Origin of the sequence: Mesorhizobium sp. M1217 (assembly GCF_040318275.1) — a bacterium.
Taxonomy (GTDB): Bacteria; Pseudomonadota; Alphaproteobacteria; order Rhizobiales; family Rhizobiaceae; genus Mesorhizobium.
In genome coordinates this window covers 111,708-196,687 of record NZ_JAMYMA010000013.1, presented here as the reverse complement: position 1 = coordinate 196,687, position 84,980 = coordinate 111,708, and the positions used below count along the sequence as shown (strand labels likewise).

General features: G+C 61.9%; 78 protein-coding genes and 2 pseudogenes (1 of these 80 only partly in view). 18 read left to right on the top strand and 62 right to left on the bottom strand.

The features are described from left to right. The first annotated feature begins 126 nt into the window (after positions 1-126). Together NKH37_RS22465 and NKH37_RS22460 are read left to right on the top strand one after the other, a co-directional pair. On the top strand, positions 127-978 hold the full coding sequence (locus NKH37_RS22465) for an AraC family transcriptional regulator (protein ID WP_352684356.1): 852 nt from the start codon (positions 127-129) through the stop codon (positions 976-978). A 108-nt stretch (positions 979-1,086) separates the two neighbouring features. Then, entirely contained in the window at positions 1,087-1,518 is a 432-nt protein-coding gene (locus tag NKH37_RS22460; RefSeq protein ID WP_353041373.1) for a VOC family protein, read from the top strand. A gap of 127 nt (positions 1,519-1,645) precedes the next feature. Here NKH37_RS22460 and NKH37_RS22455 read toward each other — a convergent pair whose 3' ends face one another. From NKH37_RS22455 to ehuB, 5 genes are read right to left on the bottom strand one after another with little or no spacing between them, the layout of a single operon-like run. Next, the gene (locus NKH37_RS22455; RefSeq protein ID WP_023717025.1) at positions 1,646-2,389 is read right to left on the bottom strand and encodes a GntR family transcriptional regulator; all 744 of its coding nucleotides are present in this window, start codon (positions 2,387-2,389) and stop codon (positions 1,646-1,648) included. Next, positions 2,386-3,165 carry an ectoine/hydroxyectoine ABC transporter ATP-binding protein EhuA gene (gene ehuA / locus NKH37_RS22450; protein WP_023717024.1) on the bottom strand — a complete coding sequence of 260 codons (780 nt, stop codon included), beginning with the start codon at positions 3,163-3,165 and terminating at the stop codon, positions 2,386-2,388. The genes NKH37_RS22455 and ehuA overlap by 4 nt, the downstream gene beginning before the upstream one ends. After that, the gene (gene ehuD, locus NKH37_RS22445) at positions 3,162-3,821 is read right to left on the bottom strand and encodes an ectoine/hydroxyectoine ABC transporter permease subunit EhuD (protein WP_352547624.1); all 660 of its coding nucleotides are present in this window, start codon (positions 3,819-3,821) and stop codon (positions 3,162-3,164) included. Before ehuD ends, ehuA begins: the two co-directional genes overlap by 4 nt. After that, positions 3,818-4,546, bottom strand: coding sequence for an ectoine/hydroxyectoine ABC transporter permease subunit EhuC (ehuC, locus tag NKH37_RS22440; protein ID WP_352483851.1), 729 nt, complete (start codon positions 4,544-4,546; stop codon positions 3,818-3,820). The genes ehuD and ehuC overlap by 4 nt, the downstream gene beginning before the upstream one ends. Before the next feature lie 54 nt (positions 4,547-4,600). Beyond that, a complete protein-coding gene (gene ehuB, locus NKH37_RS22435) occupies positions 4,601-5,470 on the bottom strand; it encodes an ectoine/hydroxyectoine ABC transporter substrate-binding protein EhuB (RefSeq protein WP_023717021.1) in 870 nt (289 codons plus the stop codon). A gap of 240 nt (positions 5,471-5,710) precedes the next feature. On the opposite strand from ehuB, the gene NKH37_RS22430 reads away from it, so the two are divergent. From NKH37_RS22430 to NKH37_RS22405, 6 genes are all read left to right on the top strand, one after another. Further along, a complete protein-coding gene (locus NKH37_RS22430; RefSeq protein WP_353041371.1) occupies positions 5,711-6,901 on the top strand; it encodes a M24 family metallopeptidase in 1,191 nt (396 codons plus the stop codon). A gap of 74 nt (positions 6,902-6,975) precedes the next feature. Continuing rightward, complete coding sequence (locus NKH37_RS22425; RefSeq protein ID WP_023717019.1) at positions 6,976-8,124, top strand: M24 family metallopeptidase; 1,149 nt, start codon at positions 6,976-6,978, stop codon at positions 8,122-8,124. A 10-nt stretch (positions 8,125-8,134) separates the two neighbouring features. Then, the gene (locus NKH37_RS22420; protein WP_023717018.1) at positions 8,135-9,391 is read left to right on the top strand and encodes a sarcosine oxidase subunit beta family protein; all 1,257 of its coding nucleotides are present in this window, start codon (positions 8,135-8,137) and stop codon (positions 9,389-9,391) included. 13 nt (positions 9,392-9,404) lie between these two features. Then, positions 9,405-9,686: a sarcosine oxidase subunit delta gene (locus NKH37_RS22415; RefSeq protein WP_023717017.1), complete on the top strand. Its 282-nt coding sequence runs from the start codon at positions 9,405-9,407 to the stop codon at positions 9,684-9,686. Next, positions 9,683-12,637 (top strand): sarcosine oxidase subunit alpha family protein, encoded by a 2,955-nt coding sequence (locus NKH37_RS22410; RefSeq protein ID WP_352999333.1) that lies wholly within the window; start codon positions 9,683-9,685, stop codon positions 12,635-12,637. The genes NKH37_RS22415 and NKH37_RS22410 overlap by 4 nt, the downstream gene beginning before the upstream one ends. Further along, on the top strand, positions 12,630-13,133 hold the full coding sequence (locus NKH37_RS22405; protein ID WP_023717015.1) for a sarcosine oxidase subunit gamma family protein: 504 nt from the start codon (positions 12,630-12,632) through the stop codon (positions 13,131-13,133). The genes NKH37_RS22410 and NKH37_RS22405 overlap by 8 nt, the downstream gene beginning before the upstream one ends. Before the next feature lie 66 nt (positions 13,134-13,199). Here NKH37_RS22405 and NKH37_RS22400 read toward each other — a convergent pair whose 3' ends face one another. The 10 genes from NKH37_RS22400 to NKH37_RS22355 form a co-directional block, all read right to left on the bottom strand. Then, entirely contained in the window at positions 13,200-13,619 is a 420-nt protein-coding gene (locus NKH37_RS22400) for a cupin domain-containing protein (RefSeq protein WP_245278498.1), read from the bottom strand. Between the two features lie 259 nt (positions 13,620-13,878). Beyond that, the gene (locus tag NKH37_RS22395; protein WP_353041369.1) at positions 13,879-14,754 is read right to left on the bottom strand and encodes an aldose 1-epimerase; all 876 of its coding nucleotides are present in this window, start codon (positions 14,752-14,754) and stop codon (positions 13,879-13,881) included. Positions 14,755-14,759: 5 nt separating this feature from the next. Next, positions 14,760-15,560, bottom strand: coding sequence for a FadR/GntR family transcriptional regulator (locus NKH37_RS22390; protein ID WP_245278497.1), 801 nt, complete (start codon positions 15,558-15,560; stop codon positions 14,760-14,762). A gap of 2 nt (positions 15,561-15,562) precedes the next feature. Then, positions 15,563-16,501, bottom strand: a complete 939-nt coding sequence (locus NKH37_RS22385) for an ABC transporter permease (protein WP_245278496.1) — start codon at positions 16,499-16,501, stop codon at positions 15,563-15,565. A gap of 59 nt (positions 16,502-16,560) precedes the next feature. Further along, complete coding sequence (locus tag NKH37_RS22380) at positions 16,561-18,081, bottom strand: sugar ABC transporter ATP-binding protein (protein ID WP_353041367.1); 1,521 nt, start codon at positions 18,079-18,081, stop codon at positions 16,561-16,563. A 94-nt stretch (positions 18,082-18,175) separates the two neighbouring features. Beyond that, entirely contained in the window at positions 18,176-19,159 is a 984-nt protein-coding gene (locus tag NKH37_RS22375; protein ID WP_023717009.1) for a substrate-binding domain-containing protein, read from the bottom strand. Positions 19,160-19,191: 32 nt separating this feature from the next. After that, positions 19,192-19,968, bottom strand: coding sequence for an SDR family oxidoreductase (locus tag NKH37_RS22370; protein WP_352908450.1), 777 nt, complete (start codon positions 19,966-19,968; stop codon positions 19,192-19,194). 5 nt (positions 19,969-19,973) lie between these two features. Further along, entirely contained in the window at positions 19,974-21,146 is a 1,173-nt protein-coding gene (gene dgoD / locus NKH37_RS22365) for a galactonate dehydratase (RefSeq protein ID WP_023717007.1), read from the bottom strand. Positions 21,147-21,333: 187 nt separating this feature from the next. Further along, on the bottom strand, positions 21,334-22,389 hold the full coding sequence (locus NKH37_RS22360; protein WP_353041365.1) for an alpha/beta fold hydrolase: 1,056 nt from the start codon (positions 22,387-22,389) through the stop codon (positions 21,334-21,336). Between the two features lie 339 nt (positions 22,390-22,728). Further along, entirely contained in the window at positions 22,729-23,313 is a 585-nt protein-coding gene (locus tag NKH37_RS22355; protein ID WP_353041363.1) for a glutathione binding-like protein, read from the bottom strand. Between the two features lie 459 nt (positions 23,314-23,772). Between NKH37_RS22355 and petA the strand changes: the two genes are divergently transcribed. The 4 genes from petA to NKH37_RS22335 are packed head-to-tail and all read left to right on the top strand — an operon-like array spanning position 23,773 to position 28,040. Continuing rightward, complete coding sequence (gene petA, locus NKH37_RS22350) at positions 23,773-24,249, top strand: ubiquinol-cytochrome c reductase iron-sulfur subunit (protein WP_031193388.1); 477 nt, start codon at positions 23,773-23,775, stop codon at positions 24,247-24,249. A gap of 16 nt (positions 24,250-24,265) precedes the next feature. Beyond that, complete coding sequence (locus tag NKH37_RS22345; RefSeq protein ID WP_352483846.1) at positions 24,266-25,561, top strand: cytochrome b; 1,296 nt, start codon at positions 24,266-24,268, stop codon at positions 25,559-25,561. A gap of 23 nt (positions 25,562-25,584) precedes the next feature. Then, the gene (locus NKH37_RS22340) at positions 25,585-27,102 is read left to right on the top strand and encodes a mechanosensitive ion channel family protein (protein WP_023717001.1); all 1,518 of its coding nucleotides are present in this window, start codon (positions 25,585-25,587) and stop codon (positions 27,100-27,102) included. Positions 27,103-27,128: 26 nt separating this feature from the next. Then, complete coding sequence (locus NKH37_RS22335) at positions 27,129-28,040, top strand: pirin family protein (protein ID WP_023717000.1); 912 nt, start codon at positions 27,129-27,131, stop codon at positions 28,038-28,040. Positions 28,041-28,106: 66 nt separating this feature from the next. Here NKH37_RS22335 and NKH37_RS22330 read toward each other — a convergent pair whose 3' ends face one another. The 9 genes from NKH37_RS22330 to NKH37_RS22290 all read right to left on the bottom strand — a co-directional run bounded on the left by NKH37_RS22330 (position 28,107) and on the right by NKH37_RS22290 (position 33,913). Continuing rightward, positions 28,107-28,538, bottom strand: a complete 432-nt coding sequence (locus NKH37_RS22330; protein WP_352908451.1) for a DUF1810 domain-containing protein — start codon at positions 28,536-28,538, stop codon at positions 28,107-28,109. Between the two features lie 41 nt (positions 28,539-28,579). Next, positions 28,580-28,861, bottom strand: a complete 282-nt coding sequence (locus NKH37_RS22325) for a GNAT family N-acetyltransferase (protein ID WP_352483845.1) — start codon at positions 28,859-28,861, stop codon at positions 28,580-28,582. Positions 28,862-28,915: 54 nt separating this feature from the next. Further along, positions 28,916-29,650 carry a sensor histidine kinase gene (locus NKH37_RS22320; RefSeq protein ID WP_023716997.1) on the bottom strand — a complete coding sequence of 245 codons (735 nt, stop codon included), beginning with the start codon at positions 29,648-29,650 and terminating at the stop codon, positions 28,916-28,918. 128 nt (positions 29,651-29,778) lie between these two features. Further along, the gene (locus NKH37_RS22315) at positions 29,779-30,216 is read right to left on the bottom strand and encodes a CBS domain-containing protein (protein ID WP_352483844.1); all 438 of its coding nucleotides are present in this window, start codon (positions 30,214-30,216) and stop codon (positions 29,779-29,781) included. A gap of 138 nt (positions 30,217-30,354) precedes the next feature. Further along, the gene (locus NKH37_RS22310; RefSeq protein WP_352483843.1) at positions 30,355-30,876 is read right to left on the bottom strand and encodes a carboxymuconolactone decarboxylase family protein; all 522 of its coding nucleotides are present in this window, start codon (positions 30,874-30,876) and stop codon (positions 30,355-30,357) included. Positions 30,877-31,146: 270 nt separating this feature from the next. Then, complete coding sequence (locus tag NKH37_RS22305) at positions 31,147-31,593, bottom strand: hypothetical protein (protein ID WP_352547617.1); 447 nt, start codon at positions 31,591-31,593, stop codon at positions 31,147-31,149. A 252-nt stretch (positions 31,594-31,845) separates the two neighbouring features. Further along, complete coding sequence (locus NKH37_RS22300; protein ID WP_352812267.1) at positions 31,846-32,247, bottom strand: cupin domain-containing protein; 402 nt, start codon at positions 32,245-32,247, stop codon at positions 31,846-31,848. Between the two features lie 49 nt (positions 32,248-32,296). After that, positions 32,297-33,055 (bottom strand): SDR family oxidoreductase, encoded by a 759-nt coding sequence (locus tag NKH37_RS22295; RefSeq protein ID WP_353041360.1) that lies wholly within the window; start codon positions 33,053-33,055, stop codon positions 32,297-32,299. 66 nt (positions 33,056-33,121) lie between these two features. Continuing rightward, positions 33,122-33,913 (bottom strand): alpha/beta fold hydrolase, encoded by a 792-nt coding sequence (locus tag NKH37_RS22290; RefSeq protein WP_352812261.1) that lies wholly within the window; start codon positions 33,911-33,913, stop codon positions 33,122-33,124. A 426-nt stretch (positions 33,914-34,339) separates the two neighbouring features. Here NKH37_RS22290 and NKH37_RS22285 point away from each other — a divergent pair, with 426 nt between their 5' ends. Then, on the top strand, positions 34,340-34,567 hold the full coding sequence (locus NKH37_RS22285; RefSeq protein WP_353005939.1) for a DUF680 domain-containing protein: 228 nt from the start codon (positions 34,340-34,342) through the stop codon (positions 34,565-34,567). Between the two features lie 430 nt (positions 34,568-34,997). On the opposite strand, the gene NKH37_RS22280 is transcribed toward NKH37_RS22285, so the two are convergent. Then, positions 34,998-35,747 (bottom strand): glucose 1-dehydrogenase, encoded by a 750-nt coding sequence (locus NKH37_RS22280; RefSeq protein WP_352812256.1) that lies wholly within the window; start codon positions 35,745-35,747, stop codon positions 34,998-35,000. A gap of 92 nt (positions 35,748-35,839) precedes the next feature. Here NKH37_RS22280 and NKH37_RS22275 point away from each other — a divergent pair, with 92 nt between their 5' ends. After that, positions 35,840-36,163: a hypothetical protein gene (locus NKH37_RS22275; RefSeq protein WP_353041358.1), complete on the top strand. Its 324-nt coding sequence runs from the start codon at positions 35,840-35,842 to the stop codon at positions 36,161-36,163. A gap of 108 nt (positions 36,164-36,271) precedes the next feature. Here the strand turns inward: NKH37_RS22275 and NKH37_RS22270 are convergent, their stop codons facing one another. From NKH37_RS22270 to bglB, 16 genes and pseudogenes are all read right to left on the bottom strand, one after another. Further along, on the bottom strand, positions 36,272-37,252 hold the full coding sequence (locus tag NKH37_RS22270; RefSeq protein WP_502896349.1) for an alpha/beta fold hydrolase: 981 nt from the start codon (positions 37,250-37,252) through the stop codon (positions 36,272-36,274). 569 nt (positions 37,253-37,821) lie between these two features. After that, positions 37,822-38,505: a response regulator transcription factor gene (locus NKH37_RS22265; RefSeq protein WP_352483882.1), complete on the bottom strand. Its 684-nt coding sequence runs from the start codon at positions 38,503-38,505 to the stop codon at positions 37,822-37,824. Further along, positions 38,495-38,884 (bottom strand): response regulator, encoded by a 390-nt coding sequence (locus NKH37_RS22260; protein WP_352483835.1) that lies wholly within the window; start codon positions 38,882-38,884, stop codon positions 38,495-38,497. Before NKH37_RS22260 ends, NKH37_RS22265 begins: the two co-directional genes overlap by 11 nt. A 2-nt stretch (positions 38,885-38,886) precedes the next feature. Further along, a complete protein-coding gene (locus NKH37_RS22255; protein ID WP_023716982.1) occupies positions 38,887-39,528 on the bottom strand; it encodes a response regulator transcription factor in 642 nt (213 codons plus the stop codon). Then, a pseudogene (locus tag NKH37_RS34055) lies at positions 39,525-40,184 on the bottom strand (sensor histidine kinase); the annotation flags it as partial. The gene NKH37_RS22255 and the pseudogene NKH37_RS34055, both read right to left, overlap by 4 nt. Positions 40,185-40,214: 30 nt before the next feature. Beyond that, positions 40,215-41,987 (bottom strand): annotated as a pseudogene (locus tag NKH37_RS22250) (MASE1 domain-containing protein); the annotation flags it as partial. A 404-nt stretch (positions 41,988-42,391) separates the two neighbouring features. Continuing rightward, positions 42,392-45,517 (bottom strand): PAS domain-containing protein, encoded by a 3,126-nt coding sequence (locus NKH37_RS22245; protein ID WP_353041356.1) that lies wholly within the window; start codon positions 45,515-45,517, stop codon positions 42,392-42,394. Between the two features lie 423 nt (positions 45,518-45,940). Continuing rightward, the gene (locus tag NKH37_RS22240) at positions 45,941-47,521 is read right to left on the bottom strand and encodes an MFS transporter (protein WP_353041354.1); all 1,581 of its coding nucleotides are present in this window, start codon (positions 47,519-47,521) and stop codon (positions 45,941-45,943) included. Next, complete coding sequence (locus NKH37_RS22235; RefSeq protein ID WP_353041352.1) at positions 47,518-48,534, bottom strand: HlyD family secretion protein; 1,017 nt, start codon at positions 48,532-48,534, stop codon at positions 47,518-47,520. The genes NKH37_RS22240 and NKH37_RS22235 overlap by 4 nt, the downstream gene beginning before the upstream one ends. Before the next feature lie 584 nt (positions 48,535-49,118). Next, positions 49,119-50,207 (bottom strand): ABC transporter ATP-binding protein, encoded by a 1,089-nt coding sequence (locus tag NKH37_RS22230; protein WP_352483677.1) that lies wholly within the window; start codon positions 50,205-50,207, stop codon positions 49,119-49,121. Positions 50,208-50,214: 7 nt separating this feature from the next. After that, positions 50,215-51,267 (bottom strand): carbohydrate ABC transporter permease, encoded by a 1,053-nt coding sequence (locus NKH37_RS22225; RefSeq protein WP_023716976.1) that lies wholly within the window; start codon positions 51,265-51,267, stop codon positions 50,215-50,217. Further along, positions 51,264-52,286 (bottom strand): carbohydrate ABC transporter permease, encoded by a 1,023-nt coding sequence (locus NKH37_RS22220; RefSeq protein ID WP_502903021.1) that lies wholly within the window; start codon positions 52,284-52,286, stop codon positions 51,264-51,266. Before NKH37_RS22220 ends, NKH37_RS22225 begins: the two co-directional genes overlap by 4 nt. Then, a complete protein-coding gene (locus NKH37_RS22215; protein WP_352483678.1) occupies positions 52,283-53,551 on the bottom strand; it encodes an ABC transporter substrate-binding protein in 1,269 nt (422 codons plus the stop codon). The genes NKH37_RS22220 and NKH37_RS22215 overlap by 4 nt, the downstream gene beginning before the upstream one ends. Positions 53,552-53,638: 87 nt before the next feature. Continuing rightward, positions 53,639-56,158 (bottom strand): hypothetical protein, encoded by a 2,520-nt coding sequence (locus NKH37_RS22210; RefSeq protein ID WP_353041350.1) that lies wholly within the window; start codon positions 56,156-56,158, stop codon positions 53,639-53,641. Next, positions 56,155-56,988: a 5-dehydro-4-deoxy-D-glucuronate isomerase gene (gene kduI / locus NKH37_RS22205; RefSeq protein ID WP_353041348.1), complete on the bottom strand. Its 834-nt coding sequence runs from the start codon at positions 56,986-56,988 to the stop codon at positions 56,155-56,157. Before kduI ends, NKH37_RS22210 begins: the two co-directional genes overlap by 4 nt. Then, positions 56,985-58,085, bottom strand: coding sequence for a beta-galactosidase BglB (gene bglB, locus NKH37_RS22200; protein ID WP_353041346.1), 1,101 nt, complete (start codon positions 58,083-58,085; stop codon positions 56,985-56,987). The genes kduI and bglB overlap by 4 nt, the downstream gene beginning before the upstream one ends. Before the next feature lie 109 nt (positions 58,086-58,194). Here bglB and NKH37_RS22195 point away from each other — a divergent pair, with 109 nt between their 5' ends. Continuing rightward, complete coding sequence (locus tag NKH37_RS22195; RefSeq protein WP_023716970.1) at positions 58,195-59,262, top strand: LacI family DNA-binding transcriptional regulator; 1,068 nt, start codon at positions 58,195-58,197, stop codon at positions 59,260-59,262. On the opposite strand, the gene NKH37_RS22190 is transcribed toward NKH37_RS22195, so the two are convergent. Together NKH37_RS22190 and NKH37_RS22185 are read right to left on the bottom strand one after the other, a co-directional pair. After that, positions 59,247-59,729, bottom strand: coding sequence for a flavin reductase family protein (locus NKH37_RS22190; protein ID WP_023716969.1), 483 nt, complete (start codon positions 59,727-59,729; stop codon positions 59,247-59,249). The two genes, NKH37_RS22195 and NKH37_RS22190, sit on opposite strands and share 16 nt — an antisense overlap. Beyond that, on the bottom strand, positions 59,729-60,886 hold the full coding sequence (locus tag NKH37_RS22185; RefSeq protein ID WP_023716968.1) for an LLM class flavin-dependent oxidoreductase: 1,158 nt from the start codon (positions 60,884-60,886) through the stop codon (positions 59,729-59,731). Before NKH37_RS22185 ends, NKH37_RS22190 begins: the two co-directional genes overlap by 1 nt. Before the next feature lie 224 nt (positions 60,887-61,110). Here NKH37_RS22185 and NKH37_RS22180 point away from each other — a divergent pair, with 224 nt between their 5' ends. Both NKH37_RS22180 and NKH37_RS22175 read left to right on the top strand, forming a co-directional pair. Continuing rightward, a complete protein-coding gene (locus NKH37_RS22180) occupies positions 61,111-61,767 on the top strand; it encodes a GntR family transcriptional regulator (protein WP_245278494.1) in 657 nt (218 codons plus the stop codon). A 60-nt stretch (positions 61,768-61,827) separates the two neighbouring features. Further along, positions 61,828-62,901 (top strand): Gfo/Idh/MocA family protein, encoded by a 1,074-nt coding sequence (locus NKH37_RS22175; protein WP_502895933.1) that lies wholly within the window; start codon positions 61,828-61,830, stop codon positions 62,899-62,901. A 30-nt stretch (positions 62,902-62,931) separates the two neighbouring features. Here the strand turns inward: NKH37_RS22175 and NKH37_RS22170 are convergent, their stop codons facing one another. The 13 genes from NKH37_RS22170 to NKH37_RS22110 form a co-directional block, all read right to left on the bottom strand. Further along, positions 62,932-63,990 carry an ABC transporter ATP-binding protein gene (locus NKH37_RS22170; RefSeq protein ID WP_023716965.1) on the bottom strand — a complete coding sequence of 353 codons (1,059 nt, stop codon included), beginning with the start codon at positions 63,988-63,990 and terminating at the stop codon, positions 62,932-62,934. 39 nt (positions 63,991-64,029) lie between these two features. After that, entirely contained in the window at positions 64,030-64,851 is an 822-nt protein-coding gene (locus tag NKH37_RS22165) for a carbohydrate ABC transporter permease (RefSeq protein WP_023674179.1), read from the bottom strand. Continuing rightward, positions 64,852-65,754, bottom strand: a complete 903-nt coding sequence (locus tag NKH37_RS22160) for a carbohydrate ABC transporter permease (RefSeq protein ID WP_245274609.1) — start codon at positions 65,752-65,754, stop codon at positions 64,852-64,854. A gap of 35 nt (positions 65,755-65,789) precedes the next feature. Next, the gene (locus tag NKH37_RS22155; RefSeq protein WP_023716964.1) at positions 65,790-67,127 is read right to left on the bottom strand and encodes an extracellular solute-binding protein; all 1,338 of its coding nucleotides are present in this window, start codon (positions 67,125-67,127) and stop codon (positions 65,790-65,792) included. A 61-nt stretch (positions 67,128-67,188) separates the two neighbouring features. Next, a complete protein-coding gene (locus NKH37_RS22150) occupies positions 67,189-67,848 on the bottom strand; it encodes a GntR family transcriptional regulator (protein ID WP_023716963.1) in 660 nt (219 codons plus the stop codon). Positions 67,849-67,887: 39 nt separating this feature from the next. Next, a complete protein-coding gene (locus tag NKH37_RS22145) occupies positions 67,888-68,772 on the bottom strand; it encodes a dihydrodipicolinate synthase family protein (RefSeq protein WP_353041344.1) in 885 nt (294 codons plus the stop codon). Positions 68,773-68,974: 202 nt separating this feature from the next. Beyond that, positions 68,975-70,771, bottom strand: coding sequence for an ABC transporter ATP-binding protein (locus tag NKH37_RS22140; protein WP_023716960.1), 1,797 nt, complete (start codon positions 70,769-70,771; stop codon positions 68,975-68,977). Further along, positions 70,768-71,712 (bottom strand): acetamidase/formamidase family protein, encoded by a 945-nt coding sequence (locus tag NKH37_RS22135; RefSeq protein ID WP_023716959.1) that lies wholly within the window; start codon positions 71,710-71,712, stop codon positions 70,768-70,770. Before NKH37_RS22135 ends, NKH37_RS22140 begins: the two co-directional genes overlap by 4 nt. Next, the gene (locus NKH37_RS22130) at positions 71,702-73,345 is read right to left on the bottom strand and encodes an ABC transporter substrate-binding protein (protein WP_023716958.1); all 1,644 of its coding nucleotides are present in this window, start codon (positions 73,343-73,345) and stop codon (positions 71,702-71,704) included. Before NKH37_RS22130 ends, NKH37_RS22135 begins: the two co-directional genes overlap by 11 nt. A 32-nt stretch (positions 73,346-73,377) precedes the next feature. Next, positions 73,378-74,298, bottom strand: a complete 921-nt coding sequence (locus NKH37_RS22125) for an ABC transporter permease (protein ID WP_023716957.1) — start codon at positions 74,296-74,298, stop codon at positions 73,378-73,380. Next, on the bottom strand, positions 74,295-75,161 hold the full coding sequence (locus NKH37_RS22120; RefSeq protein WP_198030455.1) for an ABC transporter permease: 867 nt from the start codon (positions 75,159-75,161) through the stop codon (positions 74,295-74,297). The genes NKH37_RS22125 and NKH37_RS22120 overlap by 4 nt, the downstream gene beginning before the upstream one ends. 19 nt (positions 75,162-75,180) lie before the next feature. Then, on the bottom strand, positions 75,181-75,783 hold the full coding sequence (locus NKH37_RS22115; protein ID WP_023716955.1) for an ANTAR domain-containing response regulator: 603 nt from the start codon (positions 75,781-75,783) through the stop codon (positions 75,181-75,183). Continuing rightward, entirely contained in the window at positions 75,780-76,907 is a 1,128-nt protein-coding gene (locus tag NKH37_RS22110) for a transporter substrate-binding protein (protein ID WP_023716954.1), read from the bottom strand. The genes NKH37_RS22115 and NKH37_RS22110 overlap by 4 nt, the downstream gene beginning before the upstream one ends. Before the next feature lie 517 nt (positions 76,908-77,424). Between NKH37_RS22110 and NKH37_RS22105 the strand changes: the two genes are divergently transcribed. Further along, entirely contained in the window at positions 77,425-78,540 is a 1,116-nt protein-coding gene (locus NKH37_RS22105; RefSeq protein WP_023716952.1) for a hypothetical protein, read from the top strand. A 54-nt stretch (positions 78,541-78,594) separates the two neighbouring features. On the opposite strand, the gene nadE is transcribed toward NKH37_RS22105, so the two are convergent. From nadE to smc, 6 genes are all read right to left on the bottom strand, one after another. Further along, positions 78,595-79,602, bottom strand: coding sequence for an NAD(+) synthase (nadE, locus tag NKH37_RS22100; protein ID WP_352483696.1), 1,008 nt, complete (start codon positions 79,600-79,602; stop codon positions 78,595-78,597). Beyond that, the gene (locus NKH37_RS22095) at positions 79,599-81,146 is read right to left on the bottom strand and encodes a class I adenylate-forming enzyme family protein (RefSeq protein ID WP_352483697.1); all 1,548 of its coding nucleotides are present in this window, start codon (positions 81,144-81,146) and stop codon (positions 79,599-79,601) included. The genes nadE and NKH37_RS22095 overlap by 4 nt, the downstream gene beginning before the upstream one ends. Positions 81,147-81,168: 22 nt before the next feature. Beyond that, positions 81,169-81,432: an acyl carrier protein gene (locus tag NKH37_RS22090; RefSeq protein WP_156948004.1), complete on the bottom strand. Its 264-nt coding sequence runs from the start codon at positions 81,430-81,432 to the stop codon at positions 81,169-81,171. 19 nt (positions 81,433-81,451) lie between these two features. Beyond that, positions 81,452-83,389 carry an asparagine synthase (glutamine-hydrolyzing) gene (gene asnB / locus NKH37_RS22085; RefSeq protein WP_023716948.1) on the bottom strand — a complete coding sequence of 646 codons (1,938 nt, stop codon included), beginning with the start codon at positions 83,387-83,389 and terminating at the stop codon, positions 81,452-81,454. Between the two features lie 294 nt (positions 83,390-83,683). After that, positions 83,684-84,652, bottom strand: coding sequence for an NAD-dependent epimerase/dehydratase family protein (locus tag NKH37_RS22080; RefSeq protein ID WP_023716947.1), 969 nt, complete (start codon positions 84,650-84,652; stop codon positions 83,684-83,686). Between the two features lie 109 nt (positions 84,653-84,761). Continuing rightward, a protein-coding gene (gene smc, locus NKH37_RS22075; protein WP_023716946.1) for a chromosome segregation protein SMC crosses the window boundary here: on the bottom strand, positions 84,762-84,980 show its final stretch. 3,240 nt of this gene lie beyond the right edge of the window; 219 of the gene's 3,459 nt are visible here — the last part of the coding sequence; its start codon lies off the right edge, out of view — the gene reads right to left on this strand; its stop codon occupies positions 84,762-84,764.

Genomic DNA, 84,980 nt, shown 5'->3' with positions numbered 1-84,980 from the left:
ACCCAGTTTCCGCGTCACAGAGGCCCGTGTCGCATCAAAATGGAAAACCAAAAGTCCCTGTTTCCGGACGTTTGAAGAAGAGGTGCAGTATGAATCGGTCGTTTCGATTGGCAGACGTTGTCGGTCGTGCAGATTGTTGTCTCGAGCGACGGCCGGGCGCAGCCGCTGCGCCGTAGGTTCACCGCCGCTAATCCGAAGGGGAGCGAGATGAGCGATCCCGTCCCAGCGCAGGCAACGGGCACATTTCAGCAACGTCCAGTGTCGGCGCGGCTTCGCGGGACCTTCGCTTCGGTGTGGGTGCATCGAATGGACCCGGCGGGCCCACCGCCAATCGTCGTCATGCCCGACGCAACGATCGATCTGCAATGGATCGGAGGCAGCTTCCGAATTGCCGGACCTGACAAGGAGCCGCAGACCGAGGTTCTAGCGGCGGACGAGGTCGTGATCGGCTTGCGCTTCCATCCTGCCACGGCGGCGGCATGGCTCGGCGTGCCGCAAATCGAGCTGGTCGGTCAGCGGCTGTCGCTCGACGATTTGTGGGGAGCGCGAGCTCGGCGCCTCGCCAGCCGCGTGCGCGCCAGCGACAATCTCGAAGATCTGGCCTGCTCGCTCCAACAGGTCGTCGCCGAGGAGATGGCCTCCGACGCCCCAGACGTTCCCATGCAGGCGGCATATCGCTTGATCGAGCGCGCTCCGCCACCCGACGCGCCTCTCGTCCCTTGGTTGATGCGCGCCCTCGAGATGAGCGAAAGGACGTTGCGCCGGCGCTTCGACGAGAGCTTCGGCTATGGCCCCAAGACGCTTGAACGTATCCTCCGCTACCAGCGCTTTCTGCGGCTTTCGAACCAATCGAACAGCACTACGGCCATCCTGGCAGCCGAGGCGGGCTATTCCGACCAGGCGCATCTTGTTCGCGAGAGCCGACGCCTGACAGGAAGCACCCCGCGACAGATTCATCACCTGCTGCACGGCGAGTGAAACCTCGGCGCGTTCTTCGACTTGGCGGCACGCTTTTGGCCGTTTTGTTCAAGTCTTCACTGTCGCCCGACTTTATCCTGGTGTCTCCGACAACCAGAGGAGACTGCCATGAAACCGCGCATTTCGGTTTTGACGATCGCTGTCGCCAACCTCGAGAGTTGCCTCGTGTTCTACCGCGACGGCCTCGGCTTGCCGACGGAAGGGATCATCGGCCGCGAATTCGAGCATGGCGCCGTCGCGTTCTTCACGCTGTCCGGCGGGTTGAAGCTCGCGATCTGGGCTCAGGACGACCTCGCCTACGACACCGGCCTGCCCAAAGCGCCGATCAGTTCGACCTCGTTCACAATCGGCCACAACGTTGTGCGCCGCGAGGAAGTCGATCAAGTGATGGATGAGGCCGCCCGTGCCGGAGCCGAGATCATCAGGCCTGCCCGGGACACGTTCTTTGGCGGGTATGCCGGATACTTCCGCGACCCGAACGGACACCTGTGGGAGGTCGTCTGGAACCCCGCCAACATACCGAGTGAGGATTCTCTTTAGGGCGGCGCGGACCTGCAGTATCGAACGGCGTTAGTCATCCCCAGTGCTGGCAAATTCTGTCGGCATCGGGGCGGGCGGCCATGCTTTCCCTGGCAAACGAAGCCAGCTCGACGGCAGTCCACCAGTCTTAAGGGGCTGATTGTGTAGCTTTATCCAGATTCGCCTCGCCTGCATGGCGCATCATGCGGCGGAAGCTCATTGAGATATGCGCCCGCCTTATGTGCCCTATGGACTCCCAGTCGCCGATCTCGGCGGCGGCAAGGACCTCTTCCATTTCGCGGCGGAACGCGGTGAATTCCTCGACAAGGCCCAATTGCGGCATCAGCTTCAGGACGACGCGCGCAACCTGAAAATACAGGCGCTCGCTGATCTCGCGCAGTGGCTGGTTGCCGGTCATCGCCGTGAGCTCGTAAAAGAAGTCCATGTTGAGGCGCAGGAAAGCGCGCTGGTCGGGATTGAGTATATCGGCATCGCAGCGCGCGATGAGCGCCCGTATCCGGTCGAGGTCGTCCGCCGTGCGCGGGATCGGTGAAAGCTTGCCGACGAGGAGCGCCAGCTCCAGGCGCAAATGATAGACCTGCTGCAATTCCTCGATATCGACGTCGGTGACGATCGTGCCGACGCCGTGGACGGATTGAACCAGACCCTCGGATTCAAGGCGCGCCAGGACACGCCGGACCGGCGTGCGGCTGATCTCGAATTCCTGGGCAAGTTCTTCCTCGGACAGACGGCTTCCCGGCGCATAGACGAGCAGACAGATGCGGTCGCGCAATATCCGGTAGATGCGCTCGAACCGCTCTCGCGCGGAGAGCGGGCGCGGCGGCGCGGCGGTCACCGTCGTGGGCGGCTTGGCCTTTGTCTCGATCGTCACCCAGCCTCCAGGACAGCGTGCAGGAATTGCCGTGTCCGCTCGTTCTTGGGAGCACCAAACAGTTCGCTTGGCGGCCCCTGCTCGCAGATCTTGCCTTGATAGAAGAAGCAAACGCGGTCGGAAAACTCCTTGGCGAAGCCCATCTGGTGGGTGACCATCAGCATGGTTAGATCATGCTCGCGGCCGATCTGCCTTATCACCTGCAGCACTTCGCCGACAAGCTCCGGGTCGAGCGCAGACGTCACCTCGTCGAACAGCATGATCTTGGGCCGCATGGCAAGCGCCCTGGCGATGGCGACACGCTGCTGCTGGCCGCCGGAAAGCTGTGACGGATAGTGGTCCTTCTTCTGGGCCAGACCGACCAGCTCCAGCAGCTCCGCCGCTCTTGCCTCGGCGTCCGCCCGCTTCATGCCGAGCACCGTTATCGGCGCCTCGATGCAGTTCTGCATCGCCGTCATATGCGGAAACAGGTTGAACGACTGGAACACCATGCCGATCTTGGCGCGGATTTTACGGATATGGGCGAGATCGGCGGGAACAAGCTTGCCGTTCCTCTCCATATGGGTCAGCGGCTCGCCTTCGACCCAGATGACACCGTCATTGATCGTTTCCAGCGTCATCAGCATGCGCAACACCGTCGTCTTGCCCGAACCCGACGGACCGATGACGGAGACTTTTTCGCCGCGCGCTATTTCGAGATTGAGCCCGTCGAGAACGGTTAACGTGCCGTAGCGTTTCGATACATTGTCGAAGCGGACCATCGGTTGTTCCGTCATCGCGTGGTCCTCCGGTTGAGCAGCCCTTCGAGGGAGCGGATGAGCGCCGCCGAAACCAGGCTCATGGCAAGGAAAAACAGGCCGACCAGCGTGATCGGCTCGGTGTAGCGGAACGTTTCGGAGCCGATGATCTTGGCAGTCTGCATCAGTTCCATCACGGCGATTGCGGAAAGCAACGGCGTCTCCTTGAACAAGGCCACCAGATAATTGCCGAGCGCCGGAACGATCGGCGGGATCGCCTGCGGGATGATGATGTCGCGAAACGTCGTCCAGGACGAGAGATTGAGCGCGATCGAGGCTTCCCACTGGCCGCGATGGATGTTGTCGAAACCGGCGCGATAAACCTCGGAGCAATAGGCGGCGTAGTGGATACCGATGGCCAGCACCCCGGCGGTGAAGGCGTCGAGCACGACACCGAATTTCGGAAAGACGAAATAGAGAAAGAATATCTGGATGAGCAGCGGGGTCGAGCGGATCAGCTCGACCAGCACCGAAATCGTCCAGCTGGTCCATGGCACGGCGATGCGGACGACCGCCAGCACCAGGCCGAGCGAGGCCGCAAGCGCAAAACCGATCAGCGTCGCCTCGATGGAAATGATGGCGGCGCGGGCGAGCACCGGCAGGATTTCCAGGGCAAATCCCCAATCCCAGATCATGCCGCCTTCCCCCGCGCCAGTCCGAGCGACGCCCGCCTTTCGAGAAGCCGCATGCCGATGGTCACAACCAGCGACATTGCCAGGTACATCAAAAGGACGAGGGTGAAGATCGGAATAGTCTTGAACGTGTTCTGGTTCATTTGCTGCGCCTTGAAGGCGAGGTCCGAAAGCGTGATCAGCGAAACCAGCGCTGTCGATTTCAGAAGCTCGATGAACAGATTGCCCCAGGGCGGGATCATCGCGACAAAGGCCTGCGGCAGGATGATCCGGCGCAACATCTGTGGGCGGCTCATGTTCAATGCCGTACACGCTTCCCACTGCCCGCGGGCGACGGACTGGATCGCGCCGCGCACGCACTCCGATCCGTAGGCGCCGACATTCAGGCCGAGTGCGAGCACTGCCACCACGAACGCGTTGATCGTGACGCCGAATTGCGGGAGGACGAAAAACAGCCAGAACAATTGCACCAGCGCCGACGTTCCGCGAAAGATCTCGACATAAACCGTGGCCAGCCATCTGAGCGGCGTTGGACCGTACATCCTTGCAAGTGCTGCAAGCACGCCCATGATAATTGCGAGCAGGCTGCCGAGGACGGCGATCTCGACTGTCAGGACCGCGCCTTGCAGCAGCCCCGGCATGAACACTCGGTAGCTTTCCTGTGTTGCCAAGGCGCCGATCACGACGAGCGCGATGACCAGCATGGCAACGAGCGTACGGATACCCATGCGATTCCCCCGGGGAAAAAGGGCGGCGCTTTCGCGCCGCCAGCAGTTGGGAACCTATTTGCCAGCACAGAGCTCTGCGGTCGTCTTGTTGGGGAGATAGTCCTTGCCGAAGCCGAGTGGCTCGACCAGCGCGATATGCTCCGGCGAACCGAGGAACTTCTTCAGCTCGGCGTTGAACGCCTCCTGCAGGTCGGTGTCTTCCTTGCGGAAGCCGAAGCCGCCATGACCTTTCACCGACTTGCCGGCGACCTCGCCGAAGGGCTTGGTCGATTCGACGCCGTCGGCTTTCTTGGCCATGTCCGCGATCGAAAGAGCGGTCAGTGCGGCAGCGTCGGCGCGGCCCGACTGGACGGCGGCGACCAGGCTGGACTGGTCGGGCAAGGAGACGATCTGCCCACCGGCAACGCCCGCTTCCTTGGCGAAGCCGCCTTCGACGGCGCCGGCCATCACGGCAAGCTTGAGATCCGGATTGTCCTTGATGCTGGAAAAATCCTTGATGCCTTTCGGATTGCCTTTTGCCACCAGCATAGCCTCGCCGATGCCGTAGGACGGCTCGGAGTAGTTGATCTCAGCGCAGCGCTTCGGAGTGATGAACATGCCGGCGGCGATGATGTCGAAGCGGCCGGCCTTGAGACCCGGAATGAGCGAGCCGAATTCGGTCAAAACACCGTCGACCTGCGGTATGCCCATCTTGGCGAGCACCGCCTTGGCGACTTCCGGCGCTTCGCCGGTCAGCTTGCCGTCTGGCGTGGCGTAACCGAACGGCGCCTCGTTGGCGAAACCGACGCGGATGTAGCCGTCCTTCTTGGCCCGTTCGAGGGTGGTTTCCGCGTGAGCGGACAGCGACGTCAATGACGTCGCGGCGAGCGCGATGCAGGCAGCCGCTTTCACGACCATGCGGCGCGATATCGATGATTTGAGCATGCTTTTCTCCCATTGAACAACTGTGGATGGTTCCCAGGGCGCGGCCTTCTTCGAGGTCGACGCCTGCTTGATCAGACGTATACAACTGCCCTAGACATTTCGCAAGCAGAGATATAGACACCATGTAAATTCGGCGCTAATTCGTAGTTATCCAACAAACTTGACGTCGAGTTGTGCACAATTTCGCCTGGTTTGCCCATTTACAAGAGGGCCACAGCGTACCCAGAAGGCAGGACTTCGGTGGCGACCGCGAACGAGTTCGGGACATTCACGCAAGCGGAGTATGGGCAGCGCCTGGCCGGCGTGAAGACACGCATGCAAAAAGCCGGCTTCGATCTCGTCGTCTGTCAGGATCCAGCCAACATGTGCTGGCTGACCGGCTATGACGGATGGTCGTTCTACGTTCCGCAGTGCGTGCTCGTCCATCTGGAGGAGGACCGGCCGATCTGGTTCGGCAGGGCGCAGGATGCCAAGAGCGCACGCCTAACCACCGGCCTGCCCGAGACAAACATCGTGCCGTTCTCGGAACGGCTGGTGCAGCAGCCGGTCGAACACCCTTATGACGAACTCGCGCAACTGATCCGGTCGCGCGGCTGGGGAAAGGCCCGCATCGGCGTCGAGATGGACGCGCATTATTACACTGCGCGCTGCCACGCCCACCTTGTCGAGGGGCTGCCCGACGCGCACTTCGCCAACAACCACGATCTCGTCAATTGGGCGCGGCTGGTGAAATCCGAAGCCGAGCTGGTGCTGATCCGCGAGGCGGGTGCGATCTGCACGCATGCAATGAACCGCGCCATCGAGAAAATGCGACGCGGTGTGCCTCAGAACCATGTCATTGCGGAAATCTATCACGCACAGATCATGGGCGTGCCCGGAGCTGGCGGCGACTATGCCGCGATCTGTCCGCTGATGCCCGTTGGCGAAGGCACCAGCACGCCGCATCTGACGTGGTCCGACGCGCCGCTGCCGGACAGCGGCCTCGCCATTCTGGAGATCGCCGGCGTGCGCCGCCGCTATCATGCAGCCCTGACCCGGACGGTACATTTCGGCAAGCCGCGGCAAGCCATCCTCGACATGGCCAAGGCGATCGTCGAGGGCGTCGACGCTGGCCTCGAGAAGGCGCGCCCCGGCAACACCGCCGAAGAGGTGGAAGCCGTCTGGCAGGCAGTCCTGCGGAGGAACGGACTGAAGAAGGAAAGCCGCGTCGGCTATCCGGTCGGGCTCGCATACCCGCCCGATTGGGGTGAACGCACCGCAAGCCTTCGTCCCGGCGACACCACCGAGATGCAGCCTGGGATGTGCTTCCATTTCATGGCCGGCGTTTGGCTCGACGATTTCGGCATCGCCATCTCGGAATCGTTCGTCGTCACGGAACGCGGCGGCGAACGCCTCTGCGATGTGGCGCGCGAACTCATCGTTATCGATTGACATGGCGGCCGGGAAGCCGGCTGCCGAAAAGACCATGCCTGCCACCAAGCCGGCAACAAGCACGAGGACGCCCGATGGACCGTAATCCCTTTTCCGAAGCCGAAATCGCCGGCCGCCTTGCCAAGGTCCGTACTACACTGGCCGAGCGTGAGCTCGACGCGGCGGTCTTCGCCTCGCCGGAGAACGTCTTCTATCTCACCGGGCTCGATCACTGGGGGTATTTTGCCCCTCACCTGCTGATCGTCCCGCTCCAGGGAAAACCTGTCCTGGTCACCCGCTCGATGGAAAAGGTGACCATCGAGAAGCGGGTGAAGGCAGCGGAATTCCGTGGCCACTCCGACAGCGAAACGGCGGCCGACCTTGCCGCGCGGGTGCTTGCGGAGCTCGGCCTGTCCAGCAAGCGGATCGGCCTCGAATACTGGACGGCCGGCCTTAGCCATGGACTTGCCGTAGCACTCCAGATGCAAGCGGATGCCAAGTGGAGCGACGTCTCCGGTCTGATCGACAAGATGCGGCGGGTGAAGAGCGCCGAGGAACAGGTGCTGATGCGGCGCGCCGCAAAGGTGACGGACGCCGCCGCCGGTGCCGCGATCGCCGCGATCTCGGATGGCGCTTCCGAACAGGAGGTCGCCGCCCAATGTGTTGCGGCAATGATCCGCGCCGGCGGTCATGCGCCGGGCTTCGGACCGTTCATCCGCCCGGCCGCGCGCCTGGGTGAAGAGCACACGACCTGGGGCGACGGGATCTACCGCAGGGGCGAGCCGGTCTTCGTCGAACTGTCCGGCTGCATCTCACGCTACCACGCGCCGCTCGGCCGGCTCATTCGCATCGGCCACATAAGCGACGAAGACGCCACAATGGCGGCGGTGACCGCCAAGGCGTTCAACGCTGTCGTCGAGGCGCTGCGGCCGGGCGCCAAGGCGCGCGATGTCTACGCCGCCTGGCAGGCCGTCGCCGACGAGGCCGGTCTTTCCCACTATCGCCGCCATCACTGCGGTTACCTGGTTGGCGCTGGCCAGCCGCCATCATGGACCGGCGGCAATTCGGTGACCGGCTTGAGGCACGATTCCGACCTTGAGATCGAGACCGGGATGAGCTTCCACATCCTGTCGTGGCTGATGGGAACCGGTCGCGGCGATGACTTCGTCTCCAACACGGTGCTTTTGACCGACGCGGGTGCTGAAGTGCTCACCCGCACGCCGGCCGGCCCGATCGTTCGATAGGCCCGCACGTATGGCGCGCTACTCGGCACTCTCGATTTTCCGCAACGCGCTGTCTGGCCAGAAGAATTGGCAGCGCGCCTGGCGGGCGGCGGAGCCAAAACCGTCCTATGACGTGATCGTCATCGGCGGCGGTGGACACGGCCTCGCCACCGCCTTCTACCTTGCCGATAACCACGGTATCCGCAACGTCGCGGTGCTCGAAAAGGGCTATGTCGGCGGCGGCAATGTCGGCCGCAACACCACCGTCATCCGCTCCAACTACCTGCTCGACGGCAACACCCAGTTCTACGAATTCTCGATGAAGCTCTGGGAGACCATGTCGCGGGTGCTGAATTTCAACGTCATGTTCTCCCAGCGCGGCCAGCTCGTCACAGCGCATTCGGCCGATCAGCTCGACGGTTTCAGCCACCGCGCCAACGTCATGCGGCTGAACGGCATCGATGCCGATATCCTCGACCGCGAAGAGGTGCGCCGGCTGGTGCCCTATCTCGATTTTTCCGACACTGCCCGCTTCCCGATCCATGGCGCCATCTTCCAGGGCCGGGCGGGCACGGCACGCCACGACGCCGTCGCCTGGGGCTATGCGCGCGCCGCCGATAGCCATGGCGTCGACATCATCCAGAACTGCGAGGTGACAGGCTTCCTCCGCGACGGCGACAGTATCGTCGGCGTCGAAACGACGAAAGGCCGGATCGGCGCCGGCAAGGTCGGCCTCGCTGTTGCCGGGCATACATCCGTGCTCGGTGCCAAGGCCGGCCTTGAACTGCCGATCGAAAGCCACGTCCTGCAAGCCTTTGTCACCGAACCACTGAAGCCGCTGGTAGATCACGTCGTCGCCTATGGCGCCGACCACTTCTATGTCAGCCAGTCCGACAAGGGCGGGTTGGTCTTCGGCGGCAATCTCGACGGCTACAATTCCTACGCCCAGCGCGGCAATCTCGGCGTCGTGCGCGAGGTGGCGGAGGCGGCGATTGCATTGATGCCGTGTATTTCGCGCGTCCGCCTGCTGCGCCACTGGGGCGGCGTCATGGACATGACCCCCGATGCCAGCCCGATCATCTGCCCGACGCCGATCGACGGCCTCTATCTCAACGGCGGCTGGTGCTATGGCGGCTTCAAGGCAACGCCAGCTTCCGGCTGGTGCTTCGCCCACACGATCGCCACCGGCAAGCCGCATCCCTTGATCGCGGCCTACGGGCTCGATCGTTTCCGCACCGGCCACACGCTCGATGAGGCCGGCGTCGGCCCTTCCGCTTGGCTGCAATAGGAGGCGGAACAAAATGCTGCGCATCGAATGCCCCTGCTGCGGCCCGCGCGACCATGACGAGTTCCGCTACGGCGGCGATGCCTCGGTCACGCGTCCGGCCCATGACGATCCCGATCCGGAGGCCTGGTACCGTTACGTCTATATCAGGACAAACCCGGCCGGCCCGCACCGTGAATACTGGCAGCACGTGACCGGTTGCCGGCAATGGCTGGTGGTCGAACGCGACACCCGCAACCATGCCGTCGCATCAGTCGACTTCGCCAGGAAATCAACTCTCAGGAAATCACCGGCATGAGTTCGAACCGCAAACGCCTGCCGGTGGGTGGCCGTATCAGTCGCGAGGTGCCGCTCGATTTCACCTTCGACGGCCGCAAGCTGATTGGATATCGCGGCGACACCCTTGCCTCCGCGCTGCTCGCCAACGGCGTCACTCTCGTCGGGCGCAGCTTCAAATATCATCGCCCGCGCGGCATCTTTTCCGCCGGGCCGGAGGAACCGAATGCGCTGGTTACGCTCGGGATCGCAGGCAGGCGCGAGCCGAACCTGCCGGCGACGACACTGGAACTCGCCAACAGCATGGACGTGGAAAGCCAGAATCGCTGGCCTTCGCTGGCCTTCGACGTACAAAGCGTCAACGGGCTGTTGGCGCCGTTTCTGTCCGCCGGCTTCTACTACAAGACCTTCATGGGCCCGACGCGCCGCGCCTGGATGTTCTACGAGCACTTTATCCGCAAGGCGGCCGGTCTGGGCAGAGCCGGCACCGGCCCGGATCCCGACCGCTACGAGGTTCGTCATGCTTTCGCCGATGTCGCAATTGTCGGCGGCGGCCCGGCGGGATTGTCAGCAGCGCGGGCAGCCGCCGCGGCCGGGGCGCGGGTCGCGCTGATCGAGCAGGATTTCCTGCTTGGCGGCCAGCTTCTGGCGGAACCGTCCGACAGCGCAGCGGCCGCATGGTTGAGGCAGGCCGAGGCCGAGTTGAAGGGCTTCGAAACCGTCGTGCTGATGAAGCGGACAACCGCTTTCGGCAGCTATGACGGCAATGTCATCGGGCTGGTCGAACAGCGCGATCCAACCGGTCCGAAGCCGAACGGCGAGGCGCGGCAAACGGTCACCATGCTGCGCGCCCGCTCGATCGTTTTCGCCACTGGCGCCATCGAGCGACCGATGGTGTTCTCGAACAATGACCGGCCCGGCGTCCTGCTTGCCTCAGCCGCCCGGACCTATCTCAACCGTTTCGCTGTCCTGCCGGGCAAGAAAATCATTGTCGCCACCACCAATGACGGTGCCTGGCGCACCGCCTTCGACTATGCCGCAGCCGGCGCGGAGGTGACGGTTGCGGATCTGCGCGCAGTCCCGCCCGCAGCACTTGCCGCGGAAGCCGCACGGCTCGGCGTAATGATACGGGCCGGGACGCGGATCGTCGACCTGCACGGCGGCCATGCCGTCAGGCACGTAACGCTCAACGGGCCGGAGGGCCAGTCCTCGGCCGCCTGCGACCTGGTCTGCGTGTCCGGCGGCTGGTCGCCAACCGTGCATCTCACCTCGCACCTCGGTGTCAAACCTGTCTATCGCGACGATATCGGCGGCTTCGTGCCGGGCGCGTTTCCGGCCGGCCGGCTAGGTGCCGGCGCGATGATTGGGGCCTATGCAACTGCCGATGCCATCGAGGACGGTCATCGCGCCGGCATCGACGCGGCAGCCTCCGGCGGCAAGTCGGCGCCGGTTCCCGCTCCGGCCAAACTCGATCTCGGCGACACCGCCACGACGCTACTTCGCGAAGCGCCTTCCGTCGGACATGGAAAAGCCTTCGTCGATTTTCAGATGGATGTGACGACGAGGGATATCGAACTCGCCCATCGCGAGGGCTATGAATCGGTCGAGCATCTGAAGCGCTACACCACGCTCGGCATGGGTACCGATCAAGGCAAGACCAGCAATTTTCCGGCGCTTGCCGCGATGGCGGCGCTGCGCAACGCAACGATTCCCGAGACCGGCGTCACGACCTTCCGCCCGCCCTATACGCCGGTTGCCATCGGGGCGCTTGCCGGGCGCGCCATCGGCCATCATTTCAAGCCGATCCGCCGCACGCCAATGCACGACTGGCACATGGCCAACGGCGCCGAGATGCTCGAGGTGGGGCTCTGGATGCGGCCCTATTTCTACCGGCAGTCCGGACATGACGTGAATGAAGCCTATGTCGCCGAAATGCGGAATGTACGTCAGGCCGCGGGGCTGATGGACATCTCCACGCTCGGCAAGATCGACGTCCAAGGCCCGGATGCGGCAATCTTCCTCGACCGCGTCTACGCCAACGGCTTTGCCAAGCTGGCGGTCGGCCGCGCCCGCTACGGCGTCATGCTGCGCGACGACGGCATCGTCTTCGACGACGGCACCACGACGCGGCTGGCGGAAAACCGGTTCTTCATGACCACTTCGACCGCCAAGGCCGCCGATGTGCTGTCGCGTCTCGAATTCCTGCTCGACACGGCCTGGCCGGATTTGCGCGTGGCCGTCACTTCGGTCAGCGACGAATGGGCGGCGATGTCGGTTGCCGGGCCTAACAGCCGCGCGATCCTGAATGCAGCGTTTCCCGCTCTCGACGTTTCCGACGCGGCGCTTTCGCATATGGGACTACTCGAAAGCGGATGGGGGGGCCGTGCGCTCCGCATCCTACGTCTCAGTTATTCCGGCGAGCGCGCTTACGAAGTCTATACCGGCGCCACTGCCGGTGAACAGCTCTGGAGCCGTCTGCTCGAAGCCGGCAGACCATTCGACCTGAAGCCTTACGGCGTCGAGGCGCTAGGTGCGCTGCGCGTCGAAAAGAGCCATGTCGCCGGACCTGAAATCGATGGACGCACGACGCTCGACGATCTCGGCCTCGGCCGCATGGCCGGCAAGCGCAGCGGCTTCGTCGGCGACGTCCTGCGACGGCGCCCTGCCCTCCACGCGCCCAACCGGCAGCGCCTGGTCGGACTGGAATGCATCGAGGACGGAAAACGCCTGCGCGGCGGCGCCATCCTGTTCCTGCCGGATGAGAAACCCTATGGCCATGGGCGCGGTCGCATCACCTCCGTCACTTTCAGCCCCGAGCGCGGCCATTATGTCGGGCTGGCCCTGCTTGCCGGCGATGTCGCGGCAGAAGGAAGCGAGGTCGTGGCGGTCTATCCGATGAAGGCCGAAACAGTTCGCGCCCGCATTGTCTCGCCAGTATTCCTCGATCCACAGGGAGAACGGCTGCATGGCTAGCTTGACCTCTTCTCGGGATTTCAGCCTATCCGTGGCCGATTGTCCGCTTATCCAGATCGAGGGCTGGGACGGGACACTGAGACAATTCGAAAAGAGCGTCTCGGCGTCGCTCGGCACGAAACTTCCCGCTTCGGTCGGAGAGACCGTTCGCCACAAGGGGCTTCTAATCATCCGCATTGCACCTCGCCGCCTCTGGCTGGTTCTCGACGAAGGCACGCAAGCGCCCGCGCTTTCCGTCGACCCCGATCTCGGCTGTTCTGTTCCCCTCGGCGAAGGTCGTGTTCGTTTGAAAATGGCCGGCCCTGACATCGCAAGGCTTCTGTCCGGCTGCATTACCGTCGACTGGCACGCGCCGGCCGCCGCTCCGGGCCGCGCCGTGCAGACATCCTTCCATCATGTCTCCGTGCTCTTCCTGCGCACCGGCGAGGCCGCGTGCGAACTCATCGTGCCGCGAAGTTTTGCCCGCAGCCTCTCGGATTGGATTGCGGATGGCTAGCCAATGGTGGTTTCTCGGGCAAGGATCGGCTTTAGCGGCCGATCCAAGCCGCTATCACGAAACCGTTTACTCTCTTGCTGGCCAGTCTTGCAGAAGCGTAATCCCAAATTTCGGCGCGGCTGCTTTGAGCCGCTCGATATCGGCAGGCGTCGGCGGCCCGACCACCTCTCCCTTGCCGAGTTCATGGCCACCTTCGGCGAGGAACTGCTCGAACACACTTGGCGTGTCTATCAGGATGTAGCGAACGGGCTGGTTGCCGGGATTCACGAGCTGGTGCGGGATGCCGCGCTTCAAAAACATGCTCTCACCGGGCGAGAGCGTTCGGACCTCGCCGGCCACAATTGCGGCCAACTGCCCTTCGATGACGTAGACTGTCTCGTCGTCATTCGCGTGGACATGGATTGGTGTTTTCGTCTGCCCGTCGCTTCGGTTTTCGAAGAGACTCAACAAGCCTCCCGTCTGTTCGCCGGAGACCAGTCGCTTCATGACGATGCCTGCGAGCACGAATTCCTTTGGGTCAACATCTGTCATTGATCCAATCTGCCAGGTACATTCGGAGTAGGCCCGTACCGTGCCGTCAAGCAGACAAACTGCGCAGCGACATCCGGCAAACGTCGAACGGGCTCACGGGTTCCCGGTCGCCGGAGTTCCCTCTTCCCAAGCTCACTTTGGACGAAAAGCCGGCTAACCGGACATGCTGGCCGACACCGACATACGCCAACTCGAGGGCGCCGCAGAGGTCCGTCTAATTGACGGCGAAGCTGCAACGGGCTGCCAGACTCTCGCCAGGGCCAAGCACCGACAGTCCATTCCATTTGTCGATCGAACCACGATTGTGAGCATCGACCGCATGACTGACCGGTTCAAAACAGAAGAAGTCGCTCTCGTCCGATGGCGAATAGACCAGGTAGAAGTTCAAGGGCGACGAAGCTTCAATCCGCAGGCTGCAACTGTGCTCCGGCCACGATATGGTAGCGACGCCGTCCCAGCCGGCAAACAGATTGTTTATCCATCCGCTCGGCAATACGGCCGGTGCGCCGAAATCCCAATCGGGACGGGTTTTGACATCCACAAACCGTTCGGGGAGATGGCTGGGCAGTTCGAGACAAACCTGCGAGGCCGGCGCATGAAGCGCGGTCCGTGCCGTTCTCGGGAACCATGGATGGATACCAAGCCCGAACGGCAGCCTGACCGAGGCCCGATTGACGATGCGAAGCTTCAGCTCGAGCCCTTGTCTGGCTAGCGCGTAGCTCACATCGGCGCGATATCGGTATGGGCCGGGTCCTTTGCTGATAAGGGACAGCTTTGCGTTATCTTGCGCTACGCTGTCGACGTCCCACTCGCTCGAAAATCCATTGCTGTGAACGGGAAATGGCTCGCCTGCAACATTGGCAGGCAGTTCGTGGAATTTGGAGTCGAATGTGAATCCGCCGCCCGAGATGCGATTCGACCACGGCAAAAGCAGGTTGCAGGCAAGGTCGAATGGGTTGCTGCTCCCGCCGTTTGGCCAAGGCCTGAAGATCGGCACGCGCCCATGGTCCAGTCTCGCAAGACCTGCCCCAAGCGACGGGACGATTTCAGCGGACAGGTCTCCGCTTCCGATTTTGATCGTTCGGACCATCAGTTTCAGACGGTATCGGCCTTGGCAGCGGCGATCGGCTGTGGATGGCGGCCTTTGCGAGCCACTGCAAGGAGGTCGTTCGACGCGATCCCGATGAGCGCCTTCATCTGATCGTGAGCGTCGTCGGCCCTGCGCATCCGGATTGCCTCCAGCACGTCGCCATGCGCGCTCAGCGTCTGCTGGTAATTAGCGGTGGCCGATGTGGTCAATCGGAAGGAGAAGCTGAGGGCGGCAGCAAGCATATTGCCGAGATTGGCGAACACCGGGTTGCGGCTGGCACGAAGGATGGCGGTATGAAACCTGACGTCGGCATCGAGACACGCAGCAAGGTCGTCCTGCGGAGCAATGCGCATGGCCTCATAGGCGGCTTCGATGACTGCGAGATCGCCTGACGTCGCCATCTTGGCCGCAAGGTGGGCGGCCGCGGGTTCAATGATCAGCCGCGCCTCGATCAATCCGCGGACGAAATCGAGATCGGGCTCGATATCGCGCATCCATTCCAGAACCTGTGCATCCAGCCTGTTCCATTCGCTCGACACGCGCACACGCGTCCCGGCCCGCTTGCGTGCCTCGATCAATCCTTTCGCCGAAAGCGTCAGAAGAGCATCGCGAAGCGCCGTGCGGCTCGCCCCGTAGATAACGCAAAGTTCAGCTTCCGTCGGCAAGACGGAGTGCTGCGCGTAGGAGCCGGCGAGGATTCGCTGTCCGAGATCGCGTGCGATGCGATCCTTGAGCGATGACGTGGCGCCATCTGCGGCAGGAATGTCCTGCTTGCCTTGGCCAGTCGAAGCGATCGCCGTGTCCATCGTCATGTCCTGTTCAAGTGGTACTCGGCAATTACCACAGCAAGTATCAGCAGCGAGCCCTTGGCAAGCAACTGATAGAAGGTTGGCACGGACGTCAGTATCATTCCGTTGTTGAGGACACCAATGATGGCGACGCCCAGTAGTGCGCCGACGATCGTGCCCTTACCGCCCTGCAAGGCGCAGCCACCCAGAACGGCCGCTGTGATGGCCTCGAGTTCCAGGCCTTGGGATCCGGATACGGGCTGCCCCGAGCCGGTACGGGCAGCCAACAGAATCCCGGCCAATCCGGCCGCCACTCCACTCATGATGTAGATGCCGACACGGTAGCGGTTGATGTTGATGCCGGAGAAGCGTGCAACAACGGGATTGCCGCCCAGGGCATAGATGTTGCGGCCAACGATCGAGCGGGCAAGGAAGAGATGGAACACGATCGCGGTCAGCAAAAGAATCCAGATCAGCAGAGGCAGGCCGAGGATTCGCCCGATCCCAATGAAGCGGAAAGTGTCGCTGAAAATCGCGATCGATTGCCCATCGGATATGATGAACGCAATGCCGCGGAAGATCGCCATCGTACCGAGAGTCGCGATGACAGCGTTGACCCGCCCGTAGGTGATGATGATGCCGTTCACGAGGCCGGCAAGACCACCCAGGACCAGGCCGGCAAGAATGCCCGCTGCCGGCGATCCGGTCGCCTGGATGGCCATTGCCGTCGATACTGTGGTCAGACCGACGATTGCGCCGACGGCAATATCAAGCCCGCCGGCGACGATGACCACGGTCTGGCTCATCGCCAGGACGCCCAGGATGGTAATGCCCAGACCGATGTTCAGCAGGTTTCGGCTCGAGAAGAACACGTCGCCTCTCAGAGTGCCGAAAATGAGCACGAGAATGGCGAGAGCAACCAGGAGGCTTATGTTGTGAATGCCGATGCGCTCTGCCATGCGCAAGGAAGGGCGTCTTTTGCCGGTTTGTGTTGTTGCTGTCCTGAGCTCAAGGCTGTTCACTGAATTTGTCCTCCGAGCGATGCTACAGATTGCGGCATGGCGTGCTTCAGGATCGTGGCCTCATCGATGTCTGGGCGGGAAAGTTCGGCCGTGATCCGGCCTCCAGCCATGACAAGCACCCTGTCGGCGAGCCCGATCAGTTCGGGCATTTCCGAGGAAATCAGGATTATGCCGATACCGCTTGCGGCGAGTTCATCGATCAGGCGATAGATTTCCGCCTTGGCGCCGATGTCGATGCCGCGGGTCGGCTCGTCGAGGATGAGAAGCATCGGCTGCCGGGCAAGCCAGCGCGCGAGAACGACCTTCTGTTGATTGCCACCCGACAATTTCGAAACCTGTTCGTCGAGGTTGGGCGCCTTGATCGACATCTTTGCTGCAAGCGGTGAGACGATCTCCAGTGCCTTGCGCCGGTTGAAGAAGCCGAAGGTCGACGTCTTGTCGGGCACGCAAAGCGAGGCGTTGTCAAGAATGCTTCGGAACAGCAGCAGGGCCTCGTGCTTGCGGTCTTCGGGGGCGAAGCCGATGCCTGCCACGATCGCTGCATGCGGACTGTTGGGGCCAACGGGCACGCCGCTCATCGTTATGGTTCCGTCGAGGCGCCGATCATAGCCGACAATCGCCTTTGCCAGCTCGGATCGACCCGCACCCATAAGGCCGGCAATGCCGAGCACCTCGCCGCGGCGGACCTTGAGGCTCACATCGGTGACGTGGTCGGTGGTCAAGCCCGCCACCTCCAGCAACGGTAGCCCCGATTGCCACGTCTCGCGCGTAAACAGATCGGCGATGTCACGGCCGACCATGAGTTTGGCTATGGTCTGCTCGCTGGCACCGTCCGCGCGGGAATCGTCGACCAGCCGGCCGTCCCGCAAAACGACAATGCGATCCGCAAGGTCGATGACCTCGTTCAGCCTATGAGAGATGTAGACGATCGAAGTGCCCTCTTCGCGCAGCCGCCGAATTACTGAAAACAGACGGCGCGCTTCGTCGTCGGTCAGCGACGAGGTCGGCTCATCGAATGCGATCAGCTGGCCGCCAGCACGTATGGCGCGCATGATTTCGATCATCTGGCGCTGTGCCGGGCCGAGCGTGCTGCAGAGTTGACGCGCCCGCATATCCTGCTGCATGCCGAAGGTCGCAAGCACCTTGTCGGTCTGCTCCTCGAGCCTATGCCAGTCGAGCAGGACGCCTGCCAGCCGTGGCAGTTCGCCGACGAAAATGTTCTCGGCCACGGTCAGGTTCGGAACGATCTCCGGCTCCTGATGGATGACGCGTATTCCGGCTCTGTGGCTGTCGCGCGGTTCGCTGAAAACGATCGGCGTGGAGCCATACAGCACGGTGCCGGTGTCCGGTGCGAACACGCCCTCGAGAATTCGCATCATTGTCGATTTGCCGGCGCCATTCTCGCCAACCAGAGCGAGCACCTCTCCTGGCCGAAAGGCAATCGAGACATTGTCGAGCGCCTGCACGAAGCTGAAGCGCTTCGATATCCTGTCGAGCGAGAAGAAATCCGATTGCATCAAAGCTCACTCCCGAGGATCGATCCCGTGTGCCTGCCGACGAACTGCCGGCCCAAAGAGCGTCATGCGCCCTGCGGCATGACGCATATCTGGTTCAGTGGCAGAGCTTGGCTTTGTAGTCCGACGCAAAATTTTCGGCGGTGATGTATTCCGGGTCCGTGAAGGACTGAACGGGAAGCTTCGTTCCGTCCTTGATGGAGGCCAAGAGAATCTTCACCGCCAGCGCGCCATGATTTTCCGAATTGAGCCACATCGTACCACGGAACGCCGAGGGCTTTCCGGATCCGAAAGCGTCACAAGCGCGGCTCCCGTCGATGCCGATCCCCATGCCCTGGTCTGCGGTATAGCCGGCGTTTTCCAGGGCTCGCGCACCACCCAGCACGCCATCATCGTTGCATGAATAGAATATCCAGTTCGTGACGCTGGGATTGGCCGTCAATGTGGTGGTCATCACGTCGATGGCGTTGACCATCGTATTGTCGTAGGGGACGCGAACGATATTGCCCGGCTTGAAATCGGACACCGCCTTCAGGAATGCTTCTTCCGCGCCCTTGTTGCGCTGCATGCAGGTATCCGCTTTGCGGTCCTCGATCGACGCGATGCGCACCTCTTTACCCGCCCAGCCGTCGGCCTTGTAGAGCTTGGCAAGCTCTTCGCCCACCCGCGCACCGATGTTGTAGGCATTCATGCCGACATAGGGGACCTGAGTGCCGTCCTCGTAGTAGATGTCGTCGTCGACCGCCACCAAGGGAATTTTTGCGGCCTTTGCTTTCTCGGCGATGACCGGTCCCAGCGCCTTGTCGGGGACGACAATGGCGATGCCTTTTACGCCATCGCCGACCATCGTATCGAAGGTCGTGATCGTCAAATTGGCGTCGAACTGAACGTCCTGCGACACGAACGCAGCCCCTGCCGCCTCGGCCGCTTTCTTGGCGCCGCCGACTTCGGCGACAAACCATGGATGGTCTCCCATCTTGTTGATGTAGCCGATCTTGATGTCGTCTGCGCTTGCTGCGCCACTCATCAGTCCGGCAGCCAGTACCGCAAATGTCGCCAAAGCCTTTGTTGTGGTTTTCATGAAGATCCTCCCTGAGAGCTCGATGGTCGTTGCTAGTCGTGGTAGAGAACCGAGCGCCCACCATCGATGGTGATCGTCTCGGCATTTATGAACGGCGCTTCGTCCGAAGCGAGGAAAACCGCCGTCATTGCAACCTCGTCCGGCCGGCCAATGCGCTTGGGCGGATGAAGGTCGTAGGCTCGCCGCTTCTCCTCGGCGGGGTTCGGGAATGTGTTCCAGTAGGCTTCCGCGATCGGCGTCTCGATATAGCCGGGGGCGATCGCGTTCACCCGGATACCGCGCGCGGCATATTCGATGGCCAGCGAACGGGTCAGGCCCAAAAGTGCATGCTTGGCGACCGGATACGGGAATGTACGGGGAATGATCTGGAACGCGTGACAGCTCGCTATGTTGACGATAGACCCCGAGCCCTTCGCCAGCATCGTCGGCAAGACTGCCTTGGCGCAGAACCATGCGGCCTGGAGGTCTAGCTTGAGACAGCGGTCCCATTCCTCATCCGGCATCGCCAGTGGTTCGTAGAAGACGTTGGCACCGGCATTGTTGACGAGAACGTCGACGCCGCCATAGCTCGTGATCGTGCGGGCGACCATGTCCGCGACCGCGGATGCGTCCGTGACATCCGTCTCGACGAACGTTACGTCGGCGCCTCCGACACGCAGTTCGTCGGCGATCGCTTTGCCGCTTGCCGCATTCAGTTCGGCAATGACGGTCTTTGCCCCATGCATCGCAAAAGCCCGGGCGGTGGCGGCACCGATGCCTTGGCCGGCGCCTGTGACGATTGCGATCTTTCCTTGCAGCCGGCCTGCCATTGCATTCACCAGTCGACCACGGTGCCGTCCGGCATGACGGCGTTGCGGGCATGCAGCACTTCCTGCTTGAAGGGGTGGCGCGCGATAACGTCCTCCTTGACGGTGACGCCAAGGCCCGGCAGTTCGGGCAGATCCCAGCGGCCTGGCTTGCGCCGAATTGGCCAGGTAACGACATCGTCGTACCAGGCGACGGCACCGGACATCTCCTCCTGAATGACAACGTTTGGGGTCGATATGCCGAAATGAAGAGCAGCCACACCGGCGATCGGACCGAGCGGGTTGTGCGGCGCAAGGCCGATGCCTGCGGTTTCCGCCATGGCCGCGATCTTCTTTGTCTCGAGCAGACCGCCAGTGTGGCAAATATCCGGCTGGGCAATGTTGAAGGCGCGGGCTGCGATCGAGTGCGTGAATTCGCGGCGCCCGATCAGCCGTTCGCCGGACGCGATCGGCACGGCCGATCGCGCCGTGATATGCGCCAGTCCGGCAACATCTTCGGGCGGCACGGGCTCTTCCGCGAACATGATGCGGGCCGGCTCGATTGCCTTGAGGTAATCCATCGCCGCGTTAACCGATGCAGGGCGTCCGTGGAAATCAACCATGATGTCGATATCCGGGCCTACCGCCTCGCGAAGTGAGCCAACCATGTTGGCAACAGAATCGACTGCCTTCGCAGGAGACACGTAGTGGGTGTAGGGAATGCAGACGACCTTGACCGCATCGTAGCCTGCTTGCGTCACGATGCGTCCGCGTTCCACGATGGCATCCGCGGATCCGGTCTCATAGACCGCCTTCATGTCCCCGAGGCCGAGATGCGTATAGGTGCGCAGATAGTCGCGGACCCGACCGCCCAAAAGGCGCCAGACGGGGACGCCCAACGACTTGCCCAATATGTCCCAGAGCGCGATCTCGATGCCGCTGACGGCGGACATTCCCTCGACGCCAAGACGCCAAAAGCCGTGCCGCGTAAGTATCTGGTAGCACTGCTCCACATTGCGCGGATCTTGCCCGATGAGCAGGGCCTCAAGGTCCTGAAGCGCCCCAACGACGGCTCGGGTCTTCCATTCCAGCGTTGCCTCACCCCAGCCAAACAGCCCGGGCTCGTCGGTTTCGACGCGAACGAAGACCCAGTTGCGCATTTCCGCATTGCAGACGCGCGCCTTGATGGCCGTGATTTTCATTGGTCCTCCCAGACCTGCCGTCTTTTTTAGAGGCAATATGTATGATTTATTACGGATAATATGAACGAGTCAAGCGCAACATCGATGTGGACCAGCGCCTCGCCTCGACGTTCAGCGCAAATGCGCAACCATCATGTCCTCGCCACCCATCCAGCGCAGGCATCAGCAGCTCACTCAGCTTGCCTGATCAGTATTCGCTGACGTCGATGACAGCCTGGGCAAAGGCTTGCGGGGCTTCTTGAGGCAAGTTGTGGCCGATACCGCCGATGATGATCCGGTGCGTGTATCTGCCCGAGAATTTCTTGGCGTAGGAACTGCTGTCGGGATGGGGTGCACCATTGGCATCACCCTCAAGGGTAATGGTCGGCACTGTGATCACGGGAGCTTCGGCCAGCCGGTTTTCCAGAACGTCATATTCCGGCTCGCCATGTGCCAGGCCGAGCCTCCAGCGGTAATTGTGAATGACGATGCTGACGTGATCCGGGTTGTCCAGGGCTGCGGCGCTGCGCTGGAAGGTGTCATCGTCGAAATTCCACTGCGGCGAAGCGAGTTTCCAGATGAGTTTGGCGAAATCGCGCGTGTATTTCTCGTAGCCGGCGCGGCCGCGATCCGTGGCGAAGTAATACTGATACCACCATTGAAGCTCCACCTCCGGTGGCAGCGGCACCACGCCGACCTGCTGATTTCCGATTAGATAGCCGCTCACCGAGACGATCGCCTTGCAACGCTCCGGCCAGAGCGCGGCAACGACATTGGCCGTTCGGGCGCCCCAGTCGCAGCCGGCGATCGTGGCCTTTTCGATCCCCAGCGCATCCATCAGCGCGATCGCATCCGCGGCGAGCGCCGACTGCTGGCCATTGCGCATCGTCTCGTCCGACAAAAATCGCGTAGTGCCGTAGCCGCGCAGGTAGGGCACAATCACGCGGTACCCCTTTGCGGCAAGCAGGCGAGCGACGTCGGTGTAAGTGTGAATGTCATAAGGCCAGCCATGAAGCAGGATCACTGGGGCACCTTCGGCGGGCCCTAGCTCCGCATATCCGACGCTCAGCTTTCCGGCATTGACCTGGCTGAGCGAGCCGAATGATTTCTGCCTGGGTTGCATCGCGGATGCCTTCGCCTCGACCATCCAAGTGGCTGCCGGTGCGTTCAAGCCGAGTTCGGTGGCGGCGAACGTCATTGCCGTTGCACCAACAATGCGTCGGCGGCGATGATCGACCGTCTCGGGAGCTTTATTCGCATTCATGATGAAGCCTCTATGATGACCAACAAGCGGGAGCGACCAGAACCCGCCGCCGTATCGGCCGACAGGAAATATTGCGCCTATTCCGACGGTGACTGCGACGAATCCAGGATTGTAACCGCTCGGCCAGGAGGCAGTGCGGCGAATTCTGACCGGATGCCGGTAAGGTCCAGCGTTTCCTCGATTTCCCTCCTGAGAAATTCGAGACGTAGGCCGTCCCCGCGCTTGGAAGCGGCTGGATGTAGCATCCGCAGAAACGGCAGCATGAGAATGACTCCTGATCTTTGTTGGGGTGAGAGGATATATTGCGTCTGATCTTATGCTCGGAGCCACCCTCGGCTTTTAGACGAGGCCCTCACGATCCATTGCGATGCGCACGGCCGGTCGCGCAGCCATTCGGGCGCGAAGCGCTTGCAAAGGCGCGGGAACAGGGACGTGGAAGCGGGCCGCCCAAAGCAGCATCACGAAAAGATAAAAATCCGCCACGCTGGGTTTGTCGCCGAACAGATAGTCGGTCTCGAGCCCGTCAGCGACGAACTCGAGTTGGCTCGTAATCGCCGCGCTCGCCTTGGCCTTTTCGGCATCGCTGCTTTGGTGCCACATCGGCTTGAAGCTTCGGTGTATTTCAGTTGAGACGTAGGCCAGCGCTTCGAGAACGCGGGTACGGCCCAACGGCCCCGCCACTCCCAGTGCCGGGTATTGTGACGCAATCCAGTCGAGGACTGCGATATTTTCCGTCAGCGCTTCGCCGCTATCCAGCACGAGGGCTGGAACATAGCCCTTGCGCGTGACGGTGGTGAAATCATTCCCGGAGCTCGTTCGTTTGGTTTTGAGGTTCACGCTTTCGCGCTCGAAGGAAACACCGGCCTCTTCCAATGCGATGTGATCCGCCAGGCTACAGGCGAGAGGGCTGTAGTAGAGTTTCACCGTTTTCCCTTTCTGACCCCGATTGAGTTCCGCAATTGGTCGTCGCCGGGCGAAAACCTGCCCAGCGCCACGCGAGACAACTGCTCCAAAAACTCGCACTTGGCGGGGACGACGACTACGACACCGACAGCTAGGCATGCCTGTGCCGAGGTATGATCGGGCTGAAGTTCGGGATCGCCGTGCGCAATGCCGGACGGTATCTCAGCTCAGTGGCCAACGGTTACCTGGAGGAATTCAGAACCTTCCATGACGGCGTCATCGCCAGCCCGGCCAGTCCTTCGCTCAGGAAATCATAAACGAAAGTATTGGACGCACGCGCCGTTGGCACGATGGCTCACACCCGGCCACGGCCGGCATATTCCGCGCGGCATGAGCAGACTGGAAGGCGAAAGCTGTGGCCTGCTTTTGCTCGATTGCCACCAACGCGATGACGCAGCTTCCAACATAGGAGTCGCCATCATGGCCGACCTTTCCGAAACCTCCACAGCCGAGCACACATTGCACGTCGAAGCGCCCGACGCGATCGAGGTCGACGTCTCCTCGCTGAGGCCAGGAACGTCGCTGATCGTCGACTGGCACGGCAATCCGGTGGTCGTGCGCAACCGCACTGAGCAAGAGATGAAGGACGGCCAGTCAGTCAGTCTCGCCGAGCTCAAGGATCCAATCGCCCGCAACGCCAACCTGCCGGTCGACGCGCCGGCAACCGACGCTAACCGAACTATGCCGGGCAAGGAAGCCTGGGTGGTGATGGTCCAGGTCTGCACCCATCTCGGCTGCATCCCGCATGGTCAGGAAGGCGACTTCGATGGCTGGTTCTGTCCGTGCCACGGTTCACAATACGACACCGCCGGCCGCATCCGCAAAGGTCCGGCACCCGAGAACATGGCGGTACCGGTGTTCCAGTTCGTTTCCGACACCAAGATCCGCATTGGTTGAGGCAGGGGGCATTTCGATGAGCGGCGACAAACACTCGACCTATACGCCCAAAACCAGAATCGCACGTTGGTTCGATGCCCGCCTGCCGCTGCCGCGGCTGGTGCACGACAGCTTCATCGTCTATCCGGTGCCGCGCAACCTGAACTATGCCTATACGTTCGGCGGCATTCTCACGATCATGCTGGTTTCACAGATCCTGACCGGCATCGTGCTGGCCATGCATTACGCTCCTGATACGGGACTGGCCTTCAATTCAGTCGAGGAGATCATGCGCGACGTGAATTCGGGCTGGTTGCTGCGCTATCTCCATTCCAACGGCGCGTCGTTCTTCTTCATTGCCGTCTACATCCACATCTGCCGCGGGCTCTACTATGGTTCCTACAAGGCGCCGCGTGAGCTGCTGTGGGTGCTCGGTTGCACCAATCTCCTGCTGATGATGGCGACGGCCTTCATGGGCTACGTGCTGCCTTGGGGACAGATGTCGTTCTGGGGCGCTACTGTCATCACCAACTTCTTCACGGCCGTCCCACTGATCGGCGACTGGCTCCAGCAGCTTTTGCTCGGCGGGTTCGCGGTCGACAATCCGACGCTGAACCGCTTCTTTGCGCTGCATTACCTGCTGCCATTTGTGCTTGCGGGCGTGGTGACCTTGCATATCTGGGCGCTTCACGTCGTCGGCCAGAACAATCCGACCGGCATCGAGGTCAAATCGAAAACCGATGTCGTGGACTTCACGCCCTATGCCACCGTCAAAGATGCCTTCGGCATCCTCGTGTTCCTGTTCTTCTTCGCCTATTTCGTCTTCTACCTGCCGAACTATCTCGGCCATCCCGACAACAACACGATCGCCAATCCGCTGAAGACGCCGGCCCACATCGTGCCGGAATGGTATTTCTTGCCGTTTTACGCGATCCTGCGGGCCATCACCTTCAATATCGGGCCGATCGATTCCAAGCTCGGCGGCGTGCTCGCGATGTTCGGCTCGATCGCGGTGCTGTTCCTGGTGCCGTGGCTCGACACCTCGAAGGTGCGCTCGGCGGTCTACCGCCCCTGGTACAGGGTGCTCTTCTGGCTGTTCGTTGCCAATGCCCTCTTTCTCGGCTGGCTCGGCTCCCGACCGGCGGAAGGCGCCTACGTCGTCATGTCCCAACTGGCGACGCTTTACTATTTTGCGTTCTTCGTCATCGCCATGCCGGTGCTCGGGCTGATCGAAAAGCCGCGACGGCTGCCGAATTCGATCACCGAAGCAGTTCTCGAAAAAGACAAGGCCAGCGGCCGAGGCCCGATCGCCGGGCCGGAGGCCAAACATTGAACTGTGAATGGCGGTGATCGTTCATGAACTGGTGGAACTCTCCTCTGGTCTACATCGTGTTGCTCGGCCTCGCCGGGATCGTCGTTTGGACCCTCATCCCCAGACGCTTCGCCAATGCGAAGCTGGTCGTCCAACTCAGCTTTTTCCTCGCGATGTCGGCCATGGTTCTCGACCTGCGCGTCGTGCCATACGAGGCCGCAGGGGACAACGAGACAACCGGAGGAGCGATCCTCATGGGCTCGGTCAAGCTGCTCTGGTGGGTTCACCTTGCCTGGGCGCTAATCGGATTTGTCCGTATCTATCTCGTTTTTGAGCGAAAGCCGCGCGAGGCACGTCTCCTGCAGGACGTCGTGGTCGGTATCGTCTATGCTGGAATGTTCCTGTCGATCCTGGCGTTCGTCTTTGCGGTGCCGGTCGGAACGCTCATTGCCACGTCCGGCGTGTTTGCCGTCATCCTGGGACTGGCGCTCCAGAATACGCTCGGTGACGTATTTTCGGGGATCGCGCTTAACCTCGGCCGCCCTTACGTACTTGGAAACTGGATCATTCTGAGCGACGGAACCGAAGGCCGCGTTGTCGAGACCAACTGGCGGTCGACCCAACTCCTGACCCCGACCCACAATGTCGTCGCGCTTCCGAACAGCCTTCTCGCCAAGATCGGGGTAACAAATCTAAGCGGTCCGGACGAGAGCCATGGACTTGCCGTAACCGTCAAGATGGCGCCAACGAAGACGCCGGCGATCATCGTAGACCTCATGCGCACCGTCTTGCTGAGCTGCAATTCAATCCTCCAGGACCCTTCGCCTTTGGTCACAATCAGAAGCCTGGATGCGGCAGCTATCGAGATCGAGTTGTTTTTTCGCGTCGCAAATCTTGACCAGCGAAGTGCCGCTCGGAACGAAATCTTCGATCTCATTTATCGCCATTCAAAGTCGACCGGCATGCTGCTGGCGGAGCCACTTTCGGCTTCGATTGCCATGACCAACCGGCTGAGCGACGAGAAGGCAGCCTCCCAAAGCTTCACCCCGATCGAACTCATCAGGTCCATACCGGTATTCTCGGCGCTAACGGATACCGAGCAGGAGTCGCTCGCCGCAGCGGCCTCGGTTCGCACCTACCATAAGGGCGAGATCATCGCACGACGGGGAGAGATGCTGCCGTCGCTCATGATCGTACGGACGGGAGTTATCGTCCGGCAAATTGGCGAGGACGATGCTCACCTGCAGGAGATCGGCCGGCTTGCACCCGGCGATTTCTTCGGCGAGACCGGCTTGCTCGCCGGCATTGGCGAGATGTCGAGTTTGCGGGCAATGACCCCCGTCGAGGTTTACGAGATAGACCAGGAAAGCTTTGCGCCGCTGCTGCACGAAAGGCCCGAAATGGCTGAAGACCTTGCGGCGATCCTGTCGAAGAGGGTGTCGGCTCTTAATGAAAGCGGCATCGCCGGACAGAACCACGCGAGCTCCAAATTCGCGCTCCTCAAAGCCATTCAGACAGTCTTTCGCGCCGCTCCGTTCAAGCGCGTTCGAGCACCTGGCTGACAAGGCATGCAGAAGGACAGAGATCCATGACCATCCGCCAAAGCGATATCACAGGCATCGATACAATCATCCAGCCGGCTATCCGTGATTTTGCCGACGGACTGAAGATAAGGCGCGTATTGCCCTCCTCGAATCGCCTGATGATCGGGCCCTTCATCCTGTTCGACCATTTCGGCCCCGCTATATTCGACGCAGGTCACGGTTTCGATATGGGACCGCATCCGCATATCGGCGTTGCGGCCGTGACCTACCTGATCGACGGCGAGATCGTCCACCGCGACAATTTCGGTAAAGTGCAGACCATCCGTCCTGGCGAGGTCAACTGGATGACGGCCGGGTCGGGCATCGTCCATTCCGAGCGCACGCCACCGGAAGTCCGGGCGTCGGGAAGCAATCTCTTCGGCGCTCAGGCTTGGATCGCCCTCCCCTCCCGCTATGAAGAAATTGCCGCCGACGTCGCACATTTTGGCGCTCCCGAAATACCCAGGATCTGTGCCGACGGCGTCGAGCTTACGTTGATCGCCGGCGCGTCCGACGGGTTGGTCTCGCCGGTAAGGACGTTCTCCGACATGGTCTATGCCGAAATTGTGCTCACGAGCGGTGCGCGATACCAGGTGAAACCCGAACACCGTGAGCGTGCAATCTACATCGTCGCCGGTGAGGTTGGAATTGTCGGCCAGTTCGGGACGTTTCATGAGGCCGAATTGATAGCTCTGGCGCCCGGCGCTGAGATTGTGCTCCAGGCGCCTGCCTTCCATGCGGCGAGGCTGATGCTGATAGGAGGCGAGCCCTTTTCCGAGCCACGTCATATCTATTGGAACTTCGTCTCCTCTTCAGCCGAACGGATCGAGCAGGCAAAGGCGGATTGGCGCGAACGCCGCTTCTCCGGCGTGCCGGGAGACCACGAGTTCATGCCTCTGCCAGATCGCAGCGTGTGAGGGATAAGGCAGCGGATGGTGACCTCAGCGCCGCGACAGCTTTACGCCGGTGGCGTAGGCAGACCACTACGATATCAAGTAGAGATCGTTCATCGTTTCCTCGTCGAGCAAACCGTCGAACCAGACGTCGAAGATTGTCTCGAGCAGGAACTCGTCGTTGCTTGCTTCGGAAAACAGCGTGAGGGACGCGTGCAACTTCTTCGCATCAACCCCACCGAAGACAGCGCGAGCGCTTAGGCCGGAGAGCCGCTGCAGTGTGCCAACACATTCCCGATAACGGCCTCCTAGGATCGGAAATGAGAGATAAGCGCTGGCTTCGTCGAGCGATGTGATTGAATATGGCTCAGGCGCAGTACCGCTTCGCCTGGTGGCCAACCTTGGGAAGATGAACTCCATATAGGGAGTGCACATCATTCCTTGACGGAGAATAGCCAGCGCGTCGTCGTAGACCGGATCCTGTGCGCTGACGAACCTCTGCAAATCATACTCGTCGTGCATTAGGATAGATCCCTGGGAAACCCTCAACATTCGTGCCCTGACTAGCCGTCGACGACATCTGCATAGTCCGGGTGCTTGGCGAAAAAGCGGCTCATGAAGGGACATTTCAAGATCGCTTTACGGCCGGTTTTGCGGAGCAGCTCGAAGGTGCCCTGCGCCAATCGCGACGCGATCCCTTGTCCGGAAAATTCCGACGGGACTTCGGTGTGTATCAGCGCGACCTTCCCGCCCTCGAGCCGATAGTAGGCCGCCGCAAACATATCGCCGGCGATCGGCAGCTCGAAACGGTCCTGTTCGACGTTTTCAACGACTTGTGCATCCATCTTTATCTCTCGATTGTATGTCACGTTTGTCACCGGAGGGAGATTGGCCGGCCGCTATCGCACCGCAGGCAACCGCAGAGTGACGGTCGTGCCTGCCCCAAGTGTGCTCTGAATATCGATGCTTCCGCCTGACTGCTCGGCAAAGCGCTTCACCATCGGCAAACCGACGCCGCCGAGGCCTTCGCTTTTGGTGGTGAAGAACGGATCGAAGGCGCAGACCATCGTCTCGCTGGTCATCCCGATACCGCTGTCCGCGACACGGATATCTACCTGACCGGCGGTAGAGCTTTCAGAGGCCAAGCCGGCATCGATCGAGATGAAGCCGCCGTCAGGCATTGCATCGCGCGCGTTGAACAGAAGATTCAGAACCGCATTTTGCAATCCAAGGCGATCGCATCTCACCAAAGGCAGGTCCGATCCAACCCGAAGCTCAAGACCGAAATTGGCATCCAAGGCGCTCCGCACGAGGGTTTCGATCTCAGCCAGGCAAGCACCTACGTTTGTGTATTCGATTTCCGCGGGGCTCTCTCGGGCCAGGCTGATGGTTTGCCGGACAAGGCCACCAGCCCGTTCCAAAGCCGTTTTGGCGCCGGCAACTACAGGCCCAAGCGCCGGAGCCGCTTGGATGCTCGGATCGCGGGCCAGGTGGTTCAACGCCGACGAGGCGACCTGAATGAGATTGCCCAGGTCATGGACGATGCCGGCCGTCGACATTTGCACGGACATACCACTTCCAGGACCATCGGATGGGCTGTCGAAGACATCTTCTTTTATGTCCGGACGAAACATTTCATTACCCCGTTGGCTCAGCCGACACCTATTTGCTTCAATACACTATAATTTATGGTATTTATTATCCATTATGTCTAAGAAGACTCCGATACATACTTCTGTATATCCAAACGCGAGACCATGATCTATTGATAGCCGATCCCGCTGATGTAGTTGGCAAGCAGCCGTTCCTGCAGTTCCTCTTGTTTGAAGAGCGCCTTCATCGCATCACGGATATCGAGGACGCCTAGCGGTTTCGAGTCAGCCCCGAGCACCGGCACATTCTGCAGGCCTTGCGCGGCCATGGTCTGCCAGACTGAATGAAGATCATCATCGGGACCACAAGACACGATGGACCGGCTCATCAATGCCGCAATCGGCGCTTCTGTTGGCCCTGAATTCGCTAGATGGCGGACAAGGTCGGACTTGCTCAGCACGCCTGCCGCCTCCCCACTGCCGTGGCACACCACGACCAGGCCTATTGCGGGCCTGGAAAGTGAGAGTGCTGCACTGCGGAGTGGAGCGTCGACGTCGATCACCATGAGACGGGCCGATATTACTGGATGCAGACTGTCAATGCGCATGACGCCCTCCTGAGAGCGCCTCGCGGCCGCGGCCGGGAGGCTGGGATCGGTTCCAGGGTTTGGTCGCCGAGGTCGGCGCCTTTGCCTGGCCGGTCAGAATGGCGCGAAAACAAGCGCCATTCTGACCCATTCCAAAGATTAGCTTAGCGCTGCTTTGCTCAGGCCAAACTTCGCATCCCCCGAGCCCGGGACCGGTTTGAAGCCGATGTTCAGACGGTTCCAAGAATTGACCGCCATGACGACGAAGGTCAGATCGGAGATTTCCTTCTCGGAAAGCTGCGACCTGACCCGATCGTAGACCTCGTCCGGGACACCCTGCTCGGGCAGCTTGGTCAAGACTTCCGTCCATGCCAAGGCTGCACGCTCGCGAGGAACGAACAAGGTCGAATCCCGCCAGGCTGCCAGGTGGTAAAGGCGCAGTTCGCGCTCGCCATGTATCTTCGCCTGTTTGACGTGCATATCGAGGCAGAAGGTGCACCCATTCAGCTGCGCGGCTCGGACTGCAACAAGGTCGCGGATTGGTTCTTCGATTGACCCCTCTCGCGTCGCACCAAGAAATTCAATAAATTTCTTCAGAAGTTCCGGCGACTGCTCCGCATAACTCGCGCGTTGGGCGACGGCTTTTCCTTTCGGAGCGACCGGTGACGCTGCAATATTCATTACTTATCTCCTTGAGGTGTTTGCAATCCATTGCAGCGTAAGGATGACCGGTGAGCCAAACTGTTGCTATCGTGCCGATGATATGTATTGCCACTCGATTGGTTTTGGGCGCCTAAACCGAAGTATAGGAGGTGGAAATTGGTACCCTGAACGCTGCCATCGGCAATTCGCTTTGCCGCAGGCATGCGACAGGCGCACAGCGTTTGGGTCATATGAAGGGCTCGGCTGAGCTGGCCAGCGTCGATCGAGAGACCTGGATCGAAACTGCGTTCACTCTTCGAAGGGAGCGTTCATCACAAGATCAACTGCCGAAGTCGCCTTGTAGCCTGAAACAAAGCGCTCGCCGAAGTCCCGGGCAAAGTTGTCGTAGGTGGTTTCCGGCCTGACCTCGGCGATATGGCAAAAGCATCGAGTCATCCGTCGCTTCATTTGGAGGCGTGGAAACTCACCGATGATCTTTGCAATCTCGGCTGACGAAACGAGGCTGTATTGCAAGCCGACGACATCGAGGCAGATGCCGGCTGTGCAAAGCGCCACCTCAGCCTCCTTGTAGAGGCCGATCGACGGCGTCGAGTTGAGGGCGATGCTGTCCCAGATCAATTGGGCGCGCCGCTCGTCGAAGCCGCCTTCCCGAACGAAGGTGCGGGCGAGATCGGCGCCTTCCACTTCGAAACGGCGCGGCCCGGCGAAGTCCTCATTGAGGGTGACGTCATGCAACAGAGTTGCAACGGCAACAACCTCCGCGTCGTGCTGGATATTCTGAATCTGTCCGATCCGGGCCGCGAAAAGCCAGGATCGGACCACGTGGTTGAACAAGTAAGGTTCACATCGCTCGCGAGCATGTTCGATCGCTCGGCCGACAAGCGGTGTATCGGGGACCGAAATCCCCGCAAGTGTGCGGCTGGCGATCGAATTCATGTCACTGACCGTCCCTTCGCATACGCCCCGATGGTCCGGGGGGCCACGATTTCATTTCGCGTTCGTCGTCAGTTCCTTTTCGCTGGTGTCGACGACGAAAATAGCAAGCAGACGAGCGCCTTCCGTGTTGCTGGCGTTTTCGCTGACGGCATGACGGTCGCCCGGGAATTCCGAGAAACTCTCGCCGGCGCGATAAGTCTTCACCGGCCCATCGTTGACCTGGCTTCGGATCGTCCCCTCCAGGACCGTGGCATAGATGAACGCGGATTTGGGATGGGTATGGGCCGGCGACGTACCCCCTGGCGCGTACTCGACGAGCACGGCTTTCATGCTCTTGCCAGGCACGTTTGGAAGAGCCTGGTCGTAGACAAGCTTCACGCTGGCGGCGTCTTTGGCCATTACCGCGGTGACGGAAGCGGCGGTGAGCGCGGCGCAGAGAAGTGTTTTGATCATGTCTGGTCTCCTTGTTGTAATGCGAATGGTGGGCCTATCCGATGATTGCTTACTTCGGTGGTGTGTATCGGCTGAGCCAATCATCGAAACGCACGGCGCCGATGCGCGCATTCTCGCCGGGCACAAGCGTTCGATCGTCGATTGCCACCTGGCCATAGTAGAGCGCGCCGGGATCCGGGACGACTTTGCGAGGGTCGTTGGTGGCCTTCAGGAAGCGCTCGACAAGTTCGCTCATGCGAACGCGCTCCGGGCCGGCAATTTCGATCATGCCGTTCAACGGCGCGGCAAGCGCGACGTCCGCCATCGCATCGGCAACATTATCAGCCGCCATGGGTTGGAAGTAGGCCGGTGACATATGAATGGTATCCCCGACGACGCCTGTGTTTGCGATGGCGGCGGTGAATTCGAAGAACTGAGTGGCGTGAACGATCGTGTAGGGAATTCCGGACTCCCTAATCAGCTTTTCCTGAAGCAATTTGCCGCGGAAATAGCCCATGCCCTGCAGCCGGTCGGTACCGACGACCGACAGCGCCACGTGATGACGGACACCGGCAGCCGTTTCGGCGGCAAAGAGATTACGCCCGGATGCCTCGAAGAACTCCAGGGCAGCCTTTTCCTCGAACGACGGCGAGTTCGCGAGGTCGACGACGACCTGCGCACCGGAAAGCGCGGCGGCCAGACCCTCTCCCGTAACGGTGTTGACGCCCGAATTCGGCGACGCCGCAAGCACGTCGTGTCCTTTGTTTCGCAGTCTCTCCACGGTCTTTGAACCGATCAGCCCGGTTCCGCCTATGACGACGATCTTCATGTCTAGTCTCCTGGTGTTGCGTGTCTATTTTCGTTGCTCGATCGGATGCTGGGCGTTTCCGGCCTGCTACTGACTGACCGATGCAGCAGCATCCTCGATGAGTGACGTGACCTCGTCGGGATGCGAGACCATGAGCGCGTGGGACGCGCCCTCGATGACGACGGTCTTTACCGCGTGCGCACGCTTGGCCATGAAACTCATGACGGCTGCCGGGATGTTCCGGTCATCTGAGCCGTAGATCATGTAGGACGGCAGCGTCTTCCATGAGGCGACGCCCGCGGCTTCAGCCAGAGCTGCCTGCGCAACAGGGCGTTGAGTGGCAGCCATCAGCAAGGTCTGCTCTTCCGGAACGTCGGCGGCGAACTGGGCGCGGAACTTGGCCGGCTGGATGAAGAGGTCTTGTCCGCCGTCCGACAACGCGACTGGAGCAAGCGCGCTACCCAAGGTGCTGCCGGGAAACATGCTGGACAATGTAAGGCTCGATTCGCCGGTATCCGGCGCGAATCCCGCCACGTAGACCAAGGCCTTCACATTAGGATTGCCATTGGCGGCCTCGGTGATGACAGGCCCGCCGTAGGAATGCCCCACCAGCACGACCGGCCCGGAAACCGACCGGACGATGGCTGAGACTGCTTTCGCATCGCTGGCAACGCTGCGGAGCGGATTGGCTGCGGCTATCGCTACATAACCGTCTTTGCTGAGTTTCGTGATGACTGCGTCCCAACTCGACGATTCCGCGAAGGCGCCGTGCACCAGTACGATCGTCGGCTTGGGCTGAGAATTCGCGGCCTGCGCCATCCCGCCGCCCGACGCGGCAAGCGCCGCAGTGAGCGCCAGGACTCGAGTTATGTTTCGCATTTGCTTTCTCCCGTGTGGCCTGTGGTGACCAATGCTCAGGAGAATGCGCCGATGCGGCCCGCCAACCTATTGTGCGGAAGGGTCTGTCATACAATGCCAAGGTGCAGGGTAGGTCATCAGGGAGATCAGGTGCTCCGGAGCACGATTGAGGTATCTATGCCGGGTGTGCATTGTCGGCAGGCGCCGAAATAGACACTGAGGGCGCGCGGCCCGAGAGCTGTCGATCCGTTGAGCATTGGTGAGCCGGCCGGATCGACACTGCGGCAAAGCCTTCTCTCGTCAACGACATAGTCCCTGGCCTTCGGCCCGAATCGCCCAATGCCCTCGTATGGGTCAAACAGCCGGACCGTCTGATCGTGTCGCTGCGTCAGGGCATTTATATTTGCATGGGTGAATACCATCCAATCTACCAATGGAGTTACCAAAATGAAAATGACAGTCCTTGCTGCCGCCGCGCTTGTTATTACAGCAGGAAGCGCCATTGCCGGAAGCGACCACTATGGATCAAACGGAGGCCAGCAGCCTGCGACTGCGTCTGACAACATGTATACATCCTCGATCAAAAAAATGAACAACGATATCAGGGTTCCGAAAACCGTACGCAAGCCGACTGTTCCCAGCGATGAATATGGCCAGGGCATCTGGGGTCACTGATCCCGACCTACAGAAAATTGAAGGGACCAGGGCGTGACCCGGTCCTTCCGCCGTATCGGCAATACGGCTCCGTGGAGGTCCGTCTGTCGGCAAATCCACTGCCCGGCCGGCTCGTGCCCGGCCTGTCCGCGCCTGTCGAGATTGACCGAGGGAGCGCCCTCAGCGAGGACAAAGTCCGTTGAATGGCGCCTGACCGTGGCCTTCGCCGACAGCATTGCTCAGTGTGCCGATTTCTGTCTTGCGCGTTGATCCCTGCAATGCGACTGCAGCCGTTTACGTACCTCAATTTGCGTCCTGTCGACGAACGTTCTCGCCTTCGACCTATTTGGCGTGACTCGTGCGGCAGCTTCCCGGAAAATCTTCGTCAGGAAGACCGATTGCTCAGCCGTTATTCGGCAGTCTATTGGAGCGACGACATCGCAGTCGTGGCTCAGAGCACTGCCATCCCGCCGTCGACCCGCAGATTGATGCCCGTAACGAAACTGCTCGCGTCCGAGGCAAGGAACAGGGCGGCTTTTGCCAGCTCTTCCGGCTGTCCCATCCGGCCCAGGGGTATTGCTTCCGCCATCGCCTTTTCAAACAGCCCGCGCTCCTCAAACGGTATGCCTAGCTTATCGAGAATAGCCGTGTCCACCGGACCTGGGCTGAGCACGTTGACCCGGATGCCGCGAGACTTCAGTTCGATAGCCCAACCGCGCGCAAAGGCATTTATGGCGGCCTTCGAGCCCGCGTAAACAGCATGACCGTCCAAAACCTTCTCGCTGGCCAGCGAGCCTGTGAGGATGATTGCGCCGCCGTTCCGCATGATCGGAATCAGCTTCTGGACGCCGAAGAAGACGCCTCGCGTGTTGACGGCAAATTGCGCATCATATTCTGCCTCGGAGACGTCGGCCGAGTGGGTGATAGTGTTTATGCCGGCGTTCGCCATATAGATGTCGAGCGCCCCGAACCTCTGGAGGATCTGCTGCGCCACCTCATCATGGTGCGCCACATCGGCCACATTTCCCTGAATGCCCAGCGCGCCTGCCCCGATCTGCGCGACCGCTTCCTCGACCGCCTGCCGCCGGCGGCCGGTAATGACGACTTGCGCGCCCTCGGCGGCAAAGATTTTTGCAGCCGATAGTCCGATCCCGCTGTTTCCGCCGGTGACCACCGCGATCTTGCCTGAGAGTGCGCCCATGTCGTTCCTGCCTTCGAAAAATTGTGCCGGTGCTGCTGCGATAGTCGCAACCGCTGGCCAAGAAAATTTCACGCCGAATTGAGACCGCCAAAATGAGCGGCAATCGCAAACGGCTACCGATTGATAAACTCGCGGCGCTTAGCCAGTTTGACGTCTTGGAGAGCGCATTGGCCTTCAAGGCAGAACAAGCGCGCGGCGGCGACCCCCGACAGCGCGACGTGTGTCGAACACCGGCGATCGCCTCCGCGCTGCACAGGCGCGGTTGCCCGAATGGCAGCCGTGTCGCAGCACATGTTTCGCGCCTTTGCCAGCGCTCCAGCTCGATGGCGCAGTGGTTCGGTTCCACAATCCGGGACATGAGCCGGCAGAACCAGCATTCAGGCCACCGCTCGGCTATGCGAGCGCACAAGGTTTGACCTGGCGCGCCACCCGAAATGCGGTTCAGGGCGCGCGAAATATTGCCAAAGGTGGTCATCGGCGGCTCCAAGGAATTGCGGAAAACATGCGGTCGTGACTGAGGCTTGCTATCCTTTGATGAAGGCGAGCAGGTCAGCATTGACCTGATCCTGGTGCGTGGCCGTAATCCCGTGGGGTGCGCCGGGGTAATAGATATCCTTTGCGCCTTTGATCAGTCGGGCCGACTTGACTGCCGAGTCCTTGACGGGGACGATCTGGTCGTCCTTGCCATGCAGGACCAAGGTTGGCACATCGAACTTCTTGAGATCCTCGGTGAAGTCGGTCTCGGAGAACGCCTTGACGCTTTCGTACGCGTTCACGAGACCCGCCTGCATGCTCCAGAGCCAGAACTGATCCAGAATCCCCTGGGAAACCTTGGCGCCTGGCCTGTTCGCGCCGTAAAACAACGGTGCGAGGTCCCGGTAGTACTGCGAACGATCCTTGACGAGGCCAGCCCTTATGCCGTCGAATACCTCGATCGGCAGGCCTTCCGGATTGGCCGGCGTCTTCACCATGATCGGCGGAACAGCGGCGATAAGAACAGCCTTGGCCACCCGCTTCGTCCCGTGCCGTCCGATATAGCGAGCAACCTCGCCTCCTCCGGTGGAATGTCCGACCAGCGTGGCGTCCCGGAGATCCAGCGCCTCGATCACGGCTGCAAGATCGTCCGCATAGCCATTCATGTCGTTGCCGGACGTGGCCTGGCTCGATCGCCCATGGCCGCGCCGGTCATGCGCAACCACGCGGAAGCCGTTATGGGCAAGAAAGAGCATCTGGCTGTCCCAGGCGTCGGAATTCAGCGGCCATCCGTGCGAAAATGTGACGACAGGACCCTTACCCCAGTCCTTGTAGTAGATTTCGGTGCCGTCCTTGGTCGTGATGGTGCTCATCGTCTTGGTTCCTTTGGTTGAGGGGGAAGAGGGAAGGTTTTGTTTTCGGCTCGCGGCCGAAGCAGCGCGGGGCAGTCCGGCGGCAACGGTGGCGATCAGGCCGGCCAACAAGACATCGCGGCGAGATCCGCCGACGGAGAAAAGTCCGTCGTTGTTCATCATGTCCATCCATGTGCTTTGAACATCCTGCTCACCATCACGACCGTCGAATCGGCCCGTGCGGTCGCGGTCGGGGAGGAACGAGCGAGGAGCGGTAGAAACGCGACGGTCGTGATGGCTTGCGAGGAACAGGATGCACCGATCCGGGCCGCGAACCTATTCTACGGAAGCATCTGTCATACGATGCCAAGGTGCAGGGCAGGCACGCCGAGGATTGGGGACGGGCCGAGGCAAGCTCTTATAGACATACGTCAATTTAGGCTTGGGTAGCGGCGCGGGACCGACGCGGCATGGCCGGCGTCAGTTGCTGTGCATGAAATGTTGCGAGTTTGTCGGTCAGACCGGCGCCGCAAAAGAGCGCCGCTCAGAGGTAGCGATGTTGGCGCGGGCCTGGCCGCAAAACACCCAATAGGACCACCGATGTACATCAGGACCACCCGCAGCAGCAGGAGCGTGCCGACGGGCAGGAAGGCCTTCGCGCGCTGAAGAAGCAAATTTCCCACAGCCTGAAATGGCCGGGCGCGCTGGGCAATCCTATTGGATGGGGCATGGATCGGCTTGTGCCAATTCTAGACCTCGCGCATCGGCGCGGGCAGCGTTTCCCACGCCCGGATCAGTTCACCGATGGAAGCGGCTTCCATCTTGCGCATGACATTGCCGCGGTGAAGCTTGACGGTCACTTCACTGATGCCGAGGTCGAAGGCGACCTGCTTGTTGAGGCGCCCGCGCGCCACTTCACGCAGGACCTCGCGCTCGCGCGGCGTCAGCGTCTCGACGCGCTCGATGTTGCGCTTGACGATCACGGCATCCGCCCGCCGTTTGGCGTCCACCGCAATGCCCGCGATCACGGCGTCAAGCAGCGTCTGATCCCGCACCGGTTTCGTCAGAAAGTCCACGGCGCCGGCCTTCATCGCCTGGACAGTCATCGGGATGTCGCCATGCCCGGTCAGGAAGATGATTGGTTTGGGGTTGCCGTTTTTCGCAAGATGGTGCTGCAGATCGAGACCGCTCGTCCCTGGCATGCGCACGTCGAGGATCAAACAGCCGGGGCTCTCCAACACGTCGGCGTCAAGCAATTCACGGGTCGAGGTAAAGCACACCGGCAGAAAACCCGCCGACAGGATCAATTCAGACAGCGCCTCCCGAACAGAGGCATCATCATCGACAATAATGACCAGCGGCTGCTCGGCTTCAGCCCTCCGCTGCTGTGATGACGGCGTCGATCTCCGTAAGGGCAATTGGTCAACTCTCATGTTTAGCCTCCGTTTCTGGGTTGCGTAAGGCGTCGCCGATCGCCGCAAGCAGTGCCTGGCCATCGAACGGCTTGCGGAAAAGCCTGCCAATGCCCTTGGCGCGGTGCTGATCCACTATCTCGTGGCGGCCGGTGATCAGGAACACGGGCAGATCCGGACGCGCCTTCTTGACCAAGTCGCGAAGTTCAAAGCCGTCCATGCCGGGCATCCCGATGTCGGTGATAAGCATGTCCAATCCAGACAGGCCGCTGACCAGCAACGACCTCGCCGACGAGAAGCTGCGGGCCACATAGCCGGCGGACTCCAAGAGGTCCTCCAGCGACTCGAGCAGTCTTGGGTCATCGTCGACGATCGCCACGACAGGCCTCCGCTTGCTCACCCTCAGCTCCCCCCTGCCCGGCGCGAGTGCGTGATCGGTATTCCCAATCGCTCGGCGATGCGCACGAGGTCGGCGAGCGACGCCGCGACCATCTTCTGCATGACGTTCCTTCTATGAATTTCCAGCGTAACTTCGCTGATCCCCAGCTCAGCGGCCGCCTGCTTGTTGAGCAGGCCGCTGACCACCAGCGGCAGCACCTCACGTTCGCGCGGCGTCAGTTCGAGATAACGTTGCTTCAACACGCCCAGCTCGGCGCGCTCCGATCGCTGTGCCCGATCCTGGGCAATCGCTGCATGGATTGCGGCCATGAGGTCTGCATCGCTGAAGGGCTTAGTCAGGAAATCCACGGCGCCGTGCTTGATCGCACGCACGGAGGACGGGATATCGCCATGTCCTGTCAGGAAAACGATCGGCGGATGATCGCCCTCGGCAATCTGCCGCTGCAGATCGAGGCCGTTGATATCCGGCAACTCGATATCGAGGATGAGGCAGGCAGGGACGTCCGGCTTGTCAGCGCGGATATAATCGCCCGCCGATCCGAACGCTACGGCACGCATGCCGTGCGCAGCCAGCAGCTCACTGAGCGCCTCCCGGATGCGTTCATCGTCATCTACGATGAAGACAATTTGGCCGTCCGTCGTCATGACGCCGCTTTCGCTTCAATCGGCAACGTGAAGATAAACGTCGCTCCACGTGGTTCGTTCTTCTCGACCCATAAACGCCCGCTGTGCGACTCGATGATCGAACGGCAGATCGCCAGTCCCATGCCCATCCCTTGCTCTTTCGTGGTAAAGAACGGTTCGAATATCCGGTCGGGAAACTCGACGCCCCGGCCGTGATCGCTGACTTCGGTCTGGACAACATCCCCGATATGGCGCACGCGGATTTTGATAACTCCGTCGTCCGCACCAGAGTCCATCGCCTCCATGCCGTTGCGGATGAGATTGACCAGAACCTGCTGGATTTGGACGCGATCGAACGCGACTAGCGGAATGTCGCTTCCGATATCAACGCTGATGCGAACGCCCCGCCGCATCGCTTCCTCGGTCACGAGGTCGCGTGCCTCTGCGATGACACTGCTGAGCGTCGCATTGGTTCTCGTCTCGGTGGATTGCTTGAACAGCGCGCGAATGCGGCCGACGACGTCCGCCGCCGAGTTGGCGTCCCGGATAATGCGCTCGGCCGTAATCTTCGCGCGTTCGACGTTCGGCGGTGCTGCGGACAGCCAACGGTGGCATGCATGGGAGTTGGCGACGATCGCAGCCAGCGGCTGATTCACCTCGTGGGCGATCGAAGCCGAAAGCTCGGCGAGACTTGCAGCCTGAGCCGCTTGCGCGAGTTTGTCGGACGCTTGTCGCAGCGCTTCCTGGGCGCGCACCTCTTCGTCGATGTCGAGGGAAACCCCGTACCATTGCACAACCGCCCCGTCCTCATCACGCCGCGGCTCCACCCTGCACTCCGCCCAGCGATAGCCATCTGTTTCGCGCCAGCGAAACCGCATCGCGGAACCGCCGCCTGTTTCGAAACAATTCAGCAACGTGCTCAGCACCTCGGGAGCATCTTCGGGATGAACCAGTTCTTGCAGCAATTCCTCGATGCGCGGCTCTCCGAGTGCTTCGAAATCAGCGATCACGGAGCGGAAATGGTCCTGGTACCGCTTGTTGAAGTAGACCGGCCCGCCGGTCGGCACCGCGCTCCAGATGCGGACCGGCACAGCGTCGATCATCTGCTGAAGCTGCAATTCGCTCCGCCGCAGGGCCTCTTCAGCTTGCATTTGATCGTCTATGTCGTGACAGAGGCCGTACCACTGGACGATGCGGCCAGTGTGATCGCGCATCGGCTCCGCCCGGCTCGACATCCAATGATAGACGCCATCGGCGCGGCGCAAGCGATACCTCATGGAGAAGCGCTCGCCGGTGGCGAGGCAGTGACTGAGCGTATCGCCGAATGCTGCTGCGTCGTCCGGATGGACGCCGGCCTTTATCATCGCCGCCAGCCGGCTGATGCCCGGTTTGTCCAAATCCGTTACGTCCAGGCCGAGAAAGTCGACCATGCGCTTGTTGAAAAAGGTCGGATCGCCATCGGGCCTCAGGCGCCAAACGTGGCTCGGAACCATGTCGACAAGCTGCGAGAGCTCCCGCTCCCGGTCGCCCAATGCCTCAAGGCTTTCACGCAAAGTGAGCACCGCCGCCTGATGCTGCCGGGATATGGCGGCCACGACGAGCGCCGAAAATGCCGAGATGGCCAGAAAAAGCTGCAGCATGATCTGGTTGTGCTTCTGGGACTCGGGATCGCCGGCAAATTGGCTGGCGCCGGATATCGTGAATACCGCCGTGATCAGAGCGAGAACGGTCAATGCTACGGCGGCGCCTCTGAACTCAAAGCGCACTGCGGCCCAAAGAAGAGGCGGCATGATGATGTAGGCGAAGGGCAGATAGCCGCTCAAGGAAAGGGCGGCGATACCAAGAAAGATCAGCCCCAGGACGCAAGCTTCCATCCACCGCGCTGCTGAGAGCTGCGCCTTGCCGCGCCAGTTCTGGAACACGACCAGCGCCAGTGGCGCTACGATCAGGACTCCCGTCGCGTCTCCGATCCACCACAGCGGCCAAGCCGTCGCAAAGGTTTGCGATTGTATGCCAAACCACGCAAGCGCCGCACTTCCCACCGTCGCGCTTGCAACTGGCGCAATTCCAGCGGCCAGTACGACGAATGCGAGAACGTCGCGCAAGGTTTCCAGCCGAACTGGGCGCTTGCAGGTCTGGTTCACGAGCCATGCGCCGGCCACCGCTTCAAGAGCGTTGCCGGCAAAGATCAGGAAGGCCGCGGGCAGCGGAGTGTGGAACCACAAGAAGTTGCTGAACAGTTCGGCCAGACAGGCCCCCAGCACCCACCACGGCCAGCTATACCTGGAGGCGAAGACAAGCGTAGCGATGAACAGTCCGCTCGGAGGCCAAATGGAAATCCCTGTTCCAGGTATGATTGCGAGCGACTGGGCGAAGCCGCAGCCCAGGACATAGACCGTAATAAAAAGCCCCAGATGCAAGAATTGGGGACGGTGCGACCAGACGCGCGATAACCTGCCTCTTTCAAGATCGCTGATCATGTTGCCGCGAATCAGGCCTGGTTCACTCGTCGCCAAAGATCGGCCACTTCCTTGCAATCCCGGTCCGGATCGGTCGAAGTCATGCTTTAACGCGCCCGTTGCGTTGGAATCGGTCTCGCCAAGTGAGTTGGGCGCTGTCGTCATCGGGTGCCCCTGACGGACAAACAAACTCTGGAGATTGTCGGCGCTTCGTATAGCACTTGCTCTTGGTAGCTGGATCTGGGCTGACGGACTCACACCGTCACCCTAATCCCGCCACGCCCCAACCGCACCTCATGGAAATCCATGCATTGCGCGGGGGCAGCGACGCCCTTCACCGAAAGGAGAATAAACCAAGCGTTTGCTGAGCGCCGCCGGACACGTTCAGCATCGTCCAAGATGAGGACGATTGTCGTCGTCCGGCATCATTGCACAGCTTTCGCTTCAACCGGGAGAGTGAAGATGAATGTCGCTCCATGCGGCACACTGTTCTCCGCCCATAGGCGTCCGCCGTGAGACTCGACGATCGAACGGGAGACCGCCAGCCCCATGCCCATCCCATTCCCTTTCGTCGTAAAGAACGGCTCGAATATCTTGTTAGGACGTTCGATACCCGGGCCGCGGTCGCTGACCTCGGTCTGGATCGTGTCCTCCATCCGGCGCACACGCAGCCCGAGAACCCTGTCCGTGGTGGAGTCCATCGCCTCCATGCCGTTGCGAATGAGGTTGACCAGGACCTGCTGGATCTGGACGCGATCGAAGGCGACGAGCGGAAGATTGCTTTCGACATCGATGTCCATGCGAACGCGACGCCGTATGGCTTCCTCGGCCATGAGGTCACGCGCTTCGGCAATAACGCTGGGGATCGGCGTGCTGGTTCTCATTTCAAGCGAAGGTCTGAACAAGGCACGGATGCGGCTGACGACATCCGCCGCCGAGTTGGCATCGCGGATGATGCGCTCGGCCGTGATTTTCGCGCGCTCGACGTTCGGGGGCACGGCGGACAGCCAACGGTGGCATGCGTTGGAGTTGGCGACGATGGCGGCCAACGGCTGGTTCACCTCATGAGCGATGGATGCGGAGAGTTCGGCAAGGCTCGCCGCCTGGCTCGCACGCGCAAGTCTCTCTTGTGCCAGTCGAAGCTCCTCTTGTGTTCGCACCTCATTTTCGATGTCGAGGCAGATAACGTTCCACTGCACGATGGCACCTTCAGCGTTGCGCATCGGCGCGGCGCGCGTCTCGACCCAGCGATATTCACCATCGAAGCGCCGCAGACGGTGCCGTCGCGCATACGGCTCGCCGGTGGACAAACAATGGGCATATCTCTCTTTGACACCTGTCAGGTCGTCGGGATGAACACCGGCGTCGAGTGTGCCAGCCAGCCGGGACTTTCCCGCTTCGTCCAATTCCTCAAGATTGTATCCGAGGAATTCGCGGAGCTGCTGGCTGCGATATATCGGTTCGCCATCCGGAGCGGCGCAATCGATCATTGCCGGCAGCGTTTCAACGAACTGCCAGAGCGCACGTTCTCTCTCGCGCAGCGCCTCTTCGACGCGCAGCTGGTCGTCGATGTCGTGCGTAAGGCCGTACCATTGGACGATGCGTCCACCTTGGTCCCGCAGCGGCTCCGCGCGGCCCTCCATCCAGCGATAAACGCCGTCGGCACGCCGCAGGCGATACTTCATGAAGAAGCGCTCGCCGGTGGCGAAGCAGCTGTTGAGTGCTTCCCTCAGGCTGGCGGCATCGTCGGGATGGACGACGTTGGCAATGAAGGCCGCCAGCCGGCTCGTGTCCGGCTTTTCCGCGTCCGCTATGTCCAGGCCGAGAAAATCTATCAGGCGCCTGTTGAAAAAGGTCGGCTCGCCGTTCGAAGACAGCCGCCAGAGGTAGCTCGGAACCATGTTGACGAGCTGCGAGAGCTCTCGTTCGCGGTCGTGCAATGCGGCCTGCGTGGTCACCAGATCATGGATGTCGACGCTCACGCCGTACCACTGGAGGATGCTGCCATCTTCGTCGCGCAGCGGCTCGGCGCGAGTCTCGGTCCAGCGATAGCCGCCGTCGGCCCTCCGTTGGCGATATCTCTGAACGTAAGGCACGCCCGTTGCGAATGAATGGCGGATCGCCTGCCGTGCGGTGTCGATATCGTCTGGATGGATCACGCTCAGGGACGGCGAGCCGTCCGGGGCGGTGATGTCACCGAGCGTGGCCCCGGTTACGTCGGTGAACCGCTTGTTGACGTAGGATGGCCTTCCCTCCCGTGTCGTACTCCAGATCAAAGCGGGCACGGTGTCGATAAGCTGCTGAAGGCGCCGCTCACTTTTGCGCAACGCCGCCTGCGCGCGCACCTCATCGTCGATGTCGAGAGAAACCCCGTACCATTGCACGACCGTTCCGTTGTCATCGCGCCGCGGCTCCACCCTGCACTCAGCCCAGCGATAGGTGCCGTCTTTTTCGCGCCAGCGAAACCGCATCGCGGAGCCGCCGCCAGTTTCGAAACAATTCGATAACGTGCGCTGCACCTCGGGAGCATCTTCGGAATGAATAACCTCGTGCAGCAGCGTTTCGATGCCCGGCTCGCCGAGAGCATCAAAGTTCGCGATAACGGAGCGGAAATGGTCCTGGTATCGCTTGTTGAAGTAGACCGGCCCGCCGGTCGGCATCACGCTCCAGATGCGGACCGGCACGGCGTCGATCATGTGCTGCAATTGTCGCTCGCTTCGCCGCAACGCCTCTTCGGCGTGCATCTGATCGTCTATGTCGTGACAGAGGCCGTACCACTGGACGATGCGGCCGGCGTCATCGCGCATCGGCTCCGCCCGGCTCGACATCCAGCGATAGACGCCATCGGCACGGCGCAGGCGATAGCGCATGGCGAAGCTCGCACCGGTAGCGAAGCAACCACGGAGTGCATCGCCGAATGCTGCTGCATCGTCCGGATGGACGCCGGCCTGTATCATCGCCGCCAGCCGGCTCATGCCCGGTCTGTCCATATCCGTTATGTCCAGGCCGAGAAAATCGACCATGCGCTTATTGAAGAAAATCGGCTCGCCGTCCGGATCGAGCCGCCAGATGTGACTCGGTACCATGTCCACGAGCTGCGAGAGCTCCCGCTCGCGGTCGCGCAATGCTGACTCCGCCCGCTTCTGGTCCTCAATGTCTATTGTCGTGCCGTACCATTGAATGATGCGGCCCTGACTATCGCGAAAAGGTCGTCCTGAGCTTCGAAACCAGCGATAGACGCCATCGGCGCGCCGCAGACGATGCTCGGTGTCATAGTGATCGCCGGTTTCGAGGCAATGCCGCCATCTGGCGGCGACACGATCATAATCGTCGGGATGGACGGCTCGACGCCAGCCGAACTCAACGTCGTCTTCGGAGGTGTTGAGATCCTCATGCGTGTTGCCGAGGAACGCCACGGTGTTTGGGCTCACAAAGGTGAATCGTCCGGCGGCATCGGCTGCCCACGCGTGGCCGGGCATACTCTCGATGATTTGCAGCGCGAGCGTTGCTTCGGGGTCGATTTCGCCAAGTGAGTCGGACGCTGCTGTCATTGGCTTCTCCTGTCGGACAAAGAAAGCCTGGGGACGGTCAGCGCTTTATATAGCACTTGTTTTCAATATCTGGACAGGCGAACTCACCGCCTAAATCTAGTCCCGCGATGCCCCGGCTGCATCTCATGGAAATCCATGCATTGCGCGGAGATATCGCCGCTGCGGCGGCCCGGCCGCTACGGCGCGCCTAACGATCGCCTCGGGCAAGAAGCGACGCGGATCGACGCGTCAACACCCACCACTGGGAAATACGAGCCGGACAGGTAAGACGCTCGGCTGCCTCTTCGTCGGCTGCAGAGTGAAACCGGAAAAACCTCTGCATTCGTCATCCCTGTCTCGTCCGGTTAACACGGCTCATGAGATAATCTGGAAGCCTCGCCCGACCAAAACATCTGTTCCAAAGTATAGGGCCTGGACGCGGTTTTAGTTCTGCGGAGCGGCTTGGCGGCCGAGCAATTGTTTGGCGACAATGAGACAGGGCGCAGCGACCGCGAACAGCAGGACGAGCGCGAAGAAAGCTTCGTCGAACGAGATAGTGGCGACCTGCTTCTCAAGCGCGCGCTGCAGCAGCGGCAGCGCGGCCTTGGTCGCCGCGGCGCTGTCGATACTATTCGCCAGAACGTTCGCAGTGGCTCTCAAGCGCTGGTCCACGGCTGGATCGCCATTGACGAGGTGGGACGTCAGTATCGTCCGGTTGTGGACATTCTGGTGATCAATATACGTTTGCAAGAGGGCTGTGCCGGTCAGACCGCCCGCCTGCCTGCCGAAGTTGAACAGCCCGATGCCGAACGGCAGCGCATCAGGGGCAAGGCCCTGCAGTGTAATCAGCGTCAGTGCCACGAACAGAAGGCCGAGGCCGAATCCCCGCAGCAGCAGAGCAAGGGTCAGGTCCGGTGATCCGCTACCGCTCGTCGAAGCGGACAGCAGCCACATGGCGCCTGCGAAGAGCAGAATGCCAAACGGAGCAAGCGTGATCGGGCGCATCCCGGTCTTTTGGATGACGAAGCCGGACAACAGAAGTCCAAGCGCGAGCATGGCTCCGCTAGGCAGCAGAAGCACTCCTGCGCCCGTGGCGGTAAAATCGAGCACGTTGAGGGCAAAAGCCGGAATGAGATAGGCGCTGCCTGAAAGGGCAGAGCCGGCGACGAAGCTGACGAGAAGGCCAAAGCGAAAGTCCGGATTGCCAAGGGGCGAGATGGCCAGCAGTGAGCCTTCTGAACGAAGGCGGGTCTCCCAGACGGCCAGAAGGCCGGCGGCCGTCATACCAGTTGCGGCAAGGAAGGTGATGTCGGTGTCGTCGAACCAGTTGAACCTGCTGCCTTGCAGCAAGACGTAGGTCAAAAGCGCGGCGCTGATGCCGAGCAACAATATCTCGACGGCAGGAAACCTGGTTTTCCGCCAAAAGGTCCGATCGCCGTCCGCCGCCAACAGGACAAGGGAGACGATGCCGAGCGGAATGATGCTCAGGAATATCCACTCCCAGGTAAGATGGTCGACAAGCCAGCCCTGCAGGGCCGGCGTGACGGTCGTCGGAGCCATGACGGCGCCTACGGCAAAAACTGCCTGAACGACCGGCTGATGCCGATGCGGGAAGCGAAAGAACAGCAGCGTCTGGCCGGCGACGAGAATTGTGCCGCCGGCCAGCCCCTGGACAATGCGGCAGATGCAAATCCAGGTGAGGTCCACCGACAACGTCAAGGCCGCGGATGCCAGCAGAAGGGCGACAACCCCCGCGCGGAGGCAGGCGGTCGGCCTGGCTGCCGTTACAAGAAGCGGAGCGACAAGGAACGCCGTCAGCTTCGCCGCGATGAAAACCACGTCGACCATCGCCAGCTCGTCCGACGTTGCGTAGGTGTCGCCAAGCATGTCGATCCGGCCGATGGACAGTGCGGTGGATGCGACCGCGTCCATGAAGGCGGCCAGCACGACGCCGATTGCTATCAAGGAAGCGCGCAGGGTGCCGGGATGGCGCTGCACAGCCGCCGTTTCGGCGAGGTGCATCATTGCGCTGAGCGCCCGTTCGCGGTCCCGCCTGTCTGCATTTCCTGCGCTACGGCCGGAGCATCCCCGGCGCCGACGGTGATGGCAACGCGAGCCGAGAGTCCCGGAACCAGGCGGCCGGGCAACGGATTGCGCGTCATCCTGATCTTGACCGGCACGCGTTGGACGACGCGAATGAAATTTCCGGTGGCATTGTCCGGCGGCAGCAGGCTGAAGGCTGCGCCGCTGCCAGGAGCGAAACTGTCGACAACACCGTCGATTTCAAGATCTGGATATTGGTCGACCATGGCGCGGACCCGTTGGCCGATCTCAACCTGCTTCAGCTGTGTTTCCTTGAAGTTGGCGACGATCCAGACATCGTTAACCGGAACGATGTCCAGGGCTGCCGTCCCTGGAGTAACATAGCGGCCGACCCGGATCTGGCGATTGCCGACGATGCCGTCGACCGGGGCCCTCACGACGGTGTTGGCCAGGTCTAGCATTGCCAGGTCGAGCGCTGCCTGTGCCTGCGACAGGGCTGCCTGCGCGCCGGACAATTGTGCATCCAGGACGCCGAGCTTCAACTTCTGAGCCGACAGATTGGCCTCTGCGCCGTCCAGCGATGCCCTTGCCTTGTCATGGCCGGCCTGCGCATCCTGCAGCTTCTGATCGCTTGCGGTTCCGTTCTTCTGCAGCGTGACGTAGCGGCTTAAGTTGGCGCGGGCGAATTGCAGGTCGGCTGCGGCAGATTGCTTCTGCGCCTCGGCCTGCGCGATCAATGCGTCCTGCAGTTCACGGGTCGCCTTGATGTTGGCGATTTCCGCCTGTCGGGCGGCGACGTTGGCTTTCGCCTGCTCCGCCTTGGCCTTGTAGTCGCTGTCGTCGATGCGAAACAGGACAGCACCCTTTGACACACTGGCATTATCGTCTATGTCGACTTCGACGACGTAACCGGCGAGCTTCGGAGCGATGCTGGTAATGTCTCCGCGGAGATAGGCGTATCGGTCGTTTCCTCGAACCGGCCCCTTGTAAACCACTGCCAGCTCCAAATAGCTGCCATTGGCAGCACCATAAGGGCAACGAGGGCGATCGCGATCTTGCGGGGTTGGCTCATGATTGCCTCGACCCCAAGTCGACGCGCTCACTATCGAAGGAGATCTCCGCCTGCCGAAGAGCGAGCCGTTCGGCAAGGCTGCAAACCCACGGTGCGCAATAGAGTCTCACGAGAACGTCTCCGTCGAGCTGCGGCTCTGCAACAAGGCAGAACTGAAGAACGATCGCGGATTTCACGGCCTCGCCGCTATCATGCGGACGAACATCCCATTTGCCCTGATCGGTAGTTCGTACTGAACCTCAGCACAGGTCGTATTGTCAGTCGGCCGGATTCAGGCGCGCGAACGTGGCGGCGCGGATCTCCGTATTGCCGAAGACCGTCCACGAGAAAATCCACTTTGAAGTAAATTCCGGACATCCCGTGGCAGCAATGATCGCAGAGAGCGCCCTCTTGAAGAGTTTGGTTGTCTTAACGTTCACCTATTTTGTATTTTGACAAGCGCGCAACACGCGTTCGCTGTGCAGCATTTGCGACAGTTCATGAAACAACCCGCTATCTTGCCTCCGGCTAACGCGGTGCGACACGCAGCCCGGCGGCATCGAAGAGATGCATGCGCTCCGGCGGCAGAGCGAGGTGGATCGGCGGCCCTTGCGATTCAACGCCCTGCTGCTTGAGAACGGCGATAAGTTTGCTGTCGCCGGCAATGGTGGCGTGGACAACGGTTTCCGGTCCCAGCGCCTCGGCCAGCGTTATCCGCGCTTCCACCGATCCCTTGCTGCCATCCGAAAGTTGGATGTCGTGTGGTCGGATGCCAAGCGTCGCGTCGTCTCCCGGTTTCAGCGCGACCCCGTCGGCGGCGACCGAGGCCGACAGCCCGCCCGGACCTTCGACACGCACCTCGGCGCCGCTTGCCGAACGCACCTTCACCGGCAGCAGGTTCATCCGCGGCGCGCCGATGAAGCCGGCGACGAACAGGTTGGCCGGCGCGTTGTAGAGATCGAGCGGCCGGCCGACCTGTTCGATCCGCCCCGAGCGCATGACCACGATGCGGTCCGCCAGCGTCATCGCCTCGATCTGGTCATGGGTGACGTAGATCATCGTGGTTGCCAGCCGCCGGTGCAGGCCCGCCAGTTCAGCGCGCATGGTGATGCGCAGTTCGGCATCGAGGTTGGACAGCGGTTCGTCGAGTAGAAAGGCGGTCGGATTGCGCACCACCGCACGGCCGATCGCCACGCGCTGCTTCTGGCCGCCCGACAATTGACCGGGCCGGCGGTCTAGATAGGAGGCAATTTCCAGCATGCGCGTCGCTTCCGTGATCCGCGCGTCGATCTCGGCTTTCGGCATACGGATGTTTTCGAGCCCGAAGGCGAGGTTCTGGCGCACGCTCATGTGCGGGTAGAGCGCGTAAGACTGGAACACCATCGCCAGACCGCGCTGCGCGGCCGAAACGTTGGTGACGTCGACCCCGTCGATCTCGATCTTGCCGTCGGTCGGCCGATCGAGCCCGGCAATCAGCCGCAGCAGCGTGGACTTGCCGCAACCCGACGGGCCGACGAGGACTAGCATCTCGCCGTCCCCGACGTCGAGGTTGATGCCGTGCAAGATCTTCATCTTGCCGTAAGCGCGATCGATGTTGGTCAGCGTTATCCGTCCCATGACATCCTCACTTCAGTCCGGTGCCGGCAATGCCGGAAGTGATGTACCGCTGCAGGAAGACGAAGACGAGGACGACGGGGATCATCGTCACCACGGTCATCGCCAGGATGTAGTGCCACTGCACGTTTAGCTGGCCGGCATAGGTGTTGAGGCCGACCTGGAGTGTGTAGAGTTCCTTGCGCGACAGCACCACCAGCGGCCACAGAAAGTCGTTCCAGCGCCAGACGACCGAGAAGATCGCCAGCACGGCGAGCGCCGGTGCTGCAAGCGGCAATACGATGCGCCAGTAGATCTGCCATTCGGAAGCGTTGTCCATGCGCGCCGCATCGAGCAGCTCGTCCGGGATGGTCAGCATATATTGGCGCAGCAGGAAGACGCCGGTCGGCGTCGCCACGGTCGGCAAGATCACGCCCCACAGCGAATCGAGCAGCCCGACGGCGCCCACCACCGAATAGAGCGGCACCAGGATGACCGACAGCGGCACCATCAGCGTACCGACGATCACAAGCATCGTCAGATCGCGGCCGCGGAACTTGTATTTCGACAAGGCGAAGGCGGCCATCGAATTGGTGAGCAGCGTGATCAGCGTCGCCATTGCCGTCACGAAGACCGAATTGCGCAGATAGCGCAGGAAGTCGAAATGGACGAAGGGCTCGGTGTAGTTCTCCGTTGCGAAGCCGATTTCGCGCACCGGCTGCCGGTCGGCGATGTTGACCTTGACGATATCGTTCGGCGCCTGCGGGTCCACCATTTGCGCCATGATGCCGATGCGCCGCACCTCGGCCAGCACCTTGGTCGAACCATCCGGAAGCTTCACCCTGTAGAGGGCCAGCGGCTTATCGTAGCCTTCGACCCTCGCCTGTTGGCTGACATAAGGCATTATGGTCGGCGGGAACTCGGCGAGCTGTGCCGGTGTCTTGAATGACGAACCCACCAGCCAGACGGCCGGACCGAACATGATGACAACGCCGCCGAGCAGCCACAGCCAGCTCACGATATCCGTCCAGTGCCAGCCGCGACCGCCGCGCCGGCGGGTCAGGAATGTCATGACGCTGCTCATTCGCGGGCTCCTTTCCGCTCACCCCGGCGTCCGACCTGCAGCTGAACCAAGGTGAGCACGACCAGCACCAATCCCATCAAGATCGAAGCCGCCGAAGCCAGCCCCGGATTGCGCAGCAGGGAGGCGAAGCCGATCTCATAGATGTACTGCGTGATATAGAAGGTCGAGGTTCCCGGCCCTCCACCCGTCAGCACATAGACTTCGTCGAAGATCTGCACGGCGCGGATCAGCGTCAGCACGATGACGACAAGCAGGTTAGGCATCAGCAGCGGCAGCGTGATGCGCCAGAACACCCGCGCCGGCTTCGTGCCGTCCATCTCGGCCGCTTCGTAAAGGTCGCGCGGGATCGCCTGCAATCCGGCAAGCAGGATAAGCGTATAAAAGCCCATATGGGCCCAGACCGAAACGCTGACGGCGGCGGTGAAAGCCCAGAAGCGGTCGGTCAGCCAGTTGTGCGGCTCGCCGCCCAGATCATGGACGATCAGGTTCAGCAAGCCCTGGCGTTGCAGGATCCAGCGCCAGATCAGACCGGTGACGACGGGCGACAGCAGCACCGGAAAGAAGAACACCGCGCGCCAGAAGCTGCGCCCGACGATCTCACGGTTGAGGATCAGCGCTGTCGCCATCGACACGACCGTCATCAGCGCCACCTGCACGACGACGAACAGGCCGGTATTGTGCACGGCCTTCCAGAAGAGATCCTCGTGGCAAGTGGCAGTGTCCAGGTAGTTGCCGCAATCGAGCAGGCGCTGATATTGCTCGAGCCCGACATAGGTTCGGTCCTGCAGGAAGTAGGCCGTTCCTGACGTGGCCGAATAGAAGAAGTTGATGATCATCGGCACCAGGACGAAAATGCCGAAGATCGCCATGTTTGGGGCCAGGAAGAACGCGGCCATGCCGCCGGTGCCCGTCGCGCGCTGCCAGAACTTCAGCGGCACGTTGACGATCGATGCCAGCCACACGACCGGCGCCGCGAGGGCGGCGCCAATCCATGCCTTCAGTGTCGCGGCGGCGGTCACTTCGCCTCGGCAACCTTGTCGGCGATATCCTGGTCGATCCTGCCCCAGGCATCGTCGAGGCTGAGCTCGCCGGCCATCACCTGGCTGACGCGCGTCACCAGCGCGGCGAAGTAAGCATTGGCCCACTTCCACGGCGGCAGCGCATCGGCCGCCGGCAGGGTTTCACCCGCCGCCTTGACGAATTTGTCGAGCGCCGGACCGACATTCTTGTCGGCCGAGACCCATTTCAGCCCGCCCTTGTCTACGACGCCCTTGTGCGCGGGCAGAAACAGCGTGCGCTCGCTGAACTCTTTCACCACGTCTTCACGGGCCAGATAATCCATGACCTTGGCGACGTCCTTGGGATTCTTCGTGTATTTGATGGCGACCAGCGCCGCGCCGCCTTTCACGCCCGAACAGCCTGCAGTACCGCAGGGCGAGCCGGTTGCCACCCAGTCGAAACTGTCGCCGATCTTGGTCGACAGATTGGCGACCTGCCAGCTGCCCGAATAGTAGAACGGGATCTGGGCGTTGATGAAGTCATCGGCGGCCGCGCGGTAGGTCGAGCCTGCCGCCGACACCCAGGTATCCTTCAGCATCAGGCTCTTGGCGGTCCAGTCGACGAGCTTGCCGACGAACGCCTTGGTGCCGTCGTCCACTTTGGCCGGCATGCCATCGGGGCCGATATAGTTCGCTCCGAAGGAGACATTCGGACCCGAAATGCGGTGGCCGGAACGGTCGATGGCGAAGGCAGCCGGAAGCTGTTGGCTCTTCGCCACCTCGGCGGCGGCGTTGATCCAGTCGTCCCAGGTCGCCTTGTCGCCAGGCAGCGGCACCCCGGCCTGTTCGAACAGCGTCTTGTTGGCGAAGCCGCCGGTGAGCGTGAGTTGGGTCATGAAACCCGGGATGGCGTTGGAGCCGTCGGGGCGCATCCAGTCCAGCGTGTCAGCGAAATTGTCCTCCCAATATTTCGGATCGGCCACCAGTGGCCTGAGATCGAGCCAGTGCTGGGCAAGCTCCTTGATGTTCGTGACGCGGGCGATGTCCGGGCCCTGGCCGGCTTCGAGCTGGATGGGCAGCTGCTCCTGGATCACCTTGTAGGCGACGTTGTCGAGCGTGACGTGGATGTCGGGATTGTCCTTCATGAAGCGGTTCAGAATGTCCTGAATGACATCGCCTTCGACACCGTCCGAATACCACATGATGCGCACGTCGCCGGCAAACGCGCTGGTCGATGCGAGCAGACTGACCGATAGCGCGGCCAGCAAAGTGCGGGACTTATTCATGCTTTCGTCTCCTCCTTTAGCGGGGCGGCGCCCCGATAGTTCAAGCCGCTACGCCCTCTCCTCTTGAGCGTCGCAGCCGATTCCTCCCTACTCTCTGTGCTTCATGCGCATCGCCTCACCGCGCACGGTCCAGTTGGCCGGATCGAGTGTACGTCCCTCGGCCACGATCCTTGCGTCGGCGAGGAAATGCACCGTGCCGTACTCCGGATCCTCGACGATCAACTCGCCGTCGGGACCCGACCGCACCGACAGGCCGGCAAACGCGCCCGCCCAGGCGTCGAGCGCCGGCAGATTGGCATCCCTGTCACCGAGGCGAACGATCCATGTCGTCCTGCGTCCCGCCGCCCGCAACTCGTTGCCGGCCGTCGGGCCGGCCTCTACCTGCGTGAGCGGAACATCCGTCTTCAGCATGACGAAGGCGTCGCCGGATTGCGCGAACGCCCGATCGCCACCCACTCGCACGGCATCGAAGGCACGTGCGGGGAACCAGGCGTGCGTGAAGTCGGGCTGTTCATCCGAGCAGGAGAAGCTGACGATGGCGAGGTCGCGGTATTGGTGAAGCCGGGGCAACGTGCCTGAGCCACCCCAATATGATGGTCTGCCATATCCCGACTGCAGCACTTCGCCGGGGTGGTTGATCCAGATCTGCGCATCCGGATTCTTGCCCAGCCGGGCGTGAATGACGGTCTCCTGATAACCCCATTGATTCCAGCGATAGCCAGCGGCGCTGCCCATCGCATGGCCGCGCGTCTTGTAGTGGTAGAGCCGCGCGAAGCGGTCTTGTCCCTGCGCGAAAGTCCATTCCCACGCCGTATCGTCGGTGAGGGAAGCAATTGCTGCCAACCCGTTCGGAACGCTCAAATCGTGATCTTGCAGGCAGAGTGCCAGCTGCGGCAGCGCGTGAAAGCGCATGCCGTAATTGCCCCTGCCCCAAAGCATGCGGCAGATGCCGGATAATTCCAGGGAACGCGCGGCGCGCAGCGTGTGCTCATAGGAGCGGCCCTGCGCCCCGGTGAGGATGCCGCGATGCGCCGAGCGGGCGACGATTTCAAGCAGGCGTATGATTGCCTTGCCGGCACGTTCGGCGATGTCCTTGTCCGGGGCCAGCGCGTAGAGTGCGCACAGGCCCTTGAGGTCGATCGGAAAATAGGGCGCCGAGTTGAACTCGGCCATCTCCCATGCCTCGAAATGGTCGAGCCAGGCTCGCACCCGCGCGGCTCCCACCGCGGACTGTTCGCGGCCAAGGCGGCCCGACCGCACGAACCGTGCATCAGGCAATAGGCCCCCAGCAATATAGGCGGCGGTGTGGAAGAGCAGCGCGTGGTTCTCGGAGAAGTACCACTGCACATCATTGCCGGGCTCGTCCATCCAGTAGCGATAGCCGAGGATGGCGTTGTCGACGCGCGCGCGCAGGCTCACTTCCAGCCGATCGCCATAGGCCTTGCGGCACCACAGCAGCGGCACCAGGATGAAGTCGGCGCAATCGTGACAATCCTCGATCGCCGGCAGCGCGCCGGAGATCATGGCGTCGGTCTCGGCGCCCTGCTGCCCGATCGCCAGGCGCGCCAGCGCGCGCACCGTATCGGCCTCGGCGTGACCGGCGACCTCGCGCAGAGCCTCATCTATACGCGCGGCAAGCGTTTCCGGTGCCTCGCCCTGACGGCGCGCGTGGCATATCTCGACGCCGAAGACACGCGTTACGGCATGGTCTGCGACCCTCAGCGTCACCTTGAAATGGCGAAAGTCGGCCGGCAGCTGCTCGGTATCGGCGATCGGCAGCCGCGTCTGGCCCGTTGGCAGATCGAAGGCGAAGCGCACCGGCGTCTCGATCGACATGAAATCGCCTTCGATCTCGATCTCGACTTGCGCGTCGCGCGGCAGGGCCACGCCGGTGACGAGCGCCACCTCGCCGCCGTCATAGGCGGGACGGTCGAAATGCATGTCGTCGAGGGCTGCTTCCATCGCATCGGCAACGCCGCTCTCGACTTCGATCGGCAGTGCGACCGAAGCAGCCGGACCGGATAGATAATCGAGCTGGAAATAGTAGCGGGCGTCGCGCTCGGCGAGATCGTCGAACCATATGCGAATGTCGTTGCGGCCGACCCTCAGCACGATCTTGAAGTGCTCGGCACTTTCCAGATTGCGGCCGTAGGGCGCCATCCAGCCGGCTTCCTCGCCATTGGCAAAGAGTATGGCGCCGCCGCATGTACGCAGCCGTACCATCACCTCGCCACTCGAGGCCGCCTCGATGGTGGTCTCGGCCCAGGTTCCAAGCACCGTCGGCCGGAACCAGAAGCCCGACAGGTCGATGCGTGGCGAGGCGAAGGGCAGCCAGATGCGCTCAGCGCCGAATTCGGCGCTGACCTGTGGTCGCTTGCCGCGTCGTTCCGCTGCGAACTGCGTGCGGCACGGATATTCATGGGGAATGAAATTCTTGTGCTTGGTAAGGAAGAAGAAGGGATCCATCTCGCCTTGCATGGGCTGGTCGGCCACGTCGTAGCGTTGCTCGGCGATAGACCCGAGCCGCCAATAGACGATTGGCTGCCCCGCCACGAGCGGCCGGCGCAGCGTAAAGTCCGTCCGAACGCTTTGCGCGGCCTCGCTCATCGCAAATCCTTCATGGGTACTGGATCGACATCGGTGTAGGCCTGGTTTTCGCCGGTCATGCCCCAGACGAAAGCATAGGGGCCGGTGCCGGCACCCATATGGATAGACCAGGCGGGCGACAGGACAACGTCACCGTCCGCAACCATCAGGTGGCGCGTCTTGTCAGGCCGGCCCATCAGATGGACCACACGGTCGGCCTCGGCGAGGTCGAAGTAGCAATAAGCTTCCATGCGCCGCTCATGCAGATGCGGCGGCATGGTATTCCACACACTGCCCGGCGCGAGGTCGGTGATCCCCATCAGCAAGAGGCAGGACGGGGCCACTTCGGGATGGATGTACATGCGCAGCGTGCGCTTGTTCGCACGAGCCTCCTCGCCGAGCACAAGCGGCTTGGCTTCGCTGCTGACGATGAGACGGTGCGCAATATCGGCGCCGGCCGGCACCGAGTTCATATAGAAGCGTGCCGGCCTCTCCGGATCGTCGCTCTCCAGCGTCACCTCGCGTGCTCCGCGTCCGACATAGACGATGTCGCGGTTAGCCACGGGAAAGCGCCTGCCGTCCACCGCGACCGCGCCATTGCCGCCGAGATTGGCAATGCCCATCTCGCGCGCGTCAAAGAAGAGCGCGGTGCCGACTTCGGCCCCGTTGCCGAATGTCAGCGGGTTGGCCAGCGGCACCGCGCCACTGACGATCATGCGGTCGACATGGGTGTAGACGAATTCGATCGCGCCAGGCCGGAACAAGCCGTCGACCAGGAACTCGGTCCTCAGCCGGTCCGTGTCCATGCCGGCAATGTCGGCCGGCGACGCGCCATAGAGCGTCCGCATCATGCCGCCTCCACCTTCGGCTGCAGATGCCGCGCCCCTTCGGTCAGGCACAGAATGGCCAGCGCCTGCCCGTAGCCCGTCGGATGGATGGGTATACCGCGATAGAACTGCAGGTCGGCGCCCATGCGTGTGCCATAGGACACGTTCGCCACCACACCTTTGTCATCGATGTTCGCCACCACGGCTTCCAAGGCGCGGAGCCCGGCGGCACGGCACTCTGTCGAGCCGATTCCGAGCCGCGCGGCTTTCATCAGCCCGTAGCCGAAACCGGCCGTGGCAGAAATCTCCTCGTAAGACGTCGGGTCGTCGAGCAGAGTGTGCCAGGCGCCCGAACCTGCCTGCACCTTGAGCAGGGCGTTGATCTGCGTCTCCAGCACGCCGAGCAGATAGGCCCGAACCGAAGGCGCAATTTCGGCGAACTCCACCAGGTCGAGGATACCGACCGTGATCCAGGCATTGCCTCTCGCCCAAAGCGCGCGGGCGAAATTGTGCCGTCCCGCGAACGTCCAGCCGTGGAACCACAGCCCTGATGCCGGGTCGGCGAGATAACGGGCGTGGACCAGGAATTGCCGTTCTGCTTCCTCGACGAAGCGACGCTGGCCGGCAGCCTGGCCATACGATGCGAGGAACAGTGCTACCATGAACAGCGTGTCGTCCCACAATTCGTCGTCGTTGACCCGGTCCGAAACATCATGCTGGAAACCGCCTTCGGGCGTCCGTGGCAAGACGGTGGCTACCTGCTCGGCCCATTCGCGCAGGACCGGCTCGAAACGCGGCTGGCGGCGGCGCCGCCACAATTCACTTAGCGCCAGCAGAGGCGCGGTGGTGTTGACGTTCATCGCCGGGAGACCGGCAGCGATGCGTCGGTCGTACCAGGTCTCGATCGTCTGCAGCAGCCGATCGTCACCGGTCTGCGCCCACAGCCGAACCAGCCCGTAGAGCCCGACGCCCTGCGGCCATTCCCAGCTGTCGAAGCTGACATAGTCGCCCGGCGTGCCGTCGAGATTCGGCTCATGGAACCGCCCGTCATGACGCAAGCCGGTCATGCCGGCCACGAGGCTGGCAAGCACGTAATTCAAGCGTTCGGCCGATAGCGGCATCACTCCTCCGTTTCTCCCGCTTCATCAGAACTGTTTCACAGGCATTTTTCTTGCGCAATCTGAAAATTTTTTGCATTAGTCGGATGAATTTGCCGGAGGTGACGGAGCGATGAATATCCAAGGCAAGCGCGGCCGCCCCAGCCGCCGCATTCGACTTGAAGAGATCGCGGCGCGTTGCGGCGTGTCGGTCAGCACCGCCTCCCGTGCGCTAAGCGGTGTCGGCGGGGTGAGGGACGAGCTTCGCACCAGGATCATCGAAACGGCGAAGTCGATGAACTATGCCATTCCCGCCTCGGTTGCCGGCCGCAAGGTCATCCTGGCCGCAAGCAGCGTGGCAATGGTGGACAGTGCCCGCAATCAGTTCACCTACCATGTCCTTGACGGGCTCAACGAGCGCGCCCGGTTGCTGGGCGTCGAACTGGTGACCCGGCCGGTTTCGGCGCCCGAGGACGAAATCGCGCTGCTGCGTGAATCCGAGCACGACGACAGCGTCGCCGGCTGCCTGTTTCTGACGCTGGACGACGATGACGTGCTGACGCTGACAGCCGGCTTCGCCAAGCCGATCGTGCTCGTCAACGGCGACGATCCCTCGATGCGCCATTCGAGCGTGACGCCCTGCAATCGCTCTGCCGCCATGCTTGCCGCGCAGCATCTGATCGGCCTCGGCCACCGCCGCATCCTGTTCCTGATGCGGCGTGGGCGGCGCACGATCGAGCGGCGCTACGAAGGTTGGCGCGACGCGCTGATCACGGCCGGCATTGTCGGCTTCGACGACTTCGTGGTCGAGGTGCAGGACTGGCTGCCGGAACTTGCGAGCAGGGCCGTGACCGAGCGCATCGCGGCCCGCGGCCTCGATTTCACCGCCGTGCTGACGGCCGGCGACAGCCTGGCGTTTGGTGCCATCGCCGGCGTCCAGGAGGCCGGATATTCGGTGCCTGGCGATGTGTCCGTGGTCGGCATGGACGACTTGCCGCTCGCTGCCTTCTGCAACCCGCCGCTGACGGCGATGCACATTCCCATGCGCGAGATCGGATCGGCGGCGCTTAGCCTGCTGCTCGACGACATGGCCCATTCGGGGTCGCCGCCGCGTCGCGTCGAACTTGCCTGCAATCTCGTGGTGCGCCAGTCGACGGCACCAGCCCGGAGCGGCGCCGGCGATCATCAGCTGGCCTCTTGAGCGCGCGACTTGCCGCCAGCAAAGAGCAACGGCAACCCCTCTTGCGTCTCCAGTTCAAGGACACGTCCAAGCAGGATCATATGGTCGCCAGCCGGAAAGCGGTCGGCGACGCTGCATTCGAACCGCGCCAGCGCGCGCGGCAGCAATGGCACGCCGTGCTCGCTCCATGACAGGTCAAGATCGGCAAAGTCCGTCCCCGACTTCGAAAAACGCCAGCACAGATCGATTTGATCTTCCGCCAGCACGTGAATGGCGTAGTGCGCGGAATTGGCGAAGGCTTCGAACCGGCGCGAGTGGCGGCCGATAGACCAGAGCACCAGCGGCGGGTCGAGCGACACGGATGAGAAGCTGTTGGCGGTGATTGCGACCGGGCCGTCGGCCGTGCCGGTGGTGACGACCGTGACGCCGGTGGCGAAACGCCCGAAGGCATTGCGCAAAAGGCCTGGATCGCACACGACATGCTCCATCAGCGGCGCTCCCCCGTTCCCAGTGGTGTCGCCGGGATCCGTTCGGGCACCCGGCCATAGGCGTGCGGGAGCGAGCATGTCTTGAGCTGGGGCAGGACCTTGGTGCCGAAATGACGCGCCTCGTCGAGATGGGGGTAGCCGGAAAAAATGAAGGCGCGGATCCCCATCTTCATATACGCCTCGATTTCCGACAGAACCTGATCGGTCGAGCCCACCAGCGCCGCGCCGCAGCCAGAGCGCGCCCGCCCGACCCCCGTCCACAGATGCGGCTCGACATAGCCTTCGGCATCGGCGATCTGGCGGTTCCTGGCCTGGTGCGATACGCCGAGCGATCGGGCGTCGAGCGCGCGCTCGCGGATCGCCCTGCCCTGCTCGTCGTCCAGCCTCGAAACCAGCTCCCGGGCATATTCCTTTGCCTCTGCCTCGGTATCGCGCACGATCATGTGGACGCGCAGGCCGTAGTCGAGCGTCCGCCCATGACGCTCGGCGCGCTCGTGGACTGCTCTCATGCGGCCGGCAAGCTCCTCCTTGGTTTCCGGCCACATCAGGTAGACGTCGCACTGTTCGGCGCAAAGCTCGAGCGCGTCGGGCGAATAACCGCCGAAATAGAGCAGCGGGCCGCCATTCTGCTGATAGGGCTTCGCCGGCGCCGTCGAGAGCCCTTTGTAGCGATAGACCTCGCCCTCGAAATCGATGCTGTCCCTGGTCCAGGCCTGGCGCAGGATCTGCACCACCTCGCGGGAACGCTGATAGCGGTAGGCGCTGTCGGCTGTCTCGCCCGGAAAGTCCGACGAAATGACGTTCACCGTCAGCCGGCCTTCCAGCATGTGGTCCAGCGTCGCAATCGTGCGCGCCAGCATGATCGGCTGCATCTCGCCGCAGCGCACAGCGGCAAGCAGATTGATCTTCGACGTGATCGGCGCGCAGCCGGCAACGAAGCTCAGCGTGTCCTGGCCGACCTGATAGGACGACGGACACAAGATGTTGCGGAAACCGAGTGCCTCGGACGTCTTCACGATCTCGGAGCAATGCGCCCAGCCCGAGCGCAGTGCGCCGTCCGGCACGCCGAGATATCGATAGTCGTCCGAGCAGAGTGCGGCGAACCACGAGACTTCGGCAGCATCGAGATCCGGCGAGGTGATTGGGACGATGCTCATTGCCACTCTTCAGAAAAGACGTCCGGGCCACTCAATGACGTCCGGAGCTGCGAATAGGGCTTGCGTAGCATTCGTTTCTGTGTAGATCAATACTGTATCAATTTTGGAGCCAAACCCGAAACCGAGATGCGATTGGAACACCGATGCATTTGACAAGGGCGGACCCAGGCCACCGATCCAGCCAGATGCGCGGGCCCTTGCCTGTGCACTTGCAGACCAGCGAAATGCTGATCCGCGAAATCGCGGCCGGACGGCTGCCCGACGGGGCGCGGCTGCCGCCCGAGCGCGAGATGGCCGCGAGCCTCGGGATTGCCGTCGGCACGCTCAGGCGCGCGCTGGCAGATTTGACCGAAAAGGGCCTTCTCGATCGCATCCAGGGCTCGGGTAACTATGTGCGAGCGCGCGGCGACTTGCTCGGGATCTATGCCTTCTTTCGCCTGGAGCGCATCGGCGGTGGCGGCCTGCCGAGCGCCGACGTGCTGTCCGTCGAGCGGCTGCCCAAGCCCGCCGACCTGCCGCAATTCGGCAGCGCCGGCGAAGCCCACCGTATACGCCGGCTGCGGCGGCTCGACGGCGAGCCGGCCGCGGTCGAGGAGATCTGGCTCGACGTCAGCCGCGCCGAGCGGCTCAAGCGCGAGGACCTGTCGGAATCCCTCTATCTCCACTACCGGCTCGCGCTCGGCTTTACGATCGTTCGGGCCGAAGACCATGTTGCCGTCGCACCCGCGCCGGACTGGGTCCCGCTCGAGTTCAGGCCACCGCCGGGGACGGTCGTGGGTTTCATTGAACGTATCGCCTGGGCTGGCGACGGCGCCAGCGCGGAATATTCCCGCAGCTGGTTCGATCCGGGCGCGGCGCGCTACGTCACGCGTTTCAGATAGGCCGGAGGAAGTCGCAGCGTGACCAGATCATCGATCGGCTACGGCATCATCGGCTGCGGCATGATGGGCCGCGAGCACATCCGCAACATCGCTCTGTTGCCCGACGCGCATGTGGCCGCGATCTTCGAGCCGGACCCCGGCATGTTGGCGGCGTCGCTGGCGACGGCGTCGGGCGCGCGATCGGCGGCATCGATCGCCGAACTGCTGGCCATGGACGAGGTAGACTGCGTCTTGATTGCCAGCCCCAACCACCAGCACCTCGGTCAGATGGAGCAGATCGCCGCACTTCGACCACTGCCGGTGCTGGTGGAAAAGCCGCTCTTCACCGACGCCGGTGGCGAGGGGCGGATCGCGGCGCTGAAAGCTCGGCTTCCGCTCGTCTGGGTGGCCATGGAATACCGCTATATGCCGCCCGTCGCCGCATTCGTCGAGCAGGCCCGCCACGCCACCGGCGGCATCCGCATGCTGACGGTCCGCGAGCACCGCTTCCCGTTTCTGGCCAAGGTCGGCGACTGGAACCGCTTCAACCGCAACACCGGCGGCACATTCGTCGAGAAGTGCTGCCACTTCTTCGACCTGATGCGGCTGATCCTCGGATCCGACCCCGTCCGCGTGATGGCGAGCGCTGGACAGGCCGTAAACCATCTCGACGAACGCTACGGCGGTGAGAGGCCGGATATCCTTGACCATGGCTATGTGCTGGTTGATTTCGCGAGCGGTGCGCGCGCCATGCTGGAACTCTGCATGTTCGCCGAGGGCAGCCGCTACCAGGAGGAACTCTGCGCTGTCGGCGGCGACGGAAAGATCGAATGTCTGGTGCCGGGTCCCGGTCGCTTCTGGCCGACCCACCTTGGCCCTGCGCCAGTGCCCCAGTTGATCGTCAGCCCGCGCAATCCGCCTGGACCACGCCTGCTGGAGATTCCCGTCGACCCCCGGCTGCTCGAGGCAGGCGACCATAACGGTTCGACCTATTTCGAGCATGTCCGCTTCACCGCTGCGGTGCGCGGACAAGGCAAAGTGGAAGTGACCTTGCAAGACGGCTGGTGGGCCGTCGTCATGGGTCTCGCCGCCCAGAGATCGGCCCGCGAAGGCCGCGCCATCGAACTTGCCGTTGAATTCGCGTTGCCGACCTGAGGCCGACCACGCATTCACCAGACCATAGGGTCAGATGCGCCGACCGGTTGCTGCGTCGAACAGATGCGCACATGCGCGGTCGATCTCGATCCGCACCCCTTCGCCTTGCTTGAGCGCAAGCCGCTCTCGGAAGAGGCAGGAGATTTCTTCACCGGAGCAGTCGACCCTGGCGAAGATTTCGGAGCCAGTCGCCTCGAGAAGAGTGACCGTGCCCGGCATGCCCTGCCCGGTTGCCCGGATATGTTCCGGGCGAATGCCGTAGACGAGTTCACGTCCTGCGGCATCCGCCGGCTGGGTGCCTTCCGGCAACGGCAGGATCAACCCGCCGGCGCTGCGGAACACGCCCTCCTCGATGCGGCCGGCGATGAAGTTCATCGCGGGCGAGCCGATGAAACCGGCAACGAAGAGATTGGCGGGATGGTCGTAGAGGTCAAGCGGCGCGCCGATCTGCTCGACCAGGCCGTCATGCAGCACGACGATCTTGTCGGCCATGGTCATGGCCTCGATCTGGTCGTGCGTGACATAGATCGTCGTGGTACCCAGCCGCTGGTGCAGGGCCTTGATCTCGCCGCGCATCTGGACGCGCAACTTGGCGTCGAGGTTGGAGAGCGGCTCGTCGAACAGAAAAACCTGCGGGTCGCGTACGATCGCGCGGCCCATGGCGACGCGCTGGCGTTGGCCGCCGGAAAGCTGGCGCGGATAGCGGTCAAGCAGCTTTTCCAGGCCAAGAATGCCGGCTGCCTTCCGGACCCGGCCAGCGGTGTCGGCCGGGTCGGCTTTCTTGATCTTCAGGGCAAAGCCCATATTGTCGGCCACAGTCATATGCGGATAGAGCGCATAGTTCTGGAACACCATCGCGATGTTCCGGTCTCGCGCCCGCAGATTGTTGACCATGCGCTCGCCGATTGCGATCCTCCCGCCCGAGATCGTTTCAAGTCCGGCAATCATGCGCAGCAGCGTCGACTTTCCGCATCCCGACGGGCCGACCAGGATGACGAACTCGCCGTCGGCGATATCGACACTGACGTCGTGAATAATCTTGGTGGCCCCGAAGGCCTTCTGCACGTTGTTGATCGTTACCGATGCCATTGGATCTTTCCTGGAAAAAAAGTGATGTCCGGACGCGCCTCAGCCGCCCTTGACGGCGCCGGCGGTCAACCCCGCGACGATCTGCCTTTGCGCGAACATGGTCAGGATCAGCACCGGCAGCGTCACCACCAGCGCCGCCGCGGCGAGCGGCCCCCAGCTGACCTGCTCGTAGGACAGCATGTTGTAGACGGCGACCGGCAATGTGCGCGTCTCCCGGCTGGCGAGCACCACGCCGAAGACGAAATTGTTCCACGAGAAGATCACGGACAGGATGAAGGCGACGACGATGCCCGGCTTGGCGATGGGCAGGGCAACCAGCCGGAAAACCTGCCAGGAGCTGGCGCCGTCGATATTGGCTGCCTCTTCCAGTTCCATCGGCGTGGTCTCGAAATAGCCGATCATCACCCAGACCACGATCGGCACCGTCACCACCAGGTGGATGATGATCTGCGGCCAGAGCGTGCCGAGAATCCCGATCCATTGGAACAGCAGAAACAGCGGGATGAGATAGGATAGCCCAGGCGTCATGCGGGCGATCATGATGACGACGGCGGATCGCTCGGCCTTGAGCCGCGCGATGCCATAGCCGGCCGGTACGCCGATCAGCAGCGCCAGCAAGGTCGCCGTGCCGGTCACCAGAACCGAATTCCAGAGATAGAGCAGGAAATTGTTCTCCTCGAACACCTTTACATAGTTCGACCAGGCGAAACGTTCGGGGATCAGGATCGGCGGATAGGCACCGTTGTCGATTTCGAACTTCAGCGACAGCGAGATCATCCAGAGGAAGAACAGGATCGCCGGCGAGACGAAAACCAGGGCAGCGAAAAACAGACCGATCTGGTTGAGCAGCCGTGAACTCATCTATTTGCCCTCCGTATCGATCCACTGCGAGCGTTGGCGCAGCATCAGCAGGACAAAAGACAGGGCCACGATGACAATGAAGAACACCACGGCCATGGCCGAACCGTAACCGATATCGTAGTAGGAGAAGGCGGTGTTGTAGAGATAGATGTTGATGGTTTCCGAGGCCGTGCCCGGCCCGCCCTGGGTCATCGCGTAGATGATGTCGAAGCTCTTCAGCGCATCGATGGTGCGGATGATGACCGCGATCATCAGGAACGGTGCGATCATCGGCAAAGTGAGATAGCGGAATTGCTGCCAGGCATTGGCGCCGTCGATCTCGGCGCTTTCGAAGGGCTCGCGCGGCACCGAAGCCAGCCCACCCAGCACAATCAGCATGACCAGCGGCGTCCACTGCCAGGTCTCGACCGCAACCAGCGACGGGATGACCGTGTTGGCATTGAATATCCATTCCTGAGCCGGGATGCCGACCAGCGACAGCAAGTAGTTGAGTACGCCGAGCTGAGGATGGAACATCATGGTCCAAACCAGTGCCACAGCAACGGGCGTCGCCATCATCGGCATGACGAAGACGCCGCGCAGCAGACCGCGCAGCGGAAACCTGGCGTCGAAGATCAGGGCGGCCAGGGTGCCCAGGAGCATCGGCGCTGCAACCGAGAGGAAGGTGTAGGTCAACGTATGAACAAGGGATTCCCAGAAACGTGGGTCGCTTGCCAGGCGGAGGTAGTTTTCCATCCCGGCAAAGCTCCGCGACTGGCCGAGCGTCCAGCGGTTGACGCTCATCCACAGCGTGAAAGCCCAAGGAAAAACGATGACGGCGCCAACGACGACGAGTGCGGGGACAACGAAAGGCCAGTAGTTGGGAGCCAGCCGGATCGTCTGGCTCCCGTCGATAACCGGCATCGTCACCCCGGTCTGTTCTGGGGTGGTGGCCGACATCAGCCCTGCTCGCTCCTGTCGAGAACCGGCTGGAACTGCTCGGTGGCCTTCTTCAGCTCGGCGGCGGGATCGGCGCCGGCAATCATGTTGGTCAGCGCCACGCCATAGATGTCGCGGAATTCGGTGACGGGAATGATGACCGGCAGCGCCAGCCGGCTGATATTGCCTGAGCCGATCACGGCATCAAGCCAGCTTGCCGGCATAGTGACGCCTTCGCGCACCTTGGGATCCTCCAGCACGGATTTGCGGAACGGAACGCCGGCGCCGGCCTGCAACAGCCTCGCGCCCATGGCTGGCGATACCGCCCACTGGCAGAACAGATAGGCGGCCTCCTTCTTCTCGCTGGCGGCGGTAACGCCAATCCCGTCGCCAAAGGTGCCCGAGGCATGCGCCTTGGGACCCTTGGGCATGACGCCGTAGCCGACCTTGCCGACCACCCTCGATTTTTCCGGGTTTTCCATCGGCGGGGCAAAACCCACGCCGTCGAGCCACATGCCGATCTTGCCTTGCAGGAAGGCAGACTGTGCTTCGGCCCAATTGAACCCGGTGACGCCCGGAGGGGCGGACTTGGTCATCAATCTTTGATAGAGCGCGGCAGCCTCGATCGCCTCGGGAGCCTCGGTGCGCAGCTTGCCCTTGTCGTCGAGCGGCGTCATGTCGTAGCCGAGCATCAGCGATGTCCACACCGGCGTATTTGCGTTCTTGAGCCCGCGGGCGACGAAGCCGTATGTATTGGTCGACGGGTCGGTCAGCGCTTCGGCGGCGGCCACCAGTTGCTCGAAGGTCTCGGGGTATTTGAGGCCCTTGGCCTCGAACAGCTCCTTGTTCCAATAGAGTATCCAGTAGTCCACCGAGAAGGGTAGCGAGCGCAGCACGCCCTGGCCGTCCTTGGCAAACAGCATGCCGGCCTCGGCGAAGTCGCTTTCGACCAACCCCGGGTCGGTGAGCGACGGGTCGGCGAGGTAGCCGGCGATGTCAGCCAGCCAGCCACCTTTCTCGAACTGGCGCTTTTGCACGTGGTAGCTCAGATGCACGACGTCGAAGCTGGGCTTGCCCGAGCTCAATTCGATCACCGTCTTCTGGCGCTGCTGCTGCTCGGGCGTGGCCTCGGCATTGACCTTGATGCCGGTCAGTTCCTCGAACTCGGCGAGATATTTCAGGATGGTGTCGCTGCGCGGGCTTTTCACCAGATTGACGTCAAGCGTCGTCCCGGCAAAGCGTTTCCAGTCGACGCCTGCGGCAAAGCTAGGGCGGAGCCCCACAAGGCCGGCGGCGGTGAGCGCCGCGGTTCCGGCAAGGAGTTGCCTCCTGGTTGGGTTGAACAGATTGGACGACATTTCTTCCTCCCGGTTGCTGTCGTTGTGGATGCGCCGCGAACCGCGGCGCGGCTATATTTCCTCAGATCTGGAGCGCCAGCCGGCGCGCATTGTCGATATGCAGACTGATCGCTTCAACCGCCTTTTGCGAATTGCGGCTCTCCATGGCTTCGATGACCGCCAAATGTTCGCGCATCACCGGCACCACGCGACCGTCGATGCGGAAACGCTCCTGGTGGATCAGCCGGATTTTCACCGAGTTGACCAGATAGGCCTTGGCGATGATCTCGTTGCCCAGCGCATTGATAAAGGTATCGTGCATGGCCCAGTCGATGGTCTGGGCCTTGGCTTCCATTTCCGGCGTCGGCGCCTGCCCCAGAGCTTGAGCCAGCATCTCCTCGTGTTCGCGCCGCATGCGGGCAAGTTCGGCATCTGAAGCGCTGGCCGTGAATAGCGCCACCGCCTCGCGTTCCATGAATAGCCGAAACTGAAAGGCCTCGCGGATCAGATTGATGTCGATGTGCGCGATTTGCATGCCGCGCTGCGGGATGGTGGTCAGCAATCCCTCGGCCTCGAGACGCGGGACGATCTCGCGAATAGCGCCCAGCGGCAGCCCGGTGAAAGCGACCAGTTCGCGCTGTGACACGAACTGCCCCGGCCGCAGATCACGGGCCAGCAAATGCCGCGTGAAGCTGGCATAGGCTTTCTCCCGGAGAGTGATCGGTTCGCTGCCGTCTTCCACTTCAGCTCGCTTCCTTGTCGGCCAGCCCGGCCTTGTCGGTCAGGCCGCCTCTGTCGCAAACAGCCTGTCGTAGGCCGCGGCAAGCTGCCGCCGTCCTTGTGGGCCGATCGCCTCCAGGGGCGGGCGGACCGCCAGCCAGCGCTCGTCGCCGGTCGTGCGCGCGACCATGACCTTCACCGCCGGTGTGACCGGGTATTTGAGCAATTCGAGCACGAAGTCCTCGACGCGTGGGTCGTCGCGGCCGTCTTCGACCATTGCGAGGATTTCGCCGGTAACAAAATTAGCCATGCCGGAAATCGCACCCTGTCCGCCGCGGCGCACGCTTCTCGCCAGATGCCGTTCGTCGCCGATCAGGATCACCAGATCGCCATGCGCTTCAAGCAGCGCCTCACTGTAGCTCCAGTCCCCGCCGGAATCCTTCACCCCGGCCACCACAGCGGGAAAGGCGGCGCGCAACCGGCCGATCAGCCCAAGCGGGAGCGGCACCATGGTGACAGAGGGGATGTTATAGAGGAGCACATCACGCGCCAGCGGGCCGAGTGCGGCGAAGACGGCGGAAAACCATCCGAACAGCCCGTTCTCGCCGACATTCTTGAAGTAGCTCGGCGGAGCGAGCAGAATGTTGCGAACGCCGCGCTGCAAAGCGTGCCGAGCCTGATCGGCGGCATCTTCGATTGCATCGACCAGCACGCCGGCGACGAGCTGATGTGCCGGTATACCGGCCGCCAACATGGCTTCGGTGACGATCCGCCGCTCGTCGGTGCCCACCGAGGCTCCTTCCCCGGTGGTGCCGAACAGCGTCGCGCTGCTGCAGCCGGCGCCAAGGCAGGCTCGGGCGTGCGCGATCATCGGCGCGAGCGCTATCTGCCCCGACGGGTCGAAGGGTGTGGCTAAGGCAACCGAAAGACCAAAGTGGGAAGCCAATGCGATCTCCGTTGAAATCAATGTGCACGTAGCGTTAGCACGCTAACATGTCAGATGTAAACTGGCGATCTTGCCAACTCGGCATCGCCGATTGGCGCTGCCGCGGCAGCGCCATCACCGATCACATCCTGCCGCCCGAGCATCACATATGCTGCTGTCCCCGAGCGTCTGCGGATTGGCTGGACGAGGCGGCCTAAGCTGATCAAGTGGCGACGAGGTGGCCGTCGCCAACATCTTCAAGCTTGAGTTTCCGGGGCTCGTCACCGATGCGCCGCACAGCGCTTGGAATTTCGCTGTCCAAACGGGCGAACCGGGCGCGGCGCCGGCCTGGATCGGGAACCGGAACGGCTTCGATCAGCCGCTTTGTGTAAGGATGGCGCGGGTTGGAGAAGATCTGGTCGCGGGTGCCCATCTCGACGATCTGCCCCAGATACATTACCGCCACGCGATCGGAGATGTTCTCTACCACCGCCATGTCGTGCGAGATGAAGAGATATGCGACGCCGAATTCGCGCTGCAGTTCCTTCAGCAATCTTAACACGCGCGCCTGCACCGACACATCGAGAGCAGAGACGCTCTCGTCGGCAATGATCAGCTTTGGTCGCAGCGCCAGCGCCCGTGCAACGCAGATTCGCTGGCGCTGCCCGCCGGAGAATTCGTGGGGATAGCGCTCCATCTGGTCAGCGGAGAGGCCGACGCGTTCGAACAGTGCGGCGATCTGGGCGTGCCGTTGCTCTTTGTCGCCGAGGCCGTGGATCAGCAGAGGCTCGGCGACGAGATCGCCTACTCGCATGCGCGGGTCGAGGGACGCGAAGGGATCCTGAAAGATCATCTGCACATTGCGGCGTACAGCCTTGCGCTCCTTGCGGCTGAGCGCCGACAAGTCGTGGCTGCCGATTGAAATGCTGCCGGTGTAGGGCACCAGCCCGGCGATCGCCTTGGCCGTCGTCGACTTGCCGCAGCCCGATTCGCCGACCAGCGACAGCGTTTCGTGCGGCGCGATCGAGAAACTGACGCCCTCGACTGCGTGCACCCTGCGGTCAACGCGACCGAAGAAGCCGCCGCGCAGGTCGAAGCGGACGTGAAGATCGCTGACGGATACAAGCTCGGCCGGCATGTGGGCGGCGTCTTGTCGGTCTTCGGCCGGCCGTCCACCGCCGATGCGTGGCACGGCGGCCAGAAGCTCGCGCGTATAATCTGCCTGCGGGCGGGTGAAGATGTCGGTCGCGCTGCCCTGCTCGACCATCCGGCCATCGCGCATGATGATAACGCGGTCCGCCATCTCGGCGACGACACCCATGTCGTGCGTGATCAGGATAACGCTGGTGCCGTGCTCGCGCTGCAGGTCACGCAGCAACTCCAGCACCTCGCCCTGAACGGTGACGTCGAGGGCGGTCGTCGGTTCATCGGCGATCAGCACATCCGGGTTCAGGGCCAGAGCCATGGCAATCATCACACGCTGGCGCATGCCGCCTGAGAGTTCGTGCGGATAGTGCTCGAGCCGCCGTTCGGCATCCGGAATTCGGACTGCCTTCAGCGCCTCGAGCGCCCTCAGCCGCGAGTTGGAGCGCGACAGCGAGGCGTGTGCCTCGATCGCCTCCGTGAGCTGCCGGCCGATGGAAAGAACCGGATTGAGCGATGTCATCGGTTCCTGAAAGATCATGGCAATGCGGTCGCCGCGGATGCGGCGCATACCACTCTCGCTAAGAGCCGCGAGATCCTGATCGCCGAGCCGGATGGAGCCTGATCTGATGCGTGCCGCCGGCTGCGGCAGCAAGCCCATGATGGCCAGCGCCGTCATCGACTTGCCGGAACCGGACTCGCCGGCGATGCAAAGCGTTTCGCCGCGCATCAGGTCGAATGTCAGGTCGGAAACGACGTCGCGGTCGCCCTCTTCGCCGCGCACGGCGACGCTCAGACCTGAGACGCTGAGTACCGGCCTGACAGAGCCACTCTCCGCGGCGGCCTGCCCGGATCGTTTGATGTCCTCCACCTTCATTCAAAGACGCAGCGGGGGAAGTAGAAAGAAACCACCCAGTTGGGCATGTCGACGATCTCGCTGATGCGCAGGTCGCCGCAAACCGACACGAGCATATAGGCGTCTACCGGATCCATGCGGTAGCGGCCGGAGAGCAGGTCGATCATCTGCGAGACGGCGCTCCTGGCGCCGTCCATCAGATCCGGCCCGATACCGGTTGTCACCTCATAGCCCTTGGCGTCGAGATGTCGCGACACCGGACCGGGCGTCGTGAAACGCGGCGTCCGCAGCCGGGCATCCTTGACCAGATCGAGCGTCAGCACGGCGTCCATGGGGCTCTCGATCGCCGTGCCGCAGACCTCGCCGTCGCCTTGCGCGGCGTGCGTGTCACCGACCGAGAACAACGCTCCCGCGACCTCTACGGGCAGGTAGAGCACCGTGCCGGCAGCGAGATCACGGATGTCCATATTGCCGCCCACGCGCCGCGGCGGGACCACCGAATGCAGACCCGGCTCAGCCGGGGCATTGCCGATGGTGCCGGCGAAGGGCTTGAGCGGCACCCGGCCGCTCTTGCCGAACAGCGCGGGTTCGAGCGAGGCGGCGTCGTACTTCCAGATATTCAGTGCCGGTTGAGTGAAGTCATCCGCCAACAGACCGAATCCCGGGATATTCGCTGTCCAACCGAAGCCGGACGGCTTGAACGCCTCGATGGTGATTTTCAGGGCATCGCCCGGCTCTGCCCCGTCGACATAGATTGGCCCAGTGACCGGGTTCACCTTGGCAAAATCGAGCAAAGCAACGTCGTCAACGGTGCTCTCCATCGTCAGCTGCCCGCCGGACGAGTCCAGGCACTGGAACTCGATCGTCGACCCTGGCGCCACCCGTTCGGCCGGGACAAAGGAATTGTCCCAGCCGAAATGATGGTGGCGCCCGTGGATGGTGTAGTCGCAGTTATTGCACATCGGTCACATACACATTGTCGTAGTTGATCGGGATGTGGACCGGGTCGACATAGAGGTTGTCCGCGCCACCCATGCGGGTTGATTTCATGGTGAAACGCTGCTCGTTGAACACCGGTGCCCAGGGCGCGTCTTCCATGATCTTGCCGTAGATCTCGCTCCACATCTTGGCGCGTTCGCCAGCCTTGGCCGGGTCGACGATGGAGTCGGCTTCGGCCGCCTTGGCGTCGAGCTCCTTGTTGCAATACCACGACCAGTTCCAGCCGCCCGGGACGGCACCAGCGCAGCCAAGGATCGGGCCGTAGAAGTTCGACGGATCGGGGAAGTCGGCGATCCAGGCCATGCCGCCGGACCAGATCATCGGCGCACCGGCCTTGTCGCCGCCGGCGGCGATGACGTTGGCCTGGGCGAGCGACTGGATGCTGGCCTTAATGCCGACGGCCGCCAGATCCTGCTGGATGGCCTGCGCGATACGCGGGTTGGGATCGGTATTCATGGCAAACAGCTGCGTGTCAAAACCACCGGGATGCCCCGCCTCGGCAAGCAAGGCCTTGGCCTTGGCTACGTCATAGGAATAGCCCTTGAATTCTTTGTCGTAGCCAGGCATCGACGGCGGCAATGGCTGATTGGCCGGCACCGCACGGTTGTTGATCAGTTGGACGATGCGGTCCTTGTTGATCGCCATGTTGACCGCCTGCCGCACCTTCACATTGTCGAACGGCGCCATGGTGGTATTCATGGTGATATAGCCGGTGTGCAACTGGCCGCCCTCGACGACACGGGCCTTCTGCTCGGGATCGGCCATCACCTCCTGGAATTTCGCTGGCGGAATGCCGTCGCCGGGAACGTCGATCTCGCCTTTCTGCAGCCGCAGCAGCGCCACTATCGGCTCCTGGCCGATCTCAAAGGTGATCTTGTCGAGATGCGGCAGGTCCTTGTGCCAGTAGTCCGGGTTGCGCTCGAAGACCACGCGCTGGCCGAGCGTCCATTCGGCGAGCTTGAAGGCGCCGGTTCCGACCGGGTGCTTGCCGAAGTCCGCGCCGTATTTTTCGACCTCTTCCTTCGGCACGACGTGCGAGAAGTTGATCGCCATGACATGCAGGAAGGTGGCGTCGGGCCGGGTCAGCTCGAACTTGATCGTGTAGGGATCGCCGACGGTTATGCCGGCCAGGCTTTCCGCCTTGCCGGCAGCGACATCGTCATAGCCTTTGATCGACCCGAAGAAGCCGGCACCAGGGCTCTGTGTCTTTGGATTGGTGACCCGGTCGAGAGAATATTTCACGTCGTCGGCGGTCATCTCGCGGCCATTGTGGAACTTCACTCCTTGGCGCAGCTTGAAGGTGAAGGTCTTGCCGTCGGGCGCAATCTCGTAGCTCTCGGCAAGGTCGGGCCGCAGGTTGGTGGTGCCCGGCTCGTAGTCCATCAGCCCGTCGAACAGGCTCTTGATCATCGACCAGTTCTGCCAGTCATAGCCGATGGCCGGATCGAGCGTAGCGACGTCGTCCTTGTAGGTGATGGTGATCGCGCCGCCCTGCTTGGCATTCGGATCGACGGCGTCTTCGGCGCGTACGCTCGTCATGCCAAGCACCAGCGCAAGCGCCGATGCCGCCACGGTCGATATCAGATATTTTCTCATGTCATGTTCCCTTTCTCTGGTGTTCTTGGTTTTCATCTGAGCTTGATGCGTGGATCGATGAACGGTGCGACAGTGTCGGCCAGGAGATTGCCGAGCACGATGGCAAAGGCCGAAACCAGGGTGACCCCCATGATGATCGGAATGTCGATGCGCTGAATGGCCTGCCAGGCTAGCTGGCCGATGCCTGGCCAGCCGAACACGCTTTCGACAACCACGATGCCGCCCATGAAGATGCCGATGTCGATGCCGATCATGGCAATGACCGGCAGGATGGCGTTGGGCAGCGCGTGCCGGAAGATAATGGCGCTGCGTGCAAGACCCTTGGCACGCGCGGTACGCACGTAATCCTGGCGCAGCACGTCGATCATCGACGAGCGCATCATGCGGGCGTACCAGCCGGCGCCGAGAATTCCCATGGTCAGCGATGGCAGCACCAGATGGCGCCAGGCGCCGTAACCGCCGATCGGGAACCAGCCGAGCCGCACCGCGAATACATAAAGCAGCAGCAGGCCCACGACGAATTGCGGCGCCGAAACACCGACGAAGGAGGCGACCATCAGCGACTGGTCGGTGGCGGTGCCACGCTTGACGGCGGCGATGAGGCCCATCGTCAGCCCGATCACGACTTCGCAAGCAATGGCGCCGACCATCAGCAGCAGGCTTGCCGGCAGACGCGAGACGATAAGCTCCGTGACCTCCGAGCGCTGAATGTAGGAGCGCCCCAGATCGCCGCTGAGCAGGCTGATCAGATAGTGCCAATACTGGACGACAAAGGGCTGGTCGAGGCCGAGCTGCCGGCGGATGTTCTCGACCGTCTCGGGCGTGGCGCTGCGGCCGGCGATCTGGCGGACGGGATCGGCGGGCAGCAGATAGAGCAGCGCAAAGGTGATCAGAGAGACGCCGAGCAAGATGAGCACGGCCTGGACAACGCGGCGGCCGAGATAGGCGATCATGCCCGCCCCCTTTGCGTCGGATCGAGGATGTCGCGCAGCGCATCGCCGACCAGGTTAAAGGCCAACGCCAGCGCCAGGATCGCCGCACCCGGAAAGAAAACCAGCCAGGGCGCTGCCTGGAAATAGGTCTGGTTTTCGAAGATGATGTTGCCCCAGGAAGCAGTCGGCGGTTGCACGCCGATACCGAGATAGCTGAGCGTCGCTTCCAGAAGCACAGTGGTCGAGATGCCGAGCGTGCCCCAGACGATGATCGTCGGCAAAAGGTGCGGCAGGATATGACGAAACAGGATGCGTGGGGCGCTTGCGCCGATGGTGCGCTCGGCATCGATGAACTCGCGCTCGGCGAGCGAACTTGTCTCGGTGTAGATGACGCGGGCGGTCTGCACCCAGTTCACCAATGCGATCACCATAGCGACGATCCACAGGCTCGGCTGGAGCACCGCCGCCAGGCAGATGGCGAGCAGCAGCGCCGGGAAAGCCATCATCAAATCGGTGAAGCGCATAAGCGCGCTGCCGATCCAGCCGCGGAAATAGCCGGCCGTGATGCCGACCAGCGTGCCGATCAGAAGCGCCACGCCATTGGCGACGATGCCGATGATCAGCGACGTGCGCGCGCCGAAGAGAAGACGGGTCAGCAGGTCGCGGCCAAGCAGGTCGGTGCCTAGCCAGAATTGGGCTCCCGGCGGCAGTGGCGCGCCTTCAAGCGTGAGCCCGTCAAACATCTGCTCGTTCGGATCGTAGCCTGTCAGCCACGGTGCAAGAATGGCGCCGGCCAAGACAAGGGCAATAATCCAGAGGCCGAGCAATGCGAGAGGCCGTTTTAGCAGACGTCGCCAGACGCCGGCGCGAGGCTTGGCTGGCATACGCCCGGCGGCTGAAAGCTCAGGCGCGATCGGATTGGTCATCGTCGCCTTCTTCTTGTGTCATCGCCACGATCCTGCGCGCGGCGTCCTCGACGCTGATTTGCCAGCTCATCGCCAGCGAGCGGAGCTGCGCATAGGCACGGCCGTCCTCGGCGCCCTTCGACAAGACCTCCACCGCGCGTACGATGGTCTGGCGCTCCGCGACCCGCTGACGAAGCGAGGCGATCTCGCTGGCCAGAAGCTTGCGCGCCTCGAAACTCTGCCTTGCGATCAAAAGCGCGCTATAGACGCCGGCGTTGCCGACCGGTTTCAGCAATTGGGCATCGGCCTTGTGCGACAGTGCCCATTCGACACGCCCCGGCGCCTCGGAGCCGATCAGCGCTATCAGCGGCATCGGTGCCTCGCCCGGCTTCCACGGAAATTGCTCGTCAAAGCCGAGGTCTACGTCGAAGAAAACGAAGTCCGCCGCCAAGGCTTCGGCCGGCAGTTCCGGCCAGAAGCCAATCGCCTCAAGGCCGATGGCCGACAATTGCCTTGTGATCGCCTGCACGGTCGGATGTGGACGATGCAGGACAAAAGCCCTGGCGCCTCCAAGGTTCGGGATACGCGCCATCTTGCTCACGACACCACCCGCAGGCGTGGCCGCCCGAACGTCTCCGTCCGGTCATAGCGGGAAAGGTAGGGATCGGGTGCCACGCCCTTCGTCAGCGTGACCGTTTTGAACGATGTCCCATCGATACGTCCGATCTGCACCGGCAAGGTAGCGTGCTGGGTTTGCGGATCGATGGCGATGTCGCCCAGCGGTGTTCGAAATGATGTTCCGGCAAAGACCTTGGGCAGGTCCGTCCATTGTGCACCGGGGTTGCGGGTGAGGATCTCGGCGAGCGTGCGCACCGAGGCATAAGCCGCCGCCTCGAAGGATGAGGCAGGCATGACGGAAGACACTGAAGCCGCTCCGCGATCCGCCCCCGAGGTGTCGTGAAAATAGGGCCCAACGGAAAGATGACCATCCCCTGCCCCGTTGAGCGCCGGCAATTCGCATTCCGTGAGATTGCAGGACAGGATCGGGCAACGCTCCGGCCTGAAATGCGGGTCGCGCCGGCCAAGCTCGGCATAGGCGGCGATAAACGCATAGGAAGAAGGGCCGATGAGATTGTTCAGAATGAAATCAGGTCTCGTCGCCTGTACCTCCGCGATCAGCCTCGCAACATCGACCTCGCCAAGCGGCAGATAGCGTTCGCCCAGCACCTTGCCGCCGGCGTCCGCAATCAGGTCGCGCGCCACACGGTTGGTCTCCCAACCCCAGATGTAGTTGGAACCGAGCAGGAAGCCGTCGGCGCCGAAACGAGGCACGACATAGGCAAGTAGCGGTACGAGATGCTGATTGGGGCAGGCGTGGGTGTAGACGACATGCTCATTGGCTTCGAAGCCCTCGTACGGGCAGGCATACCACAGCGTGCCGCCTGCCCTTTCCAGGATTGGAATGACCTCCTTGCGGCTCCACGAGGTGACGCAGCCAATGATGTGACGCGCGCCGCTGTTGGCGAGAATGTCCGCGCAGCCGCTTGCATACCGATCGATGTTGCCCTGCGGGTCGCGCTCGACCGGGATGAATTCGAAGGGGACAACGGGATCGGCGTTGACGTCGGCGATGGCGTTCATCGCGCCCGCACGGCAGGATTCGGACACCAGCCGGTAGTTGCCGGACCGCGAATAGAGAATGCCGATCTCGATATGCCGTTTCAAGCAAAGCCTCAAAATGACAATGCCCCGCAGCCACCGCCGCAAGGCGAGGCATACGAGGCATTCTTGCCGCCCGGCGGCCAGAGCCGGTATTTGTCTCACCGTATTACGCCCGCGCCCCCAGTCAAGAGCCGCCACACGAAACTTTGGCCAGCCGAAACGGTTCGACGCGGAGCACGCAACTCATGCCGCTGGTCGTGTAGAGTCCGCCGGGAACCAAAATTACTGATGTCCAGGTATGAGGCCGGACAACCTGGTTCGCTACCATTCAAAGCAACGACTTTAATATCGGTTTACCTGAATCTGCTAGCAGCAATGACGCCGGTTTTCGTCGGTCAAGCAAAGGGTCCACCTTGCCGCAGCAATTCAGCACTCCGTTCAGTCACCGGGGCGACCGCAACTGGTCGAGGTTGCACGGCTTCATGGGCGTCGAGTTGGAACTCGCGTCCGATGTTCTCGTGCCTCGTGTCGCCTTGGCCCGGAAGCTCGGCGGACGGGACTTCGGTGCCGGGAGCCGGGCTTGAGCATCATTCGCGCCTTGCAAGGCGCCGACCTCCCGGCAGTCGCGGACATGTTTCAGCGCGTGCTGCTGAAGGAAGGGACGAAAGCGCCGGCCTCTCTCGTCGAATACATGAGACGGTTTTATCTGGATGCGCCCGGTTGCGGCGGCGACCTCCGGTCGCTTGTCCATGTCAACGACGCCGGTCGCGTCTCCGGATTTGTCGGTGTCCACGTGCTGCCGATGACGTTCAACGGCCGACAACTACGCGCCGCCATCTGTAGCTCGCTCATGGTCAAGGACCATGAGCACGATCCGCTGGCCGGCGCTCGCTTGCTGAAAGCATACCTTGATGGTCCGCAGGACATCTCCTTCAGCGAGACGGCCAACGATATCTCCGTGAAATTGTGGACCCGGCTGCGCGGCGCGGTCCTGCCGCAATACAGCCTTGACTGGGTCCGCGTGATGCGCCCCGCGGCCTTCATGCTCAGCCTTTCCGCCAATCGCCTGACGCTTGCCCGAATGCTCAATCCGTTGGCGCGTGCCGTCGACCGATTTTATTGCAGGAGGATGACGCCCAGCGAACGACGCTGGTCAGGTGTGGCGGTGGAAGGGGCAGGCCACGGAGCATTTCGGATATCCGAAATCGACAGCCACACATTTGCCAAGCTCATCGAGCCGTTTACCGCTCAATTCGCCCTGCGCCCGGATTGGACGGAAGGCCAACTCGACCACATCCTGACCGATGCGGCACAGAAGCCGGATTTAGGCGAGCTTGTCTTCGGTTGCGTGACATCGCCAGTCGGCAACAATGTCGGCGCTTTCGCCTATTACGCACGGAAGTATCAAATTGGTCGCGTGCTGCAGATCCTCGCCCTCCCCGGCCAGGCGGGCTCGGTGATAGACTGCCTTATCGATCATGCCGCCGCGCGCGGCGTCAGCGGCCTGCGCGGACGTGTTCAACCTGCACTTCTGGAGGCGATGCTTGGACGACGCATCGCTTTCCTGACCGTTGCCTCAACGGTGGTGCATTCACGTGATCCAGAGCTGTTGGACGCCATGAAGAACTCGCAAGTCTTCCTGAACGGTCTTGCGGGCGAGCAGTGGAGCCGGCTGATCGGGAGCCGTTTCAGCTAGAGTCGGGACACGTTCAAATCGAACCGCCCATCCGTGGCCCGGTTTCGAGGCGGTTCAGGTGCCGATTTCCTCGACTTCATCAACGAGTTGCGGACGCTGGTGCAGATAACGCGTCGCCTTGCGTTTGGCGATGATATCGGCCCAGACGCGTTCCACTTGTGAGGCGGCCAACCCCGCCGCCTGCCCCACCAGCTCAGCCGCCACGCCGTTGTTGAGGCCGTAAAGGCAAATATCCATACGGTCATAAGGAAGCGAGAAGTAGAACTCCTCCTGGGTCTGCGCCAGCGAGTAGGTATCGGTGGTCGGCGGCCGGTTCCGGATTTCCTCCGGAACACCGAGATGGGCCGCCAGCGCATAGACCTGCGTTTTATAGAGGTGCGCGATCGGCTTGACGTCCGCTGCGCCGTCACCGTTCTTCACGAAGAAACCCTGATCGTATTCCAGCCGGTTCGGCGTTCCAAGGACGGCGAAGTTCAAGCGGTCGGCGTGATAGTATTCGATCTGCTTGCGGGTGCGCTGTTTCATGTTGGTGGCGGCGACGATACCAAGATAGACAGGCAACGGCATTCTCAGTTTCGTCTGCTTGCCTTCCGGATCCTGCACCACCAGGGATGAGATATTGTAGCCCTTGCCCTCGAGGGCGTTCGCGATCACGATCTTCGAGGCCCAGCCTTCGGCGTATTCCGGGACCAATTCGCGGATAAAGGCGTCGCGACGCTGGTAGCAGCCCATCGCGCTCAGGGTCGGCCCGATATCCTCTACGATAGCCTCGACGCCAAACGTTTCGGCGACGAGGCGGCCGAGCCGCAGACTTTCGGGATCGGAATCGCTTTCCGGCATGAACAGGCAAAGCACATTCCGCGGTCCGACGGCTCGCGCGGCCAACGCGACCGACACGCTCGAATCGATCCCGCCCGAAAGACCGAGCACAAGGCCCCGCTTGCGAAACCCGCGCAACTGCTGGCGCAAAGCCGTTACGACACGGTCCGTTTCGGCGGCCAGGTCGATCGCCAGAGCCTGCGCCAGAAAGGTCCGCGCGTCCTTGGCGGGGCGAACATTCATTGAGCGGCCTCCATTGTTTCTGCCGCAAGCCGACGACTGACCTTGCCGGTATCGGTCTTCGGCAGTTCCCGGCGGAACTCGATGACCCTGGGGACCATAAAGTCCTCAAGGTGGCGTGCACAATGACGAATGATATCCTTTTCGCTAAGCGCCGGGTCAGACCGTACGATGAGTGCACCGATCGCATGCCCGAGCACGGGATCCGGCACACCGACAACCACTGCTTCCGCGATGCCCGGATGCGCGTGAAGCACGGCTTCCACTTCCTTGGGCGCGACTTTCTCGCCCCGCGACTTTATGATGTCGTCCTTGCGGCCGACGAAATAAAGAAAACCTTCCTCATCGGCCCGGAACAGATCGCCGGTGTAGAGAACCATCTCCCAAGGATTCGGACCTGGGCGAAGGGCTTGTGCCGTCGCAGCTTCGTTTCGCCAATAACCCTGCATGACGTGCGGCCCGCGAATGACCAACTCACCTGCTACGCCCGGCGGCACTCGTTGCCCGTAGTCGTCGACGACAAAGGCCTCGGTGTTCGGAATGGCTATCCCGACCGACCCCGGCCGGTGGTCGAGTTCCTCGGGTGGCAGATAGGTGCAGCGCTTGCATTCCGTCAGGCCATACATCGAATAGAGCCTGACATCGGGGAAAAGAAACCGCAGGCGTTCTATGTGAGCCGGCGGCAAGGCAGCCGCCGTGTTGGAAATATAGCGAAGGCTGGGCAGGAAGCCCGGCGCCAGGTCACGCATCTGCAGGATCATCGCTGCCATCGTGGGCACGAGCGGAAGACCGGTGACGCCTTCCTGGCGGATACGTTCAAAGACCGCCTGGGGAAAAGCGAAGGACTTCTCGAGCACGAGCGTGGCGCCGAGCCTGACAGCCATCAGCAACTGATAGAGCCCGTAGTCGAAAGCCAGGGGCAGAACATTCAAGATGATGTCGTCCGGCGAATTGCGCAGATAGGTGGTGATTGAGTCGGCCGCCGCGTCGCAATTGCGGTGCGTCATCATCACGCCCTTGGGCCGGCCGGTCGAGCCCGAGGTGTAGATCAACATCGCAAGATCGACGTCAATGCCCCGGTGGTCAATCTCCCTGGCTTGGAACGTCAAGCAATCCGCCAGGGATGTGGCGCCTGCCGGGCATTGGTTATCCGCACCAAGGGTGGAAGCCACGAAGATGCCGGTCTTGCCGGAGGATCCGGACGCCTCGGCGACCAAGGGCATCAGTTTTGCTTGCGTAAGGATCGCAGCTGCGTCGCAATCGGCGATGATGTAGGCAAGCTTTTCGGCCTTGGTAGATGCGTTGATCGGACTGAAAGTCGCGCCTGCCTTAAGAACTGCGAAAATCGAAACCGCAGCCTCCCAGCAATTGTCCATGAAGATCAGGACGCGGTCGTCGCGCCTGACGCCATTCGTGAAAAGGGCGGCGGCCAGGCGGCTTGAGAGATCGTCCAGCTCTTCGTAACACAGCCTTTTGTGCTCGGTGATCAATGCCGTTTTGGCTGGATGGGCAGCGGCCTTGGCAGCCAGAAAATGTTCGATCCGCACGGACGCTCCTCGCCAATTGCGCCTACGCTGCCAGCGCTTCTGCTTTCGCCTTGATGAAGGCGGAGATACGGTCAATCGAATCCAGATTGGCCGGTACGATGTCGGTATCGACCATCGCGATGCCGAAATCATCCTCAATGAAAGCTACGAGTTCCAGCACGGCCGTCGAGTCGATGATGTCGTTCTCGATCAGTGATGCCGTGTCTGCAAGCTCGTAGGACGAGTCGCCGAACAGGAAGTTGTCGACGATAAAGGTTTTGACCTTGTCCTTGATTGTTACCATGATGTTTTCTTCCCTCGATTTCTCAGGCCGCTCGTGCTGTACCGACCTTTTGGCCGGTGAAAATCTTCTGCCACAGTTGGGTCGACAAAATGCCGACGAAGGCAGCATTGTCGCGGAACCCGGACGCTGGCTGCAAGCGGCATTTCTCGTGCAGGTTCGCCACCGCCTTGGCGTTGAATAGTCCTCCGGCGGCGATGCTCGCCTCGCTGAGCGAGTCGCGCACGTAGTCCAGTTCTCCGGCTCCAACGAAGGAGCGGGCTTCCGGCGCCCGGTAAGGCTGTTTGGTGCGCTCCCCGATGGCCGTCGGGAGCAAGTGCTTGGCAACTTTGCGCAGTATGTGTTTTTCCACCAGTCCCTTCAGCTTCATTTCCGGCGGAAGTCTTGCTGCAAACTCCACCAAACGATGATCGAGGAAGGGGAAACGCCCTTCAATACCGTGCGCCATGGCCATCCGGTCGCCCTGGCTCGAGAGGATGTAGCCCGGCAGGAGAAAGCGGGTTTCGAGATATTGCCCCTGATGCAGCGGATGCCACCGGGAAAACGCCTCAGGCAACCGGCTGGCCAGTTCCTCGGCTGCGTCATAGCCCTTCAATGTCGCGCGCAGGTCACCGGAAAAGAACATCTTCGCCGCTGATGTGGTCTTGAAACGCGGCCGATGCGAGAACAGCGGATCGTCCAGGGCAGCGCTGCCGGTGCCGAAGAACGCAGCCAGGTACTCCACGGACTGCTGTTGCAGCCCCGGCAGATAGGGATAAAGCTTGCGGAACAGCTGTGGCCTGCTGCGCGATGCCGGCTGTCGTCCGCAGAAACGGCGAACCCGCGCTTCCTTGAAGACATCATAGCCGGCAAAGACCTCGTCGGCGCCTTCGCCTGTCAGCACCACTTTCAAACCGGCCTGGCGAACGAGGCCGGACAGTTGATAGAGGGGGGCGGGGGCGGTGCGGATGATCGGCCGTTCGGCAAAGCGGATGACTTCGGGAAACACACCGGCGATATCGCCGGCACGGCAGGCGATGGTTCGATGATAGGTGCCAAGCGCCAACGCCATTTCGGTCTGAAAGGCGCTTTCGTCATGCTCGGCGCTGTCGAACGTCACGGAAAATGTCTGCAGCTTAAGAGGAGTCATGCCGGCCGCGATTGCCGAAACGAGGGATGAATCGAGCCCGCCCGAAAGGTAAGAACCGACCGGAACGTCGGCGCGCATGCGAAGCCTCACCGCGTCGGTCAAAAGGGCCTGCAGTTCTTCGGCCGCATCGTCCTCATTGCTAATTTTTGATGGCGCGTCGAGATACGGGTAGTCTAGGTGCCAATATGGTTTGACCGTGACTTGCCCCAGTGTCGCGATCATCACGCTTCCCGGCTCCAGCTCGTGGATGTTGCGGAAAGCCGTGCGTGGAGCGATCGGCGCCCACAGCGTAAAGATCTGGTCGAGTGCGATCTGATCGATTTCGGCCGAGACGCCGGGCACCTTCAGCAGGGCTTTTATCTCCGACGCAAAGTAGAGCACCCCGTCCCTGCTGGTGTAGAACAGCGGCCGAACACCCATGCGGTCTCTTGCAAGCACCATCCGCCGACGCCGATTATCCCATATCGCGAAGGCGAAATCACCGTTCAGGAGCGACAGGCAGTCCTCGCCCATCTCGTCATACAGCTGCAGGAGAACTTCTGTGTCGCTCGACGTGCGGAAGCGTCGGCCCTTGGCCAGCAGTCCTTCGCGCAATTCCACGTAATTGAAAATCTCGCCGTTGAACGCAATCGTCAAATTGCCGGTCTCGTCGGACATCGGTTGCTGGCCATCACCAATCCCGATCACCGACAGCCGCGCATGCCCAAGTCCAGCTTCGGGCGCTACGAATTTCCCTTGTTCATCCGGCCCGCGATGGGCGATCGCAGACGTCATGCGCGCAAGCAAAGCTTCCGCATCCCGGACTGAACCGAAATAGCCCCCGAATCCGCACATCTACACAGCTCATACTGAACAGCAAGCCACAGAACATAGCGTTCATAAGCGCCTCAAAGGTTAATCAGATACTTTTCAGCGAGCATGTGGTTAACAGGATGTTAGGACAGTACGATGCTTTTTGCAGTCCGACTTGTACCCACTCCAGGTCACGCTTGATGGTGAGCTACTGTCGCACGAGCACCATCGGCCAGGTTCTTCAAAGCTTCGCGCCGGATCAGTTGCGGTTTTGGGCCGAATGCCAGTGATACCGGTTCGCATCGAGATAGAAGACGTCACGGCGAGCAGTGCAAATTACTGCTTCGAGTACGGCCGGTACCAATCGACAAACTTCTTCAGCCCGTCCTCTATCGAAACGCTAGGCCTGAAGCCGAAATCCCGCTCCAGCGCGGTCATGTCGGCATAAGTCTTCTCGACGTCGCTCGCCTGCATCGGCTCGTTGTGGCGGATTGCCTTGACCTCGAGCAATCTTTCCAGAATGTCGATGAAGTCGCCCAGCCGCACCGGCCGGTTGTTGCCGACATTGTAAAGCCTGTTCGGCGGAACGTCCGTGGGGGGCTTGTCGAGCACAGCGACAACCGCCTTCACAACATCGTCTATGTAGGTGAAATCGCGCCACATTTCGCCATTGTTGAAGACCCGGATCGGCTTGCCCTCGAGCATCGCCTTGCTGAACATCCAATAGGCCATGTCAGGACGGCCCCACGGACCGTAGACCGTGAAAAACCGCAGGCCGGTCTGCGGTATGCCGAACAGATGGGCGTAGGTATGGCTCATCAACTCATCGGTTTTCTTGGTGGCGGCGTAAAGCGAAACGGGCTTGTCGACCTGATCGGCCTCGCTGAACGGCACGCTGCGGTTGCCACCATAGACCGAGCTCGACGAGGCATAGACCAGATGCTCGAATGCCGGTTCGGCGCGACAGAATTCGAGCACTTCGAGGTGGCCCATGACATTGGAACGGATATAGAGCCGTGGATTGTCGAGTGAGTGACGCACGCCGGCCTGCGCTGCGAGATGCACGATCCTGACGATGCCTTTCCCGGCCAAAGCGGCCGCAAGCGCGCCCTGTTCGGCAATATCGATCTGGTGGAACGAAAAATCCTTACGGGGCAGAAGGCGGGCAAGCCGCCCCTTTTTGAGCGCCAGGTCGTAATAGTCGTTCATGTTGTCGACGCCGACGACCGCTTCTCCCCGGTTGAGCAGATGGTGGCAAACATGACTGCCAATGAACCCCGCGGCTCCGGTGACAAGTATAGGCAACAAGCTTCTCCACGCGCACAGCCGGGCGGGTATCTGGAGAGGCAGATCCAGCCCATTTCGTCGTGCTATAGTCGAAAGCCGAGGTGGAGACCACCACTAAGCTGATGCTTCAGCTTGCCTCGCGCATGGCTTCGGCAGCCTGCAGGTCGACCGACACCAGTTGGCTAACGCCTTGCTCGGCCATGGTTACCCCGAACAGCCGGTCCATGCGCGCCATGGTGATCGGGTTGTGTGTGATGATGACGAAGCGCGTTTCGGTGGTTGCGGCCATTTCGTCCATCAGATTGCAGAAGCGTTCGACATTGTGGTCGTCGAGCGGGGCGTCGAC

What these genes read in the sequence shown, in the direction of transcription:
- NKH37_RS22460 (WP_353041373.1), top strand. Translation starts at nt 1,087, where the DNA reads ATGAAACCGCGCATTTCGGTTTTGACGATCGCTGTCGCCAACCTCGAG.
- ehuA (WP_023717024.1), bottom strand. Translation starts at nt 3,165, where the DNA reads ATGACGGAACAACCGATGGTCCGCTTCGACAATGTATCGAAACGCTAC.
- ehuD (WP_352547624.1), bottom strand. Translation starts at nt 3,821, where the DNA reads ATGATCTGGGATTGGGGATTTGCCCTGGAAATCCTGCCGGTGCTCGCC.
- ehuC (WP_352483851.1), bottom strand. Translation starts at nt 4,546, where the DNA reads ATGGGTATCCGTACGCTCGTTGCCATGCTGGTCATCGCGCTCGTCGTG.
- ehuB (WP_023717021.1), bottom strand. Translation starts at nt 5,470, where the DNA reads ATGCTCAAATCATCGATATCGCGCCGCATGGTCGTGAAAGCGGCTGCC.
- NKH37_RS22425 (WP_023717019.1), top strand. Translation starts at nt 6,976, where the DNA reads ATGGACCGTAATCCCTTTTCCGAAGCCGAAATCGCCGGCCGCCTTGCC.
- NKH37_RS22420 (WP_023717018.1), top strand. Translation starts at nt 8,135, where the DNA reads ATGGCGCGCTACTCGGCACTCTCGATTTTCCGCAACGCGCTGTCTGGC.
- NKH37_RS22415 (WP_023717017.1), top strand. Translation starts at nt 9,405, where the DNA reads ATGCTGCGCATCGAATGCCCCTGCTGCGGCCCGCGCGACCATGACGAG.
- NKH37_RS22410 (WP_352999333.1), top strand. Translation starts at nt 9,683, where the DNA reads ATGAGTTCGAACCGCAAACGCCTGCCGGTGGGTGGCCGTATCAGTCGC.
- NKH37_RS22405 (WP_023717015.1), top strand. Translation starts at nt 12,630, where the DNA reads ATGGCTAGCTTGACCTCTTCTCGGGATTTCAGCCTATCCGTGGCCGAT.
- NKH37_RS22400 (WP_245278498.1), bottom strand. Translation starts at nt 13,619, where the DNA reads ATGAAGCGACTGGTCTCCGGCGAACAGACGGGAGGCTTGTTGAGTCTC.
- NKH37_RS22395 (WP_353041369.1), bottom strand. Translation starts at nt 14,754, where the DNA reads ATGGTCCGAACGATCAAAATCGGAAGCGGAGACCTGTCCGCTGAAATC.
- NKH37_RS22390 (WP_245278497.1), bottom strand. Translation starts at nt 15,560, where the DNA reads ATGGACACGGCGATCGCTTCGACTGGCCAAGGCAAGCAGGACATTCCT.
- NKH37_RS22385 (WP_245278496.1), bottom strand. Translation starts at nt 16,501, where the DNA reads ATGGCAGAGCGCATCGGCATTCACAACATAAGCCTCCTGGTTGCTCTC.
- NKH37_RS22380 (WP_353041367.1), bottom strand. Translation starts at nt 18,081, where the DNA reads ATGCAATCGGATTTCTTCTCGCTCGACAGGATATCGAAGCGCTTCAGC.
- NKH37_RS22375 (WP_023717009.1), bottom strand. Translation starts at nt 19,159, where the DNA reads ATGAAAACCACAACAAAGGCTTTGGCGACATTTGCGGTACTGGCTGCC.
- NKH37_RS22370 (WP_352908450.1), bottom strand. Translation starts at nt 19,968, where the DNA reads ATGGCAGGCCGGCTGCAAGGAAAGATCGCAATCGTCACAGGCGCCGGC.
- dgoD (WP_023717007.1), bottom strand. Translation starts at nt 21,146, where the DNA reads ATGAAAATCACGGCCATCAAGGCGCGCGTCTGCAATGCGGAAATGCGC.
- NKH37_RS22360 (WP_353041365.1), bottom strand. Translation starts at nt 22,389, where the DNA reads ATGAATGCGAATAAAGCTCCCGAGACGGTCGATCATCGCCGCCGACGC.
- petA (WP_031193388.1), top strand. Translation starts at nt 23,773, where the DNA reads ATGGCCGACCTTTCCGAAACCTCCACAGCCGAGCACACATTGCACGTC.
- NKH37_RS22345 (WP_352483846.1), top strand. Translation starts at nt 24,266, where the DNA reads ATGAGCGGCGACAAACACTCGACCTATACGCCCAAAACCAGAATCGCA.
- NKH37_RS22340 (WP_023717001.1), top strand. Translation starts at nt 25,585, where the DNA reads ATGAACTGGTGGAACTCTCCTCTGGTCTACATCGTGTTGCTCGGCCTC.
- NKH37_RS22335 (WP_023717000.1), top strand. Translation starts at nt 27,129, where the DNA reads ATGACCATCCGCCAAAGCGATATCACAGGCATCGATACAATCATCCAG.
- NKH37_RS22330 (WP_352908451.1), bottom strand. Translation starts at nt 28,538, where the DNA reads ATGCACGACGAGTATGATTTGCAGAGGTTCGTCAGCGCACAGGATCCG.
- NKH37_RS22325 (WP_352483845.1), bottom strand. Translation starts at nt 28,861, where the DNA reads ATGGATGCACAAGTCGTTGAAAACGTCGAACAGGACCGTTTCGAGCTG.
- NKH37_RS22320 (WP_023716997.1), bottom strand. Translation starts at nt 29,650, where the DNA reads ATGTTTCGTCCGGACATAAAAGAAGATGTCTTCGACAGCCCATCCGAT.
- NKH37_RS22315 (WP_352483844.1), bottom strand. Translation starts at nt 30,216, where the DNA reads ATGCGCATTGACAGTCTGCATCCAGTAATATCGGCCCGTCTCATGGTG.
- NKH37_RS22310 (WP_352483843.1), bottom strand. Translation starts at nt 30,876, where the DNA reads ATGAATATTGCAGCGTCACCGGTCGCTCCGAAAGGAAAAGCCGTCGCC.
- NKH37_RS22300 (WP_352812267.1), bottom strand. Translation starts at nt 32,247, where the DNA reads ATGATCAAAACACTTCTCTGCGCCGCGCTCACCGCCGCTTCCGTCACC.
- NKH37_RS22295 (WP_353041360.1), bottom strand. Translation starts at nt 33,055, where the DNA reads ATGAAGATCGTCGTCATAGGCGGAACCGGGCTGATCGGTTCAAAGACC.
- NKH37_RS22290 (WP_352812261.1), bottom strand. Translation starts at nt 33,913, where the DNA reads ATGCGAAACATAACTCGAGTCCTGGCGCTCACTGCGGCGCTTGCCGCG.
- NKH37_RS22285 (WP_353005939.1), top strand. Translation starts at nt 34,340, where the DNA reads ATGAAAATGACAGTCCTTGCTGCCGCCGCGCTTGTTATTACAGCAGGA.
- NKH37_RS22280 (WP_352812256.1), bottom strand. Translation starts at nt 35,747, where the DNA reads ATGGGCGCACTCTCAGGCAAGATCGCGGTGGTCACCGGCGGAAACAGC.
- NKH37_RS22275 (WP_353041358.1), top strand. Translation starts at nt 35,840, where the DNA reads ATGAGCGGCAATCGCAAACGGCTACCGATTGATAAACTCGCGGCGCTT.
- NKH37_RS22270 (WP_502896349.1), bottom strand. Translation starts at nt 37,252, where the DNA reads ATGAACAACGACGGACTTTTCTCCGTCGGCGGATCTCGCCGCGATGTC.
- NKH37_RS22265 (WP_352483882.1), bottom strand. Translation starts at nt 38,505, where the DNA reads ATGAGAGTTGACCAATTGCCCTTACGGAGATCGACGCCGTCATCACAG.
- NKH37_RS22255 (WP_023716982.1), bottom strand. Translation starts at nt 39,528, where the DNA reads ATGACGACGGACGGCCAAATTGTCTTCATCGTAGATGACGATGAACGC.
- NKH37_RS22245 (WP_353041356.1), bottom strand. Translation starts at nt 45,517, where the DNA reads ATGACAGCAGCGTCCGACTCACTTGGCGAAATCGACCCCGAAGCAACG.
- NKH37_RS22240 (WP_353041354.1), bottom strand. Translation starts at nt 47,521, where the DNA reads ATGATGCACCTCGCCGAAACGGCGGCTGTGCAGCGCCATCCCGGCACC.
- NKH37_RS22230 (WP_352483677.1), bottom strand. Translation starts at nt 50,207, where the DNA reads ATGGGACGGATAACGCTGACCAACATCGATCGCGCTTACGGCAAGATG.
- NKH37_RS22225 (WP_023716976.1), bottom strand. Translation starts at nt 51,267, where the DNA reads ATGAGCAGCGTCATGACATTCCTGACCCGCCGGCGCGGCGGTCGCGGC.
- NKH37_RS22215 (WP_352483678.1), bottom strand. Translation starts at nt 53,551, where the DNA reads ATGAATAAGTCCCGCACTTTGCTGGCCGCGCTATCGGTCAGTCTGCTC.
- NKH37_RS22210 (WP_353041350.1), bottom strand. Translation starts at nt 56,158, where the DNA reads ATGAGCGAGGCCGCGCAAAGCGTTCGGACGGACTTTACGCTGCGCCGG.
- kduI (WP_353041348.1), bottom strand. Translation starts at nt 56,988, where the DNA reads ATGATGCGGACGCTCTATGGCGCGTCGCCGGCCGACATTGCCGGCATG.
- bglB (WP_353041346.1), bottom strand. Translation starts at nt 58,085, where the DNA reads ATGCCGCTATCGGCCGAACGCTTGAATTACGTGCTTGCCAGCCTCGTG.
- NKH37_RS22195 (WP_023716970.1), top strand. Translation starts at nt 58,195, where the DNA reads ATGAATATCCAAGGCAAGCGCGGCCGCCCCAGCCGCCGCATTCGACTT.
- NKH37_RS22190 (WP_023716969.1), bottom strand. Translation starts at nt 59,729, where the DNA reads ATGGAGCATGTCGTGTGCGATCCAGGCCTTTTGCGCAATGCCTTCGGG.
- NKH37_RS22185 (WP_023716968.1), bottom strand. Translation starts at nt 60,886, where the DNA reads ATGAGCATCGTCCCAATCACCTCGCCGGATCTCGATGCTGCCGAAGTC.
- NKH37_RS22180 (WP_245278494.1), top strand. Translation starts at nt 61,111, where the DNA reads ATGCTGATCCGCGAAATCGCGGCCGGACGGCTGCCCGACGGGGCGCGG.
- NKH37_RS22175 (WP_502895933.1), top strand. Translation starts at nt 61,828, where the DNA reads ATGATGGGCCGCGAGCACATCCGCAACATCGCTCTGTTGCCCGACGCG.
- NKH37_RS22170 (WP_023716965.1), bottom strand. Translation starts at nt 63,990, where the DNA reads ATGGCATCGGTAACGATCAACAACGTGCAGAAGGCCTTCGGGGCCACC.
- NKH37_RS22165 (WP_023674179.1), bottom strand. Translation starts at nt 64,851, where the DNA reads ATGAGTTCACGGCTGCTCAACCAGATCGGTCTGTTTTTCGCTGCCCTG.
- NKH37_RS22160 (WP_245274609.1), bottom strand. Translation starts at nt 65,754, where the DNA reads ATGCCGGTTATCGACGGGAGCCAGACGATCCGGCTGGCTCCCAACTAC.
- NKH37_RS22155 (WP_023716964.1), bottom strand. Translation starts at nt 67,127, where the DNA reads ATGTCGTCCAATCTGTTCAACCCAACCAGGAGGCAACTCCTTGCCGGA.
- NKH37_RS22140 (WP_023716960.1), bottom strand. Translation starts at nt 70,771, where the DNA reads ATGAAGGTGGAGGACATCAAACGATCCGGGCAGGCCGCCGCGGAGAGT.
- NKH37_RS22135 (WP_023716959.1), bottom strand. Translation starts at nt 71,712, where the DNA reads ATGTGCAATAACTGCGACTACACCATCCACGGGCGCCACCATCATTTC.
- NKH37_RS22130 (WP_023716958.1), bottom strand. Translation starts at nt 73,345, where the DNA reads ATGAGAAAATATCTGATATCGACCGTGGCGGCATCGGCGCTTGCGCTG.
- NKH37_RS22125 (WP_023716957.1), bottom strand. Translation starts at nt 74,298, where the DNA reads ATGATCGCCTATCTCGGCCGCCGCGTTGTCCAGGCCGTGCTCATCTTG.
- NKH37_RS22120 (WP_198030455.1), bottom strand. Translation starts at nt 75,161, where the DNA reads ATGCCAGCCAAGCCTCGCGCCGGCGTCTGGCGACGTCTGCTAAAACGG.
- nadE (WP_352483696.1), bottom strand. Translation starts at nt 79,602, where the DNA reads ATGAATGTTCGCCCCGCCAAGGACGCGCGGACCTTTCTGGCGCAGGCT.
- asnB (WP_023716948.1), bottom strand. Translation starts at nt 83,389, where the DNA reads ATGTGCGGATTCGGGGGCTATTTCGGTTCAGTCCGGGATGCGGAAGCT.